General features: G+C 55.4%; 115 protein-coding genes and 2 tRNA genes (2 of these 117 only partly in view). 36 read left to right on the forward strand and 81 right to left on the reverse strand.

Annotated features, from left to right (window positions below; translation table 11 throughout):
* Nucleotides 1-41, forward strand: the 3' portion of a protein-coding gene (locus tag B9G99_RS15165) for a uracil-xanthine permease family protein (protein ID WP_086622921.1). 1339 nt of this gene lie to the left of the window's left edge; the window shows 41 of its 1380 coding nt (coding positions 1340-1380); the start codon falls outside the window, past its left edge; its stop codon occupies nt 39-41.
* 18 nt (nt 42-59) lie between these two features.
* Here B9G99_RS15165 and B9G99_RS15170 read toward each other — a convergent pair whose 3' ends face one another.
* The 5 genes from B9G99_RS15170 to B9G99_RS15190 form a co-directional block, all read right to left on the reverse strand.
* Nucleotides 60-425, reverse strand: coding sequence for a hydroxyisourate hydrolase (locus tag B9G99_RS15170; protein ID WP_086622922.1), 366 nt, complete (start codon nt 423-425; stop codon nt 60-62).
* A gap of 227 nt (nt 426-652) precedes the next feature.
* Entirely contained in the window at nt 653-3880 is a 3228-nt protein-coding gene (locus B9G99_RS15175; RefSeq protein ID WP_086622923.1) for an efflux RND transporter permease subunit, read from the reverse strand.
* Between the two features lie 9 nt (nt 3881-3889).
* Nucleotides 3890-5173 (reverse strand): efflux RND transporter periplasmic adaptor subunit, encoded by a 1284-nt coding sequence (locus B9G99_RS15180; protein WP_086622924.1) that lies wholly within the window; start codon nt 5171-5173, stop codon nt 3890-3892.
* A 347-nt stretch (nt 5174-5520) separates the two neighbouring features.
* Nucleotides 5521-6351 (reverse strand): AraC family transcriptional regulator, encoded by an 831-nt coding sequence (locus tag B9G99_RS15185; RefSeq protein WP_158521523.1) that lies wholly within the window; start codon nt 6349-6351, stop codon nt 5521-5523.
* A gap of 819 nt (nt 6352-7170) precedes the next feature.
* A complete protein-coding gene (locus B9G99_RS15190) occupies nt 7171-7887 on the reverse strand; it encodes an RNA polymerase sigma factor FliA (protein WP_086622926.1) in 717 nt (238 codons plus the stop codon).
* A 737-nt stretch (nt 7888-8624) separates the two neighbouring features.
* Here B9G99_RS15190 and B9G99_RS15195 point away from each other — a divergent pair.
* The 5 genes from B9G99_RS15195 to B9G99_RS15215 all read left to right on the forward strand — a co-directional run bounded on the left by B9G99_RS15195 (nt 8625) and on the right by B9G99_RS15215 (nt 15594).
* Nucleotides 8625-9758 (forward strand): FliC/FljB family flagellin, encoded by a 1134-nt coding sequence (locus tag B9G99_RS15195; protein WP_086622927.1) that lies wholly within the window; start codon nt 8625-8627, stop codon nt 9756-9758.
* Between the two features lie 435 nt (nt 9759-10193).
* Nucleotides 10194-11285, forward strand: coding sequence for a FliC/FljB family flagellin (locus B9G99_RS15200; RefSeq protein ID WP_086622928.1), 1092 nt, complete (start codon nt 10194-10196; stop codon nt 11283-11285).
* A 90-nt stretch (nt 11286-11375) separates the two neighbouring features.
* Nucleotides 11376-11786: a YkvA family protein gene (locus tag B9G99_RS15205; RefSeq protein WP_227875843.1), complete on the forward strand. Its 411-nt coding sequence runs from the start codon at nt 11376-11378 to the stop codon at nt 11784-11786.
* Nucleotides 11787-11961: 175 nt separating this feature from the next.
* Complete coding sequence (locus B9G99_RS15210; RefSeq protein WP_086622929.1) at nt 11962-14082, forward strand: flagellin N-terminal helical domain-containing protein; 2121 nt, start codon at nt 11962-11964, stop codon at nt 14080-14082.
* Nucleotides 14083-14451: 369 nt separating this feature from the next.
* Nucleotides 14452-15594 carry a GGDEF domain-containing protein gene (locus B9G99_RS15215; protein ID WP_086622930.1) on the forward strand — a complete coding sequence of 381 codons (1143 nt, stop codon included), beginning with the start codon at nt 14452-14454 and terminating at the stop codon, nt 15592-15594.
* A 54-nt stretch (nt 15595-15648) separates the two neighbouring features.
* Here the strand turns inward: B9G99_RS15215 and B9G99_RS15220 are convergent, their stop codons facing one another.
* The gene (locus tag B9G99_RS15220; protein WP_086622931.1) at nt 15649-16659 is read right to left on the reverse strand and encodes an ATP-grasp fold amidoligase family protein; all 1011 of its coding nucleotides are present in this window, start codon (nt 16657-16659) and stop codon (nt 15649-15651) included.
* Nucleotides 16660-17108: 449 nt separating this feature from the next.
* Here B9G99_RS15220 and B9G99_RS15225 point away from each other — a divergent pair, with 449 nt between their 5' ends.
* Nucleotides 17109-17450: a flagellar protein FlaG gene (locus B9G99_RS15225; protein ID WP_086622932.1), complete on the forward strand. Its 342-nt coding sequence runs from the start codon at nt 17109-17111 to the stop codon at nt 17448-17450.
* A gap of 93 nt (nt 17451-17543) precedes the next feature.
* Here B9G99_RS15225 and fliE read toward each other — a convergent pair whose 3' ends face one another.
* Entirely contained in the window at nt 17544-17861 is a 318-nt protein-coding gene (gene fliE, locus B9G99_RS15230) for a flagellar hook-basal body complex protein FliE (RefSeq protein WP_086623514.1), read from the reverse strand.
* A 268-nt stretch (nt 17862-18129) separates the two neighbouring features.
* On the opposite strand from fliE, the gene fliF reads away from it, so the two are divergent.
* The 13 genes from fliF to fliR all read left to right on the forward strand — a co-directional run bounded on the left by fliF (nt 18130) and on the right by fliR (nt 29750).
* Entirely contained in the window at nt 18130-19881 is a 1752-nt protein-coding gene (fliF, locus tag B9G99_RS15235) for a flagellar basal-body MS-ring/collar protein FliF (protein WP_086622933.1), read from the forward strand.
* The gene (gene fliG / locus B9G99_RS15240) at nt 19868-20872 is read left to right on the forward strand and encodes a flagellar motor switch protein FliG (RefSeq protein ID WP_086622934.1); all 1005 of its coding nucleotides are present in this window, start codon (nt 19868-19870) and stop codon (nt 20870-20872) included. Before fliF ends, fliG begins: the two co-directional genes overlap by 14 nt.
* Entirely contained in the window at nt 20865-21557 is a 693-nt protein-coding gene (locus B9G99_RS15245) for a flagellar assembly protein FliH (protein WP_158521524.1), read from the forward strand. Before fliG ends, B9G99_RS15245 begins: the two co-directional genes overlap by 8 nt.
* A 27-nt stretch (nt 21558-21584) precedes the next feature.
* A complete protein-coding gene (fliI, locus tag B9G99_RS15250) occupies nt 21585-22961 on the forward strand; it encodes a flagellar protein export ATPase FliI (RefSeq protein WP_086622936.1) in 1377 nt (458 codons plus the stop codon).
* A gap of 46 nt (nt 22962-23007) precedes the next feature.
* Complete coding sequence (gene fliJ / locus B9G99_RS15255) at nt 23008-23454, forward strand: flagellar export protein FliJ (RefSeq protein WP_086622937.1); 447 nt, start codon at nt 23008-23010, stop codon at nt 23452-23454.
* Between the two features lie 30 nt (nt 23455-23484).
* A complete protein-coding gene (locus B9G99_RS15260) occupies nt 23485-24972 on the forward strand; it encodes a flagellar hook-length control protein FliK (protein WP_086622938.1) in 1488 nt (495 codons plus the stop codon).
* A 249-nt stretch (nt 24973-25221) separates the two neighbouring features.
* On the forward strand, nt 25222-25713 hold the full coding sequence (gene fliL, locus B9G99_RS15265; RefSeq protein WP_086622939.1) for a flagellar basal body-associated protein FliL: 492 nt from the start codon (nt 25222-25224) through the stop codon (nt 25711-25713).
* Nucleotides 25714-25719: 6 nt separating this feature from the next.
* Nucleotides 25720-26727, forward strand: coding sequence for a flagellar motor switch protein FliM (fliM, locus tag B9G99_RS15270; protein ID WP_086622940.1), 1008 nt, complete (start codon nt 25720-25722; stop codon nt 26725-26727).
* On the forward strand, nt 26720-27229 hold the full coding sequence (gene fliN / locus B9G99_RS15275) for a flagellar motor switch protein FliN (protein WP_086622941.1): 510 nt from the start codon (nt 26720-26722) through the stop codon (nt 27227-27229). The genes fliM and fliN overlap by 8 nt, the downstream gene beginning before the upstream one ends.
* Before the next feature lie 58 nt (nt 27230-27287).
* On the forward strand, nt 27288-27824 hold the full coding sequence (fliO, locus tag B9G99_RS15280; RefSeq protein WP_086622942.1) for a flagellar biosynthetic protein FliO: 537 nt from the start codon (nt 27288-27290) through the stop codon (nt 27822-27824).
* A gap of 50 nt (nt 27825-27874) precedes the next feature.
* Nucleotides 27875-28603: a flagellar type III secretion system pore protein FliP gene (gene fliP, locus B9G99_RS15285; protein WP_086622943.1), complete on the forward strand. Its 729-nt coding sequence runs from the start codon at nt 27875-27877 to the stop codon at nt 28601-28603.
* 77 nt (nt 28604-28680) lie between these two features.
* Nucleotides 28681-28950 (forward strand): flagellar biosynthesis protein FliQ, encoded by a 270-nt coding sequence (gene fliQ / locus B9G99_RS15290; RefSeq protein ID WP_086622944.1) that lies wholly within the window; start codon nt 28681-28683, stop codon nt 28948-28950.
* An 11-nt stretch (nt 28951-28961) separates the two neighbouring features.
* Complete coding sequence (fliR, locus tag B9G99_RS15295) at nt 28962-29750, forward strand: flagellar biosynthetic protein FliR (protein ID WP_086622945.1); 789 nt, start codon at nt 28962-28964, stop codon at nt 29748-29750.
* A gap of 118 nt (nt 29751-29868) precedes the next feature.
* Here fliR and flgL read toward each other — a convergent pair whose 3' ends face one another.
* The 11 genes from flgL to flgB all read right to left on the reverse strand — a co-directional run bounded on the left by flgL (nt 29869) and on the right by flgB (nt 40520).
* Entirely contained in the window at nt 29869-30810 is a 942-nt protein-coding gene (gene flgL / locus B9G99_RS15300; RefSeq protein ID WP_086622946.1) for a flagellar hook-associated protein FlgL, read from the reverse strand.
* A gap of 14 nt (nt 30811-30824) precedes the next feature.
* Nucleotides 30825-32495, reverse strand: coding sequence for a flagellar hook-associated protein FlgK (flgK, locus tag B9G99_RS15305; RefSeq protein WP_086622947.1), 1671 nt, complete (start codon nt 32493-32495; stop codon nt 30825-30827).
* 99 nt (nt 32496-32594) lie between these two features.
* Nucleotides 32595-33725 (reverse strand): flagellar assembly peptidoglycan hydrolase FlgJ, encoded by a 1131-nt coding sequence (flgJ, locus tag B9G99_RS15310; protein WP_086622948.1) that lies wholly within the window; start codon nt 33723-33725, stop codon nt 32595-32597.
* Nucleotides 33725-34855, reverse strand: a complete 1131-nt coding sequence (locus tag B9G99_RS15315; protein WP_086622949.1) for a flagellar basal body P-ring protein FlgI — start codon at nt 34853-34855, stop codon at nt 33725-33727. The genes flgJ and B9G99_RS15315 overlap by 1 nt, the downstream gene beginning before the upstream one ends.
* 15 nt (nt 34856-34870) lie before the next feature.
* Nucleotides 34871-35539 carry a flagellar basal body L-ring protein FlgH gene (locus tag B9G99_RS15320; RefSeq protein WP_472382591.1) on the reverse strand — a complete coding sequence of 223 codons (669 nt, stop codon included), beginning with the start codon at nt 35537-35539 and terminating at the stop codon, nt 34871-34873.
* Nucleotides 35540-35593: 54 nt separating this feature from the next.
* The gene (flgG, locus tag B9G99_RS15325) at nt 35594-36376 is read right to left on the reverse strand and encodes a flagellar basal-body rod protein FlgG (protein WP_086622951.1); all 783 of its coding nucleotides are present in this window, start codon (nt 36374-36376) and stop codon (nt 35594-35596) included.
* 72 nt (nt 36377-36448) lie between these two features.
* A complete protein-coding gene (locus B9G99_RS15330) occupies nt 36449-37195 on the reverse strand; it encodes a flagellar basal body rod protein FlgF (RefSeq protein WP_086622952.1) in 747 nt (248 codons plus the stop codon).
* Between the two features lie 208 nt (nt 37196-37403).
* The gene (locus B9G99_RS15335) at nt 37404-38885 is read right to left on the reverse strand and encodes a flagellar hook protein FlgE (RefSeq protein ID WP_086622953.1); all 1482 of its coding nucleotides are present in this window, start codon (nt 38883-38885) and stop codon (nt 37404-37406) included.
* A gap of 82 nt (nt 38886-38967) precedes the next feature.
* The gene (locus tag B9G99_RS15340) at nt 38968-39648 is read right to left on the reverse strand and encodes a flagellar hook assembly protein FlgD (protein ID WP_086622954.1); all 681 of its coding nucleotides are present in this window, start codon (nt 39646-39648) and stop codon (nt 38968-38970) included.
* 23 nt (nt 39649-39671) lie between these two features.
* Nucleotides 39672-40076 carry a flagellar basal body rod protein FlgC gene (flgC, locus tag B9G99_RS15345; protein ID WP_086622955.1) on the reverse strand — a complete coding sequence of 135 codons (405 nt, stop codon included), beginning with the start codon at nt 40074-40076 and terminating at the stop codon, nt 39672-39674.
* A 21-nt stretch (nt 40077-40097) separates the two neighbouring features.
* Nucleotides 40098-40520 carry a flagellar basal body rod protein FlgB gene (flgB, locus tag B9G99_RS15350; protein ID WP_086622956.1) on the reverse strand — a complete coding sequence of 141 codons (423 nt, stop codon included), beginning with the start codon at nt 40518-40520 and terminating at the stop codon, nt 40098-40100.
* A gap of 209 nt (nt 40521-40729) precedes the next feature.
* On the opposite strand from flgB, the gene flgA reads away from it, so the two are divergent.
* The 3 genes from flgA to B9G99_RS15365 all read left to right on the forward strand — a co-directional run bounded on the left by flgA (nt 40730) and on the right by B9G99_RS15365 (nt 42365).
* A complete protein-coding gene (gene flgA, locus B9G99_RS15355) occupies nt 40730-41440 on the forward strand; it encodes a flagellar basal body P-ring formation chaperone FlgA (RefSeq protein ID WP_086622957.1) in 711 nt (236 codons plus the stop codon).
* A 158-nt stretch (nt 41441-41598) separates the two neighbouring features.
* Nucleotides 41599-41871: a flagellar biosynthesis anti-sigma factor FlgM gene (gene flgM, locus B9G99_RS15360; protein WP_086622958.1), complete on the forward strand. Its 273-nt coding sequence runs from the start codon at nt 41599-41601 to the stop codon at nt 41869-41871.
* 38 nt (nt 41872-41909) lie between these two features.
* The gene (locus B9G99_RS15365) at nt 41910-42365 is read left to right on the forward strand and encodes a flagella synthesis protein FlgN (RefSeq protein ID WP_158521525.1); all 456 of its coding nucleotides are present in this window, start codon (nt 41910-41912) and stop codon (nt 42363-42365) included.
* Between the two features lie 155 nt (nt 42366-42520).
* Here B9G99_RS15365 and B9G99_RS15370 read toward each other — a convergent pair whose 3' ends face one another.
* The 28 genes from B9G99_RS15370 to B9G99_RS15505 form a co-directional block, all read right to left on the reverse strand.
* A complete protein-coding gene (locus B9G99_RS15370; protein WP_158521526.1) occupies nt 42521-42895 on the reverse strand; it encodes a flagellar protein FlhE in 375 nt (124 codons plus the stop codon).
* A gap of 53 nt (nt 42896-42948) precedes the next feature.
* Complete coding sequence (gene flhA / locus B9G99_RS15375; protein WP_086622961.1) at nt 42949-45033, reverse strand: flagellar biosynthesis protein FlhA; 2085 nt, start codon at nt 45031-45033, stop codon at nt 42949-42951.
* A 68-nt stretch (nt 45034-45101) separates the two neighbouring features.
* Nucleotides 45102-46265, reverse strand: a complete 1164-nt coding sequence (gene flhB, locus B9G99_RS15380) for a flagellar biosynthesis protein FlhB (protein ID WP_086622962.1) — start codon at nt 46263-46265, stop codon at nt 45102-45104.
* A 128-nt stretch (nt 46266-46393) separates the two neighbouring features.
* Complete coding sequence (cheZ, locus tag B9G99_RS15385) at nt 46394-47065, reverse strand: protein phosphatase CheZ (protein ID WP_086622963.1); 672 nt, start codon at nt 47063-47065, stop codon at nt 46394-46396.
* Nucleotides 47066-47095: 30 nt separating this feature from the next.
* The gene (gene cheY, locus B9G99_RS15390) at nt 47096-47485 is read right to left on the reverse strand and encodes a chemotaxis response regulator CheY (RefSeq protein WP_086622964.1); all 390 of its coding nucleotides are present in this window, start codon (nt 47483-47485) and stop codon (nt 47096-47098) included.
* A 63-nt stretch (nt 47486-47548) separates the two neighbouring features.
* On the reverse strand, nt 47549-48610 hold the full coding sequence (locus B9G99_RS15395) for a protein-glutamate methylesterase/protein-glutamine glutaminase (RefSeq protein WP_086622965.1): 1062 nt from the start codon (nt 48608-48610) through the stop codon (nt 47549-47551).
* The gene (locus B9G99_RS15400) at nt 48607-49221 is read right to left on the reverse strand and encodes a chemotaxis protein CheD (protein ID WP_086622966.1); all 615 of its coding nucleotides are present in this window, start codon (nt 49219-49221) and stop codon (nt 48607-48609) included. The genes B9G99_RS15395 and B9G99_RS15400 overlap by 4 nt, the downstream gene beginning before the upstream one ends.
* Complete coding sequence (locus B9G99_RS15405; protein ID WP_086622967.1) at nt 49218-50063, reverse strand: CheR family methyltransferase; 846 nt, start codon at nt 50061-50063, stop codon at nt 49218-49220. Before B9G99_RS15405 ends, B9G99_RS15400 begins: the two co-directional genes overlap by 4 nt.
* 28 nt (nt 50064-50091) lie before the next feature.
* Nucleotides 50092-51882: a methyl-accepting chemotaxis protein gene (locus B9G99_RS15410; protein ID WP_086622968.1), complete on the reverse strand. Its 1791-nt coding sequence runs from the start codon at nt 51880-51882 to the stop codon at nt 50092-50094.
* Nucleotides 51883-52056: 174 nt separating this feature from the next.
* A complete protein-coding gene (cheW, locus tag B9G99_RS15415; RefSeq protein WP_086622969.1) occupies nt 52057-52545 on the reverse strand; it encodes a chemotaxis protein CheW in 489 nt (162 codons plus the stop codon).
* A gap of 67 nt (nt 52546-52612) precedes the next feature.
* Entirely contained in the window at nt 52613-54682 is a 2070-nt protein-coding gene (gene cheA / locus B9G99_RS15420) for a chemotaxis protein CheA (protein WP_086623515.1), read from the reverse strand.
* 94 nt (nt 54683-54776) lie between these two features.
* On the reverse strand, nt 54777-55724 hold the full coding sequence (motB, locus tag B9G99_RS15425; protein WP_086622970.1) for a flagellar motor protein MotB: 948 nt from the start codon (nt 55722-55724) through the stop codon (nt 54777-54779).
* A 3-nt stretch (nt 55725-55727) separates the two neighbouring features.
* A complete protein-coding gene (gene motA / locus B9G99_RS15430) occupies nt 55728-56609 on the reverse strand; it encodes a flagellar motor stator protein MotA (RefSeq protein WP_086622971.1) in 882 nt (293 codons plus the stop codon).
* A gap of 328 nt (nt 56610-56937) precedes the next feature.
* The gene (gene flhC, locus B9G99_RS15435; protein ID WP_086622972.1) at nt 56938-57498 is read right to left on the reverse strand and encodes a flagellar transcriptional regulator FlhC; all 561 of its coding nucleotides are present in this window, start codon (nt 57496-57498) and stop codon (nt 56938-56940) included.
* On the reverse strand, nt 57488-57844 hold the full coding sequence (gene flhD, locus B9G99_RS15440) for a flagellar transcriptional regulator FlhD (RefSeq protein ID WP_252997351.1): 357 nt from the start codon (nt 57842-57844) through the stop codon (nt 57488-57490). The genes flhC and flhD overlap by 11 nt, the downstream gene beginning before the upstream one ends.
* A gap of 353 nt (nt 57845-58197) precedes the next feature.
* Nucleotides 58198-58485, reverse strand: coding sequence for an EscU/YscU/HrcU family type III secretion system export apparatus switch protein (locus tag B9G99_RS15445; protein ID WP_086622973.1), 288 nt, complete (start codon nt 58483-58485; stop codon nt 58198-58200).
* Nucleotides 58482-59564: a flagellar hook-length control protein FliK gene (locus B9G99_RS15450; protein WP_086622974.1), complete on the reverse strand. Its 1083-nt coding sequence runs from the start codon at nt 59562-59564 to the stop codon at nt 58482-58484. Before B9G99_RS15450 ends, B9G99_RS15445 begins: the two co-directional genes overlap by 4 nt.
* A gap of 2 nt (nt 59565-59566) precedes the next feature.
* Nucleotides 59567-59917, reverse strand: a complete 351-nt coding sequence (fliT, locus tag B9G99_RS15455) for a flagellar protein FliT (RefSeq protein ID WP_086622975.1) — start codon at nt 59915-59917, stop codon at nt 59567-59569.
* A gap of 1 nt (nt 59918) precedes the next feature.
* Nucleotides 59919-60335, reverse strand: coding sequence for a flagellar export chaperone FliS (gene fliS, locus B9G99_RS15460; RefSeq protein WP_086622976.1), 417 nt, complete (start codon nt 60333-60335; stop codon nt 59919-59921).
* Between the two features lie 26 nt (nt 60336-60361).
* Nucleotides 60362-61726 carry a flagellar filament capping protein FliD gene (fliD, locus tag B9G99_RS15465; RefSeq protein ID WP_086622977.1) on the reverse strand — a complete coding sequence of 455 codons (1365 nt, stop codon included), beginning with the start codon at nt 61724-61726 and terminating at the stop codon, nt 60362-60364.
* 88 nt (nt 61727-61814) lie between these two features.
* Nucleotides 61815-62654, reverse strand: a complete 840-nt coding sequence (gene cysQ, locus B9G99_RS15470; RefSeq protein ID WP_086622978.1) for a 3'(2'),5'-bisphosphate nucleotidase CysQ — start codon at nt 62652-62654, stop codon at nt 61815-61817.
* A 208-nt stretch (nt 62655-62862) separates the two neighbouring features.
* Nucleotides 62863-63684, reverse strand: a complete 822-nt coding sequence (locus tag B9G99_RS15475) for a glycosyltransferase (protein ID WP_086622979.1) — start codon at nt 63682-63684, stop codon at nt 62863-62865.
* Nucleotides 63685-63788: 104 nt separating this feature from the next.
* Entirely contained in the window at nt 63789-64838 is a 1050-nt protein-coding gene (locus tag B9G99_RS15480) for a glycosyltransferase (RefSeq protein ID WP_086622980.1), read from the reverse strand.
* 10 nt (nt 64839-64848) lie between these two features.
* Nucleotides 64849-65907: a hypothetical protein gene (locus tag B9G99_RS15485; RefSeq protein ID WP_115504170.1), complete on the reverse strand. Its 1059-nt coding sequence runs from the start codon at nt 65905-65907 to the stop codon at nt 64849-64851.
* A gap of 11 nt (nt 65908-65918) precedes the next feature.
* Nucleotides 65919-66821: a glycosyltransferase family 2 protein gene (locus tag B9G99_RS15490; RefSeq protein ID WP_086622982.1), complete on the reverse strand. Its 903-nt coding sequence runs from the start codon at nt 66819-66821 to the stop codon at nt 65919-65921.
* A 331-nt stretch (nt 66822-67152) separates the two neighbouring features.
* The gene (locus tag B9G99_RS15495) at nt 67153-69387 is read right to left on the reverse strand and encodes a polysaccharide biosynthesis tyrosine autokinase (RefSeq protein ID WP_086622983.1); all 2235 of its coding nucleotides are present in this window, start codon (nt 69385-69387) and stop codon (nt 67153-67155) included.
* A 124-nt stretch (nt 69388-69511) separates the two neighbouring features.
* On the reverse strand, nt 69512-70633 hold the full coding sequence (locus tag B9G99_RS15500; protein WP_086622984.1) for a polysaccharide export protein: 1122 nt from the start codon (nt 70631-70633) through the stop codon (nt 69512-69514).
* 625 nt (nt 70634-71258) lie between these two features.
* On the reverse strand, nt 71259-71639 hold the full coding sequence (locus B9G99_RS15505; RefSeq protein WP_086622985.1) for a histone-like nucleoid-structuring protein, MvaT/MvaU family: 381 nt from the start codon (nt 71637-71639) through the stop codon (nt 71259-71261).
* A gap of 429 nt (nt 71640-72068) precedes the next feature.
* Here B9G99_RS15505 and dinB point away from each other — a divergent pair, with 429 nt between their 5' ends.
* A complete protein-coding gene (dinB, locus tag B9G99_RS15510; RefSeq protein ID WP_086622986.1) occupies nt 72069-73112 on the forward strand; it encodes a DNA polymerase IV in 1044 nt (347 codons plus the stop codon).
* 30 nt (nt 73113-73142) lie between these two features.
* On the opposite strand, the gene purU is transcribed toward dinB, so the two are convergent.
* On the reverse strand, nt 73143-73997 hold the full coding sequence (purU, locus tag B9G99_RS15515) for a formyltetrahydrofolate deformylase (RefSeq protein WP_086622987.1): 855 nt from the start codon (nt 73995-73997) through the stop codon (nt 73143-73145).
* Nucleotides 73998-74257: 260 nt separating this feature from the next.
* On the opposite strand from purU, the gene B9G99_RS15520 reads away from it, so the two are divergent.
* Nucleotides 74258-75766 (forward strand): ribonuclease J, encoded by a 1509-nt coding sequence (locus tag B9G99_RS15520; RefSeq protein WP_236946610.1) that lies wholly within the window; start codon nt 74258-74260, stop codon nt 75764-75766.
* A gap of 97 nt (nt 75767-75863) precedes the next feature.
* On the opposite strand, the gene B9G99_RS15525 is transcribed toward B9G99_RS15520, so the two are convergent.
* The 12 genes from B9G99_RS15525 to B9G99_RS15580 form a co-directional block, all read right to left on the reverse strand.
* Complete coding sequence (locus tag B9G99_RS15525) at nt 75864-76154, reverse strand: H-NS family histone-like protein (protein WP_086622989.1); 291 nt, start codon at nt 76152-76154, stop codon at nt 75864-75866.
* Between the two features lie 126 nt (nt 76155-76280).
* Complete coding sequence (gene moaA / locus B9G99_RS15530) at nt 76281-77270, reverse strand: GTP 3',8-cyclase MoaA (RefSeq protein ID WP_086622990.1); 990 nt, start codon at nt 77268-77270, stop codon at nt 76281-76283.
* Complete coding sequence (moaE, locus tag B9G99_RS15535) at nt 77267-77818, reverse strand: molybdopterin synthase catalytic subunit MoaE (RefSeq protein WP_335617615.1); 552 nt, start codon at nt 77816-77818, stop codon at nt 77267-77269. Before moaE ends, moaA begins: the two co-directional genes overlap by 4 nt.
* On the reverse strand, nt 77742-78542 hold the full coding sequence (gene moaC / locus B9G99_RS15540; protein ID WP_086622992.1) for a cyclic pyranopterin monophosphate synthase MoaC: 801 nt from the start codon (nt 78540-78542) through the stop codon (nt 77742-77744). Before moaC ends, moaE begins: the two co-directional genes overlap by 77 nt.
* Nucleotides 78539-79774 (reverse strand): molybdopterin molybdotransferase MoeA, encoded by a 1236-nt coding sequence (locus B9G99_RS15545; RefSeq protein WP_086622993.1) that lies wholly within the window; start codon nt 79772-79774, stop codon nt 78539-78541. Before B9G99_RS15545 ends, moaC begins: the two co-directional genes overlap by 4 nt.
* The gene (mobB, locus tag B9G99_RS15550; RefSeq protein WP_086622994.1) at nt 79767-80333 is read right to left on the reverse strand and encodes a molybdopterin-guanine dinucleotide biosynthesis protein B; all 567 of its coding nucleotides are present in this window, start codon (nt 80331-80333) and stop codon (nt 79767-79769) included. The genes B9G99_RS15545 and mobB overlap by 8 nt, the downstream gene beginning before the upstream one ends.
* A 72-nt stretch (nt 80334-80405) precedes the next feature.
* On the reverse strand, nt 80406-80987 hold the full coding sequence (gene mobA / locus B9G99_RS15555) for a molybdenum cofactor guanylyltransferase MobA (RefSeq protein ID WP_086622995.1): 582 nt from the start codon (nt 80985-80987) through the stop codon (nt 80406-80408).
* Nucleotides 80988-80995: 8 nt separating this feature from the next.
* Nucleotides 80996-81625 (reverse strand): uracil phosphoribosyltransferase, encoded by a 630-nt coding sequence (upp, locus tag B9G99_RS15560; protein WP_086622996.1) that lies wholly within the window; start codon nt 81623-81625, stop codon nt 80996-80998.
* A 152-nt stretch (nt 81626-81777) separates the two neighbouring features.
* On the reverse strand, nt 81778-82479 hold the full coding sequence (gene ung / locus B9G99_RS15565) for a uracil-DNA glycosylase (protein WP_174678770.1): 702 nt from the start codon (nt 82477-82479) through the stop codon (nt 81778-81780).
* Nucleotides 82480-82481: 2 nt separating this feature from the next.
* Nucleotides 82482-82970 carry a xanthine phosphoribosyltransferase gene (gene gpt, locus B9G99_RS15570; protein ID WP_086622998.1) on the reverse strand — a complete coding sequence of 163 codons (489 nt, stop codon included), beginning with the start codon at nt 82968-82970 and terminating at the stop codon, nt 82482-82484.
* Between the two features lie 40 nt (nt 82971-83010).
* Complete coding sequence (locus B9G99_RS15575) at nt 83011-83562, reverse strand: adenine phosphoribosyltransferase (protein ID WP_086622999.1); 552 nt, start codon at nt 83560-83562, stop codon at nt 83011-83013.
* A gap of 126 nt (nt 83563-83688) precedes the next feature.
* Nucleotides 83689-84297 carry a riboflavin synthase subunit alpha gene (locus B9G99_RS15580; RefSeq protein ID WP_086623000.1) on the reverse strand — a complete coding sequence of 203 codons (609 nt, stop codon included), beginning with the start codon at nt 84295-84297 and terminating at the stop codon, nt 83689-83691.
* 278 nt (nt 84298-84575) lie between these two features.
* On the opposite strand from B9G99_RS15580, the gene B9G99_RS15585 reads away from it, so the two are divergent.
* From B9G99_RS15585 to B9G99_RS15600, 4 genes are all read left to right on the forward strand, one after another.
* On the forward strand, nt 84576-85619 hold the full coding sequence (locus B9G99_RS15585; RefSeq protein ID WP_086623001.1) for a methionine ABC transporter ATP-binding protein: 1044 nt from the start codon (nt 84576-84578) through the stop codon (nt 85617-85619).
* Nucleotides 85600-86253, forward strand: a complete 654-nt coding sequence (locus B9G99_RS15590) for a methionine ABC transporter permease (protein WP_086623002.1) — start codon at nt 85600-85602, stop codon at nt 86251-86253. Before B9G99_RS15585 ends, B9G99_RS15590 begins: the two co-directional genes overlap by 20 nt.
* 120 nt (nt 86254-86373) lie before the next feature.
* Entirely contained in the window at nt 86374-87192 is an 819-nt protein-coding gene (locus tag B9G99_RS15595) for a MetQ/NlpA family ABC transporter substrate-binding protein (protein WP_086623003.1), read from the forward strand.
* Nucleotides 87193-87258: 66 nt separating this feature from the next.
* Nucleotides 87259-87744 carry a GAF domain-containing protein gene (locus tag B9G99_RS15600; RefSeq protein ID WP_086623004.1) on the forward strand — a complete coding sequence of 162 codons (486 nt, stop codon included), beginning with the start codon at nt 87259-87261 and terminating at the stop codon, nt 87742-87744.
* Between the two features lie 59 nt (nt 87745-87803).
* Here the strand turns inward: B9G99_RS15600 and B9G99_RS15605 are convergent.
* The 4 genes from B9G99_RS15605 to B9G99_RS15620 form a co-directional block, all read right to left on the reverse strand.
* Nucleotides 87804-87880, reverse strand: a tRNA-Val gene (locus B9G99_RS15605).
* A gap of 46 nt (nt 87881-87926) precedes the next feature.
* A tRNA-Val gene (locus tag B9G99_RS15610) sits at nt 87927-88003 on the reverse strand.
* A 255-nt stretch (nt 88004-88258) separates the two neighbouring features.
* Nucleotides 88259-89767 (reverse strand): glycerol kinase GlpK, encoded by a 1509-nt coding sequence (glpK, locus tag B9G99_RS15615; RefSeq protein WP_086623005.1) that lies wholly within the window; start codon nt 89765-89767, stop codon nt 88259-88261.
* 52 nt (nt 89768-89819) lie between these two features.
* Nucleotides 89820-90548 (reverse strand): MIP/aquaporin family protein, encoded by a 729-nt coding sequence (locus B9G99_RS15620; protein ID WP_148663967.1) that lies wholly within the window; start codon nt 90546-90548, stop codon nt 89820-89822.
* A 353-nt stretch (nt 90549-90901) separates the two neighbouring features.
* Here B9G99_RS15620 and B9G99_RS15625 point away from each other — a divergent pair, with 353 nt between their 5' ends.
* Both B9G99_RS15625 and glpD read left to right on the forward strand, forming a co-directional pair.
* Nucleotides 90902-91666, forward strand: coding sequence for a DeoR/GlpR family transcriptional regulator (locus B9G99_RS15625; RefSeq protein WP_086623006.1), 765 nt, complete (start codon nt 90902-90904; stop codon nt 91664-91666).
* Nucleotides 91667-91836: 170 nt separating this feature from the next.
* Complete coding sequence (glpD, locus tag B9G99_RS15630) at nt 91837-93408, forward strand: glycerol-3-phosphate dehydrogenase (protein ID WP_227875844.1); 1572 nt, start codon at nt 91837-91839, stop codon at nt 93406-93408.
* 81 nt (nt 93409-93489) lie between these two features.
* Here glpD and B9G99_RS15635 read toward each other — a convergent pair whose 3' ends face one another.
* The 3 genes from B9G99_RS15635 to B9G99_RS15645 form a co-directional block, all read right to left on the reverse strand.
* A complete protein-coding gene (locus B9G99_RS15635; RefSeq protein ID WP_086623008.1) occupies nt 93490-94869 on the reverse strand; it encodes a class II fumarate hydratase in 1380 nt (459 codons plus the stop codon).
* A gap of 108 nt (nt 94870-94977) precedes the next feature.
* The gene (locus B9G99_RS15640) at nt 94978-96102 is read right to left on the reverse strand and encodes a zinc-dependent alcohol dehydrogenase family protein (RefSeq protein WP_086623009.1); all 1125 of its coding nucleotides are present in this window, start codon (nt 96100-96102) and stop codon (nt 94978-94980) included.
* Between the two features lie 70 nt (nt 96103-96172).
* A complete protein-coding gene (locus B9G99_RS15645; RefSeq protein WP_086623010.1) occupies nt 96173-97534 on the reverse strand; it encodes a hypothetical protein in 1362 nt (453 codons plus the stop codon).
* Nucleotides 97535-97717: 183 nt separating this feature from the next.
* Here B9G99_RS15645 and B9G99_RS15650 point away from each other — a divergent pair, with 183 nt between their 5' ends.
* Nucleotides 97718-98137, forward strand: a complete 420-nt coding sequence (locus tag B9G99_RS15650; protein ID WP_086623011.1) for a secondary thiamine-phosphate synthase enzyme YjbQ — start codon at nt 97718-97720, stop codon at nt 98135-98137.
* A gap of 45 nt (nt 98138-98182) precedes the next feature.
* Here B9G99_RS15650 and B9G99_RS15655 read toward each other — a convergent pair whose 3' ends face one another.
* The 7 genes from B9G99_RS15655 to B9G99_RS15685 all read right to left on the reverse strand — a co-directional run bounded on the left by B9G99_RS15655 (nt 98183) and on the right by B9G99_RS15685 (nt 105046).
* On the reverse strand, nt 98183-99208 hold the full coding sequence (locus tag B9G99_RS15655) for a DctP family TRAP transporter solute-binding subunit (RefSeq protein WP_227875845.1): 1026 nt from the start codon (nt 99206-99208) through the stop codon (nt 98183-98185).
* Nucleotides 99209-99226: 18 nt separating this feature from the next.
* Nucleotides 99227-100507, reverse strand: coding sequence for a TRAP transporter large permease subunit (locus B9G99_RS15660; RefSeq protein ID WP_086623013.1), 1281 nt, complete (start codon nt 100505-100507; stop codon nt 99227-99229).
* Entirely contained in the window at nt 100504-101046 is a 543-nt protein-coding gene (locus B9G99_RS15665; protein WP_086623014.1) for a TRAP transporter small permease, read from the reverse strand. The genes B9G99_RS15660 and B9G99_RS15665 overlap by 4 nt, the downstream gene beginning before the upstream one ends.
* Before the next feature lie 80 nt (nt 101047-101126).
* Nucleotides 101127-102074: an NAD(P)-dependent oxidoreductase gene (locus tag B9G99_RS15670; RefSeq protein WP_086623015.1), complete on the reverse strand. Its 948-nt coding sequence runs from the start codon at nt 102072-102074 to the stop codon at nt 101127-101129.
* 39 nt (nt 102075-102113) lie between these two features.
* Nucleotides 102114-102893, reverse strand: a complete 780-nt coding sequence (locus tag B9G99_RS15675; RefSeq protein ID WP_086623016.1) for an IclR family transcriptional regulator — start codon at nt 102891-102893, stop codon at nt 102114-102116.
* Nucleotides 102893-103945 carry a D-2-hydroxyacid dehydrogenase gene (locus B9G99_RS15680; protein WP_086623017.1) on the reverse strand — a complete coding sequence of 351 codons (1053 nt, stop codon included), beginning with the start codon at nt 103943-103945 and terminating at the stop codon, nt 102893-102895. Before B9G99_RS15680 ends, B9G99_RS15675 begins: the two co-directional genes overlap by 1 nt.
* A gap of 162 nt (nt 103946-104107) precedes the next feature.
* Complete coding sequence (locus B9G99_RS15685) at nt 104108-105046, reverse strand: ketopantoate reductase family protein (protein WP_227875846.1); 939 nt, start codon at nt 105044-105046, stop codon at nt 104108-104110.
* Between the two features lie 139 nt (nt 105047-105185).
* On the opposite strand from B9G99_RS15685, the gene B9G99_RS15690 reads away from it, so the two are divergent.
* The 3 genes from B9G99_RS15690 to B9G99_RS17270 all read left to right on the forward strand — a co-directional run bounded on the left by B9G99_RS15690 (nt 105186) and on the right by B9G99_RS17270 (nt 107155).
* Complete coding sequence (locus tag B9G99_RS15690; RefSeq protein WP_086623018.1) at nt 105186-105683, forward strand: TspO/MBR family protein; 498 nt, start codon at nt 105186-105188, stop codon at nt 105681-105683.
* A gap of 96 nt (nt 105684-105779) precedes the next feature.
* On the forward strand, nt 105780-106412 hold the full coding sequence (locus B9G99_RS17095; RefSeq protein WP_086623019.1) for a carboxylesterase family protein: 633 nt from the start codon (nt 105780-105782) through the stop codon (nt 106410-106412).
* Nucleotides 106412-107155 (forward strand): carboxylesterase/lipase family protein, encoded by a 744-nt coding sequence (locus B9G99_RS17270; protein WP_086623020.1) that lies wholly within the window; start codon nt 106412-106414, stop codon nt 107153-107155. Before B9G99_RS17095 ends, B9G99_RS17270 begins: the two co-directional genes overlap by 1 nt.
* 108 nt (nt 107156-107263) lie before the next feature.
* Here B9G99_RS17270 and B9G99_RS15705 read toward each other — a convergent pair whose 3' ends face one another.
* Nucleotides 107264-108322 (reverse strand): SDR family oxidoreductase, encoded by a 1059-nt coding sequence (locus tag B9G99_RS15705; protein WP_086623021.1) that lies wholly within the window; start codon nt 108320-108322, stop codon nt 107264-107266.
* A gap of 101 nt (nt 108323-108423) precedes the next feature.
* On the opposite strand from B9G99_RS15705, the gene B9G99_RS15710 reads away from it, so the two are divergent.
* A complete protein-coding gene (locus B9G99_RS15710) occupies nt 108424-109374 on the forward strand; it encodes a LysR family transcriptional regulator (RefSeq protein WP_335617616.1) in 951 nt (316 codons plus the stop codon).
* Nucleotides 109375-109377: 3 nt separating this feature from the next.
* Here the strand turns inward: B9G99_RS15710 and B9G99_RS15715 are convergent, their stop codons facing one another.
* The 7 genes from B9G99_RS15715 to B9G99_RS15745 form a co-directional block, all read right to left on the reverse strand.
* Complete coding sequence (locus tag B9G99_RS15715) at nt 109378-110316, reverse strand: DMT family transporter (protein WP_086623022.1); 939 nt, start codon at nt 110314-110316, stop codon at nt 109378-109380.
* The gene (locus tag B9G99_RS15720) at nt 110313-110900 is read right to left on the reverse strand and encodes a TetR/AcrR family transcriptional regulator (RefSeq protein ID WP_086623520.1); all 588 of its coding nucleotides are present in this window, start codon (nt 110898-110900) and stop codon (nt 110313-110315) included. The genes B9G99_RS15715 and B9G99_RS15720 overlap by 4 nt, the downstream gene beginning before the upstream one ends.
* 354 nt (nt 110901-111254) lie before the next feature.
* Nucleotides 111255-111944 carry a type 1 glutamine amidotransferase domain-containing protein gene (locus B9G99_RS15725; protein ID WP_086623023.1) on the reverse strand — a complete coding sequence of 230 codons (690 nt, stop codon included), beginning with the start codon at nt 111942-111944 and terminating at the stop codon, nt 111255-111257.
* 186 nt (nt 111945-112130) lie between these two features.
* Nucleotides 112131-112289, reverse strand: coding sequence for a metallothionein (locus B9G99_RS15730; protein WP_086623024.1), 159 nt, complete (start codon nt 112287-112289; stop codon nt 112131-112133).
* 214 nt (nt 112290-112503) lie between these two features.
* Nucleotides 112504-112707 carry a hypothetical protein gene (locus B9G99_RS15735; protein ID WP_086623025.1) on the reverse strand — a complete coding sequence of 68 codons (204 nt, stop codon included), beginning with the start codon at nt 112705-112707 and terminating at the stop codon, nt 112504-112506.
* A 104-nt stretch (nt 112708-112811) separates the two neighbouring features.
* A complete protein-coding gene (locus B9G99_RS15740) occupies nt 112812-113642 on the reverse strand; it encodes an undecaprenyl-diphosphate phosphatase (protein WP_086623026.1) in 831 nt (276 codons plus the stop codon).
* Nucleotides 113643-113926: 284 nt separating this feature from the next.
* On the reverse strand, nt 113927-114441 hold the 3' portion of the coding sequence (locus B9G99_RS15745) for a methyl-accepting chemotaxis protein (RefSeq protein ID WP_086623521.1). It continues 1036 nt past the right edge of the window; 515 of the gene's 1551 nt are visible here — the last part of the coding sequence; its start codon lies beyond the right edge, outside the window — the gene reads right to left on this strand; its stop codon occupies nt 113927-113929.

Consider the following 114441-nt stretch of genomic DNA (forward strand, 5'->3'; position numbering starts at 1 on the left):
CGATGTCTGACGCTGCCAGACAGACGGCCGATACTCCTTAAATTACTCTTCAGGCACCTTCAGCGTCTGCCGGATGACCGGTGATCGTGACAGCCTCGGCTGTCACGATGAACATTGTATCCCCAGGGGCTGACCAGCAGGACGATGGTTTCTTTTGCGCCACGTGATAGCGTGAGTTCGACCGGTATTCGATCAAACAGCGGGCACTCCACGCCCTGGCTCAGAAAATAGTCACGTACGTGATAGATAAGACGATAGTGTCCCCCACTACCATCCTGAAGCAGCGTATCTTCAAGCTCTCCCCGAGCATTGGTATGAAGCGTCAGAATGGGTTCGTCATCTCCGTTAATTTCAAGCGACACCACCATCCCTTCTACTGCAACCCCATTGTGTTGATCGAGTACTCGCGTCGTCAGCGTGGCCATGCCCGTCTCCCGAAAACCGATCTACCTACCCATATACCCATAAAGCGCCTTGAGGCCGTTCAAAAAGCGATAACGCATCACCGGTCAAAGGCGTTGTCAGCAGTTTGATGATACTGCGAGACGAGAGACCTGCAGGCCATCACTTTCGTCCAGGGCACATTGGTGCCAACAACGGCACAAAAAAAGCCGCACCCGTAGGTGCGGCCTTCGTGGAACAACCATATCGCCTAGCTGCGATGATCGTCATCGGAAGCAGAGGTTGAGCGTCCGGTAGAAGCTTCAACCGTATTGCCCTGCTCTTCTTTTTGCTGTTGACCGATACCAAGCTTGCGGCTGGCCCACTGTGATGCCTGCATGATAAACACATAGGTTGCCGGCACGAACAGGCTGGCAAGAATCGTAATGGTGATCATGCCACCCACTACAGGCGTACCAATGTGATGTCGGCTTGCCTCACTGGCACCGCTGGCCAGCGCCAGTGGCAGCGTACCACCAATGAAGGCAAGCGATGTCATGACGATTGGACGGAAACGCTGCTGCGCTGCGTGCGTGGCGGCCTCCACGATCGAGAGCCCCTCACGAGTGCGCTGCTGCTGCGCAAATTCCACGATCAAGATCGCATTCTTGGCGGCAAGTCCCACCACGACCAGAAGGCCGACCTGCAGATAGACGCTGGTATCAAAATGGCGCAACCAGACAGCCAGTACCGACCCCAAAAAGGCAAAGGGTACGGCAGCGATGACCGCCAACGGCAATGTCCAGCTTTCATACTGTGCCGCCAGAATGAGAAAGACCATGATGATACCGAAAACAATGGCAATCGTGGCCGCGTCGCCGGCGTTCTCCTGCTGATAGGCCTCACCCGTCCAGCCCATGGAGTACTCGCTTCCCAGCTCCTCCTGCACGATACGCTTCACGACATCCATCGCCTGGCCGTTACTATAACCGGGGGCTGCAGCGATCTGGAACTTGGCTGCCGGATAGACATTATAGCGATCCAGCGTCGTCGGCGCCTGTTGACGGGTCATGGTCACCAGTGTGGAAAGCGGGACACGCTGCCCATCGCCACCACGAACATAGACCTTGTTCAGATCTTCCGGTGATTTGCGGAACTCATCTTCCGACTGCAGATAGACCTGGAAGTTACGGCTCTGACGTGTGAAATAGTTCACGAAAGAGGTACCGAAGGTACTGGATAGCGTGGTGTTGAGATCGCTCAGGTTAACACCAAGGCTTTGAGCCTTTTGTCGATCCACCTCGATATGATAGGTCGGCACCGAGGTATTGAGCGTACTGAACGCCTGTGCAATGGCTGGATCCTTGTTGGCCGCCTGCATGATCTTGAGCGTTGCCTTGTAAAGCTCCTGAGGCCCGGCGCCCCCCAGAGACTGCAAATAGCCAGTCAGCCCCCCGGTAGGTGACAGCCCAATGATGGGCGGCAGATTGAACGCCATTGCCTTGCCGCCCGGGATGCTGGCGCCCTTTTGCATGACCGTCCCGATCAGCTGATCGGCAGTCACATCACGCTGCGACCAGGGCTTCATGGAGATGAACATGGTGCCCTTGGCGGTATTGGCCGCCCCTGAGACCAGATCGTATCCGGGTATCGATGTGACATAATCGACGGCATCAATGCCTTCAAGCTGCTTTGAAAGCTTCTGCATATATTCATCGGTGCGCTCGACGGACGATCCATCCGGCAAGGACACCGCTGAAATCACGATGCCCTGATCGGTCGTCGGAATCAGGCCCTGAGGCAGCTGGGAATAGAGCCACCAGGAGAGCACACCACAACCGATAAACAATGCCAGTGTGATGATGACGTGGCGGATCAGAAAGCCGACACAGGCCAGAAAGACATTGGTGACCTTGTTAAAGCCCTTGTTAAACCAGACAAAGGGCTTTTTGATCGCACGTAGCCAGCCGGGTTCGTTGCCATCCTTGTGGCGCTTGATAAAGATGGCACTGATGGCCGGAGTAAACGACAGTGCGACCAGCGCTGAAATCCCGACGGAAATCGCGATGGTAAGTGCAAACTGGCGATACATCTGGCCGGTCATGCCGGAGATAAATGCTACTGGTATGAACACCGCCGCCATGATGAACGAGGTCGCCAGGACCGGGCCGGTCACCTCTTTCATTGCCTTGAAGGCTGCATTCAACGGTGTGATATCTGGCTCTTCTTCGAGTATGCGCTCAATGTTTTCGATGACCACGATCGCATCGTCCACCACGATCCCTATCGCCAGAATCATCCCGAACAGCGACAGCAGATTGATCGAGAAGTCCAGCAGATACATCCCACCAAAGGTTCCGACCACCGAGATGGGTACCACGGACATCGCCACCAGTGTTGAGCGCCAGTTTTGCAAAAACACAAAGACAATGATGGCCACCAGTATCAGTGCTTCGATAAAGGTATGCGTTACCGACTCAATGGAGGCATCAATGAAAAGCGTCGTGTCGTAGGGAATGACGTAATCAAGCCCTGCCGGGAAACGCGTTTTCATGTCAGCAAGCGTGGCCTTGACCTCTTCAGCAACATCCAGCGCGTTGGCGCCCGGCTGCTGATAGATCGCAATGGGGGCAATGGGGGCGCCATTGACACGCCCGATGACACCATAACTTGAAGACCCCAGCTCGACCCGAGCAACGTCGCTGAGTTTCAGAGAAGAGCCATCTTCATTGGTACGCAGGATAATGTTGCGAAATTGCTCGGCAGATTCCAGGCGGCCCTGGGTGGTCACCGTATAGGTATAGGCACCCGGGTTACGCTGAGGTGCACCGTTGAGCTTACCAGCGGAAACCACCGTATTTTGTGACCGGATAGCAGAAGAGACTTCTGCAGGCGTCAGGTCGTATTGGGCCAGCTTGTCCGGATTGATCCAGATCCGCATCGCGAAGTTCTGATTACCCAGCACTTCTGCATTACCCACACCCGGCAGGCGTCTGATTTCATCAAGAATGTTGATGTTGGCGTAGTTGTTCAGAAACAGGCGATCGTATTCGTCATTCGGCGAATACAACGCCAGAAACAGAAGAATACTGCTGGACTGCTGCTCAACCGTCACCCCCTGAGTCTGCACCTCACTGGGCAGCTGTGAGAGCGCGCGCTGAACACGATTATTGACGTCGATAGTGGCCTGATCAGGATTGGTTCCAATCCTGAAATAGACCTGCATGCTCATCTGTCCACTGTCGGCACTGGTGGACGTGATGTAGATCATGTTCTGGACGCCGTTGATCTCCTCGGTAAGCGTGGAGGCCACCGTATCCGACAGCGTCTGAGCATCAGCACCGGGAAAGCTTGCGCTGACGGAAACGCTGGGCGGTACAACCTGCGGATACTGCTCGACCGCCAACCCTCTGACCGACATGAACCCGATCAACGTAATAATGATCGAGATAACGGTCGCAAAGATTGGCCGATTGATGAAAAAGCTCGATATATTCATCGACTCGGCTTACCCCTGGTTGTTGCTGCGCTCGTCAGCAGTGGTCTGTTGAGATTCACCGCTGACGCTGGTGCCCTGACCCGGAGTCTTGCTGGCACCGTTTGCATCCATGCCGGAGGGATCTCCCGGGTTTACATCAGCATTGCCATCAAAGGGCTGCGGATCGACTTGATCACCGGCAGAGAGGCTGCCAATGGCGCTGACCACGACCCGCTCACCAGACTTGAGCCCTTCAGAAACGATCACCCAGCCACGTGACTGTTCACCCATGGTGATAAAGCGACTCTGAACCTTGTTGTCATCGTCAAGCACATAGACCTGCGGCCCCTTGAGACCTTCCGTAACGGCCACTTCCGGTACGGCCAGCACATGAAAGCGCATCAGATTTTCAAGCTGGACTCGTACAAACTGACCCGGCAGGAAAAGCCCCTGCGGGTTGGCAAAGATGGCTCTGGCCTGAACGGTACTGGTGGATTCATCCACGCGAGACCCTAAAAAGTCCAGATCTCCCTTGAGGGTGGTATCGGTAGTGCCACTGTCACCAGCATAGGGAAAATCAAGTGCCACATTGACGCCCGGCGCGTTTTCCATCTGGCGCTGACGACGCAGGGCAAAGGCATCTTCCTGAGGCAGTGAGAAGCGCACCTCAAGCGGGTCTACGGGCGTGATCTCGGCAAGCTCGGTCTGTACCGGTACATAGTTGCCGACATTGACTTCATTGAGACTGACCTGGCCACCGACCGGGGCGGTGACATCGGTATAGTTCAGATCGATCTGCGCACTATCAAGGGCAGCCTTTGCCTGAGCGACAGCGGCTTTGGTCGTTTCACGCCTGTTGAGCGCCTGGTCTCGCTGCTGCTGACTGATCGAGCCATTCTGATAGAGTCGCTGATAGCGCACATAATCACGCTGAGCTTCATTGTAGTTGGCTCGGGCACTTTGCAGGTCCGCTCGGGATTGCTCAACGGCGGCCTTGTAAGGGGCCTTTTCAATGGTAAATAAAGGATCGCCCTTCTCAACGATATCACCAGCCTTATAGTGCTGGGATTCGAGGTAGCCATCTACACGCGCCACGATATCGACGGACTGGTCGCTGCGTACCATGGCAGGATAGGTCTTGTTCATTTCAAGATCGAAGGGGCTCAGTGTCTGCACCTGCGCCTCTCTGGGTGGCTTTTCCTGTTGCTGGCCGCTGCTCTGGTTTTCTTCACTTCCACCACATGCTGTGAGCAGCAAGGAAAAGACACCCACCAGCCCCCATCCCTGAATCCTTCTGGCAAGGTTCTGATTCATTTAGCAATTTCCGTCTTTATATGGTTGTCAGCGCGCATTTCTACCAAGGCATGCTCAATACAGGCGCCGCTGGATCAAGGAGAATGAAAGCCAGTTTAGATGCATTCCTGTATGTATGTAAATTCACGTTGAGACACATTGTGCCCTGCCGACGCCCAACCTGCGTGAAGAGCACCCCTGCTCTAGTGGAAATGATCACTTCTTCGACGCTTGCTGGCCACATTAAACGGCCGCGCTTATAGAAAGTAGCCTTGTTATCCTGTTTCGTTCGATGTCAGCTCGAAAATAATGCAATGAAAAAACCCCGCCTGAGCGGGGTTTTCAAGTGTCATGCCAAATCAATAGTGTCAGTCGAGCGGCACACGCAGCTCAAGACTCTTCATGCCGGCATCACGCATGCCTTCATGATAAATCACGCGAGAGTGATCAACACGAATCTGTTCATTGTGTTCCTGCGCCCAGCGAATCGCCATGTGCTTGAAACACTGCTCACGGTCCTTTTCACTGCCGAGTGTCGCACTCATCGAACGACCGGCGGGAACAGTTACCCAGCGAAGCGGAAGCGGCGGATTCCATGTGGCCCGCTTTGTCATGCGATAGCCCACATCCTTGCGCATACGGTGCGCCGGTGTGATGTTCGGATCATCGTAATAGAAGCAGACAGATTCAACGATGGATTCCTTGGCGTGCTGAGGGCACATGGCCAGCAGCATCTGGCGCAGGCTCTCTTCGCTGTTCTTGTCTACGCCAAAGGAGCGCATGACCAGAAAATGCTCTTCATCATGCTCGATCACATTGACCGGTGTGGCGTCATCACGCACCAGGCCGTTGGTGGCAATTTCCATGCGCATGCTTTCACGGTAACCACGGGGCGAACTGCCAAAGTGGCGACGGAAAACACGGCTAAAGGCGGCGTGATCCTGATAACCACATTCCAGTGCGACTTCCATGATCGACTTGCGGGTATAAATCAGCAGCATGGCCGCCCGGTCAAGACGAATGGCTGCATGATAATCAGTGGGCGTTACGCCAAAGGATTGCTTGAATTTACGCCTCAGATGCGAGCAGGACAGACCAACCTGCTGGGCAACCAGCGTCATGGGCATCAAGATATTGGTGTGCTCGTGAAGAATGACTTCAGTCGCGGCAACGTCAAATTCTCTGCTATCCATCATCATATCCATTCCCTCGGCAATAACGCTTGATATATGGCACGACGCATCTGTGCGTCAGAATCATCAAACTGGAAAGCGAAGCGCTTGCGGCAACAGGGCCTTTTTTGCGGCATCGATTTCTTCAGTTCAGTAATCTTTTTTCAGGGAGGCGCAAATATTGTCTCGAGCTCGGTGCTGCATAACCTGCTGTCTGCGTGACGACAATATTTCAGTGCTGACTCGCTGAAAGTTGTACGCAGAATAAGGGAAGGGTTGATCAAGTAAAGTATGAAACTGTCAAAGATTATTAAAATCGCGCTTTGATACATTAACTGTGCAGTTAAAAGCTAAACTCTCAAGAACCAGTAAATATAATAAAAAAAATATTTAACTATTAATTTAATAATACCGAAAAATGAAATTAGCATTAGATTTCTAATACAGATGCGCAAATAGGCCCTGTTTGACCAACCTTTTTCAGCACCCGCCCACCGAAGAGATCAAGACTGGACAGCCATAGGAATGACAATAGTGTGAATCAAAAAAGGCATATCAATGACATACCCATCCTTTGATCATACGCACTTTCGAAAGCTGCAAGCCCTTGATTGCAATGAAATGTTTCCTTAGGTAACAGCTTGCGCAGACCCAATTTTCCTTATTCACGATGGCAATGGGATGTGAAAAACATCAATTTTTTTGATAACCAAACCTACCCGTTTCGCGACACTTTTTTGCCACCATATCTTTCCGCCTGGTTTTCCTCAGGCAATTCCAAAAACAAAAAAGGCGCCTTTAAAGGCGCCTGAACACATATGGTTGACTTGACAGAATCAAAAACCATCAATCATCGCTGGATACCAATGCAGCCCGAAGTCTGGCTACTGCCTGCCCATGAAGCTGACATACACGTGATTCACTAACGCCCATGACCGCTCCGATTTCCTTGAGATTCAGCTCTTCCTGATAGTAAAGCGCCATCATCAGCTTTTCCCGCTCGGGCAGAGCCTCGATCGCCGCCATCAGTTCATGGCGCTCAGCGCCTGCAATCCATACATCATGGGGATCAAGCGAGGATTCGACATCTTCAGATAGACGTGAGGCTTCCGCTTCATCAGAGCTTGCATCCTCATAGGTCATCAAGAAGCCATTATTGGTATCGCTTAGTACCTGCTGATACTCACGCAGTTCGATACCCAGCTCGGAGGCGACCTCACGCTCGGTGGGCGCCCGCCCATCTCTCTGCTCAAGCTTCCAGATGGCCCGATCAATATCCCGCGCACTGCGCCTGACGCTGCGCGGCAGCCAGTCGCGGGATCGAAGCTCATCAATCATCGCACCACGAACCCGCTGTGAGGCATAGGTCGAGAAGGCTGCCCCCTGATCGGCATCAAAGCGCTTGAAGGCGTCCAGAAGCCCCAGCATACCTGCCTGTATCAGATCATCCAGCTCCACACTGGCCGGCAGACGAACCTGCATCGAAAGTGCCTGACGTCGAACCAGTGGCATATAGTCGTCCAGCAGCTGCTTCTGATCGATCCTGCCTTGAGCCGTATACATGCCCATATCCTGAAATCCGTTTGATGAGGGGGCACACGATGCGCCCAGCCTGTCTTGTGAACACATTATTGACAGGACAAGGTAAAAACGATCGGGAAAAGAGCCATAAAAAGTACGGCTTTCTTTAGGGATTGGCGTTATGGCGCCACTACCGTGACAGCGTTCAGGGCATGTTTTCAGCCAGCCCGATGCCCTTCTACGCTGAAACAAACCTATCAACACAGTTAGAAATTCACGCCCATCAAGGGCGCCATTCGTCCACTTCATCATAAAAAACCTCGAGACCAACAATAAATCTCGATTTAAATAACTATTAACGATCAACCATATAGCGCCATATTCAGAACCTTAAAACTGTTTTACTCAAAATAAAAGCGTCGAGCACTAAAGCGATTTTTCTCTGCGTCGTTAATGAGCCTGCAAGCACGATGAACGGCTCAAGACAGCGTGCAGGGACAAGTGGCTCATCGTAGTAATCACCTCACCGTAAAGAAGGAAAACCTTCTCGAGCAGCTAAAGAAAGTATCACGCAGTACCGATAACTGAAGCACGCGGCAAATACCGCAGGAAAGATGGGTAGCTCAGGACTTGAACCACTTCCGCAGGAAGAGAAAAAAGCCTCCTGAAGCGCCTAAAGAAACGAACACGCAGTACCGATAATGCAAGCAGGCGGCAGATGCCGCGACATACGGCTCAAAGAGTCGCTTCCTTTTAAAGACATATAGGAAATCGCACACATGGCAATGGTCATCAACACAAATGCTCTGTCGCTCAACGCCCAGAACAACCTGAACAAGTCCCAGCAGTCCCTGAACACCGCTATCGAGCGCCTGTCTTCAGGTTCGCGCATCAACAGTGCCAAGGACGATGCCGCAGGTCTGGCCATCTCCAATCGCATGAACGCCCAGGTCACCGGCCTGAACCAGGCCAACCGCAACGCCAACGACGGTATCTCCGTTGCGCAGACCGCTGAAGGCGCGCTGAGTCAGGTGACCGACAACCTGCAGCGTATTCGTGAGCTGACCGTCCAGTCCCAGAACGAAGTACTGAGTGACAGCGACCGCGGCTCCCTTCAAAAGGAGATCGGCCAGCGTCTGGAAGAAATTCAGCGTATTTCCGAGCAGACCCAGTTCAACGGCAAGAACCTGCTCGACGGTAGCAATAACACCATGAAGATTCAGGTCGGTGCCAACGACGGTCAGACCATCGACCTGAACATGGTCAGCGTTTCTACCGGTGCTACTGGTCTTAACGTTGACAAATTTAATGTCGACGGCTTTGCAGCTACTCCAACAGCTCCTACAACAGTAAAAGCCGGCAATGGTAGCGACATTACGATTGGCACTACTGCAAGCACTACAGAGGCCGACCCAAGTTTTGCCAAGAAAGATACAAACGAAACTACTGTCGACCTGACCGGCGCAACTCTTGTAAAAGATGGGGACAACTATTACGCCCAAGTCGGCACTGGTCCTACTGCAAAGTTCTACGCTGCTGACGTAAAAGCAACCGAAGGTAATGGTGTCGCTAGTGATCCCAATGAAAATGCTTCCATAAGTGTTACTGTTGATACCAACAGGGAAATTACACAAATTACTGCTGATCCGTTGGCCACCATTGACAAGGCACTGGCCTCTATCGACGATGCTCGCAGCACACTGGGTGCGCAGCAGAACCGTCTGCAGTCGACCATCGAAGGCAACTCGACTACGTCGACCAACCTGTCTGCCGCCATGTCACAGATCAAGGACGCCGACTACGCGACCGAAGTCTCCAACATGTCCAAGGCCCAGATCCTGCAGCAGGCCGGTACGTCGGTGCTGGCACAGGCCAACCAGACCACTCAGGGCGTTATGTCCCTGCTGCGTTAATCGCAGATCGGTTGAAGGCATCAGAGTCAACAGCATCAGGGGCGCCTTCGGGCGCCCTTTCTTGTGTTCTGCCTGGTCTCAGCAAGGATTGGTGCTGACAGCGTGACTTTCCCCTTCCCTCTTTTTACGACCTGCTTATTGCCGGCAAGCATCGTGATCCATCCGCTTTTCAAGCAATATCAGCAAAACCTTTCGTTGGAACTAAAGCATTCCCGCCTGATGCCGTTAATCAATTTGCAGGCACGATGAACGGCTCAAGGCAGCGTGCAGGGCAGGTGGCCCAAAGCGGTAACCACCTCACCGGAAAGAAGAAAAGCATCCCGAGCAGCTAAAGAAACGAATACGCAGTACCGATAATGCAAGCAGGCGGCAGATGCCGCGACATACGGCTCACAGAGTCGCTTCCTTTTGGAAAGAACATAGGAAATCGCAATCATGGCAATGGTCATCAATACAAATGCTCTGTCGCTCAACGCCCAGAACAACCTGAACAAGTCCCAGCAGTCCCTGAACACCGCCATTGAGCGTCTGTCTTCAGGCTCGCGCATCAACAGCGCCAAGGACGATGCCGCAGGTCTGGCCATCTCCAATCGCATGAATGCCCAGGTCACCGGTCTGAACCAGGCCAACCGCAATGCCAATGACGGTATCTCCGTTGCGCAGACCGCTGAAGGCGCGCTGTCTCAGGTCACCGACAACCTGCAGCGTATCCGCGAACTGACCGTCCAGTCCCAGAACGAAGTGCTGGGTGACAGCGACAAGGCTTCTCTTCAGAAAGAAATCGGCCAGCGTCTGGAAGAAATTCAGCGTATTTCCGAGCAGACCCAGTTCAACGGCAAGAACCTGCTCGACGGCAGCAATAACACCATGAAAATCCAGGTGGGCGCCAACGACGGTCAGACCATCGATCTGAACATGGTCAGCGTTTCTACCGGTGCTACTGGATTGAATGTTGCAGATTTCAATGTTTCTGGAGCAGCTAAGGTAGATACTTCAGGCCTTAACACCGGTTCAGGCCTAGCTGCCGACGAATCCTTTGTGTCTTATAAGGATTCCAGCGGCGATACAAAATATGCTATCAAGACAGAAGGCACCGGTGGTGCAGCAGCTACCTATACTGATGCAACTGTCGTGTTTGGCACTGATGCTGACGGCAATGCAGTAGCCACCGTTACGGATACCGGTACACCCAATGCCACCGTGCCATCCAGCGCCAAGGCAACTGACATTGCGGTAGATTCGACCAAGATCACTGCTGATCCGCTGGCCACCATCGACAAGGCACTGGCCTCCATCGATGACGCTCGCAGCACACTGGGTGCGCAGCAGAACCGTCTGCAGTCGACCATCGAAGGCAACTCGACCACTTCTACCAACCTGTCTGCTGCCATGTCGCAGATCAAGGACGCTGACTACGCGACCGAAGTCTCCAACATGTCCAAGGCACAGATCCTGCAGCAGGCCGGTACCTCTGTACTGGCCCAGGCCAACCAGACCACTCAGGGCGTCATGTCCCTGCTGCGTTAATCGCATAACGGTTGAAAGCAACAGCGTTAAAAATATCAGGGGCGCCTTTGGGCGCCCTTTTCGATAGAAAATTTAAAGAAATTAGACATCATGCACACAAAGAAAAACTCAGAGCATATCGAGCAATTTATGGGTGAAGCCGCATCCGACACTCCTGAGTTCGAGCCGGAAGAACAGCATGCAGAGAATTTTTCTGACGAGAAATTTTGGGACAAGGCCACACGCTACGCCAAAAAAGCAGGTGAAAAAGCGTTATCCCCTGCTCTAAAAATGTATTACGCGGCTCAGGATGCAGATACTCCTCTGTGGGCGAAAACGACCATGTATAGCGCTCTGGGGTACTTCATTTTACCGGTTGATGCTATTCCTGATATTACCCCACTTGCTGGGTACAGCGATGATATCGGTATTATGGCAGGTGCCATCGGTGTTGTTGCCGCTCACATCAAGGATGAACATACAGAGAAAGCGATTGCGACTCTGAAAAACTGGTTTAAATGACTCCAATAAAAATCATGGGTGCCTTCGGCGCCCTTTTTTGTGCCTGCTACAAGCGCCCTTCTCTTTTCAATTTTCAGATGCTGAACAGGCTTGGCTCAGTGTCTTCAATGCCTAAACCTCAGCGAACTTTGGCCGTTAACGCCGTTATCCGACTGCTCGCCTCTCAAGGATCAGCATGATCACGGTTTCTTCTACGTCGTCTCGTCTGGCCACCAACTCGCTAGACAAGACCCAGCGCTCTCTAAATCAGGCCATCCAGCGGTTATCCAGCGGCCAGCGTGTCAATTCCGCACGTGATGATGCCGCAGGGCTTGCGATTGGCAATCGGATGGAGGCTCAGGTCCGCGGTACAGAGCAGGCGCGTCGCAACACCAATGATGGCGTCTCCATGGCCCTGACGGCTGAAGGTGCGCTCTCTCAGGTCAATGATCGCTTGCAGCGTATTCGCGAACTCACCGTACAGGGACTTAATGGTGCGCTTACGCTGGTCGATCAGGACACCATCCAGCAGGAAATCAACCTCAATTTAAAAGAGATTGATCGGTTCAACACCCAGGCGCAGTTTAACGGCATCAATCTACTCGATGGCTCGGCCGGCATGGTCAGCGTACAGGTAGGCGCCAATGACGGAGAGACCCTGGGGGTGGATCTCAACCGCCCCGGCTTCAGCGTTGATGAACTTGGTTTAACTGATTTCACCGTCGCCGGCATCAGCGGCGTGGTGACCGATATCAATATCGTTACAGGCCGTGCGCAGGATATTGCCGTCAGTAGCAGTGACTTTATTTTGCCAGCTGGTTATAGCAATCCAACACTGATGCAGGCCGCTCCCGCATCAGCCGGTTACCCCGCCAACTGGTATACACGTGCAGAAGATGGTGACGGCAATACCGCTTATTTTGCTTCCAGTGTTACGGCATCACACGATACTGCGACCGACACCAGCCAGGTCCGTATTGATGTGGGTCAACAGCTCTATGCGCCAGTGACACGCTATCAGGACTATCAGATCGAAGACGTGGACAGCGTTTTTCGTGATCGTCAAGGCAATACATTTGGGGGTGAAAGTCAGCTGGTCGCTACGGGCAGTCATTATTTCATTAAAAATGGCAGTGGCACTGAGGCTGGCTATTATCCGGCCAGCGTAACCACCCGACCGGCCGCCATCAATGCACAGCTAAAAAGCAATGACGCCATATGGCCGCCGTCACCGACCACAACCATCAATGGTGTGGCGTTCAAAAATGACGATGTCGATTATTTCGACAGTTCAGGGCAACCCGTCAACGGTGCGACCCTGAGCCGGGTAGGCGATGACTATTATCTAACAAGCACTACTGGCGAGTTCTACTCAGCAACTGTCGAAAACACGTCTGATGGCTATATCGTCAGGGCCAGCTCGGATCAACCCGCTTCAGCGCCACCAACCCAGCCGGTCACCGAGATTGATGGCCAGCCGATCGATAATGCACAGCATCGCTACCTTGATGCCGATGGCAATACGACATCCTTCAAGAATGCCACGCTGACACAGTCCAGCGATGGTCAGTACTACCTTGAGCAGTCGGGACGCTATTATGTGGTCGAGCCCGCGAGTGTCACTGCCAGCCGGCCTCAGGTCATTGCCAATGCCACCGCGGACACACCCATTGTTTCCCCGGAAAAAGCCATTACGACCGAGCGCACGAGGGTAGATGGCACCTCTACCATTACGCTCGACCCGCGTAATGTAACGGCAAACTATACCGACCGGGACGGCCAGCGTATTGAAGATGCGCTGCGCATGGATGAAGACGGCCAGTATTTTTTACGCGCCTCCGATAGTGACGATGGGACCACCGGATATCGCTCTGCAACACTGGTGAATACTCAGGAGATGGGCACACTGCTCAAGACACGCACTGGCAGTGGTGATCTGATCATTTATTATCGGATGAGCCTGCAGGCCAACACGGATGTTCCCAACACACACAGTACTGTCGAGCTAACAGAGATTAACCCTGAAATTCGTCTTAGAACACCGGATGATCCGCTCGCCGCCCTAGACCGGGCCATTGCTCGCGTCGATGACAAGCGCAGTATGCTGGGGGCTACTCAGAATCGAATGAGCGCCATTATTGAACAGCAGGGAAATACCGTCAGCGCATTGAGTGACGCTCGATCCCGCATCATGGACGCTGATTACGCAGTGGAAGTCTCCAACATGAGCCGAGCTCAGATCACCCGGCAAGCAGGCACGGCAGTGCTGGCTCAGGCCAATCAACGTCTGGACAGCGTTCTGGCACTGCTGCGTTAAGTATTGAGAAGTCAGGTCACTATAGTGACTACCTCAAATACCTGCCTTTCAAGCCTTGAAACTGCCACGTCAGTGATGCACGTCCACTATCAGACCAATTTGTTACAAAATGTTAAAGCAAAAATTGGTCTACGCCGTTAATACGCCATGAGCACTGTTGGCTCTGTCAGCCAATAACACCAAGGCAGCTTTTCCCGAGACGAAAAGAGCACGGATACCATGACAGTGGTTACCGTCGCAGGTCACTGCGTCAAACATCCTGTACCGCAGCCAATAACGCTACATCGCTACGGTAAATATGCCGATGCGCCGGGTCGTCATTGATGACAGATAAACGACCGACGTATCGGCAGGAGTGGGTCCATTCCCATGCTTGATCTGGCAACGCTTAATTTCTCGAGTACCGTCAGTCGGGGCGCCTTTATGGCAGTCTTTGCGATACTGGTACTGCGCGAGCACGACAAGGCCTACCTTCGCCATTGGCTGGGGGCGGCTCTGGCATCGCTGCTGGGTGCCATGGTGCTCACCCATGAGCCCACCAATCTGACATTGCCGATATTGCCCAGCATGCAGATATTTTTCCTCTATATGCTCAGCATGGCATTGTCATGGAGTGGATTAAAACGATTTTACGGCCTTGATCTACGTTTTTGGCCTATTGTGGCCATGGTTTTACTAACCATATCGCCCGCGCTGGCGTGTTTGCTGGTGTACAGCCATGGGCTTTCATCCAACATCGTGCTGACCATCTATTTTTTGTGTGCAACGACAGCCTCGGGCGTGATCGTATTCGAGATCCTCATGGCAAGGCGTGAGGATCTCTGGTCCCAGATTGTGGTCGCCGTAGCCTTTTCCAGCTACGCCCTGAGTTTTCTTCTGGGCGCCTGTCTGCTGGTCTTTACTCAAATGCAGCCCTCGATGGAGACAGCCCGTATCTCGGTGATCATTGATCAGATCAACATTACGCTGGTGTATGTCGGCTATATCGCCATGAGTGGTGAGCGCGCCAATTTAAAGCTGAGACGTCAGGCCGATACCGACCCCTTGACCGGGCTTTTTAACCGGCGAGGCATTCAACGCATACTTCATGACTCACGCTATTTCGGCAGTCAGGATAAAACAACCAGCATCGTGATTGGCGATCTTGACCATTTCAAAACGGTCAATGACACCCTGGGGCATGAAGGGGGTGATGTGGTATTGACCACCTTTGCCGGATGTCTGAAATCCGTTTTACGCAGGAGTGATCTGGCCGTACGCTGGGGCGGTGAAGAATTCTTGATGGTGCTGGCCAATACCGACCTGGATGAGGCTAAAAAATTTGCCGAGCGGTTGAGAGAAATGACCGAACGCCACGACTTTCAGATTTGTGGCGATCAAATTTCAGTGACCATCAGTATCGGTATTGCTGAAGTGAATCCAGAAAGCGAATCCATTAACGAGACCATTCAGCGAGCTGACAAGGCGCTCTATCGTGCCAAGCGAGAGGGGCGCAATCGAGTCTGCTATTAATAAAAGACCTGCAGGGCGTTATTGGCGCACTGCAGGCCTTCTGGCGTCAGCAATCTAGTAACGGTTGCCCTCCATGTCTTCATAGCCAAAGTCCCTGGTCATTGGACGATGGTCAAACAGCTCACCCCAGGCCCGATCATGCGCCGCTGACCGGAAGTTTTTCATGCCCCCGGTAGGCGTAAAGGTGATCTCACCGAAGTAGATCGCATCACGCATCAGATAAAAGTCAACGCGGGCAAACCCGAACCCTTCAGACAGCTTGAGCGCCAGCTTCATGGCTCGGTCCAGCTGTGCCGGTTTCTCGATCGGGCATCCTGTATTAAACCGCTCGTTGACCACGTCCACTAGATTCCAGTCCTGATCATAGTAATCGACATGAAAATCGGTGAACCGGTCATGCGTCACTTCAATAAAAACCTTCGGCGCCTGGCCTTCCGCCCGGAAACAGTAGAACTTGTAGTCCTTTGGAATCTTGCCATTTTCATCGAGCAGCAGCTTTTCGCACATTAACCTTGGTGTAATGGTTCGATAGTGCAACTCGCGACTGTCACGATAAAAATTACTGGCGAGCCAGTGATCGCTGAGCCGACGCATCAGCTCATAGCTGTAATCGGCCTTGTCGCGGACAACCAGATTATATCCCGAGCCATGATTGGCCTTGAGTACGAAACTGTTTGGCAGTCTGTCGTAGTCGTGCCGGGTAAAGGGTTGAGAAATGGGATACAGAGGCAGCAGGGTATCATTGCCGATTTTCTGGCGTACGTAATCTCGCACCAGCAGCTTGTCACTCAGCGGTGAAAAAATGGGCTCGGGGTGGAGGCGCCGGTAGCATATTTTTTCATTGAAGGTTTCCGGATTTACCAGATTGGGCCTGACACCAAAATGGTTCTGGTAACGGTGCGCGATGTAAAGGCGATCCGGTATCCAGCGGGAGAAGCTCCTTTTCATCAGGCGCAACAGAGTCTGACGCTTTCGAGGAAGGAGCTGCTTCTTGTCAGTTTCAAACCCCTGCATCTCTGCTTTGACGTCCTGACTTGCGCTTGAAAACACGTGTAATTCCGCCATTGCTGTCCCCTGCGAGGTCAATTTGTATTTCAATAAGTAACTTTGACTACGCAAAAGGTAAAACGAGTAACGAAAAGAAAGTGTGCCGTAACGCGCATCACCCCTGGGTGTAGCTGATGTCGTGACGGGTTGAGGGAACTTGTGGCTTACAGGGTGTCACGAGTCGGTCGGCAAGTACGGTTCGCCTTCAGGCTGGCGTCAAAAAATCACATAAGATGATGATCTATCGAGAAGAAATATTTTTCATATTGCCGTTTTAATATCTGGAGAGTTTTCTTCGGATCAACGACATGCCGATTTTTGGCATCACCTGATCCAATATTTCAGAGCTAAAATTCAGCTTTTTTCGTGATTTATTGTATCAACGATTTTTCATATAACAGCGTTTCGGCACAGTTTTCGGCACCACCAAAGGACTTCAACGTAAACCCCGGAAAGGGATCACTCTCATGATCAGCACGTCAGTCATCTCCGGCATGTCCAGCCGTCCGCTCTATGGCAGCTCATCCACAGTACTCTCACCTGCATTACCGCTACTTTCCGTGTCCAAATCAACCGAGAAAAAAGAGGCTCCGGTAGCGTTTGAAGACGCCATCACGCAGTTGAAACAGGGCCTGGGGCAAGTGGGTATCGACATTGACATTCATGATGACAGCGGCCGGATCGTGACACGTGTGATCGACCGCGAAAGTGGTGACGTGATTCGTCAGATACCGACAGAAGAGGTTCTTCATATGGCACGTATGGCGGCATACCAGCAGCAGGGACGCCTTTTCATGGCTACCGCCTGAGACAGGCCAGAATACAGACAGGCGCCCTTGCAGGGCGCCTGTCTGGCCTTTGGAACACGTCAGGCAGGTCTTGTGCCGCCTTTTCAACGATTTTTACACCTGCATGCTCATGATCTCGCGATAGGCACTGAGGACGCGATTGCGCACCTGTATACCCATTTCCATCGAGACGCTGGCTTTTTGCATATCCACCATGACGTCGTTGAGGGCCACATTGCTGTCACCTCGCGAAAAGGCGACAGCCTTGGCTTCAGCGGCCTGTTTCATACCGTCAATGCGATCAATCGCTCCTTTTAGCTCTCCTGCAAAACTGACACCGCCTACCTGTTGCGCAGCGCCTTGATGACCGCCTGCCTGCTGCGCCACGCTCTGCATTTGCTGAACAAGGGCCTGAAGGCCCGCTGCTGCCACTGACATGTTGGTAACTCCGGGAGAGTAAACGTAACTGAAAGTAAACTTTGTCAATTAATGTGGCGCAGCTTAAAGGTGAAGTGCCTTTGTCGATTGTTCTAAATAGTGAAAAAAACCACGGCTATTCGATCCTTCAATCTGGTTACTTACCGTAATAATGACGCCACTCCCGGTATAGGGCGCCACCATTTGGCGTCCAGCGCATAAAGAGTCTGCCGATGCCCATCGAGCTGAACCCGCGTAACCCCAATAACACTGAGGCGATGTGATGAGTGCTCAAGCAACACAAGGCACCGATCAGAAGTTGTCCGGACTAATGGATCGCCTCAAGGCCAATCCGCGTCTGCCCCTCATTGTGGCTGGCGCTGCAGCCATTGCGATTCTGGTCGTGCTTTTTCTATGGGCACGCTCTCCTGATTATCGTGTGCTGTTTTCCAATCTCAGCGATAGCGATGGTGGCGTCATCATTGCGCGCCTTGATCAGATGCAGGTCCCCTATCGCTTTTCAGAAGGTGGTCAGGCCATCCTGATCCCGGCCGAGCAGGTTGAGCAGACCCGGATGGCACTGGCCAGTGAAGGCCTGCCCAAGGGCGGCGGTGTTGGTTTTGAACTGATGGACGGCCAGTCTTTCGGGATCAGTCAGTTCGCCGAGCACGTCAATTATCAGCGCGCTCTGGAAGGTGAGCTGGCACGCTCCATCGAATCCATCGACTCCGTACAAACCGCGCGCGTGCATCTGGCCATGCCCCAGGAATCCGTGTTTGTACGAGATCGTCGCCAGCCGTCGGCCTCGGTCATTTTGACCCTTTATCGCAACCGCGCCGTCAGCGAGGGTCAGGTGAGTGCCATTACGCACCTGGTATCGGCCAGTGTTTCAAACCTGCCGGTCAACCAGGTCACCGTCGTGGATCAAAACGGTAATCTGCTGTCACAGCCAGCCGGTAATGACACACGTAACCTGAACGATGCCCAGCTCAAGTACACGGCACAGGTAGAAGAGAACTACCGCAAGCGTATCGAAGCCCTGCTTGCAACGATCGTGGGTCACAGCAATGTGCGCGCCCAGGTCACCGCCAGCATCGATTTCTCGGTTGGTGAGCATACTCAGGAAACCTACGATCCCAACCAGGACCCCAATCAGGCGAGCGTCCGCAGCATTCAATCGAGTGAAAGCGAGCAGATCGGCAGCAATAGTGTTGGCGGTGTCCCTGGCGCACTGAGCAATCAGCCGGCTCCCAACGTGGCTTCACCGGTTCAAAATGCCAACAACCAGAACAATGCGCAAAATGGCCAGAATAACGGACAAAACGGTCAGGCTAATGGCGCACAGGCCACCACCGAGCCTCAGCCCGTGCAGCCACGCTCAACAACGAAAGGCAGCACGACCAATTACGAAGTCAATCGCCTGATTCGTCATGTACAGGAAGATACCGGTCAGGTCGAGCGGCTGTCCGTCGCGGTGGTAGTCAATTATCGCGATCAGATCGGTGAGGATGGCCAGACCCAGATGGTCGCCCTGTCCGATGACGAGATGGCAAAGATTCAGCGGCTGGTACGCGAAGGCATGGGATATTCCGAGGCCCGCGGCGACTCGCTTGAAGTGGTCAATGCCGCCTTTAGCCAGCAGGCTGAAGCTCAGGCACCGACCCTTGCATGGTATGAGAACCCGGACATCATTTCGCTGGCCAAAACGCTGGGGCGCTATCTGCTGATTGCCATTGTGGCCTTCATTCTCTGGCGCAAGCTTCTCAAGCCTCTGGTTGAACGTCAGCGCACCCTGATGGTACCGGCAGGAAGCCAGAGTGCAGGCACCAGCAGTGGCACCCTGCTCGCCACTGCCGGAGATGACGAAGACGATGAATCAGAACCGTCCGACATCGCCGAGCAGATCGCGAAGAAACAGAAGCGACGTCAGCGCATCGAACATGAAACCCTGCTGAGCTCGGTTCGCGACCAGGCTCAGAAAGACCCAAGAATGGTCGCAATGATTCTCAGAGGCTGGATCAATGGCAAAGACTGAAGGCAATGAAGAAGGCATCGAGCGCAGCGCCATTCTCATGATGGCTCTGGATGACGATACGGCCGCTGAAGTCTTTAAGCACATGTCACAGCGTGAAGTACAGAAAGTGGGGCTGGCCATGGCCGGTCTCACCCAGCTCACCAACGAGCGTCTGATGGATGTGCTGCGACAGTTCGAAACCGAGATCGAAGAACTCGGCGGTTTGAATCTGCAATCGAGCGATCATATCCGCTCGGTGCTGGTCAAGGCGCTGGGTGAGGAGCGCGCGTCCAGCCTGCTGGAAGACATTTTCGAATCCGGCAACGACTCAGGCATTGATGCTCTGAACCTGATGGAAGCCAGCGTGGTCTCCGAGATGATCCGCGATGAACATCCGCAGATCATTGCCACCATCATGGTTCATCTGGAGCGCCATCAGGCCTCTGAAGTACTGGCCCGCTTTGACGAGGGACTGCGTAACGACGTGATCCTGCGTATTGCCACCTTCAGCGGCGTTCAGCCCGCGGCCCTGCAGGAGCTGACCGAAGTACTCAGTGGTTTGCTGGATGGTCAGAACCTCAAGCGCAGCAAGATGGGTGGCGTGAGAACCGCAGCCGAGATCCTCAACCTGATGAACAGTACTCAGGAAGAGAGTGTGATCGAAAGCGTGCGTCACCATGACGACTCTCTGGCGCAGCAGATTCTTGATGAGATGTTTGTCTTTGACAATCTGGCCGACGTTGAAGATCGCAGCATCAAGCGTATTTTGCAGGATGTGGACAGCAACTCGCTGGTCATCGCCCTCAAGGGCGCTCCGGAAGAGGTCCGCAACCGCTTCCTTACCAACATGTCCTCTCGTGCGGCAGAACTGTTGCGCGAAGACATGCAGATGCGTGGCCCGATTCGTCTGTCGCAGGTCGAAGCAGAGCAGAAAAACATCCTGCAACTGGTACGGCGTCTGGCAGATGCCGGCGAAGTAACCCTGGGCGGAGGCGATGACGCCTATGTCTAAATCGAGCGACCATAACGCCTGGCAGCGCTGGGAGATGGGCCGGCTGGAACGGCGTCAACCGCGTCAGCCAAGCCCGGAGACACTGGAGAAACACAATGTTCCCCAGCGTCGGTCCAATGACGATGAGCGTCGGGCCGCCTTCGAAAGGGCTCGCCAGGAAGGCTTCGAGCAGGGTCAGCGTGAAGGCTTCGAAGCCGGACATGCAGCCGGTCTCGAGGCCGGCCGGGCGCAGGCCCGTCAGGACTATCAACTCGAGCTGGAATCACGCCTGCACGAGGCACTGGCGCCGGTAGCAGATATGGTGCACGCCTTTGAAACGGCGGCCGGCAGGCTCAAGGACGATATCGCCTATAGTCTGGTCGAGCTGGCACTGGAGACTGGCCGCCAGCTGGCCGGTCGGTCACTGGAGCTGGCGCCCGAGCATATCCTCGATGACATTGAAAAGCTGATGATGGAGCATCCGACGCTGGGTGGGTCACCACGCATCTGTGTGCATCCAGACGATCTGGCCATGGTCCAGAAGGAGCTGAGCACGCTGCTCGGCGATGTCGGCTGGCAGCTCAAAAGTGATATCACCCTGTCACGTGGCGACTGCCGACTGGAAACCGATCAGCTCGAAATCGATGCTACCCGTGACGATCGATGGGAACGGCTACGGCACGCCGTGGGCCATGGCAAGCACTGATGAATTCCGCTACAGGAGTGGGTCCTCATGTCATCAAACAGTGACGCCATGCTCAGCCAGTGGAAGCGCACGCTGGAAACTGCGACCCGACGTGTCCAGAACCTGCCGGCCAATCGCGAACGCGGCCGACTGACCCGGGCGACAGGTCTGGTGCTGGAAGCAGTCGGCCTGCGTTTGCCATTGGGATGCAGCTGCATGGTCGAGCTGGCCGACGGTCAGGGTGAAACCGAAGCAGAAGTTGTCGGCTTCAACGGTGACAAGCTTTTTTTGATGCCGCTGGTTGAAACCAGTGGGCTGGTACCCGGCGCTCTGGTCTGGCCGGCCAATCCTCGTCCGGGCGCCGGACAATCCCAGAGCAAGCAGTTGCCGGTCGGAGATGCCCTGCTCGGCCGAGTCGTCGATGCTCGCGGTCGAGTGCTGGATGGGCGCGGCCCGCTGGTCGAGCCCGACAACGTCTCGCTCAATGCCCCAACGCTTAATCCGCTCCAAAGGGCCCCCATCGAGGAAGTGCTTGATGTGGGTGTCCGGGCCATCAATGCCCTGCTCACGGTCGGCCGTGGTCAGCGCCTTGGACTTTTTGCCGGTTCCGGCGTGGGCAAGAGCGTACTGCTGGGCATGATGGCGCGCTATACCCAGGCCGACGTCATCGTCGTGGGTCTGATCGGTGAGCGTGGCCGCGAGGTCAAGGACTTCATCGAAAACATTCTCGGCGCTGAAGGCCAGCGTCGTGCTGTCGTAGTGGCCGCGCCAGCTGATATGTCACCGCTGCTGCGCCTGCAGGGCGCCGCCTATGCCACGCGTCTGGCTGAAGACTTCCGCGACCGAGGCAAGAATGTCCTGTTGATCATGGACTCCCTGACCCGCTACGCCATGGCCCAGCGTGAAATTGCTCTCGCCATCGGTGAACCCCCGGCTACCAAGGGCTATCCGCCCTCGGTCTTTGCCAAACTGCCTGCACTGGTCGAGCGGGCTGGTAATGACGCCCCGGGCAAGGGATCCATTACCGGCTTTTATACGGTATTGACGGAGGGGGATGATCAGCAGGATCCGATCGCCGATGCTGCTCGTGCCATTCTTGATGGCCATATTGTGCTGTCCCGAAAACTTGCCGAAGCCGGACATTACCCGGCCATCGACATCGAAGCATCAATAAGCCGTGCAATGACAGCGCTTATTGATGAACCACATTTCGAGTGCATCAAATACTTTAAGCAGATGTTGTCACGCTATCAGCGTAACCGCGATCTGATCAGCGTAGGAGCCTACGCCGCAGGGAGCGACAGGATGCTGGACGAAGCCATCAGGCTCTACCCGGCACTGGAAGCCTTCCTGCAGCAGCGCATGAGTGAGCGAGCCGATGTCGAGCATTCGGTAGAGGGGCTCAAGTTACTTCTCACCTCATAGCGCATGGGACACCGACCACAAGACAGTCATCGATACCGAGGGGACCATGTCCAATCACTCATCACTTGAAATGCTGATCGAGCTGGCTGAAGGCGATCGAGATGCCGCGGCCAAGCTTCTGGGCCAGCTGCGCTCGGCGCATCAGCAAAGCCATACACAGCTCGAGATGTTGAGCGATTATCGCAACGATTACCTGCGTCGTTTCGAACAGGCCATGCAGCGTGGACTGACCATGGCCTCCATTCAGAATTATCAGCGCTTTTTGTCATCGCTTGACCGTGCCATCGAACATCAGCGTCAGCAGGTCGACCAGCATGAAGGGCGTATCACGCGGGGAATGACGAACTGGCAGCAGCAGCAAAAGCGTGTGAATTCCTATGACGTGTTGATCAATCGGCGCCGTCAGGAAGCAGAGCACCGCATGAACAAGCTCGAGCAACGCCAGAGCGATGAATATGCCAGCCGGGCTACCTCCGCGCTGGGTGGATTCTAATCACGTTTTTTCTGTCAGGAAACATGACACATGTTGACGCCAATCAATGCCCAGGTCACCTCTCAGGCCCCTACCAGCGCCAATAGCGGCAATGCCCGGGGCAGCGAGGGTGACAACGGCTTTGGTGCACTTTTGAGCGATACAAAAGCGCGCCGCCAAAGCGATACTGAAGCTACTTCCTCGGATAGTCGCGCTACTGCAACGTCTCGAAGTCAGGGCCGCGCGGATGACACCGGTGCTGATAAAAAAACTGCCACCCTGACTCAGGGCCAGGGGGATGTCACCGCTGAAGGTCGCAAACCGCTACAGACGAACGCTTCAAACCAGACACTGTCCAGTACACTCGAGCAGCTTCAGGGCAATCAGCTGGGAAAAAGCACGCGAACTGATGAAACGCCATTAACGCAAGGTGTTGGTGTGGACCGTACCCGTCCAGCACCGTCGGATCCCAAAGGGGCAAATGATTCACGTCAGATCAGACTTGCAGCCCTGTCAGGTGATCGAGCCTCGCTCGAGGCGCTCAACACTGAACGTGCCGGCAATCTCCTGTCAAAAACGGACAAGACAATTTCTGCCCGTGGAGAGACCCGCGCTGACGCGGCCCATGACAAGGGCAAACGCCTGACCGAGCATGAACAAACCGACGATGCCAGCGCTCTTTATGCGCTGATCGACACCGGTTTTGTCATGCCATCCGCATCGGCGCAAAAAACGGCCGTTGCTGGTGGCGGTCGTGACAACGCACTGCCTGGCCGAGGTGCCATGCTCGAACAGGGCCTGCGAGGTCGTGACAGCGCAGGCCTTGATACAACGCTTTCCAATCTCAAGGGCCGTGACCAGGACAGCGTTAGAGGCGACCGTCTTTTTGGCGAGATTCTTTCTCAGCGCGAAGGGCTGGTCTCTCGAGCAGGTAGCGCCGGCCCTGATACCACCTTTGGTGCCCAGCTCGGTCAACAGGCCAGCGCTCCGAGCGCCAGCGACAACCCGCTAAGCAGCCTGACGGCACTGACCGGCCAGTCAGGCACCAACACCATGGCTGCCGGCACCGCCCAAGCGGTGACGACAGCCACCCTGCCCGCCATGGACAGTGATCAGTGGAGTTCAGCGTTCGAGCGTCAGGTGATCAATCTCAGCATGCGCGGTGGCGGTGAGGCACGGCTCAACATGAACCCGCTTGAACTGGGGCCGCTGTCCATCTCGCTGAAAATGGGTGAACAGAGCGCGCAGCTGCATATTGCTTCGCATCACGCCCAGGTTCGAGCAGCCATCGAAGCCGCGCTGCCTCAACTGCGTGATGCCTTCAGCGCCAGTGGCATCGAACTGGGACAGACATCGGTCAGCGATCAGGGGAATTTCCAACAGGGCGGATTTCAGCAACAACAGGAACGTACGCCCGGGGCGCTGGCCTCACGCGATACTTCGAACACCATCACGGGTATTGATACCGATGCCGATGTGATCTCGATCAGTGCACCGCCGGGACGATCCCTCAACGGCGGTATTGATCTTTTTGCCTGATCGCTTTTCTGGCATTGAAGCAAGAGTCTCAAGAGCCGCGCCGGTATCTGCCTGCGCGGCTTTTTCATGTCATTGCCCAATCGCCTCACGGACTGCCCTGAATTTCAAAACGTCGAGATAACCGTATGAGACCGCGCTATTTGATCCATCGTTTGGCGCGCCAGTCCGTACCATGGCATCAACCCGAACACATGATGTTACGGATTAACAAACAAGTGTTCTCAACCCTGACTGGATTGATCTGACGCCATGACGACATCTACCGCAACGCCTCCGGCCAAGACCGGCAGTAAAAAACTTCTCTGGGTTATCGTTGCGCTGCTGGTCATTCTGGTTGGCCTGGCGAGTGCTGCTGGCGCCTGGTACTTCCTCAAGGGAGATGTCCCGGCCGCAGCCGCACACGAAGCCGAGCAGGCCGCACCGGCTCCCGTTCCGGTATTCGTTGAGCTCAAGCCGTTTACCGTGAACCTCAATGATGGCACGGGGCGTATTCTTTATGTCGGTATCACCCTCAAGGCAGAAGGCGAAGAATCCGCTGCCCTCCTGAGAGAGCAGATGCCCGAAGTGCGCAATCGTATTCTGATGGTCCTGACCGGCCAGCAAGGCGATCAGCTGACCACACCGGCCGGTAAACAGGCTCTGGCACAGGCTTTGATCGGCGCCTTCGAGAAGCCGTTCAATGGCGATACAAGCAGCGTCGCGGTCAGCGATGCCCTCTTCACCGATTTCATTGTTCAGTAGGTCCTCATGGCAGATGACATGCTGTCCCAGGAAGAGATCGACGCGCTACTTAAAGGTGTAAGTGGCGAGGAAGAAGAGACGCGTTCCGGGGACATTGGCACCAAGCGTATACGCCCTTTCGATCCAGCCAACCAGCAGCGTGTGGTGCGCGGCCGACTGCAGTCGCTCGATATCATTCATGAGCGTTTTGGTCGTCGCTTTCGCATGGCGCTGTTCAACCTGATCAGAAGGACGGCAGACATCACGGTAGGCCCGGTCAAGATTCAGAAGTACAGCGATTTCACGCGCAATCTGCCGGTGCCTGCCAATATCAACATGATTGCGATCAAGCCACTCAAGGGCAATGCGCTGATCGTGTTTCCGCCCAACCTGGTGTTTCTGGTGGTGGACAGTCTGTTCGGCGGAGACGGGCGTTTTCTGACCAAGTCCGAAGGTCGGGAATTTACCCATACCGAGCAGCGTATTATCCGGCGTCTGTTAAATCTGACTCTGGAAAGCTACGCAGAGGGCTGGCAATCCATCTATCCGGTGGAGCTTGAATATCAGCGCTCGGAGATGCAGGTGAAATTCACCAACATCACCAATAGCGCCAATGAGCTGGTGGTCAATACGACCTTTCACGTCGAGGTAGGTGCCTTTGGCAGCGATTTTCATATCTGCATGCCCTACTCGATGATCGAGCCCATTCGAGAGACGCTTTCAGGGCCGCTGCAGCGCAACGATCCTGAAGAAGATCGAGAGAGAATGCAGCGCCTTGCCGGCGAGGTGAAATCCTCAAGTATTGAGCTGGTCGCGGACTTTACAACGATCGAGACCACTCTGAGCAAAATCTCGAAGCTGGCAGTGGGTGATGTCCTGCCCATTGACCTGCCTCAGGACATCAACGTGCGCGTTGACGGTGTACCGGTCATGGCCTGCGATTACGGCAGCCTCAATGGCCAGAAGGGTCTGCGCGTCAAAAGATTGATCGACCATCGTCCCATCGATGCCCACAGGAATACGCATCATGACTGATCCCAAAAATCCGGATTCACCTAACGACAAGTCTGACGAGATGCCCGATGACTGGGCCAGTGCCATGCAGGAACAGGGAGCATCCACTGACGAGGACGATATCGACTGGGGCGCGGCCTTTGCAGAAACCGGTGAAACACCGGAGCATTCTCTGGAGGAGGCCTCAGCCGAAGCGCCGGCCGAACCTGCCAGCGACCGTATTTTTCAGCCTCTGTCAGGCAATGCGGCACACGGTCAATCGCGTGAGCTGGATGTCATCATGGAAATCCCGGTCACGCTGTCGGTCGAGCTGGGGCGCACCCGCATGACCATCCGCGAGCTGCTGGATCTCGCCAAGGGATCGGTCGTGGAGCTGGACGGCCTTGCCGGTGAACCCATGAATATCCTGATTAATGGCTATCTGATTGCTCAGGGCGAAGTGGTCGTGGTAGAGGATAAATACGGTATCCGTATTACTGATATCATTACGCCTTCAGAGCGTATTCATAAGCTTAATCGTTGAAGTCATGCCTCGCCCGTGCTAAGTCGTGTCCCTTGAATGAAACGAGACAAATCATCCCATGACCGACAGTCCCACGCGCGAGGTCACCCCCTCGCCCTCCTCAGGCAAACACACTTCACTGGCCGACGGTCCGTTTGACGCCGCCGCACTGAAAAGCGCTGACCATATTGGCAGTGCCTACGTTTCCGTCCCGCCCAGGGAAGCATCTCCCGCCTTCGCTCAGGACAATGGTCTGGGCATCGCAGGGGTTGGCAAAACGGCGCTGGGGCTGGCGCTGGTACTTTTGCTGATCTGGGGGCTTGCCACGATCGTCAAGCGCTTCAAGCCAGGACATCGTCTGCAGGGGCAATCTCTTCGCGTTGTCGCAAGCCAGAGCGTCGGTGCGCGTGAGCGCGTTGTGGTGGTGGAAGTCGATGATACATGGCTGGTGCTCGGGGTCACCCCGGGCAGCGTCAACCGCCTTCATGAGATGCCGGCCAAATCGCAGGGGCCCGTGAACGGTACTGGATACGAAGGTCACGGCAGCACTTCGCGACTCACCTTTTCCGAAAGCTTCAAGCGTGCGCTGTCCCAGCGCTTTGATAGGCGACCATGACCCATTCTGTCCTGTCCCGTTTGTCTCCCCGGGCCCGCAAGGCTTTAACAATGCTGCTGCCGTTGATGCTGATGCTGGCATCACTGCCATCGAATGCTTCAGCAGAATTCCCGGCCATGACCAGCCAGCCACTGGATGGCGGCGGGCAATCCTGGAGTCTCTCCGTCGAGACGCTGGTACTGTTAAGCTCCATGGCCTTTCTGCCGGCCGCGCTTTTAATGATGACCGGCTTTACCCGTATCATCATTGTACTGGGGCTTTTGCGAAGTGCACTGGGCACCCAGTCTTCGCCTCCCAATCAGGTACTGGTCGGTCTGGCACTGTTCCTGACGTTTTTCGTCATGTCTCCGGTCTTTGAACAGATCTATGAAACAGCCTGGCAGCCGCTGTCAGAAGGCAATATTGGCATGCCCCAGGCCATCGAAACCGGCAGCCAGCCCCTGCGTGAATTCATGCTGCACCAGACGCGCGAAACCGACATTGCCATGTTTGCCGGCATTGCCAACATGCCACCGCTGGAAGGCCCGGAAGACGTGCCCATGCGCCTGCTGCTGCCCTCTTTTGTCACCAGTGAATTGAAAACCGCCTTCCAGATCGGCTTTACGATTTTCATTCCCTTTTTGATTATCGACCTGGTCGTGGCCAGCGTTCTGATGGCACTCGGGATGATGATGGTGCCGCCAGCCATTGTCTCCCTGCCCTTCAAGCTGATGCTTTTTGTTTTGGTGGACGGCTGGGGACTTTTGATGGGTTCGCTGGCACAAAGCTTTTATATGTAGCTGCCCTGCCGGGTGGCTTTTGCAACGACGGTCAGGGCGTACTTCCACGCCCTGAAGACCTTCAGGGGAGTGGCACCATGACACCGGAAATGGTAATGAGTCTGGCCTATCGCGGCATGATGCTGACACTTTTGATCGCCACGCCGCTGTTATTGGTGGCCCTCACCGTGGGTCTGCTGGTGAGCCTTTTTCAGGCGGCCACGCAGATCAACGAAATGACACTGTCCTTCATTCCCAAGATTCTGGCGGTCTTCACGACGCTGATTATTGGCGGCTCCTGGATGCTGGGAACGCTCTCCGATTTCACTCGAGAGCTTTTTAATAATATCCCGACCATGATCGGCTAGAGGGCGCCTGCTTGCTAGAGATCACTTCCGCCCAGCTCGATGCCTGGCTGACGGCCTTTCTCTGGCCGTTCGTCAGGATTCTGGCGTTTATCGCCACAGCCCCCATCTTCGGTGAAACGGCGATTCCTCGAACGGCCAAGGTGGGGCTTGCCTTTGCCCTGACGGTGGTTGTGGCGCCCGTACTTCCCCCCATGCCGGACATTCCTCCAGCGTCCTGGGCCGGGATCATGGTCATTATTCAGCAGTTTATTATCGGTGTGGCACTTGGGCTGGTCATGCGCCTGGTCTTTGCTGCCATTCAGGCCGCCGGTGATTATATTGCCCTGCAAATGGGTCTTTCCTTTGCGTCGTTCTACTCGCCCGAAGCTCAGGGAACGACCACGGTACTCTCACGCTTTCTCAACATGATCGCGATCCTCATGTTCATGGCTCTTAACGGCCATACCATCATGATTCGACTCCTGATTGAGACCTTCACCCGTCTGCCGATCGGTCAGACGGCACTTGAACCGGCAGGCTTCGATGCCATTGCGCGCTGGGGAAGTTTCATATTCTCGGCCGGCTTTCTAATGTCTCTGCCGGTCCTGACCGCACTCTTGATCATCAACATTTCAATGGGGATTCTCAATCGCGCCTCTCCCCAATTCTCTATTTTCTCGGTGGGTTTTCCCATCACCCTGACCACCGGGGTGATCCTTTTGACGTTCATGACCCCGGAGCTGGGGACAATCTTTCAGCGCATGTTTGAAAGCGCCCTTAACCAAATGGTCAGTGTCACGGAACTTCTGTCGTCGAGCTGAAACCAGAGCCCTTTCAGGACTCATAAGTCAACCATGGGAACTTGATGCAAGGGTCGTGAAACGAGAAGCCCCCATGTCGGCAACGACATGGGGGCTTGACTACACGTGGTGACAGATATCAGCGAATCAGGCTGAACAGCGAGGTCTGCTGGGTCTGCATGAACATCTTTTGTGAGGCTTCAAGTCCAATCTGGCCCAGCGTGTAACGAGAGATGGCTTCGGCGTAATCCAGATCTTCCAGATCAGAAATTGCGACCTTGTTACTGATACTACGCGTGTCGCCGATATCCCCTAATACATCCAGCTCGTTGAGCTTGCTGCCGATCGAAGAGCGCACCTTCAGCACGTTGTCACTACCACTGTCGATCTGGCGGTTAACCTGGTCAAGTGTGGCACGTAGCTCATTCTGGTTTTCTGCAGTCTGGGGCTTTCGAAGAGAATCGATTGCTGTTTCGAACACCCGAAAAAGAGTACTTTCAGCATCACCACTTTTGGTGGCAGGCACACTGAACGCTTCAGAACCGGCAGCGTTGACGTTCATATCGCGTGACGCATCGACCTTAATGTTTAGCGGCTGTGTATCACCGGCATAAGCTTCAACGGCACCATCAGCACCTTTATTGAAAGGCATTACATCACCCTTTGAGCCCGCAAACATGTACTGCCCACTGCTGTCCTTGGTATTGGCAAGACCCAGCATCTGGTTATAGAGTCCTTCAAGCTCAGTCGCCACTGAGGCCCGATCGCTGTCGGTATAGGTACCATTACCAGCCTTGACGATCAGGCCTTTGGCACTCACCAGTAAATCGGAGACGCTATTCAGGGTGTTTTCCTGTAGCGATAAGGTGCTGGTCGCAGTCACCCGGCTGTTTTTGTACTGCTCCTGTACAGCCTGATCCTGCTTTACAATCAATGACTGCGACGCCGCACGCGGGTCATCGGAAGGTGAGACAATACGCTTGCCATTGGCCACCTGCTCGCCGACCTTCGACAGATCACTCTGCCTGCCCTGCATGGCGTTCTGGCTACGCTCGAACATCATTGAGGTACTAATACGCATGTGCTTTATGCCCCTTAACGCATGATGCCGATCAGTGCATCAAACATCTCCGAGGAAGCTCGGATCATCTGCGCACTGGCACTGTAAAGCTGCTGATATTTGAGCATGTTGGCGGCTTCTTCATCGATATTGACACCTGATACCGACTGTTGCGCGCTTTTAAGCTCCTGTGAAATCTGGGTTTGAGCGGCATTGCTGCTCTTGAGTGTGGCGGTCTTGTTTCCAACGTCACTGACCAGAGAGGCATAGGCTGTATTCAGACTGGTGCTGCCATTAATCAGGTTCTCGCTTTGAGCATTGGCCATGGCCAGCGCGTTGCTGTTGCCACGCACGCCCTCACTCTGGCTGCCACGAGCGGCGACCCCTTCTGGCGTCATGTCCTTGCTGACACTCATTTGGGCGGCCGCATTTTCAAGTGGCTTGATGATAAAGGTATCCCCAGCAGAGAAGCTTGATGTATCGCCAATAACAAGACCAGCAGCCGAAGCTTCGACTGCCTGGTTGTCACTCAAGCGCGTCAAAACTGGACCATTGCTGGTAACGGTCAGTTTGTAATTGCTGGCGGATACCTTTGAAATTTCGTCGATACCCTTAGCCTCCACACCCTGATCAGACGTGGTGGTTGTACTTCCAGCAAAGACTACTGTCGGGATGGCGTCACTGCTATTACCTTTGCTCGGAACAACCCCGGGCGTACTGGTGGTAAAAAGGGCCTTCCCAACATTGTTGTCCAGATCAACACCACCAGTCTGGAGGTCATTTAAACGAGTCGTCAGGGCATGTGCCATCTGATCCAAGCGCAGCTGAGTAGGCTCAAGCGACTGGCTACGAAACTGAACCAGCCCGCCCAAGGCGCCACCGGTCATTTTGCTTTCATCGAGCTCAAACAGATTACCGTCGCTGGCCTTGAGCGCTACGACCTGGTGAGTCGGATCATCTTCAGAGGGCATCATTTGCAGGGACTGCACCTGCTTGCCCGCTACCAGTGCCTGGCCGCTCGATAGCGACACGGTATATTGGCCATCCTGATTGACCACTGAAACGGCGGTCAGCTCACTGAGTTTGGCGACGGCCAGATCGCGCTGATCAAGCATGTCATTGGGCGGCGTGCCGGTCTTGGCCTGTGTCTGGGTAATCTGGACGTTAAGTGTGGCAATCTGCTTTGAATAGCTATTGATCTCATCGACCATACCGCCCATTTGCGCCACGGTATTATTCGACATGTTCTTGAGATAGCTGTCGGTCGCGCGAAACTGTGCCGTCATGCTTTCAGCATTACCCAGCATGGCCTGGCGTGCCGAGGTATCGGCCGGATTGTTGGCCAGCGTCTGCATACCGGCAAAGAAGGACTGCATCTGCTTGTTGAGTCCGGCATCGCCGTCCGCCAGCAGGTTATCGATCTGGGAGATCTGGGCCAGATGCGACGTGCTGGCGCCCAGTTCGCTGTTGGCATCATTGAGCTGGGTGCTGAGATACTGCTCATACTGGCGCTGTACACCGGTCACACTGACACCACTACCCGCAAAAAGACCACCGGCATTGGTGCCCTTTGCTTCGGAAAGCCCGGCAATCTGACGGTTGTAGCCCTGAGTATTAACATTGGCAATGTTATTGCTTGTGGTGTTCAGGCCGATCTGGGCGGCTCTCAGCCCGCTCAGCGCTGTTCCCATCAGTGAACCGGACATGATGTTTCCTCGCACGCGCCCTAAAGGGTGTTATCTGTCATGTACTATCGGCCAATGGCCGGAAAATTTTAGAAAAATGGTCAATCGAATGTCGGTAAATCAGAAAATCCTGCTGGCTTCATTTTCAACGGCATAAGCCATGGCTGCCCGTCGCTGTGTGACTGCCGAAACCTCACTGCTCTGACCGCTCTGAGTGCGCGTGGCGTAAAGAGACTGCAGACCGGCGGGCTCGTCATTCGGCATTTGAGCCATGATGGACACCAGCTTGTCGCCGTAGCGCGGATCGGTCGCATAGCCGCATTTTTGTAGTGCATGCGCAGCAGCCTCAGGCGTACTGGCATCAAGTACGGGCTGATAACGCGGATTTTCAGTCAAAAGACGTGCATAGTCGGAAAACGCCGCTTCATACGAGTCATAAACGCGAAAGGCTGCCCGCTCCTTGTGCGCTGTGCCCGCTTCGAACTCCGTGGTCATGACGCTTGCTCGATCGCCCTTCCAGCCACCGGTCGCCTTGATGTTGAAAAGGTTGTGACTGGCCTTGCCATCGCCCGTCTGGATTTCCTTGGCGCCCCAACCGGTTTCAAGCGCGGCCTGAGCGAGTATCAGCTGGTGCGGGATACCGGTACGCTCGCTGACCGCGCGCGCCGCAGCACCCATTTTTGTCACAAACGACGACACGTGAGGCGCGACATCCGCCATGACCCTCTGGTGATCGTCACGGCTTTTCAGGCCACCTTCCAATGAGGCATAGCCCTCAATCAGCGGCCCGCGCTTTTGTTCGGCAGGCTTGACCACCTGGCTGCTCGCTTCAAGCGCCGCGTTACGCTTCAATTGCTCATCGCTTAGCGGCATGGCAAGCGCCGAAGGAATGTTGCGGGACTGCGCTCTCAGCCTGTCCAGCGAATCGTTGGGTGATGGGTTCGCCCCCGGAGCGCTGTCCTTTGACAGCTGCTTGACCATCATGTCGGACAGCCCAATACCCTGCTCGGAGAGGTCCTGAGCCCACTGCTTGTCCAGCATTTGGGTATAGGTATCCATGCTGTCGCTTTTAAGCAGATCACTTTTGGGCATGGCATCGCGCATGCTTTTCATCATTTTTTGCAGAAACAGCGCTTCAAACTGCTGCGTGGTTTCCTTGAGACTTTCCTGAGGATTGTCACGTGCGCTGTATTTGAGCTTCGAAAGCCCCTGCACATCGAGTGCAAAACTTCCGCGACTGTCCATGGCCATTAGATGATCTCCAGATCCGCGTTGAGCGCACCGGCTGATTTCAGCGCTTGAAGAATCGCCATCAGATCGTTGGGAGTCGCGCCCAGACGATTCAGGGCGTCCACCACCTGACTTAGATCCGCTTCACCGCTCACCATATTCAGCGCCCCGGATTCTTCCTGCACATTGATATCAGCATTGGGTACCACCGCAGTTTGCCCGCCTGACAAGGCATTCGGTTGGCTGATAATGGGGTTCGAATCGATCGTAATCGAGAGATTGCCGTGGGCAATGGCGGCACGACTGAGCGTGACACGGGTATTCATCGCCACCGATCCGGTACGAGCGTTCATGATGACCTTCGGGGTTACCACGCCCGGATCGACGTCAATGTTTTGCACCCGGGCCAGAAAGGAGATCTTTGAAGCGCTGTCCAGCGGGGCTGCCAGAGAGATGACCCGTGAATTCTGAGCAACGGCAACGCCCTGCCCCATGGCGTTATTGATGGCATTCATGGTGCGAAGGGCCGTATTGAAATCGGCGTCCTTGAGCTCCAGGTTGATACGCCCCTGCTCGGCCAGCTGAGCCGGCACGGTGCGCTCGATGATGGCGCCACCCGGAATGCGACCCGAAGAGGTCTGGTTGACCTGGACGCTGCTGCCGGCGGCCTGAGCGCTGATGCCCGGAATAACCATGTTGCCCTGTGCCAGCGCATAAATCTGTCCGTCAGCACCCTTGAGCGGGGTCATCAGCAGCGTACCGCCACGCAGGCTACGCGCGTTACCGACAGATGAAACGGTAATGTCCAGCTTTTGCCCCGGGCTCGAAAAGGGAGGCAGCTCGGCTGTTACCATGACAGCTGCGACGTTTTTGAGCTGCATGTTGGTGCCCGCCGGGATTGTCACCCCCAGCTCGGAAAGCATGTTGGTGACCGACTGACCAGTGAAGGGGGCCTGCATGGTCTGATCGCCAGTGTTATCAAGCCCTACCACCAGGCCATAGCCGACCAGAGGGTTGGAGCGCACGCCTTCAAAGGTGGCAATGTCGCCCAGCCGGGCCGCCTGCGCCTGACAGGCCAGTCCCATCAGCATACAACCACTCAACAGCAGTGCCGCACAACGCAGGGAAACGGATTTCAACATGGCCATCATTGTGAAATTCCTCGATTAAAACGGTGAAATATTGAGGAAGAAGCGCTGCAGCCAGCCCATGGTCTGCGCCTCGTTGATATAGCCGTCGCCGTAGTACTCAAGACGCGCGTCGGCCACCTGAGTTGACGGCACGGTATTGAGGCCGGTGATCGTGCGCGGGTTGACGGTGCCGGAAAAACGGATGTACTCGGTGCCCTGATTGATGCCGATACGCTTTTCGCCGGCGACCTGGAAGTTGCCGTTGGGCAAGACATTCATGACAGTTGTCGTGATGGTGCCGGTAAAGGTATTGGACGCATTCGCGCCACCCTGCCCCTGAAAGGTATTGGTGCCGGTCAGACTGGTGGTCTGACCATCCAGTAATCCACCGATGACGCGAGGTGCAGCATCAAGACCAAGCGTTGTCGCACCATTACGACTGGCATTGGCAGCCGAGCTTTTGGTGGCACTGACATTTTCGTTCAGCACGATGGTCAGGATGTCCCCCACACCACGCGGCCGACGATCCTCAAACAGGGGCCGGGTGTAGTTGCTCTGATAGATCGAACCGTTGGCAATCGGCATCGGCGGAAGCTGAGGCGGCGCCGTTGTCGGCCCTTCCACCACGTTTTGTCGCGGAATCTGGGCGCAGGCCACCATCATCATGGCCATGCACACCACCAGAAACAGCTTCCATAAACGCATGTATCGCATCATTGATCCCCGATTGCCCGTACGCGAGTGCATCCACATTCCCCGTTAGAGCTGAGTCAGACGGCCCAGCATCTGGTCAACGGTCGACACGGCCTTGGAGTTGATTTCATAGGCGCGCTGCGTCTCGATCATGCTGACCATTTCCTCCACCACGTTAACGTTGGAGGTTTCTACAAAGCCCTGATAGATCGTGCCGGCCCCGTTGTTACCGGGAATGCTGTCGTTACGCGGCCCTGAAGCATCGGTTTCCAGATACAGGTTGTCGCCAATGCTCTCCAGACCGGTCGGGTTGATAAAGGTGGTCAGCTGAAGCTGGCCAACCTGCTGGCTGGCCGCACTGCCTGGCACCGTGACTGAAACAAGGCCGTCATTGGCGATCGATACCGACAGCGCGTTGGCCGGAATCACGATACCCGGATCGACCGGAAAACCGTTGGCCGTGACCAGCTGCCCGTCTTGGTTGACCTGAAAGGCACCGTCACGGGTAAAGGCGTTGGTGCCATCAGGCATCTGAATGGCAAAGAAACCATCGCCACGAATCGCAACATCCTTGGTGTTGCCGGTCTGCTCCAGGTTGCCCTGGGTGTGCAGGCGCTCGGTCGCCACAGCGCGCACACCGGTACCGATCTGGAGACCGGAAGGCAGATTGGTCTGCACCGATGACATTGAACCGGGCTGGCGCAGGTTCTGGTACAGCAGATCCTCGAACACCGCGCGCGAGCGCTTGAAGCCATTGGTCGAGACGTTGGCCAAGTTGTTGGAAATGACGTCCATGTTGGTCTGCTGGGCATCAAGACCGGTCTTGGCAATCCACAGGGCATTAATCATCGTTGTCTCCACTCATCGGGCAGCGCCCGGTGTACATCTGGTATCTGGTCAGGGCTGTCATGCCCCGGGGAATCAATTCATCGAAAGCAGCGAGTTGGCGCGCTGATCGTTCTCATCGGCAGTCGACAGAACCTTCATGTTCATTTCAAAGCGCCGCGACGTATCGATCATGGCCACCATGGCCTCGGTCGGATTGACGTTACTGCCTTCGAGAGTACCGCTGATGACCTGAAGGTTTTCATCACGAGGTAGCGCTGCCATGGGGCCACCCTGGGCATTCCAAGGGCCAAACAGGCCATCATCGCGGCGAGCCATGCGTCCATCAGGATTACTGGCCAGCATCAGGCGGCCGACTTCTGCCTGCGCCTGGGTACCCGCTTCGCGAGCAGAAATGGTGCCGTCGCCGGCAATCGACACTTCAGCGTTAAGCGGCAGAATAATGGGGCCGTCTTCCCCTAGGACCGGGCGCCCCTGGGACATCAGCATGCCGGTAGGGTCGACCTGCAACCCACCATTGCGGGTGTAGGCGGTGTCCCCGTTATTGGCCTGTACCGCCAGCCAGCCCTCACCATTGATGGCCACATCCAGCGCCCGCCCCGTGGTCGTAAAGGAGCCCATCGTAAAGTCGGAGCCAGGCGTGGAGTCTGTCGTGACAGCACGTGTGGCGTAGCCCTGCCCATTGACCGGTACCGCACGGGCAGCGCTGAGTTCGGCACGAAAGCCACTGGTCGAGACGTTGGCCATGTTGTTGGCAACGGCAGATTGCCGCTCCAGACTCTGTTTGGCGCCCGACATGGCGGTGTAGATGATTCTGTCCATGACCCGCTCCGAAAAGCTTGAGGAAGATCGCGGCCGGCATTATCAGATGTAACCGAATGCCTGCCCTTTGTGACGCCTAGTAAACACGCAAAGGCGCTCTCTTAAAGGCACAAGAAAGGCACGAGAAAGGGCGTATTTCATCATCTGTGGTAGTGCCCATAAAAAACGACCGGCCAGAGGCCGGTCGTTGGAGCTACAGAGACTGAAATTAACGCAGGTTGACCATGGTCTGCAGGATCTGATCCTGGGTCTTGATGGTCTGTGCGTTGGCCTGGTAGTTGCGCTGCGCCACGATCATAGTGACAAGTTCAGCGGCCAGATCCACGTTGGAGTTCTCAAGGGTTCCGGAAAGCAAGGACCCCAGCTGACCAGTACCGGCACTGCCCAGCAATTCCTGTCCTGACTTGCCGGTAGCTACCCAGCCGTTGTTGCCATCAGGCTTTAAACCCTGCTCGTTGGTAAAGCTGGCCAGCGCGACGCGACCCAGCGCACGACTCTGGTTGTTGGAATAGTTACCCATTACATCGCCATTTTCAGCAACCGAAATCCCTGTCAAACTACCTGCAGCATATCCATTTTGTCCCGCCTCCTTGACGACAAAGCTGCCACTATTCTGGGAGATTCCTGATAGATCGATATTAGCGGTAACAGGTGCTGTACCATTCTTCGCATCAAGTCGGATAGCCATGGTAGCGCCATTAACTCGCTCCCCCTGAATGGCAAACTGGCTATTTTCCGGCATGGCACTATAGCCACCATCAATATTTCCAGTGCGGCTGTTCGTAGAGGAAATCTGACCATTCGACCCGAAGTTTAACAGGGTTGAACCGGTATCTTCTGAATACTGTTTAACGATACCTCCTGCTCCATTTTGCGCACCTTCTACCGTGGCATAAAGCGTTCGCTCACCTTCAACCTTTTGCCATACACCATTGCCGTTAGGATCAGAAGGAGCCTGCCATCCATCAGCAGCAAGGCCAGTAGCACCACGATTTTTGTCAGGCAACTCTGGAGCGTTAGCCAGTGCTGTTCTTGTATTGACTTCCCAAGTATTAGTATCGGTTTTCACGAAATAGAGACTTACTTGCTGAGCATTACCTTGCGAGTCATAGGTTGTCAGCGAAGTCTGCCAATTGTAGCTTTTTGGATCATTAGCATTAAAAGGAATTGGGTTTCCTTCAGTGTCTACTCTTATTTTGTCAGTAGAGTCTAAGTTAAAGGTCATTTTTCCACTGGTTGTAGCGCTGGCATCTAGGTCGCCTTGGGCCACTTGCAGCGAGACAGGCTGAGCACCGGCCAGCACAACAGGGTTGGCAGAAGTTGGATCATCGACCGGATAGCCCATCAGCTTGCCGCCGGTGTTGTTGACCAGAAAACCGTTGGCATCCATCTGGAACTGGCCGTTACGGGAATAGGTGACCTGCTGACCGTCAGTCAGACGAAAAAAGCCGCCGCCGTCGATGGCCAGGTCAAGATTGCGATCGGTAGTCTCAAGTGCACCTTGGGCGAAACCCTGTGTAATACCAGACACCTGTACCCCCAGACCTGCCTTGGCCCCGGCATAAAGATCGGCAAACTCGGTACGGCTTTTCTTGTAGCCGACGGTCTGTGAGTTGGCAATGTTGTGACCAATGGTATCCAGCTGGCTGGATGCTGCGTTAAGGCCACTGACGCCCTGTGTAAAAGCCATGGTTCATCCTCTGATTGAAAGTCGTCTCACCGGCACTTGCCGGATGGATCATCAGGACGCGCAACACCGCGCCCGGTGTGCGTTACAGAATCTGTTTGACGTCGTTGAAGGCAACGCTGTCCATATTGGGCCCCAGATCCAGCTTCGTGGTGTTGTTGCTGGTCATGACACCACTCACATAGCCATACTGCAGCGGCCGCGAAGCCACAGCCCGGCCGCTGGCATCAGTTGCCGCAATAGTGACCTGATAGGTACCGTCCTCAACGCGGGCTTTGCTTTCATCAGTGCCATCCCAGCTGAAGGACTGTACGCCAGCCTTGATTGCGCCTAGATCGTACTGATTGATGGTGCGACCCGAACCATCGGTAATGGTGGCGGTGACCTTGGCCGCATCATCATCAAGCTCGATCCCGAAGGGCAACACGGTGTCCTTGCCTACCTGAATCCTGTTGCCTTCCACCAGTACGCCGCGCCCGACCATGGCACTGGCCTGCAGCTTCTGGGAGGCATCGATCTGACCGGTAATGCTCGAGAGCGTGTCGTTGAGCTTGTCAATCCCGCTGACCGTATTGATCTGCGCAATCTGCGAGGTGAACTCAGCGTTCTCCATCGGATTGAGCGGGTCCTGGTTGTTGAGCTGCGCCACCAGCAGGCTCATGAACTCCTCGCCCAGTTCGCTGGCGCTGGTCGCGCCCATGCCGCTGGTGCCGCCAGTGGTACTGGTGCCGTTCACACGACTCACCAGAGAGCTGTCAAATGCCATGATGTACTCCTTGATGATCCGGTTTACTGACCCAGTGTCAGCGTTTTGAGCATCAGTGACTTGTTGGTGTTAAGGACTTCGACGTTGGCCTGATAGGAGCGCGCTGCCGAAATCATGTTGACCATTTCAGACGTGGTATCCACGTTCGGCATGTTGACGTAACCCTGATCGTCAGCGGCCGGGTTTTTCGGATCATAAAGACGGCGGAATTCGCTCTGGTCTTCGCTGATCCCGGCGACGCGAACGCCACCAATCTGCTGGCCGGGTTCGGCCGCCATTTCAAAGGTCAGCTGTCTGGCACGATAGGGCTGGCCGTCCGGGCCTGCCACGCTATCGGCGTTGGCCAGATTGCTGGCGGTCACGTTCATGCGCTGTGACTGCGCCGACAGGGCCGACCCTGAAATGTTGAAAACGTTGAAAAGACTCATTGTCGGTTCTCCTGTCGGTTATCAGGACTCGCGCTGCATGGCATTTTTCAGGCCCTGCAATCGACTGGTCAGAAACTGTACGTCTGCCTGGTAATGCACGGCGTTGTCCGCGAAATTGACCCGCTCCATATCCATGTCGACCGTATTGCCATCCAGACTTGGCTGGGTCGGATTGCGATACAGCATGTCGATACCGCCAACGCTGCCATTGGCCTGCGCCGGAATGTGACGGTTTGACGTCATGCTCAGTGACAGCCCGCTCTGCCCCTCTGCCCGTCCCTGATTGACTGCCCGGTCCAGCTCGGCTCTGAAGTCAAAATCGCGCGCCTTGTATCCGGGTGTATCCGCATTGGCGATATTGGCGGACAGCACTTCCTGACGCTCGGCACGCAGGTTAAGAGACTGCTGCATAAAGTTGAGTGAGGCATTGAGTCGGTCGATCATGGGGAATCACTCCGTTGCACCACGAATCATTAAGACAACAAAGGTTACTTTCGTTTACCTTTTGGAATGAGCGCAGCATAGAGAGCGCGCAACCTTCACCATTGAATGAAAAGGCTGCTTTTTAGGGGTTATTTCGCGTCCTGCTTTTTTGACGGCTTATTTACAATGCACAGCATCCGGGTAACCGTTTGATTACAACAGGCCATGTCATGCTGCTGTCCTCCTTGCGCTCATATCGCCAACGTTACTGCCATGGTGCTGCAGCATTGCTGATGGCCGCGTGGCTGGTGTGCCCACCAGCCCAGGCGAACGAACAGATCATTTATGACGTTATCGAGGGGTTTTTGCTGGAGCAGACCGCCGGTGAAAGCGGTGAGGTGTCCATCGAGATCACGCCGTCGCCGGCGGCGGCCATGGCCTGTCAGGCTCCTTCTGCTTTTCTGCCAGGGCGCGGCGGCAAGGTTTCAGGCCGCACATCAATCGGCATACGCTGCCCCGGCGATGCTCCGGAAACGCGCTACTTTCAGGCTTATGTCCATATCAATGGTCAATATCCGGTGGTCAACCGCAACATCATGCCAGGCGACATGATTGAAGAAGGTGACCTCGACTGGCAGGAAGGCGATTTGACTCGGCTTTCCAGCCGTTTGATTACCGATGCCTCGCAGCTGGTGGGCCAGGTGTCACAGCGACGCATTGCGGCCGGCCAACCGATTCAGGCAGGCATGGTCAAGGCGCCCGTATTGATTCAGCGTGGCGCCGAGGTAGCCCTGCTGGTTCGGGGCAACGGTTTCATGATCAGCAGTAGTGGCCAGGCGTTAAATGACGCAGGGCTTGGTGAAAATGTTCGGGTTAGAATGCCCTCTGGCAGCGTTATCAATGGTGAGGCAAGACGCGAAGGAGTAGTGGAAGTTCACTAATCTATAAGGCAGCCACGTTACATATCGATATCCATTCGACACCTTTCGTTACCTTAACAAGTTAAAGAACCCGCATACGATGTCGATAATGGATACAACAGCGCTTGCCTGCGCCCCTTTATCAGCTCACCCGAGTGAGCGCTTCGGAGAGCATTTAGATGAAAATCGATAGCAACAACGGTTCGATCAACCGCATTGCCAGCCCGGTATCGGTATCACGCGTTAATACGCCTGAACCTGCAAAAACCGAGCAAAGCGACGCGACGCGCTGGGTACCTTCCAGCGCTCACGATGGCTCGCACGACATTGATACGGTACGTGTCAACGAACTGCGTCAGGCCATTCGCGATGGCAGCTTTGAGGTTGATACCGGAAAAATTGCCGACGGCCTGATCGCAAGCGCACAGGAACTGCTTTCGAACAAGGGCTGAGGCACTCTCCCTCTTGAATGCCTTTGGAGAACACGTGGATGAATGATTACGCCAATATCCTGAACCAGATCGATGAGGCTCTGGGACGCTTCATCGACCTGCTCGAGCGTGAGGCCGAGATTCTGGACCATCATCCGGTTGATATTGAAGCCCTGTTGCAGACATGCGAACACAAGGGGACCTCAATGGTCAGACTGGACCAGCTTGAACGGGCCAGAAGCTCGCTGCTCGAAAGTCGCGGATTGACAGCGGATCGGGCCACAAGCGATCGCGCAGCCATCAAGCTTGAGCTCAATGAGACATGGCAGCGTATCATTGAGCGCACGGAGGCCGCCGCACAGCGTAATCGTCTCAACGGGTTTGTCATCGGCAGACGACTGGACTTCCACAGTCGTGCACTCAACTTTCTCCAGACGGCCGCCGGCATGACCATGTACGGGCCAACCGGTCGCCAGCATAATATCGGCCGCTCGAGTACTCATCTTGTGGGCTGACCGTTAGACCAGATACTGATATGCGAAAGGCCGCGCCATGATCATGGCGCGGCCTTTTTTAATGATGTAATAACAGCGATGGTATCAAACAGTACCCCGAGGCATGATCAGGCAGCCATCACTCGACGTCCTGCCGGATCTCTCATCCCCTCGCGTTACGGATCCTGCCTTTGGTAATTAACGAATATCTGCGCGACCCCGCCCTGTACAGGACGCTTGAGCATACCCTTTCCGGGCACGACAAAATGCAGCGACAGCGGCGTACTGATCGGCATCCCTTTGAAAGCCGCCGTGCTCCCCTGCGCCATCTTCAATGCCACACATTCTGAAGGTGCACACAGCCAGGCCTCCGGTAATACCCCATTGGCGGTCAGCTCATAACGCCAGGAGAGCTCGGTCAAATGGCTGCCTGCCGGCGCGCTATCCGCCGACGACAATGCCACTCGATACTCCCAGCCCTTCTGGTTCATATCAGGAATGTTGACCTGAACAGGAATGGCGCCGCCGGTCGCGGCCTGAAGGCCGCCCATGGACCCCATTAATCCGGCAGCCACGACCAGCCACGAAGCAAACCGGGGCTTGATCATGACTGCGATCCGATGATGGCCGTCACCCGAATCTGACGCTCTTCCGGGATTTCTGCCTGAGACAGCACCACCAGACGCGGCAGACGGCGGCGCAAAAACCGCGACAGCAGCGAGCGTACGCCATGCTGGACAACCAGTACGGCCGGAAGCCCACGCTCCTCCTGACGCTGTACGGCCGTTTCGGCCTGTTGAATCAGAGTATCGGCAAGGCCGGGCTCAAGTGCCCCGCCATTGTTGAGCGCCTGCATCAGCATTTTCTCCAGATCCACATCCAGACTGATGACTTCAGCAGGCTCCTGTCCCGGGAAATACTGCTGGGTAATGGCACGTCCCAGCGCCAGCCTCACGGCAGCAGTCAACTCCATGGCATCGGTGGTATGAGCGCCATGATCCGCCAGCGTATCAATGATGGTGCGCATGTCGCGGATCGAAACATCTTCGGACAAGAGCTGCTGCAGGATTCTGGTCAGCGTGGTCAATGAAATCAGCTTGGGCACGACCTCCTCGACCAGATTGGGAGACTCTTTCGTCAACCGATCCAGCAGCTTCTGGGTTTCACTGCGACCCATCATTTCGCTGGCGTGCTCGCCCAGCAGATGGTTGAGATGAGTCGCCACTACCGTACTGGCATCCACCACGGTAAAGCCCTGCATCTGCGCATGATCACGCTGACCGGCATCGATCCAGGTCGCCGGCAACCCGAACGCCGGATCCTTTGTTACACGGCCCTCAAGAGTTCCCATCGCCTGACCAGGGTCAATAGCCAGATACTGGCCGGGCCAGGCCTCCCCTTCACCGATCAGGACACCATTGAGCGCGATGCGATACTGCTGGGGTTGAAGGGACAGATTGTCACGAATATGCACTACCGGCGGCAAAAACCCGACCTCCTGAGCGAACTTCTTGCGCAGGCTCTTGATGCGTTTTAAAAGCTCGCCATCCTGATTCTGATCCACCAGTGGAATCAGGCGATGCCCTACTTCAAGCCCCAGCGGATCCACCAGCTGCACATCATCCCAACTCGCTTCGTGGCTGTCCGTGGTGGCTGCAGGCGCCGGCTGAGTCTCTTCAACGCTGGCCGCCTCCTGCTTTTTCTTGTTCAGGTACCAGCCCAGACCACCCAGCATGGCCGTAAACAGCAAAAAAACGATGTTGGGCATGCCGGGGATGATCCCCAGAAGGCCGATAACACCTGCCGCCAGATAGAGCACGCGAGGATTGTTGAACAGCTGCCCCAACAACTGCTGCCCCACATCCTGCTCGGTATTCACACGAGAGACGGTCACACCAGCTGCCGTCGAAATGATCAGCGCCGGGATCTGGCCGACCAGACCATCCCCGATGGTCAAAAGCGTATAGGTATGGGCGGCGTCACCAACGGACATTCCGTGCTGGGCAACCCCGACAACCAGCCCGCCGACAATATTGATCACCATGATCAGAATGCCGGCCACGGCATCACCACGCACAAACTTGCTGGCACCATCCATGGAGCCGAAAAACTCGGCTTCCTGAGCAATCTCTTTACGCCGCTCACGCGCGAATTTTTCATCGATCAGACCGGCATTGAGATCCGCATCGATGGCCATCTGCTTGCCGGGCATGGCATCCAGAGTAAAGCGGGCACCGACTTCAGCGATACGACCGGCACCCTTGGTGATAACCATGAAGTTGATGACCACCAGAATCACGAACACCACCAGACCGACAGCGAAATTGCCTCCGACCAGAAACTCGGCAAACGCCTCGATCACCTTGCCCGCCGCATCGCCGCCGTTATGACCTTCCAGCAGAACGACACGCGTCGAGGCGACGTTCAGCGACAAACGCAGCAGGGTTGAGAACAGCAATACCGCCGGAAAGGCGGCAAATTCGAGCGGCTTGGTGGTAAACATGCTCACCAGCAGCACCATGATCGACAACGCAATGTTAAAGGTGAACAGCATGTCGAGCAGAAATGGTGGCAGCGGAAGCACCATCATCGACAGGATCATCAGAATCAGAACGGGGCCGGCCAGAAATTTCAGCTGGCTGCTCTGATTCAGACCGCCACGGGAAAACAGTGCACTCAATGCATTCATGTCAGCGATGACCTGTCATGGTAGATAGATTGTCCGGCGCCCGTGACGGACCATGCAGCGCCCGGGCATTAGTTTTCATTGTCATCGTCATCCGAAGGCGACGGGGTATAGGCCATATCTTCGGGGACCTCGATATGGCCGGGTCTTTTGGGCGATCGACCACCTTCGCTACGATAGCGGCGCAGTTGATAGACCCAGGCCAGCACTTCAGCGACCGCGGTATAAAGTGCCGCAGGAATTTCCCGGCCCAGCTCACCATGACGATACAGCGAGCGCGCCAGTGCCGGCGCTTCAAGAAAGGGAATGCGATTTTCCTCTCCGAGCTCACGAATTTTGGCCGCCACGGCATCTGCCCCCTTTGCCAATACCCGGGGGGCGCCCATCTCGTCATCCTTGTAGGCCAGTGCCACGGCAAAGTGCGTCGGGTTGGTAATAATGACGTCAGCCTTGGGGACTTCACTCATCATGCGCCGGCGAGCAATCGCCTGCTGCTGCTGTCGAATACGCCCCTTGACGTGCGGATCCCCTTCCGACTCCTTGTGCTCCTGACGAATGTCCTCCCGACTCATGCGCAGCTTTTTGGTATGGCTCCACAACTGGTACGGAACATCGATGATGATGACAAAGATAAAGGCCAGCAGAATCAAGGCACAGCAAAAGACCACAAGCAGCAACATGTGGCGCATGGCGGACTGGATACTTTCTCCGGCAAGCCCGAGCAGTTCTCCCTGATGGCTATAGATAAAATAGGCGGCCACCAGCGCAATCAGCAGTGACTTGGCGATGGTCTTGGCCAGCTCTGCCAGCGCCTGACTTGAAAAGATGCGCTTTAAACCAGCGCCTGGATTGAGCTTTTTGAGGTCGACCTTGAGAGATTTGGTTGAAAACAGCCATCCACCCAGCGCCATGGGGGCCAGCAGCGCGACCAGCCCCATGATGCCCAGGATGGGCGCAATGGCCAGCAGAGCCCGACCTCCCAGCGCCGAGATGTTGATCATCATCCGTGTCGGATCACGCGCCACATCGGCATCAAAGGTCAACCCATCGCTCATGACTCCGGACAGCGTCTCGCCCATCCAGCTCATGCAAAGCGCCAGACCGGCAGCACCGACGGCCAGCATCAAAAAGGTGGTCAACTCTCTTGAGCGCGCCACCTGACCCTCTTCACGGGCCTTTTCAAGCCGTCGCGCCGTAGGCTCTTCGGTTTTTTCTTCGTCGCTGTCGCCGGACATCTCGACCCCATGAAATCATGTAGAGCATTGTGCTCACTGGTCGACATTGTGCGAGGAGGGAGGGGAAAACAATCGCTCGAATAGCCCACCCGTGGGAGAGCTATTCGAAACATAAGCTGGAAGCGGGATTAAAATCCCAGACTGTCGAGCAGGTCATCGACCTGTGACTGGTCAGTCACGATATCAGTACGCCCTTCTGTCTTGATCTGAGGCCCGTTGAGAAGCCCTTCTGGCGCAGGTTTGCTGCTTCCTTCCTTGGCGCGCTCACGCATGGCTTCCGAGGGAATATTGTCAATCAGCACCTGCAGAAGTTCACGCTCGATCTCGCGGATGACCTCCATCATCTTCTTGATGACCTGTCCGGTCAGATCCTGAAAATCCTGAGCCATCATGACTTCCATCAACTGGCTCTGAGTCGCTCGGGTCTGTACCGGCACCCACTCAAGATAGGCACGAGTGTCGCCTACCAGATCACGTGCTTCGGCCTGCTCGAGCGGCTTGTCGAACCATTGATCCCAGCGCCCTGCCAGCTCGGCTGACTGTTTTTCGATACTGTCCTGAATGGGCTGAGCAATTTCTATGGCATTGAGCGAGCGCTCGGCAGCCTGCTCGGTCATTGAGGCGATATAGCTCAGACGGTCGCGGGAATCGGGAATGGCCTGGGCGGCCTTCTCGACCTCCTTGTCCAGACCGAGCTCTCGCATGTTGTCACGCAACGCACGGGTAAGGTGACCGATCCTGGCGATAAGATCCGGCGGGATCGTATCATCGACGTTCTGCGGTTTGGCATTGGCTGTCATGTCATTAACTCCCGATGGCTATCCGCAGACTTATTTGTCGAGCTTTTCGAAGATCTTGTTCAGCTTCTCTTCGAGCGTTGCGGCGGTGAAGGGTTTAACCACGTAACCATTGGCGCCGGCCTGTGCCGCTGCAATGATGTTTTCCTTTTTGGCCTCTGCCGTCACCATCAGTACCGGAAGATGCTTGAGACTGTCATCGGCACGGATCTGCTTGAGCATTTCCAGACCGTCAAGGTTGGGCATGTTCCAGTCAGAGACCACAAAACCAAAGCTGTCACTGCGCAGCTTGGCCAGACCGTCGACGCCATCCTCCGCTTCATCGACGTTGTTAAAGCCAAGCTCCTTGAGGAGGTTGCGCACGATGCGACGCATGGTAGGAAAGTCATCTACCACCAGAATGTGAATGTTCTTGTCAGCCATGTCTGTTTTTTCCTTTTCAAATAAGTGCGCTCGCGCGCGAGTCAACGATTCTGTGATGCCGCGCTAGACGCGCAGCGCCTGACGATTGTTGCCACCCAGCTGTGCCAGCGCCCGCTCGCACATGCTGGTAATGGGAACAACCTCGCATGCAGCGCCCAGCGCAATGGCCTCACGCGGCATGCCAAATACCACACAGCTGGCCTCATCCTGGGCCAGCGTCCAGGCACCGGCTTCACGCATCTTCAAGAGCCCCTGAGCACCATCCTTGCCCATGCCGGTCAACAGCACACCGATGGCATTCTTGCCGGCACTGATGGCGGCAGATTCAAACAGCGCATCAACGGAAGGCCTGTGGCGATTGATGGGCGCCTCGTGGTCCAGCGAAATCACATAGTTGGCCCCGCTTCGAACCAGACGCAGATGCGCCTCACCACCGGGTGCCAGATAGGCATGACCGGGCAGTACACGTTCGCCGTGTACGGCTTCGCGCACGCTGATGCGGCACAGGCTGTCCAGGCGTGCAGCAAAGGACTTGGTAAATCCGGCCGGCATGTGCTGGGTGATCAATATCGCCGGGCTGTCCGAGGGCAGTGGCATCAGAAATTCTCGGATGGCCTCTGTACCGCCCGTAGAGGCACCCACAATCAAAAGTTTCTCGCTGGAATACAACGGCGCACGAAGCGCGGCCGGCGCGGGGGTCGATGAAGGCTGCGCCACCTTGAGCCTGGCTTTTGAGGCCGCACGGATCTTGTCGGTGATGGCATGCGCGTACTCTGCCATACCCTCGCGAATGCCCAGCTGAGGCTTGGTGACAAAGTCCACCGCACCGAGCTCTAGCGCCCGCATGGTGATTTCCGAGCCCCGCTCTGTCAGGGAAGAGACCATGACGACCGGCATGGGTCGTAGACGCATGAGTCGCTCCAGAAAATCCAGACCATCCATGCGCGGCATTTCGACATCCAGTGTCAAAACATCGGGATTGGTCCGTTTGATCAGATCACGAGCCACCAATGGATCGGGGGCCGTGGCGACCACTTCCATATCGGGCTCCTGATTGATGATTTCGCTGATCAGGCTTCGGATCAGTGCCGAGTCGTCAACACACAATACCTTGATCTTGCTCACCGTCCTGCTCCTTTCATGCCTGCAACCGCGACCAGCGGATGAACTGCATCTTCAACCAGCGCATTGATCAACGTCTTTTCACGACGACAGACCGTGTCACTACCGTTGAGACGCCTGACCCTTACCTGACCCGTTCCCGGCAGATAGTGCACGCGACGTGCATGGCTACCATTGAGGTCCTGCGCAAGCACACGAATGTTTTCACGATCAAGCCACGCCATGACAAACTCGGCATTGGCAAATCCGATGCGTGATGCCATACCGGCAATGACCATACCGCCCCCGAACACCTTGGCTTCCAGCCTGTCACGACGACCGCCCAGCCGACAGATTTCGTCGATCAGGGTACGCATGGCATGTTCGCCATAGCGCAGTTTCGGCCCGCTGGTGTCATGGCTGCCATCTCCGGGCAGCATGTAGTGATTCATGCCACCGACACCTGCGACACTGTCGCGAATACACGCAGAAACGCAGGAGCCCAGCACCGTCGACAGCACCATGGGTTTTGAAGCCACGTAATACTCGCTCGGCAACAGCTTGACGGCGTCAAGACTGTCATCACGGTCAAAGTAAAAGTGGTTGGCCAGGCCTTCCTGCTCGCGAAATTTCATGACCGAGAACCCGGACCTGAAGAGAGCCCATAAACAGTATGTCCCTGCAGCCGGAAGGCATCGGTCAGATAAGTAAAGTTTTCGGAGTGCCCTGCAAAAAGCAGTCCGTTGGGTTTCAGCAATGGCGCAAACCTTTCCAGAATCCGTTTCTGGGTAGGCTTGTCAAAATAAATCATGATGTTGCGGCAGAAGATGGCATCAAAGGGCCCTTCTACGTTCCATCGTGCTTCCAGCAGATTCAGCTGCTGATATTCCACCATGGCCGATAGCGCCGGATTAACGCGCGCCACGCCGGATCTGGACCCTACGCCACGCATGAAAAACCGCTTGCGCTGCTCCATCGACAGCTTCTCGATCTGAGCGATCGGATAGATGCCGGCCGCCGCCGTAGCAAGCGCCTTGGTATCAATATCGGTGGCCACGATTCTGGCACTCTGAGCCTTCGAACCAAGTGCCTCGGTCAGCGTCATGGCCAGCGACCAGGGCTCTTCGCCGGTAGACGCCGCGCAACACCACACCTTGATATTGCCGCTTTGTGCGCGCACATGATCGGCCAAGATCGGGAAGTGATGTGCTTCCCGGAAAAACGAGGTCAGGTTGGTCGTCAGCGCGTTGACGAAATGTTCCCATTCCGTGGAGTCAGGATGGCCATCCAGCAGATCCAGATAGGCCCTGAACTGATTGAGCCCAAGCGTGCGCAAGCGACGTGCCAGACGGCTATACACCATCTCTTTTTTATGTAACGCCAGTGCGATGCCTGCACGCTCGTGGATCAAACGCCTGACACGCTCGAAATCCTCATGCGTCAGTTTTAGATCGCGGCTTTCAGCGACTTCTGTCACGTGTTCTACTCCGCATCACTTGAAGTGATTAAAAGGTTGTCCAGTCCTCTTCTGCTGCCCCGGACGCCGACTCGCTCTGCGGTCGATCGACTTGCGTCCTTGCAGGAGCAGAGGTGCCGGGCCGGCCAGACCTGGTACGTGACGACGTTGAAGCGTGTTTTCTCGGTTCTCCGTCGTGGGCCGCTCCTCCGTGTTTTGTCGAGGAAGCTACCCTGCCTGAAGCTATTATCGGCGTGTGAGCGCTTTCCTTGATCCTGAAAAGACTGACAATTTCATTAAGGTGATCGGCGTTTTGACGCATCGATTCAGATGCCGCCGAAGACTGCTCGACCATGGCAGCGTTTTGCTGGGTCATTTCATCCATGCGCTGAATGGCCTGACCGATCTGGTCTATGCCGTTTTTCTGTTCTCGAGTCGCCGCTGAAATTTCCTGCATCAGCGTCGTGACCCGATGTACGCCACCGACGATATCGGTCATGGTGGACTGCGCTCGGGCCACCAGCTCACTGCCGGCGTGGACTTCAACCGAAGATTTATCGATCAACTCACGAATTTCACTCGCCGCCTGGGCACTACGACTGGCCAGAGAGCGAACCTCGTTGGCCACTACGGCAAATCCCTTGCCCTGCTCACCGGCACGTGCCGCTTCTACAGAGGCATTGAGTGCCAGAATGTTGGTCTGAAAGGCGATGCTGTCGATAACCCCCACGATATCGGAGATACGTGCCGAGGCCTGTGTGATCCCCTCCATGCGGTTAACCACATCTCCCATTTCGCTGCGGCCACGTTCAGCTACGGTCGACGCCTCATTGGCCAGCTTCGAAGCATCACTGGCATGCTCAGCGTTGTGCCCAACCGTTGCGGTCAACTCCTCCATGCTGCTGGCTGTCTGCTCAAGCGATGCCGCCTGTTCTTCGGTGCGTCGCGAAAGATGCTGGTTGCCGGTTGCCAGCTCGCTGCTGGCCGGAGAGATCACCCCAACACTGCCCTTGACGTCACGTACAACCCCCAGAAGGCACTTGCGCATGGTATCCAGCGCCACCATCAGGTGATCCTGACTCTGGCTGGTCGATTCAAGATTGCCGCTGGAAATCTGTCGACAGCACACAAGAGCCTGGTCAAGCGAACGCTGGGCACGTCGTATCATCAGGATGCCCGCCAGCGCGGAGCCTGTTGTCAGCAGTGTTGTCCCCAGGGTAAGTGCGCTCATGAGCATCGGCAGTGACTGCTGCGCCGAAAGTAACTGATAATCCGCAAACAGAAGCCCCAACAGGGCCAGTGATGAGATCGCACATGCGCCTCCCATCAAGCCTGCCTTTTGAGCCGGTGCCATACGCCTCACCCGATGCATCCAGCCCAGAGGCCCGGCCGGGGTAATGACCCCGCGAACCAGCACCCACCCCTTGCCCTGGCCGCTGTTGATACGTCGATAAACCCGCTCGGCGTAGGCAATGGAGGCCTCATCGGCCTTGATGCGTACCGAGGCGTATCCCTTGAGCTGGCCCTGCTCGACAATGGGCATGACCGTGGCCCTGACCCAGTAATAGCCTCCGTCCTTGCGCCGGTTCTTGACCATCCCGGTCCAGGTTTCACCATCACGCAGGGTTTTCCAGAGATTGGCAAAGGCAACGGGCGGCATATCCGGATGCCGTACGAGGTTATGGGGCGCTCCGATCAATTCATGACGCTCAAACCCACTGACCTCGATAAAGGCCGGATTGGCATAAATGATGTTGCCGTCCGTATCCGTCTGGGAAATAAGAAACTGCTGTTCATCAAGCACATAATGCTGGTCATTGACCGGTTGGTTGTTACGCACGAATCGATCTCCTCAAATGAATCCGATGACCAGCAATTGCCGGCATGTATGGGCATATCAAACTATGTTTTGCGCGAAACAAACCAAGGATTAGCGCAGGTTAAAGTACGCTGTTTATGCACACACAAAAAAGCGCCGGCATATGCCGGCGCTTTCAATGACCAATACAATCGATCAGGCAGCCTTGTCGATCAGGGCCATTTCTTCACTGCTCATCAGTTTCTCGATATCGACCAGAATCAGCATTCGATCATCCAGACTGCCCAGCCCCATCAGGTAGTGGGTGGATAGGGTCGAGCCGAATTCCGGTGCCGGCTTGATCTGTTCACCGGTCAGCGCCAGCACATCGGAGACACCATCCACCACCACGCCCACCACCCGATGACCGATATTGAGCACGATCACGACGGTCTGCGCCGTATAGTCCGCGTTGCCCAGCGCGAACTTCAAACGCAGGTCAACGATAGGAACGATGACGCCACGCAGGTTGGTCACGCCCTTGATAAAGGAAGGCGCGTTGGCAATGCGCGTCACACCTTCATAGCCGCGAATTTCCTGCACACTCAGGATATCGATACCGTACTCTTCCGAACCCAGTCGAAAGACCAGAAATTCGTGACCTTCGCCTTCCAGCTGTACCTTGTCGATAGCAGAAGCTTCCATTGTCTCAACTCCCATATGCCCGACCCAGCGGGCAGAATTAAAGATAACTGTCCGTTGTGCACCTGGATCAGTGCAGCGTGGCAGCACTACGATGATGGCCCGAGTGACTGCCTTCGCGATCCTGAGGAGAGCGTGACAGTGCTGGAATGTCCAGAATCAGTGCCACGCTGCCATCGCCCAGGATGGTGGCGGCAGAGATGCCGGGAACACGCCGATAATTGGTTTCCAGATTCTTGACGACCACCTGGTGTTGCCCGATTAGCTGATCGACCTGCAAGGCAAAGCTGCGACCTTCGCTTTGTACGATCATGACAATGCCTTTGGTTACATCCTGCTGCGCATCGGGAATATCAAAGACACGATAAAGCTCTACCAGCGGCAAATATTCACCACGAACATGCAGCACGCGATCATTGCCCGTGACGGTGCTGATATCTTCCGGTCTGACCTGCATGGACTCCTTGATGGCACCGAGCGGCAGGATATAGACCTCTTCTCCGACACGAACCGACATGCCATCGAGAATGGCAAGCGTCAGTGGCAGCACGATTCGGGTGGTGGTTCCCTGCCCGGTGCGGGAAAGAATGTCCACGTGCCCACCCATCTGCGCGATATTACGCTTGACCACATCCATACCGACGCCACGTCCTGACAGGTCAGTCACCTGCTCGGCGGTTGAAAAGCCCGGTGCAAAGATCAGCTGCCAGACATCGTCATCACTCATGGCATCCGACACGGCCAGACCGTTCTCACGAGCCTTGCTCAGAATCCGCTCACGGTTCAGGCCGGCACCGTCATCGCTGATTTCGATCAGGATATTGCCGCCCTGATGACTGGCAGAGAGGGTCAGCTTGCCTGCGGCCGGTTTGCCGGCGGCCAGCCGCCGATCAGGGGTCTCGATGCCATGGTCCAGACTGTTGCGCACCAGGTGGGTCAGTGGATCAACGATGCGCTCGATCAAGCCCTTGTCGAGCTCGGTAGACTTGCCCACCGTTTCAAATTCGACCTGCTTGCCCAGTTTGCCGGCCAGATCGCGCACCAGTCGCGGGAAGCGGTTGAATACTACGTCCATGGGCATCATGCGAATCGACATGACCGCTTCCTGCAGGTCACGCGCGTTACGCTGGAGCTGGTTCATGCCGCTGAGCAGACTGCCGTGAGTCACCGGATCAAAATCGGATGTGCCCTGCTCCAGCATGGACTGGGTAATGACGAGCTCACCGACCAGGTTAATGATCTGGTCAATCTTTTCGATCGACACGCGCAGGGAAGCATTCTCGCTGCTTGCAGCAGCCCGTTCGGCCTTTTTGGCAGCGGGCGCCGCGGTAGCCGGGGCAGCCGTTTTTGCAGGTTCAGCCGGGGAAGGAGCACTGATCTGTGAAGCTGGTGCAGCGTCATCCTTTGCAGGCTCGGGTTTATCCTTCCCGGCTTCGGTACCGGAGGCTTTGGTAGCACTCTCGGACGGCGTTTCGCTGGCACCCTCGAAGGTAATCTGATCGTCATCAACCACGAAACAGAGCACCGCACGAATATCATCTTCGCCCGTGGCGGTTTCCAGCCGAACAGTCAACACATCACCAGCGTGCTGCTGCTCCAGCACGGTGCCAAAAAGCGCCAGCTCTTCTGCCAGACTGGTGGCATTATCTGCTGCCACACCGGCAATTCGGATGACCATTGCACCACTCTGTGCAGGGCCGGAAACGGCTGTCTGAGATGGCATTGTCGTCGCAGATGCAGCAGCGCCTCCCTGGCCTTTCTCTTCAGCCAGAGCCTTTAGCGTGTTACAGATACGCTCATAGGCGGCGCTGTCCGGCTCGGTCTGTTGACGGTAAGCATTGAGCTGATCGCTGAGCATATCCTTGGTTTCCAGAAATATGTCGATGGTTGTGGGGTCAAGGGTCAGTTCGTGATGGCGCGCCTTGTCGAGCAGATTTTCAAAAAGGTGCGTGGTCTCCTGCAGCACGGTAAAGCCAAACGTTCCCGCGCCACCCTTGATGGAATGTGCCGCTCGAAAGATGGCATTGAGCTGTTCACTGTCAGGATCGCTGGGATCGATCTGCAACAGCTGCTGCTCCATATCGCTGAGCAGTTCCTCGGCCTCTTCGAAAAATGTCTGATAGAACTCGGTAATGTCGATGCTCACGACTGATGCCCTGCCCTGCTTCTGGATTCGATCCCACGCTCGACTCGAGCGCACGCGAAAGTGCCTTCAAAACCTGCCGTCATGATGCTCATGATTGTGTCGTCTGTTCTGACGCCCCCGAAGTATTCAGAGCGCCTGCGCCCTGGGTGAGCCCATCGATGGAAATCGGCGTTTTGTCACCATCAATAATGGCCGGCGAACCCGGGGCCATGTTTTCCTGCTCCATCATTTTCTGCGCTCGGCTGTTGAGCACCAGAATGCTGATCCGACGGTTAAGCGCGTTGTCCTCTTCATCCGGCATATTCATGGTGTCCGCCATGCCGATGACACGTAACAGCTTCTCGGGCTCAAGCCCTCCGGCGACCAGTTCACGCCGTGAGGCATTGGCGCGATCGGTTGAAAGCTCCCAGTTGCTGTATCCCTTGAGGCCGGCGGCAAACGGAAGATCATCCGTATGCCCTGACAGGGTCAGCTTGTTGGGCAGCTCGTTGAGCAGCGGCGCAATGGCGGTAAGAATACGGTGCATATAAGGCGCCACTCGCGCACTGCCCAGCTCGAACATGGGACGCCGCTGACTGTCCACGATCTGGATTCGAAGCCCCTCGGGCGTCAGATCCAGACGCATCTGTGAACGCAGGTCCCGCAGCGCCGGGTCCTCCTGCATCAGGGCTTCAAGGCGAGCCTTGAGCCTGCTCAGGGCTGACATGTCGGTCGCCATGCTGCTGTTTTGCTCGATGGTGATCCGTGAACGTTCACCTTCGCTGTGCATGACATCATCACCACCACCCGGGATGGCGCTGTTGCTGGCCGAATTGCGATCCCCACCAGCCAGAGCCACTTTCAAGGGTGTCCGAAAATATTCGCTGATCTGTTCAAACTCGGCTTTCGATGTCCCGGCCAGCAGCCACATCACCAGAAAGAAAGCCATCATGGCCGTCATGAAGTCGGCATAGGCAATCTTCCAGCTACCATGAGAGCCGTGATGGCCGGCAGCCTTTTTACGGCGTACAACAATGGGACGGCGATGCTGGCTCATGACTTATCCTTGCCCATTGCCACTAGGCTGTGAACGAACGGCTCTTACATGCTCTTCCAGTTCGCTGAAGCTCGGTCGCTCGGTTGAATAGAGCACCTTGCGACCAAATTCGACGGCAATCGGCGGGGCATAACCATTCAGGTTGGCCAGAAGCGTGACCTTGATACACTGCAGCATCTTTTCGACTTCGCCGATCTGATGCCGGACATGAGTCGCCAGTGGCGTCACAAAACCATAGGCCAGCAATATGCCAAGAAAAGTACCGACCAGTGCCGCCGCAATCAGAGGACCGACTTCTTCAGGTGTCAGACCTTCGGCACCCAGTGCATGGACCACTCCCATGACAGCGGCCACGATGCCGAAGGCTGGCAGGCCATCACCGACACCTGAAATGGCATTGACGGGAATCTCGGCTTCATGCTGAAACGTTTCAATCTCGTGATCCATCAACGACTCGATCTCGAAGGCATCCATGTTGCCGCTGATCATCAGGCGCAGGTAGTCGGTCAAAAACTCCATGAGAAGAGGGTCTGCCATCAGCTTGGGATAGCGGGTAAACAAAGGGCTTTCTGCCGGAGCCTCAACATCACGCTCAAGCGCCATCATGCCCTCCTGGCGTCCCTTGGCCAGCAAGAGGTACAAAAGCGCCATGAGCTCCATGAAAAGCTCCTTGTTATATTTGACGCTCCCCTTGAGCTTTGGCACGACCCTCAGTGTGGCCTTGATCGCCTTACCATTGTTACTGGCGATGAAGGCCCCCATGGCAGCACCACAAATGATGACGATCTCGGCCGGCTGTAGCAGCACGGCGAGGTGGCCGCCCACCATCATGTACCCCCCGATTACCGAGGCAACAACAGCAACATATCCAAATAATATAAGCACGGTAATTCCTCAGTATTCAGAATCTGGAGATATCATCGGCCAAAAGTGGCTTGGCTTGAGCGCCCATCTCATCAGATTCTTCAGGGAAAAAGGGATATGACGACTGCAGCAGTCGGAACCCTGCTCTCAGGAGAATAACGGCAAGGTTAAGGTCTTTTATGATCGATCAAAGGCAGGACTAGCTTCTGAAAAAGGGGCTATTTTGCTTTTTTGAAATGGTTGAGCCAGAAGAATAACCGGCATAAAAAAACCCTGACGGCGCAAGCTGTCAGGGCAGTGGAAATGGTAATCATTGGATCATCAGGATGGTGATAAAGCCCCTTGGCCATTACTGAGCGCCGCTTTCCTTTCTAATGCGCTCTCTCTCGGCAGCGCGGCGGGTTTTCCCGGCACGAGACGGCGGCTGGCAGATACCGCAGACAAAATCCTGATCAAGGCTATGCGCATGATTGACGAATCTACCACTGCATGAGGTGCATGATGATAGTTGCATCATGTCGCTTTCAAAAAAGCGTACCAGCGTCCATGCCCGGGTTAGTCCCAACACGGCCTCGCCATCCTCGAGCATGGAGATTTGCTCAAAATAGAGTCGGTAGGCCTTTATGATGGCCTCCATGCGATCACATCGACTCTGTTCCCGCAGGGAAAGATAAATATTATAGAAAAGTGACGAATGAATATTGGGAAGCCACGTAATAAACCAGTCTGTCGAAAACGGGAGCATGCCCTTCGGCGGAGAAACACCACGCACTTCCTTGTAAAGGCGAATCAAACGCCCGCGAGAAAGGTCTGTTTCGGTTTCAAGCACCTGAAGCCTGGCGCCGAGCTCAATCAGCTCGATCGCCAGTTGTATATCGCGCACTTCATTGATGACGCTTTTATCGGCCATGATGGTGCCCCTTTTTCAGCACCACCTCCTCCGCGTCATCATGCATGCTGCCCGCCAGCAGGATAGCAGCATGAGTGCGCTTTAGATCATCTTCGCGCTGTTGGGTCGTCAACGATGAAAGCTGGGCAGGATCAACCAACGCAAAGTGGCACAGCAGCTGGTTGGAGTTCGCAAGCTTTGCAAGCTGCGAAATGGGTAGTGATGCCAGAGTATCAGCCATCTGCTCGTTCAGTTTTAGCCTGAACATGGCAGCAGAGCGATCTTCATTCAAAAGCCTTTGTACCAGAAGCAGATAAGACAGATTGACGTTGCGAATATCGTCCAGCAAATGGCTTGTAGTCATCATGTTCCCTTCCCCTCGTCTTGAAAATTTATCCATGTCACGACTGGTACAACGGCGATTGTTAACGCTCTTGACCATTTTTCGTAACAGGATCATTGCCAGGTGAGGCGACACTATCCAACCAGAATGTTACGCCCCGTTACTTTCTGCAATATTGACACATCATACTTTACTACCACAACTATTTTTTTGATTAGTACGAAAACAATGTTTTCCTACCACCCTCCTTAAGACAATAGCAGAGAATTTAGTCAATAAAATCAACGTTAGACGAAAAGGGCCCAAAAAGGGCCCCATTTCGTCTAATGAAAGAAATTTTTATGTATCTTTTGATTTCTGAAATGTTTCTAAAAATTTCAGGTCGAGAGGGTGGCGTCGCGTTCAAGCTCATGTATCCAGCATAAAAGCTCCGCCAGCGCCAGATACAATTCTTTTGGGATGCGATCATCAAGATCGACATGTAAAAGCAGGTTTACCAGCTCCGGAGACTGATGCACAAAGATACCGCTTGCCTGCGCCTTCTCTATGATGGCATCAGCCGTCGTGCCATATCCCTTGGCCACCACACGCGGTGCTTCATTGCCATCATGCGCTATGGCGACAGCACGTTGACGGCCATCAGAATAGTCTTTTGAGGATGTCATGCTGATCCACCCTCATGATCACTTGCGTTCTGGGGAGTGAAATGCAGATTGGCGAGTTGTAACCCGGCTCCGGCCATCCTTTCATCAAGATGGCGTCCCTGCACGGTCATCCAGGCTAGATGAGAAAGCCCTACCCTACCGCTGATGTTAATGACCCTGTCCTGAAGGCTGATCTCAAGATCAACAGTGCCCAGGGTTGGCAACATCAGCTTCAGCTTAGAGCGCCAGATCTGCCGAGCTTCCTGTGTATTCTCGCCGTCTGATTCCTCGGGCTGCTGCTCGATTTCCCAATGCACCGGTATTTGAGGCGTTAGAAAGCCTTCCCATCGAACCAGCGGAGAGGCCATGAGTTCCAGTTGATGGCGAAGAATGCCCTGGAGGTTATCCTGAGCAGATGGCATGGCGCCTCCCCCACTTTCGCGTTCCGAAGGAGTACTTAGGGCCTGTAGCGCATGGCGTTCACGGCTGATCGTGGAGAGAGTATCGTATGACCGGTCGGCATCAGTCGATGTCTGATGTCCAGTTGGAACAGGCTGAAATAACCTGTTTTGTGGTTCCTTGAGTAACGCCTGCTGGTCGTACTGACCCAGAAGCCATTGACGAAGGTGCGACTCATAAAAAAGGCCGCTATTCCTGATCTGCGAGGCGAGAGTTGCTGCAAGTACAGGCGTTTTCAGGGATTCTTCCGTCGACAGCAAAACCGAGTCAGTACTGACAACCGGTGCTGTGGCAGGAAATTTCTCCAGAATACGCGAAATGGCTCTGGCTTCAGCACTAAAGTGTGTTTTGGAAGACCCAGGCACGCTATCCGAAGCCGTGTCCTGAAAAAACAGCCCCTGGTTAGAAGTTAAAACACGAGCAGATGACTTGTCAGGTATATTGGCTCTTGCGGCCGCATCATCACTGTGACGCTCCAGCGTTTCATCAGGCGTATCCGAGGTACCATGACGCACGGCTGGTGTATAAGTCACGCTTCCCAAAGGCAAATCGGGTTGCCGTGAAGCAACCCGATCAAGATCCGCGCGACGCCCCAAGACATTGTGAAGCAGGGTATCCAGCAGTGGCGTGATGCTACTCATGGCTATTCCCCCACTGGGGCTGATGTCGCACTATAAGCACGGTTGACCTGCTGCTGCACCCGGTTTTTCTCCATCAGCTGGCTAAGCTCATCAAGCCTTTGCTGCAATAGCGTATGAAGCTTTTGGTCGTTTTCCAGAAGCTGAGCCAGAATTTTCTTTTTGTGTACCTGACGTTCACTATCCAGTGTGATCTGTTCATCGCGCATTCGAAGCCGATCAATTTCACACAGGTAATCATGCTCAAGCTCGATAAGCTTGTGCCACTGCCCGGTGCCAGCGTGATCCAGCATTTCCTGACTTACTCTCAGGGCCCGCTCATAGCCATGGATGATCAGAGCACGTTTTTTTTCCATGTCAGACCTGAGCTGCTGCGGCAGGTTGCTGAGAAGTCGAACCGATTTCCTTCCACGCCCCGGAAATATCACTTAAAAGTCTTTCAACATGCTCCAACAATGCCTTGTCATTGGAAACATTGGCTTTTAAAAGTGAACGTGACATGTACTCATAAAGCGATGACAAACGCTCTGCCAATTCACCACCGCGTGTCATGTCCAGGCTCGCCCGTAGTCCACCATCAATGATATCGATGGCCTTCGAAATGGCCATACCTCTACCGGCAATGTCGTGATGCTCCATGGCCCACTTGGCCTTGAATATGGCCGCCATGGCACCGTCGAACAGCATGACGATCAGCTGATGGGGAGAGGCACTCATGGCGCCCGTCTCTACACCTACTGATGCGTAGGTACTTGCCCCTCTTTGTGTATACATAATGGATATCCGCCAATATTGACCGATTAGCTGTTAGAAGAACTGTTAAGGGCTTCGAACTGCTGACTGAGGTATGATTGTGTATTGTTAAGTTTGGACATCATCAAATCGAGCTGCTGGAATTGCTTTTTGTAGCGATCTACCGTGGCATCGATGGTTTCCTGCATGCGCACGCTCTGAGCCTTAAGACTTGCCTTTGAGCTTTCAAGGCCGGCTTCTGCACTGCTAACCGCCCCATTGGTGGCCAGCATTGACTCGATGCTGGCATCAAGTCTGGCCGCGATGCCGGTCTTGCCATCGCCGACAAACAGACCCCTCATGCCTTCTAGATTATTGGCTAGGGCCTCGTCGAGCTTTTTCTCATCGGTTATCTCGAGCTTGCCACTTTTGCTGAGATCCTTGCTAAAGCTAATGCCGGCCTCGAAGAGATAGTTCATGCCCTCACCGTTGACGGCACTGCTCATGACACCTCGCAGCGTGCTCTGAACGGAGCGCACGGTACTATTGCCGGTCAGCACGCCGCTTTTAACCTTGTCACCCTCATTGTCAACCTTGGTCAGCGACGTGATCTTGTCATTTAGGGCGTTGTAGGCCTTTACAAAATCCTGTACGGCGGTCTTAACGGACTCCGTATCTTGACTAACTGTCAGCTTTGTCGATGCTCCGGCTGCTGTCGTTTCAACAAGATTGAGCGTTACGCCCTGAATGGCATCTTCAACGGTGTTAGAAGAGCTTTTAATAGGCAAACCATTAACTGTCAGAGACGCATCTGACGCGGCGACTGTTTCAGTAGCACCGGAAAAAATTCCCTCAAGAGCAGTATTCTCGCTTGAAAAGGACATGGTTGCACCGGCGCCCGTGGTCTGAGAATTCAGCACCAAACGGTAAGGCGTACCACTGCCATCATTGACGATGGAGGCTGTCACGCCGGCATCAGCCTTGTTAATGGCATCGCGAATGCCAGCCAGCGAACCATCAGTAATTTCGACAGGAGTGGACTTGGTGCCCACATTGACGTTCAGTGTTCCTGTTCCGATAGAATTTGTCGTATCAGAACGTCCGGCAGTGGCTAGAGACTGCGCGGTGGCCAGAGAGTCGATCTTAATACTATAGCTACCTGCGGCCGCGGTACTGCCGGCAGTCGCCGTCAATGCAGAACCGCTCACCTGCGAAGCAAAGCCTTCATAAAGCTTTCCACTGTTGAGCTTTTGAGCCGCTGCTTGGAAGCTTTCAAGCGATGTCCTTAGTTGACCAAAGCCGGAAAGCTTGGCGTCAGTCGAATTAAACTTTTTGGTAATGGGCTCCAGCTTTCCCTGCTCTGACTTCTTGAGGCCGTCAAGCAGCGAGGTGAGATTAAGATTGGAGCCGACACCCAGTGATTCGATAGCCATTTATAACTCTCCGGAATGGTGAATCCTAGCAGGCAAGAGCGGATTCATTGTTCTCTTGGTGACTCTATCGGCAGCCATCGCAGAATATTTAAGGCGCTGTACCAATAGAGAGATTCAAAAGCCCCGGGTGGTTCCACTTTTCAGCGAGCCCTTGCCCAAGCGCAACGAAATCCGGGTTGACCAGTGAATGGTGCTGATTGTATCGGAGAGGCTCTTTAACCTTATGCGTCTCGGTGTCCAACCGAAGAACGGTACCGCCGGCTTCATCAAGGATAATGTGGGCAGCCCCCGTATCCCATTCACATGTGGCACCGGGCCTTGGGTAACAATCGGCGGCACCTTCTGCAATGCGACAAAACTTGAGAGAACTTCCCACCCCTTCAAACTCGTATGATGGCAGAACCTTCAAAAGGCGCTCCATCTCATGACCGCCATGAGAACGACTTCCTACAATCCGGAGGGGCTGATCGGGATGCCAAGTGGTCGTAGCGATACGCCTTGCTGGCTCACCCGGACTTTGACGCCATGCTCCCTGGTCTTTCACGGCATACCACATGGTGTTCAAAACGGGAGCAGCGATCACTCCGAGGATCGGCCTGCCTTCATGAACCAAAGCGATATTGACCGTAAACTCGCCATTTCGGTTGATAAACTCCCTCGTGCCATCCAAGGGGTCTATCAACCAGAAAGTTGTCCACGACAGTCGGTCTTCAATATCAGCAGCAGCTGACTCCTCCGATAGGATGGGCCATGCAGGACGCAAAACGGATAGTCGCCGTGAAATTAATTGATTTGCCGAGAGATCGGCCTGAGTCAGAGGGCTACTATCCTTTTTGTCAGTCACTTCTATCGGGTTCTGATAGACCTCCAGAATGGCGTCACAGGCCTCCCAGGCAATTCTTTTGATGGATTCAAGCAGTTCGTTCATGGGTTCGTTTCCTATCCCTCTTGCCTGGACACTATACGTGGTGCATCAACGCCAGCCGAGCCCTTCGGGCCATTTTGCATAAGCCGAGTAACGCAGATTTTAAACTGCTTATTGCATGATCATTGGCTGAAAAACAAAAACCCCGGTACAGGATTGAAACCTGTACCGGGGCAAATGCAATACCAGTCATCCTATCAGGCAGAACGTTTCAGCCCGACGGCTTTTTACGAAGAACGCCTTGGTAGATGGCAGCCAGCAATTTTTCCGGCATAAGTCGCAACGGCGCTCTTTTGAGCACGTTCATACACATGGTAACCGGGCCTACAAACCCCATATCGAGAAACTTCTTCTGAAGCTTCACGTCTTGTTTGAAGTAACCCCATCCCCGTCTTCTAGCCAACATGCCGTTGCCTACCCGGGCGTTGACAAGGATGTCTCCAACATTATCGATATGTCCCCCCTGACATAGAAGACGCACCCAAAGATAATAATCTTCAACACCTGCAAAATGTTTATAACCACCCGCCTTCAAAATAGCAGCTCGGCGAAACATGACCGTCATGTGATTAACCGGACAGCGCGAACGAGCAAAGCGAGCCACCTGCTCCTTACCTGTAGGCAGTTCGCGGATGGCATGAGGTTTTTGCGGATCTTCGTTGAATTCGGCAATGGCTCCGCCAAGTATATCGACTTCAGGATGAGCGGCCATGTAATTGACCTGCAGCTCGAAGCGTCCGGGGCAGCAATGATCATCGGTATCCATTCTGGCAACAAGATCGTTACGACAACGCTCAAGGCCAGCATTGAGTGCCTCACCCAAACCCTTATTTTGCGGCAGCCTTACTGAAGTGATACTCAAAGTAGATCGGTATTCATCAAGTGCTGCCTGCAGCTGATCGTTGATGGGCCCATCTTCGACGATGACAACCTCGTCAGGCTGCACACTCTGTATCCTGATGCTTTCAAGGCACTCACGTAGAAAGCGTGGTGACTCCTTGTCATATACAGACATCAGCACCGAAAATTTCATTTTGACGTTTACCTACTTATTGATATGTCTGCTCGACCATGATGCTATCCAGCAAGGGTTAAAATCCGCACTTTACCAGATCAACAAAAAATCACGGTATCGAATTAACTATATTTGGCAAGCTGCTCATCGTAAAAATTAGCGTAAGCTTCGCCCATGGCTTTGCCTGTAAACTTTTCCAGATAACGCTGGTAGCCATTTTCTGCGAACTGCTTACGACAAGCCAAGGCTGAACGAACAGACTCACAAAAAGAATCAATATTTTCAAGCGTAAAGAAAGATGCCTGCTCGCCCATGATCTCTCTAAAGACACCAATATCGCTACACACGCATGGCAGGTGAGCAGCCATGGCCTCTAATAATGCCAGACCGAAACCTTCGCTACGACTGGGCATAACGTATATATCATAGTATGGTAGAAATGACGCAACGTTACTTCGATACCCGGTAAACCAGCAGCGCTCTGAAACACCATGTTCTTCCGAAAGTTGTATTAAATCCTGCCGGCAGGGCCCATCACCCACAACCACAAGCGCAAAATCAGGCAAGTATTTTAAAGCTTCTACAACCTGATCTATACCTTTCCTCTTTATGATATGTGCATTGGTTCCAAGCAAATAATATTTTTCCCCCAACGCTTTTAGCTTGTTTTGGTCATCAGGATCGGCATCATTACCATTTGTAGAAGCTTTAATACCGTTGTGAATGATATTCAGCTTTTCTGAACCAAGCAATGGGGAGTAATATTGAAAAGCATCCTGCGTCAAAACGGCAAGGCCATTCATTCTAGACCATGCATTTATCCAAAGAGGCGTAACGAACCTGGCAGCCTTGGGCCCATATATATTCAACAGCTCATCTTTTACATAATTATGTAACGTAGACACTGTCAATACCTTCTTATTCAGAAGCCCTGCATAAAGAGCGAGGAAATCTGGTCTTATTCCATGCGAGTGAATAATATCAAAATCTTTCAATTTTGACGAGGTATTGAAATTTATATGCTCACATTCACAATCAACATCAAGGGTAGGCGGCCCCCTAAAATAAAAAACTTTTGACTGGATATGATCCGGCATATTGCCAACAATGTTTTTAACCACATTAGCAGGGCCGCTTGGCTTTAGCTCAGTAATGATTTGCGCAACCTTCATAAATATCTCTTTAATATGCGGCTTTAGCTGCAGTAAGAAGGAAGTTCAATGCTGAACTAAACAAGAAAGTTGGCGCAATTCCGACAAGTACGAAAAGCATACGCATCAACAATTTCTCACTTTGTGACTGCAAACTTTTATCTAAATTCATTGCAAAGATAGGCACAATAACAATGAGCAGCATCATGCCAATCCTTTCTGCCTGGGCGCCACCTAAAACAGGTATAAATGCCATAAATGTAAAAATAGCATAGACCAAGGAAACGTTGTCTTTGACAAACTTCTTGAATTTGAAATTAGCAATTAAAAAAGCTATCAAGAACATTGCCATAAAGACAGCCAAATAGGCATAAGTTAATGGTAAGCCCGTTGTACTTGAAGACTTCGCGAGTTGGCTATCTGCTAACGATGAATAATAAACCCCGCCCACCATAACCAAGTATAAAAAACTGAAGACCAGCTTATGAAAAGCTGAAAGCTTTGGAATTGTCATACCTTTAGTTGTAGCGAATAAGTAAAGCAAAGGCATATAAACGATTGAGCCATTATGAGTAAAAAGAGCAAGCAAACCAAAAAAACCCGCAACAAACAGATTTCTAGTGCCAAAAAACGCAAAAAGAACAAACATGCATGCTATTAACTGTCTGTAGACGTTCTCATACCCCATCAAAACGGGAAAAAAAGTAAGCATAAATGGTGCCACGTACAACGGAACGCCAGCACTTTGTTTTTTGTTGCCAACCGCATAAAACAATAAAGTTATCCATATAATATCGATAACCCATAGGGTTGTAATATCGTTTTGAATCCAGCTATACAAATAACCTGAACCGAACCAATAAACAAACTCTCTTGTATAGTATATAGTTGCAGTAGCAAAGTCAGGCAAGTAAGACAAATACCCCGCATATGTGGCCATATCGGAGTCAAACCCCGAATTTCTAACCACCCACATATAGTAGACAGCTATCCCGTATGCGACAAGCATTAGAGGTGTTCTTTTGTTTAAAAAACAAAAAACAAAAGAAACCAAACACAATACTAGATACCATGTAAGCTCAGCGGTCATATATCAGCCCGTCAGGATTTTTTTAGTCTAGCAATTACTTTGTATGTGCCAAGTAGACAAGGCAGCAAAAAGAACAGTCCGATCTTATCAAGGAAATCTCCTACGGACTTGATTAGCCTAAACTTCGGTTTCAAAAGTTCTGGCATAATCCGACTTGAGAAAAAACGGTATGCTTCATGATCTTTCAAAAGAGCTGCAAGTACAAAATGACGCTTTGAAAAACCGCTAATATGCTGAGGATCCATAAGGTATTTATTCATAAACACCTTGCTGGCCTCCATATTCATGGATCCACTCATACGCTCGTCACGATCGCAATTAAGATGGACACCAGGAACAGGATCGTATCCCCATGATTGACTATGCTCGGCAGTGTCAATCAAAAACCCCCAGTCTTGATGCTTATTCAAATCCTCATTAAATTTAAAGCTATTTTTTCGTTCTGCTAAAAAGCTAATTGTAGAGGTCCTGATATCTTTATCTTCAATGAAAAGATAATGACGCGGATCACGGGCATCAGGTTTTTCGATAAAATCTTTGCGACCATCAAGAGAAACGTTTGTATAAGCACCAAAACAAAAATCATGCTTCCCTTCGCGCATAAAGCTTAAACGCTCGTCAATATACCCAGGCTTAAAGTGATCATCAGAGTCAAGCAGGAAAATATAGCTGCCTGAAGCACAGTTGATACCAATATTTCTAGATACCGCTGCGTTCGACTTCTTATCCTTGCTTACCAAAGTAGTATTCGGTGAGTCAGCTACGACGGATTTTAGAGATTCGATATCATCAGAGCAATCGTCTACCAAGATGATTTCGTAATCATGTTTTCCCACAGAACCATGAACACTATCTAGCGTATTTTTTATAAAACCACTGCTACGATAAGTAGGAATCACTACAGAAATTTTCATTTTTCGTGCTCAACCATATTAAAATAATAGCTCTAATTTTTAAAATTTTAACTTGCCTTAAAAAAATAAATAAAGGCATTTTAAAATGAACTACTAATTAACCAAAAAAATCAAGGCAAAAAAATTTTAGAAAGGGTGTTAAAATCAGGCCATCTACTCGATCAGAAAAACAAGCCTTAAACCACCTAATTATATAAATATTTCACCAAAGACCTTCAGATAAATTATTATTTCATTATGAGCATGCAGCAATGTGAAACTGTAAGCTACATATAGAAAACTTGGCCACCCTGCTTAAAGCAGGATGGCCAAAAAATCATCTTTTTTGGTCCTACGACTTTTTGCCGTAACTATAGTGGTAATTACCGTAATTGCCGCCATATCGATGAGAAGCCGTCTGCTCTACACCGTTAAGCACGGTACCCTTAATGTCTACGCCACTATGCTCAAACCGTCGTCTTGCCTGTTCGATCTCGGCAGGAGGATTCACTCCATAGCGGGCCAACAGCATATTGGTGCCTGCCTGCTTACCGATAATCGCGGCATCCGTAACTGCCAGAATTGGCGGTGTATCAATGATGATTAAATCGTAATGTTGATCAGCCCAGGCAAGAAGCTCACTAAAGCCAGCACTCATTAAAAGCTCGGCCGGATTCGGCGGTGCGGCGCCACGTGAGATGAAATCAAGCCCATCAACTCCCCCTGAACGTACAACTTCGGAGGCTGTAGTTCTACGGGCCAGAATATCACTAAGGCCTTTTTCAGATTTGCCCTTGAAGACGTGATGCAAATGTCCCATACGCATATCTGCATCAATGACCAGAACTTTCTGCCCTGCCTGAGCACAGACAACACCAAGGTTGGACACCACGAAGCTCTTACCGGCACCCGGACTTGCACTACTAATCATGAGACGCGCATTTGGGGCTTCCATCATGGCAAAGTGGAGGCTTGTTCGCAGGCTACGTACTGCTTCAACGGATTGATCATCCGAATTACGCAGTGCCAAAACTCCGGTATCTACCGTATTTTTAGCGCCCTGGTTGCGCTTAATGCGCAAGCCACGATTGCCACGAGTCCTTTTTACAAGGCCGCTTTGATTACTGCTTAACGGTATAGAGGCATAAACGGGAATGCCAATCTGCTCAAGCTGTTCAGGACTTTCGATGCTGCGATTCATGATCCGGCGAATCAGCACCACAATAATGGCAACAACCAGCCCCAGGATAAAGGCAATAACAGTAATCAGAGTCTTACGTGGTGCTACCGGGCTATTTTGAAGCGTGGAGTCGTCGATGATACGAACATTTCCCACAGCGCCCGCTTTTGCAATATTCATTTCCTGCATGCGGTTAAGCATCTGAACGTACATTTCCTGATTGACGTTCACATCCCGTTGAAGCCGCAGAACCTCTTGCTGTGTTTCAGGCAGACTATCGACCCGTTTTTGTAACCTGTCCTTTTCAGCATTGAGCTCTTCACGCTTTTGCAGAAGTGCCTGATACTGTGGATGGCTCTTGTTAAAGCGGCGTGACAAATCAGCTTCGTCAAACTTGAGCTGGTTGAGCTGGTTATCGATGTTAACGATCTGACTCAGTACCGAAGAGGTTTCCTGATCAAGATCAACCGAATCCTGATTAACGCGATAATTGTTCAGCTTGTTTTCGGCTTCTACCAGGCTATCCCGGACACGCGGCGCCTGCTGGTTAAGAAAATCGAGACTCTGCTGGGCTTCAGCAGACTGCCTTTCAATATTTTGTGTGATGTAGATATCCGTGATGGCCTTGAGACTGTTACGGATTTCGTTGCGATCAGTGCCCTGTAGCGTCAGCTTCAGAATACCTGTACCAGAGCGCCCCACTTCCTCGACTTCAAAACCACTACGCAAACTGTTGATGGCTGACAGGCGTGACTTTTTGACAACAGTAAACTCTGCGCCCTGCCCAGCCGTCATATCCATGACGCGCATTTCGACATTACCGTCGCGCGACTGCGCAAGCTGTCCGACCTGCCCTTCCAGAATCAGCTGACCATCGGCACGTAGCTCATATCGATTATTACCAAGTGACTTGATGGTCAGCGGCCTGTTAATCCAGCTATCAGGTACGATGAAGCGAGTGACGTTGATACTTTCTCCAGCCCAGACAGACGACCATCCCTGAGCGAAGGAAGGACGCTCGACTCCGCGACGAGCTAGAGTGTCACCAAGGATAGGAAGCCCTTCCGGCTTGACACTCAGCTGCAGGTTAAGGCGATCAACTGTTTGTCCCAGTACCATACGCGAGGTCAGAATCTGCATCTCGGCAGTTGACCGAGGTGTATCTCCGAAAACCCCTAGGTTTTGAACCGGGTTGCTGGCCGGATTAGCGCGTCCTTCTATCTCAAGAAGTGCATCGGCCTGATAGACAGGCGTTTTGAAGGTAACGTAGAGAATCCCAAGAAACGTAGATACACATACGATCAGGGCGATCAACCACTTATTGTCAATCATGAGACCGAAAAGGCGACCCAGGTCAAACTCTTCACCAGAATCGGCTGACTGATATCTTTCAGTATTTGAAGCCATATGATTTATCACTGATTCCATTTAATAAATGGTAAATGAGCATTTTTATCAGTTGTGTGCGGTATTTTTGCTACAACCTAATTAAAACTTGCGCTATCCAGGATAACTGGATAGCGCGTATCCGCTAGAGGTCGTTGTAATCGTTAACCGAGCCAACGGATGAACGGGTGAGGTTGGTAGTAGGCAGCAACTGACTGATAACGCGGTTCCAGCGAGAGATTGGTGCGGTCGTGACGTACACGATGTCCTGCGGTTCAAGTTCGAATTCTGTGCCAATTACAAATGAAGCCGCATTGCTCGCATCCAGCTGGTATACCGTAGCCATCTTGTCGCCTGGCCCACCCTGCCTGATAACAAAGATTCCCGAGGCTTGTGCTTCAACCTCATCGATACCACCGGACTGACTCAATGCATCCACCAGACTGAATCGATGTCCACCCATCGGTAGATCCTGCGGTCTCAGAACTTCGCCAAGCACATAAACCTTTTGCGAGCCAACATCAGGTACATGAAGTACATCGCCATCGTTCAGCAAACGGTTCTGGCTCATTTGCCCGTTTTGCAGCATGTCATAGACATTGATAATTTCCTCCTGACCATTTTTGTGCGTCAGGACAACATGCCGCCAGTCAGCGTTTTCGTTTAAGCCACCTGCGCTGGTGATGGCATCAAGCACCGTCAATGGCGTATTGGTGATTGGCTGCTGACCAGGGTTGGAGACCTGTCCGCTAACATAGACTTTCTGGGACTGAAAGCTGGCAATGTTGACTTCGACCTGGGGCTCGGCAATGTAATCGGCCAAGGACGAAGCGATCTGCGCACGCACATCGGCCACGTTCTTGCCGGCGACATGAATACGGCCTACGTAGGGATAGAAAATGGTGCCGTCGCTATGAACAACATTACCGGTTTCGACAGAACTACGCTCTCCTCCAGCCGGAATGGTAAGTTCAGGATGGTCGTAGACGACGATATTGAGAATATCACCCTTACCGATCCGATAATTATAATCACTGGTATCGGAGGTCATCTCCTGAGTGGCCTCTTTGAGGCTTTGCTGCGATATGAACTCCTTGCGAGCAGCGTTTTGAGCCTGCACAAGACCAAAGGTGATGGGCTGGACATCTACCAGATCATCGATAGGGGGCCCCGATTTTTCGTAGGGCATATCACTGCCGGGAGAAAGAACACAACCTCCCAGAAAAAGGGAACTCCCTAACAAGGCACAACTCAGCAGCCGCTTCATTAACCGCTTACTCCTGTCAAAATTATTCCGGCGTCTGGACACGCTACCGCCACGGAATGTCAATACTGGCGTGTTTCCGAGGCCATGAGATACCGCCGATGTTGCTTTTTACTCGTCGGCGTTGCCGAGCGGTATCGGATGATGCAGCAGTCCATGACTGCAAGTCGAATCGACGCCTCAATAACATGACCTGACCTGACTAAAGGAATCGGCAAAATGCTGCGTACCTTTAATTAAAGATCAGACAAAATTATTCAGACTTCTGGATTGCTGTCGATGCTATCAGACCCCCATTGGCGAGGGTATGCTGCTTTGCGCATCATTATTTCGAGATTCTACAGCACCAGCATCTCACCCGCCATTAACCACACTGGCCTTTTACAGGCCATCATGTCACGACGTGTTACAAAACACTCCAAAAATGAAGCATCAACACATCGCGACTCAACAGATATTTTAAATAACTGGGCAAATAGAGACTTGTGCAGAAAGCGCCATATCATTGCAGCATGGCGCCGGAAGACGCTGTCACGTTTTATTAAAACATGATTGTTTGGTCAGCCAGCGCACAAAAAGAGCGGACATAAAAAAGGGCCGTCAAAGCGGCCCTCTAGTAAGAAAGAATCTATTCGGTACGTTCAAGCCATTGCTCAACGTTATCGTTTCCGTATTCTTCCTTCCACGCCTTGAGCGTTTTCTGGTTACCACCGCGGGTTTCCACAACTTCACCCGTGTGAGGATTGCGATATATCTTCAGCTTGCGCTTGCGCCTACCAGATCCCTGGCTTTCTACAGAGGATTGTTTGGAAGACGATACCCCCTCACCCGGATTCAGGATATCAATAACATCAGCAGCAGTTTTGTCATGAGCCTGCATCAGCTGCTCAAGTTTTTCCTTGAACTCAAGTTCGCCCTTGAGTCTCTGATCCTGTTCGAGCTGCTGCAACTCATCTCGCAGCTGCTTGAGCAGTTGCTCTTTTTTCATGTATTCATTTAGCAGCGACATTACCAACCTCTCCAGCTTACACACATCTCTCGACGAGATGCTGACCCTATGGCCTGTTAAAATAATTTAATTTCCCTGGTGCAGCGGATAATACGTTAAATTAAAAACGCTTTAAAGCGAAAAACATCTCAAAAATTGGCATCAGCATCTTCAAACAATATATGACTGTGCTGCATCGCTCATCAGCAATATTAGCGCATGCTGCAAAAGACCTGCTAATGAAAGGCTCACTCCAACGCTTGAATAATATACCTGGACATAGAATTTTTTATCAGTGCAATCACCTTAACATTAACAATTGCCGATAATCTTTTTTAAGATGTATATCCATGGCAGACCTAAACATTGCACTTTTGCACAACCATAAGGAATTTATGGGTTAGGTCTCTTATAGTATGTATATCCATGCAAACACCCTTGAAACCTCTGATGCGAAAGATCCTCCATGCTGATTGCGACTGCTTCTATGCCGCAGTTGAAATGCGCGATAACCCAGACCTTCGCCATGTTCCATTGGTCATCGGAGGACGAGCGGAAAGTAGAGGGGTCGTCGCTACTTGCAATTACCCGGCTCGGGAGTACGGAATACGCTCGGCAATGTCGATGGCACATGCGCAAAGACTCTGCCCGCAACTTCAACGTCTCAGCCCGGACTTTGATAAATATCGTCAGGCTTCCCGACAGATTCAAAATATCTTCAATGAACTGACGCCGATCATGGAACCGCTTTCTTTAGATGAGGCCTTTCTGGACGTTACCCATGTTGAGCGTATGAAAGGCAGTGCAACGTGGATGGCACAATGGCTTAAGCACGAGGTAGAGAAGCGTGTCGGAATTACAATCTCGGTAGGCGTTGCCCCCAACAAGTTTCTGGCCAAGATCGCCAGCGACTGGCGAAAACCTGATGGTCTTTACATTATCACTCCTGATCAGGTCATCGATTTCCTCGACCTGCTTCCCATCACAAGACTTCATGGTGTCGGCCCTGCCACAGCAAAAAAGCTGGAAGCCCAGGGAATTCATACATGCAAGGAGCTTCGGGCGACCGAACTTCCCGTCCTGCTTGAAGAATTTGGAAAGTTTGGCGTCCGGCTGCACGAACTGGCGCGAGGCATAGATGAGCGCCCGGTCAAAACTGAAAGGGAGAGAAAATCCATCAGCGTGGAAAGCACGTTTGACAAGGATCTCCCCTCCATGACGGTCTGTCAGGAGAAAATAGCCGAACTGGTTATTCGTCTGGAGGAGCGGCTGGCCCGCGATCGACATCCCGCCATTAACAAGCTTTTCGTCAAGATTCGCTTTGATGACTTCTCGATCACCACCATGGAAACCGCCGGACAAACGCCGGCGCTTGAAAGCTTTATGCCGCTTTTTGACTCCGCATGGCATCGGGCAGAACGGCCGATCAGACTGCTTGGCGTTGGTGTACGTCTTGTCTCGGAGGATGCACAGCGACAGCTGGGGCTTTTCTAGCCCGGCCACCCGCTATCGCTGACACCGACTTCAGGCGAAGACTACCGTCTTGTTGCCATCGATCAGCACGCGGTCCTGAAGGTGCCATCGCACACCACGGGCCAGAACCGATTTTTCGATGTCCCTTCCCAGACGAACCAGATCTCCGGTCGTATGACAATGAGTGACGCGCTGGATGTCCTGCTCGATGATCGGACCGGCATCAAGCTCCTGTGTCACATAATGACAGGTCGCGCCGATCAACTTGACCCCACGGATGTGGGCCTGATGATAGGGTCTGGCACCTGCAAAGGAAGGCAGGAAACTGTGATGAATATTGATGATCTGACCGCAGTAGCGCTCACATAGTGACGGCGGGATAATCTGCATGTAACGAGCCAGCACGATCGTGTCGGCCTGACTGTCCTCGATTACCCTTTCAATATCTGAAAAAGCAGATGTCTTGTCATCGGCAGGGACAGGAACATGGTGATATTCGATTCCATGCCACTCGACTATGCTGCGCATGTCATCGTGGTTGGAAATGACGCCGGCGATATCACAGTCAAGTTCACCAGCCGTCCAGCGATATAGAAGATCTACCAGACAGTGAGACTCTCGTGACACCATGATCATCAGGCGTCGGCGTTTTTGTGCGCTATCCCGCCACTGCCACTGCATGTCAAACTCTTCGGCGATATCTGCAAAGGCGAGACGAAAGGCATCGCTGCCGGAACTCATGTTCCGGGTCTCGACTTCATAGCGCATGAAAAAGCGCCCGGTTTCCAGATCGGAGTGTTGATTGGCTTCAGTAATGGAGCCACCCTGCTCGGCGATAAACGACGAAACACGCGCGACAATACCTACACGATCAGGACAGGTTACCACTAGACGACAAAGAGACATCGGGATCACGCTACTCGGTCAAAGACAGGAATTGTAGCGAATTCAGATGCTTTTGAGCAGTGTTCATTGTGAGCACCTGATGCGTTGCGTATAGTTGGAATCAAACTATCGCCGGACCCGCCATGGATCAGACACGCGTACAAGTTCGCCCCCGTCGCCGCTCTGAGATTGAAATATTACCGCTTGGCGGCTGCGGTGAAATCGGCATGAACCTGATGCTTTACGGCTTTCAGTCTCGATGGCTGATGGTCGATTGTGGGATGGCCCTGCGCCAGGATCTCCACGACACCCCCTTGCAGATTCCTGATATCTCGTCGCTGGCAACGCTTGGCATCCGCCCGGAAGCCATTGTCATCACTCATGGACATGAGGATCATCTCGGGGCCCTGGGATGGCTATGGCCACGCCTGGGATGCCCTGTATATGCAACACCACTGGCGGCAGGTATTGCGCGTCAAAAGCTTGTAGAGCAGGGTCTGGCCACCGACGCCATACGCACCTTTGCACCAGGGGATCATTTCAATGCGGGGCCCTTCTCCGTACAAAGCATCAATGTCGCCCACTCCATACCGGAAAGCGTGTCGCTACTGCTCGAAGTAGATCGACACCGAATCCTGCATACCGGCGATTGGAAAATTGATCCTCACCCTGTATTGGGCGCTAAAACCCTCGAGCAGGACTTTGCCCGCCTTGCCCCTGTCGATCTTGTCGTGGGTGACTCTACCAACGCCATGGTGGAGAATCACTCACACAGCGAAAGCGAGGTAGCAGCAACCCTTGAGAAGCTCATGGAAGGCTGCAAGGGCCGAGTCGTTGTCAGCTGTTTTGCCAGTAACCTGGCGCGTATTCTGGCGACAGGGCGAGCGGCAAAACGTCATCATCGACGCATTGCCCTGCTCGGCAGAGCCATGGAAAAAATGGTGCGTCTGGGACGCGAACTGGGATACCTGAACGATTTTCCAGATATCGTGCCGCTGTCTGATATCGGTTATCTCCCGCCTGAGGAAATTCTGATACTGGCCACGGGCAGTCAGGGGGAACCTCGCGCCGCCCTCTCCCGCCTGGCAGTCAATCAACATCCAGCCCTCGAAATCGAAGCTGGGGACTCCATCATCTTTTCATCGCGCGCCATCCCGGGTAATGAAAGCGCCGTTATGCGTCTGCAACAGGCTTTTACGCAAAGAGGCGCTCACGTCTATAGCGATGAGGCGCACCCCGGACTGCATGCATCAGGTCACCCAGGCCGAGATGAATTGCTTAGCATGTATCGGTGGATCAGACCTTCACATCTGTTGCCGGTTCATGGGGAGACTGATCATCAAAAGGCTCACTGTGAAATCGCAGGAACGCTTGGCATCGAAAGCTCAATACTTCCCGTTAACGGACAGTGGCTACGCTGGAATGGCAAACGCATGACACTGGAAAGCACTTTAACGCTTTCTCCAGTCATTATTTCGCAGCGCAAAAGAGCCAGAAAGTCTTCAAATCGGCAAAACGATACCGTCATTGTACTTCCGGTCATTTATCAGGCAGACACTGCACAGTGGCAACGCGTAGGCAGAATGCTCATTGACAGTCAGATCGAAACTTTCGTGGATGAAGACACCCTTGGGGATTGGGTAGACATTACGCTGGAAGGAATGACCGCTCGCTCTTCAAGGGAACTGGCACATTTGCTGGAGGTTCTCGCCAATCGATGGCTCAATGAGCAACTTAGGCAATCTTCAAGAGTCATGATCGATGTCGTCGACACAACACTGAACGAATAGCGGGCAAGTCATATTGTAAAAGCCGTGATGCCTACACGGCTTTTACAGGGTGACATGACGCGCGCCTGCAAACCCTGATCAAAAATTCCGAAAAGACTCAGGCATTGGCATCCTTTGGGGGCCGGCCTCGACGCTTTCGCGGCTGTTCATTTCCAACCAGATCATTTACCGATAAACCGGCATCTGTCATCGCGGCGCGGATTTCGGCAAGCTTTTGCTCTTTGCTCGCCTCTTCCTGGCGCCGTTTCTGCTCTTCTTCCTGCTTCTGCGTCATGACCTCGTCAATGATTTCAGAAAGCTTGCTCAACTGCTCCATGCTCAATTGACGCGCCGCCGCCCTTGCCACATTCTTGTTGCGAGCAATCTTTTCCAATGTCTCTGTCGACATATCCAGCACTCCAAATAAAAGTCATATGCCTCGAGTAGTATATACCCTGAAAAAGGGTTCGCAATTGTAGCCCATAAAGAAAAGGGCCAACGCAAGTTGGCCCTTTTTACACAAAAACAGAGGGCTTCACCCCCCCGTCATATTCATGAATCTGACGATTTGGACATCACCATCTGTCGTAAAATGGTGGCGGTGAGGCTTGAGAGACATCGAGTCACGGATCTTTTGTTTTAAAGGCTCTATTTCACCCGGATACTGACGAATGACCGCCCTTAGATCCGTGGAATGCTCATTGCCAAGACACAGCAACAGTCTGCCTTCGCAGGTCACTCGCACCCGGTTGCAGCTGTCACAGAAATTGTGACTATGAGGAGAAATGAAACCGATTCTGGAGACACTATCTGCCATGCGATAGTAACGCGAAGGCCCGCCCGTGTTTTCCGCAGAACTCAGCAGCGGATAGCGGGCTTCAATGATTGAACGCACTTCGTCGCTGGAACAGAAGGTTTCCTGACGGGAATGCTCCGAGACATTTCCCAACGGCATTTCTTCAATAAAGCTGATATCAATCTCTTCGTTGCGAGCGAAGTCGACCAGATCCAGTATCTCGTCATCATTTCGCCCCTTGAGGATGACAGCATTGAGCTTAATGCGCTCAAACCCTGCTTCCTTTGCAGCACGAATACCGTCGATGACCTTTTCGAGACTGCCGGTGCGAGTGAGCTCTCTGAACCTTTCAGGATCAAGAGAATCCAGACTGATGTTGAGACGCTGCATGCCCGCCTGGCGTAGAGAGGAGGCATAGCGTCTTAGCTGAGCACCGTTGGTGGTCATGGTGAAATCGCGCAGTCCTTCCAGCGCACCGATATTACTGACCAGCTCATCGATATTGCGCCGAACCAGAGGCTCGCCTCCGGTGAGACGAATCTTTTCCACGCCCAGTTCGGTAAAGGCTCTCGCCACGAGCGAAAGCTCTTCGATGGAAAGCACCTGATCGCGAGGAAGAAAGGTCATTTCTTCACTCATGCAATAGACGCAGCGGAAATCGCAGCGATCCGTGACGGAAATGCGAACGTATTTAATGCGACGATCAAAATCGTCAATCAATTCACTCATTGCTGCTCCCAGCGCTTCAACGACGCCAGATCGCTTTCACGCTCGCTGACCCAGTAATCCCCCTGGGTGGTATGTTCCTTTTTCCAGAAGGGCGCACTGGTCTTTAAAAAATCCATGATAAATGCGCAGGCTTCAAACGCAGCATGACGATGTGCAGTACTCACCAGTACCGCTACAATATCGTCTCCCGGGGTCATGTAACCGATTCGATGAACCACGATGGCGTCATTGATCTGCCAGCGCTGTCGTGCTCTTTCAACGACCTCTTCCAGCGCTCTTTCAGTCATCCCCGGATAATGCTCGAGAGTAAGCGCTGTGACCTCGGGTGACTCATTAAAGTCCCTGACGCGACCCACAAAGCTGACCACTGCTCCGGTACTGTGACAGCTATTCGAGAGGCTTCTGTAAAGGACGCCGATATCGAAGGGTTCATACTGTATCGTAATCATTCGGGATATCTGACCGACATGCTCAGCCTCCGGTAACCGGCGGGAAAAACGCGACCTCATCGCCCGGGTTGAGCGCGACATCTCCCTGAACCATATCATGGTTAACCGCACACAGAAGGCGTGGCTGTTCAAGCGCCTCAGGCGTATCAACCTGCGATTTCACCCACTCCTTTAATGCCCTTAGTGTAGGAGACGATAGATACCCTGGTAAAACACTCAATCTTTCTACGCCAAGCCGTTCTCGTAATTCGGCAAAAAAGCGTATTTCGATCGGGCTTTGACCTGTAGCCTCCGATACTTCGTTTGTATCGGATTCGGATACCGATGTGTTGACGTCAGCATGAGAGGTTCCCTGTCTTTCCCAGACACCTGAACGCCCACCGCTTTTATGATCCAGACGAACGTCCATGATTTCCATGCCACGATCCACGGCCTTGCACATGTCATAAAGCGTCAGACAGGCTACGGAAACCGCTGTGAGTGCCTCCATTTCCACACCGGTACGCCCTTCCAGGCGGCAGAAGGCCTTCACTCGAACACAGTGCTCCGTTGTGTCGAGCTCAAAATCCACCGCGACTTTTGACAGCATCAACGCATGACATAGCGGAATCAGCTCGTGGGTGCGCTTGGCGGCCTGAATGCCGGCAATCCTGGCGGTGGCCAGCACATCCCCCTTGGGCATATCGCCATCGGCAAGAAGCTTCAATGTCTCGGGCTGCATGATGATACGACCGGTGGCGACAGCTTCACGATGGCTGCTCTGCTTGTCCGACACATCGACCATGCTGGCCTCACCTCGTTCGTTAAGGTGAGTCAATGTCATATCAATTCTCCAAGCGGTTGTATGGTCACGGATGTGCCAGCCTCACAGGCTGCAAGATCGTCAGGCAGTTCTATCAAGCAGTTGGCATCATAAAGCGAGCTCAACCGATGCGACCCCTGCTCTTTTATGACGTTGACCCTGATCACGCCACAGGCGTCGACATGATAGCGACCTCTCAACAGATCAAGCCGTCCGTGGCGCCCTTTCAGCGACTGTTCGCAAAGAGCCTGCCATTTAACGGGCGCCCATTGACGACACCCGCTCAACTGACGAAACAGGGGTTGCACAAACTGCATCAGGGTTACCAGTGCCGCCACCGGATTTCCGGGCAGTCCAAAAAAAGGAATCTTCTGGATATGGCCAAAGGCCATCGGCTTGCCCGGTCGCATGGCCACGCGCCATGACGTGACCTGACCCAGCTGCTGAATGGCAGCACGAATCAGGTCAGCCTGACCTGCCGATACGCCTCCTGACGTAATAATGAGATCAGCCTGTCTGCTGGCGCTTGAAAGCTGCACGACACTTTCATCAAGACGGTCCGGCAGTATTTCCGTCATGACCACCTCTGCACCCCAGCGCTTCAGGCAGGCAGCAAGGCTAAAGGCATTGGCATCAAAAAGTGAGGGAGACTTGTCATCAACGGCGCCGGCACGACGAAGTTCGTCACCACTGGAAAAAATAGCCACTTTGGGACGACAGTGCACCTCGATATGCGAATGACCCAGTGAAGCCGCCATGCCGATCTGAGCCGGCCCCAGAAGCATGCCCGGCTCGAAGACACGATCCCCGATGGCAATTTCCTCACCAGCATGGCGAATGTTTTGCCCCTTTCTGACAGTCTCGGGCCGGGCAAGCTCAACCTGATCTTCGCTGATGACAATATCTTCGGCCATGACCACTGTATCGCACCCGGCTGGCAGCGGCGCGCCCGTGGTAATCGTGACAGCTTCACCCGGTGCCACTGGATCGTTGAAAGGATGCCCCGCCAAAGCCTCACCGATCAGCCTGAGACAGGCTTGTCCCTGATGAGCAAAGGCGACACCATCCATGGCAGAGGCGGTATAGCGCGGCAGTGCCAGCGCGGCCACGAGAGGTTCGGCAAGAACTCTATCCACGGCCTGCGTCAGCGGTACTCGTTCCATGCCAACGGGCGCCGGCGCCGCCGACCTGATATGCGCCAGCAAATCGCTGACCTCGACAAGCGCATCACTGGTCTCAAAACAATCACTCATGACGTGGCCCCTTTGCCATGGCCTGCCAGCGCAAGGGCCATGCCATCAACCAATCAAGCAGAGCGCCGTGGTTATCAAGGTCCAGACGCTCCACGTCCGGAGGCAACGTTACCTCATCGGTTGTCGCCACGGCGCGCACCCACGGGTCCTCAAAGGCCCGCAGCGACTTGCCAACAGCATCACGGTACAACTCAAGCTTGGGTATCGGCCACTGTTTGAACCCTTCGATCAGCACGAGATCGGGCGATAGTGTCAGTACCTGGTTCAGCAGTGTGGGCAGGCAGGGCTCTTCCTGCCCGGGGGTTTCCATCATCAGGGCAAAACGCCTGCCAGAGGCAACGAGCATGGGCGCCGCGCCCGCCTGGCGCAGGCGATGACTGTCCTTGCCAGGGATATCAACATCAAAATCGTGGTGAGCATGCTTGATAACGGCCACATCGAGGCCGCGCACGCGCAAGGCAGGGAGCAAAGCTTCCAGTAGCGTGGTCTTGCCTGTACCGCTCCAGGCGGCGATCCCCAGCAGCGGTGTTTCGATGTCGGAAAGGCGAAACGGCGTCATGGTACCTGCCTGATTGGGACGACACGGTGACCGATCAGCGCTCGGATCAGGCCATGAAAGCCTGTGACATGATCATCGGCCGAAGGCATCCCGGTCATTGAGTGTATTAATGTTGATAAAGGCGCGGGCGTTGTCGAATTGACAAAAGGTATGCGGGTGGCGTGCATACCATTGATCGATCTTGCGCCCCCCGCCGACCAGATACTCCTCCAGATCATCCACCAGATGGCGCTTCAACAGCACAATGGCAGGATGGGCGCGCGCCTGATCGCGGGCAAACACGATATCGACCTTATGGTTTTCAAGCGTCGCCAGAAGTGACGCCACCAGCGTGTCGGGCAGTGATGGTGTATCGCATGGCACCATGAGCAACAGCGGTGTGGAAGCTGCCTTCAAAGCGGCATGAAACCCTGCCAGCGGGCCGGCACTGCCCGTAATGACATCGGAAACGACCGGATATCCCAGCGCGGCATACACGTCATGATGGCGGTTGGCATTGATCATGACCTGTCCTACCTGAGGCGTGATGACAGAGAGCACATGACTGACCAGCGAGCGGCCAGCGAGTTCGACCAGCCCCTTGTCAACGCCACCCATGCGGCGGCCCTGCCCGCCGGCCAGCACCACACCGGTAATGCCTGCTCGGTTATCCATGATCGCCTTTAGCGTGTTCCGAACAGCTTGTCACCGGCATCACCAAGCCCGGGGACGATATAGCCGTGACTATCGAGACCTTCATCAACGGCTGCCGTATAAAGCTCTATCTCGGGATGTGAGCGGGATACGCGCGCAATGCCTTCAGGTGTGGCCACCAGCACAATCACCTTGATCTGGCGACAGCCCTTGGCCTTGAGCATGTCCAGCGTCGCTGCCATGGAACCGCCCGTGGCCAGCATGGGATCAATGACGATCGCCAGACGCTCATCCAGATCCTGAACAAACTTTTCGAAGTAAGGAACAGGCTCCAGGGTCTCTTCGTTTCGATAAAGCCCTACAACACTGATACGGGCACTCGGCAGCAGCGTCGTGACACCGTCGAGCATGCCAAGACCGGCACGCAGGATCGGTACGACAGTGACCTTCTTGCCCTTGATCTGCTGAACCTTGAGCGGCTTGCCACTCCAGCCCTCGATGGTTTCATCACTCAGCTCAAGCCCTTTGGTGGCCTCATAGGTCAGAAGGGTAGCAAGCTCGTTGGCCAGCTCGCGAAAGTGCTTGGTGCTGATGCCGGCGCCGCGCAACAGCCCGAGCTTGTGTTTGACGAGAGGGTGATCAATGGTATGAACATTCATGATGGGTATACGACCTGATAGAAAAATATCGCTGTCCCTTCCTATTGAATGGGCAGCGCAAGTGCCCTCCATTCTACTCCGGCGCACACAGACACGTTAAGCATCCATGTGCCGACAATAGAGGACATATTGACACATTGCCATGACGCCGATTAAGCGTCGGGCAGTTGCTCGAGTGCGGGCAGACGCCAGTCGATGGGCGCTTCACCCTTTTGAGCCAGAAAGGCATTGGTCTGCGAAAAGTGACGGCAGCCAAAAAAGCCGCGATGCGCTGCCAGCGGCGATGGGTGCGGTGCATGCAATACCAGATGCCTTGTCCGGTCCACAAACGCCGCCTTTTTCTGGGCATAGCTGCCCCAAAGCAGGAACACGACATGCGAGCAGTGCTCGTTGATGACCTCAATGGCTCGATCCGTGAAGGTCTCCCAGCCCTGTCCGCGATGTGATGCCGCCTGACCACGCTCAACGGTCAGGACACTGTTGAGCAGCAATACGCCCTGACGCGCCCAGCTTTCCAGAAACCCGTGGTTCACCGGTTCAAAGGCAACATCATCGCTTTTGAGCTCTTTATAGATATTGACAAGTGACGGAGGAATCGCCACCTGGGGGCGCACCGAGAAACACAGACCATGCGCCTGACCGGGGCCGTGGTAGGGATCCTGTCCCAGAATCACGACCTTGACGCTCTCCAGCGGCGTCAGTTCAAAGGCACGAAACCAGTGCTCGGAGGCCGGATAGATCACCTTGCGCTGATCCTTCTCATGACGCAGAAAGGCCTTCAGCGCCTGCATGTAGGGCGCATCCACCTCGTCACCAAGGTAGCGATTCCAGCTTTCGGGCAGCGGCAGGGCCATGATTACTCCTTGCGGGTACGAAGCTGATCCACTAGCGGCTCGACAAAGGAGATCCCCATGTCCCAGGGAAACTGGATCCAGGTATCCTGCGCCACTTCTGTCAGATACTGATCCACCATCGGGCGCCCTTCCGGCTTGGCGTAGATGGTCACGAAGTGCGCACGCGGCAGCATTTCACGCACGGCCCCGGCAGTCTTGCCGGTATCGACCAGATCATCGACTAAAAGCCAGCCGTCACCATCATGATCGATGCCCTTGAGCACGTTGATGCTGCTTTGCTCCATATGCTCATAGCTTTTGATGCAGACCGTATCGATCAGGCGAATATCGAGCTCGCGTGCGATCAGGGCAGCCGGGATCAACCCGCCGCGGGTGACCGCCACAATGCCCTTGAAATCACGGTCGACCAGCTGATGACACAGCATGCGCACATCACGGTGAAGGCGATCCCAGGAAATCGTGAACTGGTTATGGTAGCGATCGGTACTCATTGAAATATCCTGTGCATCAAGGGAGACACGTCTGCCCTGCTCATTCGTCTTCGGTAAAGGTACAGGCGGCAAAGACGCTGTACCCTTCGGCACGAATCATGTCACCGCCACCGAGCTCGGGCAGGTCAATGATGGCGGCAGTTTCAACGATAATGCCGCCGCTGCGCTCGATCAGTCGGGCCGCCGCCAGCATGGTACCGCCCGTCGCGATCAGATCGTCCACCAGCAAAATCCTGTCGCCTGTCTGAAATGCATCGGAATGCAACTCCACGGTCGACTCTCCGTACTCAAGACTGTAGGTCTCGCTGATGGTTCGAAAAGGCAGCTTGCCCTTTTTGCGCACCGGTACAAAACTGCAGCCCAGTTCATAGGCCAGCGGTGCGCCGATAATGAAGCCGCGCGCATCGATGGCCGCGATCGCATCGATATCGAGCTCCTGATATCGGTGAACGAAGCTGTCGATCAGCTTTCGAAAAGCCGCACTGTTTTGCAGTACCGGCGTAATGTCGCGAAAGTTGACACCGGGTTCCGGCCAATCCTTCACGGTACGAATCACCGACTTGATATAGTCGCCGTAAATACTTGTCGCCACGTTCAATCTCTCGTCGACCCATATGCAAAACGACCGGACGGTGCCGGTCGCTTTATATAAACTGGGAGCATTTTACCCAATGGCGCCCGTGCAAGCGACCCACACAGGCCACATCGGCACGCAATTTCATCCTCTGGCCGCAAGAACACGCTCGACCGTCTCGACAATGGTCTGCGTCTGAGGATCGATTTCGATATTCACGCCGTCACCGATTTCCCGAGTACCGATCACGGTCCGCGCGAGCGTATCGGGAATCAGATTGACGCAGAATCGGTTGTCCCGCACTTCACCGATGGTCAGACTGATGCCATCGACGCCGATGTAGCCCTTGTCGAACAAAAACCTGGCCCACTGCTGCGGTAACTCGAACCAAAGACGACAGTTATTGGGAGCATCCTCGCGGGATATAAGCGTTGCCATGCACATGACATGCCCCGACATGGCGTGACCGCCGACCTCATCTCCCAGCCGCGCCGCACGTTCAACATTCACATAATCATTGACCTCAAGCGCCCCAAGATTGGTCAGGGCCAGTGTCTCACGCATGAGATCAAAGCCCACCAGTGAGCCCTCGATGCTTGTCACGCTCAAACAGCAACCGTTGTGAGCCACGGATGCCCCATGCGCCAGCCCTTCCAGCATGGAAGGCGGCATGTCGATGACATGGCGATTAAGCCCCTCCAGACGCTCGATGGCGACTACGCGGGCCATGCCCTGTACGATACCGGTAAACATGATGGCCTCTTTGATGGATGAAAATGACCATGTTCGCCTGTTCCGACGGCGCTGTCATCCACCGCCTTGTCGTATCATTTTGCGCCGCTGGAGACTCATGAAGATCGATCTGTCCTCCATATAGCCGCACTATCGGGTACTTATGACGCGTGAGCGCCACGGATCAAGTATACTGACGCGCCTTGTGCCCTGCGCACTTTTCACGACGATCATATTCACCACGTCAGGTACGCGCTCGGTGGTACACGACCCAACTGCATTTAAGACATTCCAATCCGATGATTCGACTTGAAAATGTGACCCGAGTGTATGGTCATGGCGCCAGGGCCGTGACTGCACTCAAGGACGTCAATCTGGAAGTGGCTGCCGGCAGCATCACCGGTGTCATCGGTGTCTCCGGCGCCGGTAAAAGCACACTGATCCGATGTGTCAATCTGCTCGAACGCCCGACCCGGGGCAGAGTGTTCGTGGCCGGCCAGGAGCTGACCGCCATGAACAAGACCGAACTGCGAAAGGCCCGCCATGGCATCGGCATGATCTTTCAGCACTTCAATCTGCTTGAATCGCGTACCGTGCGAAATAACATCGGCCTGCCACTCGAGCTGATCGGCACCCCGCGCCGTGAGATCGATCAACGCATCGACGAGCTTTTAGAGCTGACCGGCCTCAATGAGCGCGCCAACGCCTATCCTGCGGCCCTCTCCGGCGGCCAGAAACAGCGTGTGGCCATTGCCCGCGCACTGGCGAGCAATCCACAGGCCCTGCTGTGCGATGAAGCCACCTCGGCACTCGACCCGCAGACCACAAGCTCCATTCTGACGCTGTTAAGGGACATCAATCAGCGCTTGGGGCTTACCATCCTGCTGATTACCCATGAGATGGAGGTGGTTAGAACCATCTGCGATCAGGTCGCTCTGATCAGTGGCGGCGCGCTGGTAGAAACAGCCCCGGTAGGCGATTTTTTCACCCGTCCCGCCACCGAGGAAGGTCGAGTATTTCTCAACGATTTCCTGCAACTGGCACCGTCCAATACGCTCTTGCAGCGCATGACAGAGCATCCCGACGAGAACAGTCTGCCGGTCGTGCGACTGGTCTTTCGCGGTCAGTCCCTCTCCAGCGAGCTGATGACGCATCTCGAACAGGATTTCGGGATTCGACTGCGCATCCTGCAGGCGCGGGTTGAAAACATTCAGGGCCGCACACTGGGGCTGATGATTACTGAATTTGACGGTGCCCGGGATACGCTTGGCGCCGCCATGGACCATCTACACACGCTTGATGTTCAAACGGAGGTACTCGGCCATGTCCAGCGCCATGATTGATCGCATCCTCGAGGCCATCGGCGACACCTTTTATCTGGTGATCTGCAGCGGCCTGATCGGCATCGCGCTGGGCATCGTAATGGGCGTGGCCCTCTATGTGACCCGCGAAAACCGCATCATGGCCATGCCGGTACTCAACCGCGCCATCAGCCTGGTGGTCAATGTAGGCCGCTCGGTGCCCTTTATCATCCTGATGCTGGCACTGGCGCCCTTCACCCGCTGGCTGGTCGGCTCCTACATCGGCACGACGGCAGCCCTGGTGCCGCTGAGCATCGCTGCCATCCCCTTTGTCGCACGCCTGGTCGAAGGCGCCCTTAATGAAGTACCGCACGGGCTGATCGAGGCGGCGGAATCGATGGGCGCCACGCCCTGGCAGATCATTACCCGCGTATTGCTGCCGGAAGCCCGGGGCGGCCTGATCACGGCAGCCACCATCACCATCATCGCGCTGATCGGTTACAGCGCCATGGCAGGCGCCATCGGTGCCGGCGGTCTGGGGGCCGTGGCCTACAACTACGGCTACTCCCGCTATAACCCCATGGTCATGCTGGTCACGGTATTGATCATGGTGGTCATGGTGCAGGGTGTTCAGATGCTGGGCGACTTTTTCGTGCATCGCAGCCGCCATCGCTAGATGAAAGGGCCTGCAATGACGGCTTTCAAATAACAACAACGACCTTCACGGGCGTCGCACAAGGCGCATCAACCCCTTTCGACAGCATGCCCTGTCGAACCCATTGCAAGGATATGGCACATGAAAATCTCACCGAAAGGACTGGGCGCTGCTCTGGTCATAAGCGCAAGCGTTGTAATGGCCGGCTGCGGCAGCCAGAACAATGATGACAGCACGATTCGCGTCGGCACCATGGCAGGGCCTGAAACGGCGCTGATGGAGACGGCTGCCACAGTGGCCAAGGAGAAATACGGGCTCGACGTCGAGATCACCGAATTCAACGATTATGTTTCGCCCAACGCCGCGCTTGATGACGGCAGTATCGATGCCAACGCCTATCAGCATCAGCCCTATCTGGACAGCATGATGGCGGATCGCGGCTTCGATTTCGTCTCGGCAGGCAAGACCTTCGTCTACCCGATCGGTGCCTACTCCGACAAGTATCAGAGCATTGACGAGCTGCCGGAAGGTGCCACCATCGCGGTTCCCAACGACCCGTCCAACGAGGCACGCGCGTTGCTGCTGCTCGCTCGCGAGAATCTGATTGAGCTGCGCGACCCGAAAAGCCCGACGGCCACGCCGGATGACATCACCAGCAATCCGCACAACTATCAGCTGCGCGAGCTGGATGCTGCCCAGCTGACGCGCGCCCTGCCGGATGTCGACATGGCCTTCATCAACAGCACTTACTCGGTGGCCGCCGACATGACTCTGGATCAGGCGCTGATCGTCGAGGATGGTGACTCCCCGTACGTAAACCTGATCGTGGTACGCCAGGGTGACCAGAACAGCGAAAAGGTCAAGCACCTCGTGGAAGCCTTCCAGAGCCAGCAGGTCATCGACAAGGCCGATGAACTCTTCAAGGGCGGCGCCATCGCGGGCTGGGAAAACAACCAGTAAGCCCCCATATCGCTGACCAGGGCCGGCCTTTGCCGGCCCTTTTGTTATCCATGCAGTGAGACGATCATGAACGACACACGACCCACCACTGACTACGCCATGCTGAGGCGTCAACTGAGCGCCCTGCTCGATACGCGTGACTGGGTGACCAATACCTCTCAGATGGCGGCCTTTATCTTTCAGCAGGTTCCCGACCTGAACTGGGCCGGCTTTTATCTTCAGCGCGAAGCGCGCGTTCTGCGCCTTGGCCCTTTTCAGGGGCAGCCCGCCTGCAACCCCATTGGTTTTGATGAAGGCGTCTGTGGTGCAGCAGCACGTACGGGCGAGACTCAGCGAGTAGAAGACGTGCACGCCTTCCCCGGCCATATCGCCTGCGATGCGGCGTCACGCTCGGAGCTGGTGGTACCGCTGATCAGAGAAGGCCGGGTCTGGGGCGTACTGGATCTTGACAGCCCTCTGCCGGGACGCTTTGCGGTTGAAGATCAACAGGGGATTGAAGCGCTGTGTCAGGTATTGATCGAACAGAGCGATCTAACCGACCTGTCAGAGTGACCATCAATCATAAAAAACGGGCAATAAAAAACCCCGCCGAAGCGGGGTTTTTAATGTTCTGGTAGGACCGAGCGGATTTGAACCGCTGACCTCCACGATGTCAACGTGGCGCTCTAACCAACTGAGCTACGGTCCTTCAAATCGATTGTCGTTGAAACCATCTGTTTCGGCGTGCAGTGCAATGGTAGGACCGAGCGGATTTGAACCGCTGACCTCCACGATGTCAACGTGGCGCTCTAACCAACTGAGCTACGGTCCTGCTTCAATGGCATGCACATGCCGTTTCAACGCTGCGCTATTGTACTTATTTTCCGATAAAGCGCAACCGTTTAACCATCGAATTGTTATAAAACATGCCTTTGCATGGTCGCGCGCGCCTGGAACGGGCGCTCGACAAACAAGGGTCCTCAACGCCGGAGCATGAGCTTTCAACCCCCGTGAAACCCTAAAAACAGATCGGGCCTGCTGATGACTCAGCAGGCCCGGCTGTCAGCTCAACGCTGGCACGTCGTGATTAGGAGTCGACGCGAAAACCCATGGTGGCCTCGACCGCCTGCTTCCAGCCATCATAAAGTTCTTTACGCTGCTTCTCGCCCATCTTCGGCTCGAACTTGCGCTCCAGCGCCCAGTATTCGGCAATCTCTTCACGAGACTTCCAGAAACCAACCGCCAGACCAGCGAGATAGGCCGCACCCAGCGCCGTGGTCTCGTTGACCTCACAGCGCAACACATCAACGCCCAGAATATCGGCCTGGAACTGGGCCAGGAAGTTGTTGGAGATGGCACCGCCGTCGGTACGCAGCTCGGTCAACGCGATGTTGGCATCGTTTTGCATCGCATACAAAACGTCCGCGCTCTGATAGGCCAGAGACTCGACCGCAGCACGAATGAAGTGCTCCTTGGTCGTGCCTCGCGTCAGACCAAACATCGCCCCACGCACGTTGGAGTTCCAGTAGGGCGCGCCCAGACCGGTAAATGCCGGCACCATGTAAACACCGTCATTGCTGCCGGCACGCTCGGCGTAGGCTTCCGAGTCAGACGCCCGGCCCAGCATTCGAAGACCGTCACGCAGCCACTGAATGACGGAGCCGGCCACGAAGACGCTGCCTTCCAGCGCGTATTCCATGGTGCCCTCGACTTCCCAGGCCACGGTCGTCAACAGACCGTTATCGGAAGGCGTGGCCTCGGTGCCGGTGTTCATGAGGGTGAAGCAGCCCGTGCCATAGGTATTCTTGGCCATGCCGGGCTTGAAGCAGCCCTGACCGAACAGAGCAGCGTTCTGATCACCCGCCATACCGGCGATCGGCACTTCATGTCCGAACAGGTACTTCGGCATGACATGGCCGTACACTTCACTGTTGGACTTCACTTCGGGCATCATGCTTTCGGGCACCCCGAACAGCTCCAGCAGTTCGGGATCCCACTTGCGCTCACGAATGTTGAACAGCATTGTGCGTGAGGCGTTGCTGACATCGGTGACATGCACCTTGCCGCCGGTCAGATTCCACACCAGCCAGGTGTCGATGGTGCCAAACAGCAGATCGCCCTGCTCGGCCTTCTCTTTGACGCCTTCAACGTTATCGAAGATCCACTTCAGCTTGGTGGCCGAGAAGTAGGCATCGATGACCAGCCCCGTCTTGTCACGGATCATGTCCTCATGGCCCGCTTCACGCAGCTCATCACAGATTTCTGCGGAATGGCGTGACTGCCAGACAATGGCATTGTAAACGGCGTGCCCGGTTTTTTTGTCCCAGATCACGGTGGTTTCACGCTGGTTGGTGATCCCGATCGAGGCAATCTCGCTGACATCGACTTCCGAGTTGTTGATGACCTCGGCCAGCGTGGTCAACACGCTGGTCATGATTTCGCGCGGATTGTGCTCTACCCAGCCCGGCCGCGGAAAAATCTGCTCGAACTCGCGCTGAGCGATGCCGGCCACACGACCTTCATGATCGAACAACATCGAGCGTGAGCTGGTCGTCCCCTGATCGATGGCAAGAATGTACTTTTTCTGCTTACTCATGAGTATTGACTCCTCGATGTAGTGCGAGCGGAGAAATGGATCGAATGACGACTCAGTAAATATGGGCAGCCAGAGCAGCCAGCGTACTGCCAATGATCGGTCCGATCACCGGCACCAGGGCATAGCCCCAGTTATTGCCGCCCTTGTTTTTGATCGGCAGTACAGCATGCGCGATGCGCGGACCAAGATCGCGGGCCGGGTTGATGGCGTAGCCGGTAGGGCCGCCCAGCGATGCGCCGATCGATACCACCAGCAGCGCGACTGCGAGAGGCCCGAGGCCACTGGGGGTGTTACCAAACATGATGATCACAAAGATCAGCACGAATGTCCCGATGGCCTCGGTCACGATATTCCAGCCATGTGACTTGACGGTCGGCCCGGTCGAGAAGGTTGCCAGAATCGCACCGGCGTCTTCAGTCTCGTCATACTGTTTTTTATAGGCCAGAAAACACGCCACCGCGCCCAGGAAAGCACCGATAAACTCGGCAAGGAAATAGGTCATCGTTGTGGCAAAGGTAATCGGGATACCATCGGCGTATTCCTTTGCCGGCCCGATGAGCAAGGCAATGGTCACGGCGGGGTTGATATGCGCACCGGTATCGTAGGCCACATAGACCGCCGCGAAGACGGCCAGTCCCCAGCCGAAAAAGATGACGATGCCGTCACTGCCATGACCATTGGTCTTGTTCAGCAGCACGTTGGCCACCACACCACACCCAAGCAGTGTCAAAATAGCCGTGCCAGCAATTTCATGAACCAGGATGGTTTCGATGATGCCCATTTTTTTAACCCCGGAGTAACGTTGGTTTTTAAACACGCAAACGCAGCGATGTTGTTTTTCGAGCATCCTATAGGAATCATTTAAAAAAACGATGTGCCGTTTACGACTTTCTGGATGAACCAGCTCAAGCCACTGATATTAATGAAATAAATACCCTTTAAACCTTAGTCTTACAGGCCTTGCCAAATGGGCTTCATGCTCGAAAAGGCGCAATATTCAAACAATTCTGTTGCCTGTCGAACATGGATTGATTCAAGCGAAAACGACGTCAGAACCTCTATTGCCGAGCAGGTAGTAGAGGGATACCCTGGCGGCAGGCATCAGCCTTGGGAAATTTCCTTACAGGACACAACATGACCCAGCAGGAACGCCACGACATCATCATTGATATGGTCAAGCGACAGGGGTACGCGACCATCGAGCAGCTGGCGCATCATTTCAATGTCACTCCCCAGACCATTCGACGTGATCTCAAGGTACTGGCCGATGAGCAGCTGATAAGACGGGTACATGGCGGTGCCGGCCTGCTGGAATCCAGCACGGTCAATACGGCCTATAGCGCTCGCAAGCTGATCAATCACGATGCCAAGGCACGTATTGCTCGAGCCCTGGCCCAACAGATACCGGATCAGAGTTCGCTTTTTATCAATATCGGGACCAGCACCGAACTGATTGCCGAGGCACTGCTTAACCACCAGGGGCTGGAAATCATCACCAACAACCTTAACGTGGCCGCCACGCTGCAACACCGGGAAGACTTCAACGTCATCGTGGCCGGCGGCAGCGTGCGCTCTCGGGATGGCGGCATCATTGGTGAGGCCACGGTGGACTTCATCAATCAATTCAAGGTCGATTTCGGCATCATCGGCATCAGCAGCATCGATGCCGATGGCGCGCTGCTTGATTTTGACTATCAGGAAGTCCGGGTCGCACAGGCCATCATCAGCAATTCACGTCAGGTCTACCTGGCCGCCGACCATTCAAAATTTGCCCGCAATGCTGTGGTTCGCCTGGGTCATCTCAATCAGATCCACGCCCTTTTTACCGATCAGGAGCCGCCCGAAAGCATCTGTCGACTGCTGAAGGAGCAGAACATCGCCCTCAATATCTGCCCCTGACCGGGAGTCATTGATCGAGCAAAAACGCTGATCATGCCGATTGCATCAGACCATCAACGATCACTTGATGTTCTTTTGAACATGTCATATGTTCACATTCGAACATCACTAATGGTATGGTTACCTCGATCCCAACTCCCTAATCCGGCGCAGACGCGCAAGGCAGGCGCATGACTTCCAACAAGACTTCCGCAATGGACACCCCGGTTCTGGACCTTTTCATCATCGGTGGGGGCATCAACGGCACCGGCATTGCCAATGATGCTGCCGGCCGTGGCCTCAGCATCGGGCTTTGTGAACAGGCTGACCTTGCCAGTGCCACCTCTTCGGCTTCCAGCAAGCTGATTCACGGTGGGCTGCGCTATCTGGAGCACAAGGAGTTCCGTCTGGTGCGCGAGGCGCTTCACGAGCGTGAAGTCCTGCTTGGCAAGGCACCGCATATTATCTGGCCGCTGCGCTTTATCCTGCCGCACCGCCAGCATCTGCGCCCGGCCTGGATGCTGCGCGCCGGTCTCTTCCTGTATGACCACCTGAGTCCGCGCGCGACCCTGCCCGGCTCAAAGAGCTTGAAGTTTGATGGCTCAAGCGCGCTCAAGCCCGACATCAAAAAGGGCTTTGAATACTCCGACTGCTGGGTCGACGACGCACGGCTGGTCGTCCTCAATGCCCTGCAGGCGCAGGAACAGGGTGGTGAAATCCTTGTACGTACACGCTGTGTCAGCGCGATCGAGAAGGACGGCATCTGGGAAATTACCCTGGAAAACACCCGTACCGGGGAACAGATGGTGCGTCGAGCCAAGGCGCTGATCAACGCCGCAGGCCCGTGGGTGGAATCCTTCATCAAGGGCAGCACCCAGCGTCAGTCGCGCTACGGCATCAACATGATCAAGGGCAGCCATATCATTACCCGCCGCATTAACGGTGATGACCGCGCCTTTATCCTGCAAAACGAGGACAAGCGCATCGTCTTTGTCCTGCCCTGGCAAAACGACTACAGCCTAATCGGTACAACCGACCAGAACTATGAAGGTGATCCGACCCATATCACCATCAGCGATGAAGAGACCGACTACATCCTCAATGTCGTCAACGCTCACTTCAAGGAGCAGCTGACCCGCGATGACGTGGTCACCAGCTACTCCGGCGTACGCCCACTGTGTGACGACGAGTCGGATGACCCCTCCGCGATGACGCGTGATTACACGCTCTCGCTGGATGATAACGGTGCACCGATGCTGTCGGTTTTCGGCGGCAAGATCACTACCTTCCGCTGCCTGTCGGAATCGGCCATGGAAAAGATCGAGCCCTGGTTCCCGAACATGGGCAAGCCCTGGACTGACAAGCGAGTCCTGCCAGGGGGTGACATCGACTCTCGCGAAGGCTATACCCGCAAGCTGCTGGCGCAGTATCCGTTTCTGGGCAAACAGCGCGCGACCCGCTTTGCCTCAAGCTATGGCACGCTGTGCGAGACATTCCTTGATGGCGTCACCAGTGAAGCCGAGCTGGGCGAAGACTTCGGCGCCGGTCTGACTCGCGCTGAGGTGGACTACCTGATCGATCACGAATGGGCCACCCAGGCAGACGACATTCTGTGGCGTCGCACCAAAATGGATGTGCGTCTTGATGAGACGCAGCGTAAGCACCTGCAGGAATACGTCACCAGGCGCATGGACAATGCCGGCGCCAACGACATGAGCGAGCCGGTCGGCACGCCGTCACCGGATCACGCCATGGCGCATTAAGCATACGCATGGTGTGAAATATCGAACGTCAAAAGGGCCCCCTGGGGGCCCTTTTTTAATACCGGATCCTGACGTCGGCGGTTATTCCTGAATACCACCGCGGGTCAGCTGTGCCGGATCAAGATAGCGCTTGAGTTCCTCACGGGAGAGCTCGGTTTCTTCTTCTGCCACCTCAATGATCGGCCGCCCTTCCTGATAGGCTTTCTTGGCCACTCGCGCCGCTTCGTTATAACCGATCACCGGATTAAGTGCGGTCACCAGCACCGGATTGCGCGCCAGCGGTGATTCAATGTTGTCGCGGCGTACGTTGAAGCTCTTGATTGCCTTGTCCGCCATCAGCTGTGAGACGTTGTTCAAGAGCGAGATCGAGCTCAACACGTTGTGCGCCATCAGCGGCAGCATGACATTGAGCTGAAAATTGCCTGACTGTCCGCCCACGGTCACGGCCGCATCGTTACCGATGACCTGCGCGGCTACCTGTGCCGCCGCCTCGGGGATGACCGGATTGACCTTGCCCGGCATGATCGAGCTGCCCGGCTGCAGCGCTTCCAGCTCAATCTCGCCAAGGCCGGCCAGCGGGCCTGAATTCATCCAGCGCAGATCGTTGCTGATCTTCATCAGCGCACAGGCGTAGGCCTTGAGATGGCCGGACATTTCCACGGTGGCATCCTGCGAGCCCAGTGCCGCAAAGAAACTGTCCGCAGGTGTAAAGGTCAGTCCGGTCTGCTCGGAGAGACGTTTGGCAAAGCGCCCGGCAAACTCCGGATGAGCATTGATGCCGCTGCCCACGGCCGTGCCACCCTGCGCCAGTCGCAGCATCCGTGTCAGCCCATTTTCAAGGCGCTCGATGGACTGCTCGACCTGATTGGCCCAGCCGCCGAGTTCCTGACTCATGCGTACCGGCATAGCATCCATCAGATGGGTGCGGCCTGTCTTGATCACGTCATCAAGCGTTGCCGCCTTGTTCTCGATGGTCTTTTGCAGATACCGCAGGGTGGGCAGCAGCTTCTCGCTAAGCTCCATCGCAATCGAGACATGCAGCGCCGTCGGGATGGTGTCGTTGCTGCTCTGCCCCATGTTCACGTGATCGTTGGGGCCGATCTCAAGATCATCGCGCGAGGCGAGATGCGAGATCACCTCGTTGACGTTCATGTTGGTCGAGGTGCCAGAGCCTGTCTGATAGATATCGATCGGGAACTGATCGACATGCTCACCGCGAATGATCGCATCGGCCGCCTTGACGATGGACAGCGCCCGGCCTTCATCCAGCAGGCCAAGATCCATGTTGACCTCGGCAGCAGCCCGCTTGACCCGAGCTACGGCCGCAATAAACGACGCCGGCATGGGATGCCCGCTGACCGGAAAATTATTGATCGCCCGCTGGGTCTGCGCACCATAAAGAGCCTCGATCGGCACTTCCAGTTCGCCCATGCTGTCCTTTTCGATACGGGTCTGACCCATGATCTTCTCCTGCTGATAAATAAACGAAAGTGCCGAAAGACGCCTTTCAGATTAGCAGCCCCGTGACATTCCCACCCATTCCGGCCCATTGAGCAGACCCGCCGGTGATTACAGATCAATGATCTGACGGATGGCCTGCCCGGCGGCCAGTCGCTCAAAGCCTTCATTGATCTCATCAAGCCCGATTCGATGCGTCAAAAGCCGATCCACCGGCAGGCGTCCGGCCTGGTAAAGCGCGATATAGCCTGGCACGTCCAGCGAGGGCACATGCCCACCCAGATAGGACCCCTTGAGCGTGCGCTGCTCGGCCACCAGACGTGTGGGACTGATCGCCAGTCGTACGTCGGGATGAGGCAGCCCGGAGGTCACCGTTGTGCCGCCACGGCGGGTACATTCAAAGGCAAATTCCAGCGCCGAAGCCACGCCGGCGAACTCGGTAGCCAGATCCACACCGCCGCCGCTGATGTCACGCACCTGCTCGATGGCATCATCATCGCCGCTGTTCACGACATGGGTGGCCCCCATCGCCCGCGCCGTTTCCAGTTTTTCATCATCAATATCCGCCGCGATGACCTGACGCGCGCCGCCGCCTAGCGCCCCCAGCACCGCCGCTAGCCCCACACCGCCCAGGCCAACCACCAGCACCGACTGTCCCAGCTTGAGCTCACCGGTATGAACCACGGCCCCCACCCCGGTCAGTACGGCGCAGCCAAACAGCGCTGCAATATGAAACGGCAGGGTTGGGTCTATCCGCGTCAGCGAACGACGAGAAGCCACGGCATGTTCGGCAAATCCGGATACGCCGATATGGTGATAGACCGTTTCTTCACCGCGATGAAGCCGCATGCCGCCGCCCAGCAAATGTCCGCCAGCATTGGCCGCCGCCCCCGGCTGACACAGTGCCGCCTCGCCTGAAAGACAAAAGGCGCAGGTGCCACAATTGGGAGCAAAGGAGAACACCACATGATCGCCTGCCTTGAGATCATCAACGCCCTCGCCGATATCGACCACCTCCCCTGCTGCTTCATGCCCCAGCACCATGGGCAACGGTCTTGGACGATTACCGTTAATGGTCGATAGATCAGAGTGGCAAAGCCCTGCCGCACGAATACGCACCAGCACCTCGCCTCGCCCCGGCGGGTCGAGATTGACCTCCTCGATCGAAAGCGGCTTTGACGTCCCATAGGGACGAGGTCTTTGCATCTCTCGCAGCACGGCAGCGCGTGTTTTCATGGTGGTTCTCCCTGTATCGATGATGTGGTCTGTGACAAATGCGCCACTCACAGCGTAGCCTCATCGCCAACTAGTGGTCCCTGTTGAACGTATGATCGTCCTCACCACTGAAAAAGCGTCGACCATAAATGAGCAGACAAAGCGTCACGCCGACAGCGAAGGCCCATGCAGCACCTCTCGTCGCCAGCACGGCAGCCACGATACCTGCAATACCAAGATCTCTCTGACTGCGGGCCGCCATGATCCCTACACGCACGCTGACATACCCCTGAATCAATAAGGTCAGTGCCAGCGCAACGCCCAGAATAGGCTGTACCAGACTGACAATGGGCATCAGCAGCAACCCCGTATTGGTGCCCCACCGAAACGAGCCGGCACCACCGAAAATGGAGCCCATCGCCTTTCGGCCCTCCTTGAAACGCTCAACAATGACCACGTGCATGGCCGCCCAGAGCGGGCCACACATGGCAACATCCGGACCGATTACACTCATGACCGCATTGCGCCCACCAAAAATCATGTGCGCTCGATTGGGCGCATACTCGACCTTCTCATCCGGACGGGTCGCATCAGCCTCATCCAGTAACGCCTTGCCCTGCAATACATCACCGAACACCACGATATACGTGGCCAGTACTACCGGCAGGGATTGAACAAAAACCATCAGCGGCGGCCAGCCAAGACCAAACAACGTGTAGTTTTGCCAAAGGCCTGCAAAGTCAGGCGATGTGATACCCCACTCGATCTCCGGCCATGACGCCTCGCCAAACAAAGGAGCAATCACGACCGCCAGAGCAATGATCGGAAAAATCCCCAGTTTGCCGAACGTGGCCCAAAAGCCATTGCTGGTTTTAAGTCGGCTAAAATGACGTGAGAACAGTAGATAAAAGGCTGCCCCGATCGCGATCGAAATGGTCCAGGGAAAGCTGTCAAATCGGCCACCGACCTGAAACACCGTGATGACGGCTGCAATACCGGCGCCGATGATGACACCCGCCTTGAGCGCCGAGGGCACCAGCTGCACGACCCGATGAGATAATCCGGAAACGCCCAGCGCGATCGAGAACAGCCCCAGTGTCATCTGAAAGGCAATCAGGGCATGAATACGCTCGGTGCCCTCCGGAAAGGTCTGACACCACGCCATCACCAGAGGAATCGCCGGTGTAATCCAGCCAGGCACCACCGGATCGCCCAGCAAATGGTGGGTCAGATAAAGAAAACCATTGAGGAGAACGACCGCCAGCGCGACTTCAAAGGGCATGCCCAAAAGCTCGGTCATCAATGGAATCGCCGCCAGATCGACGGCGCACATCAAAAGCCCCTGACAGTAATCGGGCCATTCAAAGCGGTAATGTATGAAAGGCAGGCGTACCTTGAAAGGCCCCATGGGCCAATAGACGGTCTCGTGGTCTTCTCGACGTTCATCAGCCATGACACATTCCCTCGCAACAGTTAGTCAGGTCCGGGGGAAAGTGCTGGCGGCCTCACAATCTCCTGGACCTTCTTTTTTTGATATTCGTTTCCCTTCGTACATGGGCCGGCTCCCTTTACGAGACGCCGACGACACGCTCATCTACCCTTTATCATCACATCCACTCATCAGGGAGCAATGCTCATGTGGTATCGCCAGCAGATTACCCTCAAGCCGTATACGCGAGGCTTTCATCTGATCACCAGCGACATTACGGGCGCTTTGAGCCGGATGAAGGAGATTTCCACCGGGCTTTTGCATCTACAGATGCTGCACACCTCGGCATCGTTAACGCTTAATGAAAACGCAGACCCGGACGTGCGCCATGACATGGAAGCCTTTTTCCGCGACCGCGTACCGGGCGATCTCCCCTATTTTCGCCATACCCTAGAGGGCCCGGACGACATGCCTGCTCATATCAAGGCCAGTCTGATGGGCACCGAACTGACGCTGGCCATCGACAATGGCCGACTGGCCACCGGTACCTGGCAGGGCATCTGGCTGGGCGAACATCGCGAAAACGGCGGCAGCCGACGCATTCTGGCCACCCTGTTCGGTGAATAATGAGTCATCTGCCGGGCCTTGCCCCGGCAGATGACCCTTCAGGGATCAGGACTGGCCGCTGCCTTCAGTGGCTGCCTGAATCGCCTTGATCATCTCGTCACCATTGTTATCGATAAAGGTCTTCCAGACGGGCTGAATGGCTTTCTGGAAGGCGGCGGTGTCGACGTCACGATTGACCTTCATGCCTTCGTCTTCAAGCGTTGTGATCATCGATTCAGTCTGCTCGGTATTCATTTCTCGCTGCATGGCAGTGGCATCCGCCGCGGCCTTCTCAACGATCTGCTGCTGCTCCGGCGTCAGACTGTCAAAGCGCTTCTGGTTCATGACCATCAACAGCGCCGAATAGGCGTGATTGGTGATCGAGAGATACTTTTGAACCTCGTTGAAATTGAACGACACCACAATACCCAGCGGATGGTCCTGAGCATCCACGACACCGGTTTCCAGCGCCGTATAAAGCTCGGCCACCGGCAGCTGCTGCGGGTTGGCGCCTAAAAGCTCGAACATGTTGTTGAGCGTAATGGAATTGTTGACCCGCATGCGCAGGCCTTCCAGATCCTTCGGTTCGCGGATGGGTCCACGGTTATTGGTGATTTCGCGGAAACCGTTTTCCGGGAAGGCCAGCCCCTTGAGGCCCAGCGCCGGCAGCTTGCTCATCACCTCATCACCCGGAGCACCGTCCAGGGCCTTATAGGCAGCGGCGCTGTCGGCAAACATGAACGGCAGCTCAAAGGCGCCGGCCTGTGGCACCATGCCGGTAAAGTTGTTCAACCCGGAAAGCGTAATATCGATGATGCCGGAACGAGCCCCGTCAATCATCTGGGCATCGTTGCCCAGCTGACCGTTGGGAAAGATCTGCACCTTGAGATCGCCATTGCTCTGGGCCTCGACCTCCTCCTTGAACTTCTCGGCCAGCTTGTGCTGCAGGTCGCTCTCGGGTGTGGGGTGGGCAAAGCGCAGCGTTGTGGCTGCCAGAGCACTGCTCGACACCGACATGGCCAGCAGCAGCGCCGCAGCAGTCGTTGCAAGTGTTGTGGAACCAGGCGTCATACCAGACAGGAATCTTTTCATGTTGTTGCTCCTTGAAGATCAGCCGATCAGCCAGTGCATCGGCACGGTAATGATCTGGGGTATGAGCACAAACAGTGCCAGCAGTGCGATATACACCAGAACAAAGGGATAGACGCCGCGTACGGCCTCACTCATTGTCGTTTTACTGATGCCACAGACCACGTTGAGCACGGTGCCCACCGGCGGCGTGATCAAGCCGATACAGCAGTTGATGACAAACATCAGACCGAAGTAGATCGGATCGATCCCCGCTTCACGTACCAGCGGCATGAACAGCGGCACCAGAATCAGAATCGCAGGTGCCAGATCCATCACCATGCCCACCAGCAGCACCACCACCATGATGGCCGCCATCAAAAGCCTTGGATTGTCGACCAGCGGCCCCAGCAGTTCGGCCAGCTGCTGCGGCAGTTGCGCGATGGTAATGACCCAGGAGGCCACCATCGCCGCGCCGACCAGAAACATCACCAGCGCCGTTGAGCGGCCGGCACTTTTCAATACCTGTGCCAGCTTGGCGAGGCTCATTTCACGATAGATCACGGTCGAGACGACAATGGCGTAGACCGCAGCCACCACGGCGGCTTCCGTCGGGGTAAAGACCCCAAAGCGGATGCCCACAATGATGATGACCGGCAAAAGCAGCGCCCAGAAGCTCTCCTTGAGCGCCTTGAGGCGTTCTGCCCGGCTCGCCCTTGGCTGCGTTTCAAGATCGGATTTACGCATCATGAACCGCCAGGTCACCATCAGCGCCAGCCCCATCAGAAGGCCGGGTACGATGCCGCCGATAAAGAGCTTGGCAATCGAGATATTGCCGGCCACCCCCAGAATGATCAGCGGCAGCGAGGGCGGAATGACCGGCGCGATAATGCCACCGGCCGCCAAAAGCCCTACCGAGCGAAACGCCGGATAGCCACTCTTGCGCATCATGGGATAGAGAATGCTGACCAGTGCCGCCGCATCTGCCACGGCCGAGCCCGAAAGCCCCGCCAGCAGCAGTGAGGTGATGATCGCCACATAGCCCAGCCCGCCCCGCCAGTGTCCGACCAGCGTCATGGCAAGCTTTACAATGCGATCGGACAACCCGCCAACCGCCATTACCTCGCCTGCGATCATGAAAAAGGGAATCGCCAGCAGCGCGAAATTATCCACGCCGTTGATCATCGACTGCGACAGGATGTCAGCGCTGAACATGCCCAGATTGAGCATCAATGCTCCGGCTGCCAGCAGCAGCGCAAAGGCCACCGGCAAGCGCAGCAGAATCGCGCCAATCAGCACGCCAAGAAACAGTGCCAGCGTCATGAGCGGTGCTCCCCGTTGGAAGAAGACGTGGCCTCATCGACCGCCAGCGAATGCCCCTCGCCCCCCTGCTCTCCAGGCGCTCGCCCGGGGCCGGGACGCAGCAGTCCGATCAGCGAGGTGATACTCATCAATCCCCCGGCCACAACGCCTGCCAGATAGAACAGTCCGGTCGGAAGCCCGGTCAGGGGGGAAATGTTGTGCCAGTTGGCCAGTGTCTGCTTCCAGCAGCCCATCAGCAGCATGATCGAGGCGCCCAGAATCACGATCCAGAGCACGCGCGCGATAACGGAACGCACGGCCCCCGGCAAACGATCAAAGAACTCTGCCACCGCCAGATGCTCGCCATCCTTCAAACACAGGGAAGCGCCCAGCATGACCACCCAGACAAAACCAAGCCTTGAAAGCTCAACACCGGAGCGCAGCCCGGAGGAGAAGCCGTAGCGCAGCACCACGTTGAAAAACACCAGCACCATCATGGCGGTCATCAGGGCCACAATCAGCCACTCAATGCTGCGCCACACCCCGCGAAGTATCGTCATCGCTCCCTCCCACCACCCTGTTCGGACCGCCTGCCCGGTTATCCGCTGTTGTTGAGTCCTGCATCACATCTCGGCGTGACTCACTTGCTCTCTGATGAGGCCGGGGCGCTACCGGGCAATCGGTCCAGTTCGGCGATGTACCGCTGGGTCACGGTCAGATCAAGCTCGCCCAGCCCGCGCTCGCCGAGGTCGTGATACAGCGCCAGAAGCGTTGACAGCTGAGGCGTGGTCACCTGCTGCTGCGCGGCCTCATCACGCGCAAACCCCAGATCCTTGATCATGTAGCGGGCGATGCCGGAAGGGGTGTAATCCTTGTCGATCAGACGCTGCTTGCGTGACTCCAGAAAGCGCCCGCCCGCGTAGCCGCCGCCCAGACAGCCCAACAGCCTTTCAACATCCAGGCCCGCGCGCTCGGCGATCACCGTGGCCTCGGACAGCGCCACCATGGTGGCGGCCACCACCATCTGATTGCAGGCCTTGGCGACCTCCCCCGCCCCCAGCGGCCCCAGCAGCACCGGTGTCCCCATGGTTTCCAGCACGGGGCGCACCCGCTCGAGATCTTCCTGCTCACCGCCCACCATGATGGACAGCCGGCCGGCCTCGGCGCCGTCCGTTCCGCCTGAAAGCGGGGCATCCAGCACTCGAATCTGCCCATCGCTTTGCTCATCAAGACGCCTGGCCAGCGCGCGCACGCCTTCAGGCGATGAGGTCGAACAGATTACCAGGACCAGCGGGCCGGCAAGCCCTGCCAGAAGGCCATCCTCACCGTCGATCAGCGCCTCGAGCTGGGGCAGGTCCGGCAGCACCGTGATGAGCACATCGCTTTGCGAAGCGACCGCGCCCGGGGTGTCACAGCGCTCGGCGCCGGCCTCAAGTGCGGGCGCCAGCTTCTCCGGCGAGCGGCCAAACACACTGACCCGGCTGGCCACGCCGGCCGCCAGCAGATTGCGCGCCATCGGCATGCCCATGCTGCCAAGCCCGATCATGCCCACCCGCATATGTGATCCCGTCTCGTCACCCTTTCGCATGTGTCTTCCCCCTTTCAAAGTGGCTACTGGAGCCTGCCGTCAGGCACCAACGACGGCGCCGCCCCTGCCCAGATTCATTGGATTGGCGATATGGGCCGCCATGGCAGACAGCGCCTTGACGGCCTGTTGTTCGATGTCGATATTGCAATACACCTCCAAAAGCGAGGCGCCCACCGCATAGGCCTGCTCACCGCTGTATTGAGGCGCCACGGCGACGGCCAGCCCTCGAATACCCGGAAACACCTCACCCTTGTCCAGTGCAAAACCGCGCCCCCGCGCGACCCGAATCTTGTCAATCAACGCCTCAAGATCGGTCGTTGAATCGGCCGTCCAGGCCGGACGGGTGGCCGGGTCTTCAAAGCGCGCCCGAAGCTCGTCATCGTCAAGCTGAGCCAGCAGCGCGTTGCCCACGGCAGTGATCGAGGCCGGGAAGCGACTGCCGATGCTGGCCGTCATTCGCAGCGGCAGACGCCCGGCGTGCGCAGCAAGGTAGAGCACCTCCGTGCCGTCGAGCACCGCCAGCTGACAGATTTCATCGTGAAGAAGAGAGGTATCGCTGCAGGCCTGATAGAACGCCTGAACCGGATCTACCGTGCGCAGATAGGCACCGCCCAGCTCGACCAGCCGTCGCCCGAGCCGGTAGCCGCCGTCACTGCGCTGGACCACGCCCTCGGCCTCCAGTGCCAGACAGACGTTGAACAGCGACGAGCGCGCCACCCCCAGCTGGCGCGCCATTTCGCTTACGCCGAGCGTCTCGCCGCCGGCGGCTTCCAGCAGCGCCAGCACGCGCAGCGCACGAGTGACGGCCGGCGCACTCATCAGTAAAACTCGACCGTGTCGACACGGTTTCTAAGCGCCTCACCATTGAGGTAACGGCGAGCGTTATCGGCGAAGAATTCAGCAATCAGCCGATCTTCCGACTCGCTGAGCGCCGCGGTGTGCGGGGTCAGCAGTACATTGGGCAGGTCCCATAGCGGTGACGCCTGATCCAGCGGCTCCGAGGCCGTGACATCCAGTACCGCCAGGCCGATGTGCTGACGCTTGAGGGCCTCGATCAGGGCGGGCTCATCAATCACCGTGCCCCGGCCTACGTTGACGATGGTGACGCCGGGCTTCATTTCGGCCAGCAGCTCGGCATCGATCAGTCCTTCGGTGGCCTCCGTACCCGGCAGTGCAATGACGATGGCATCGGCACGACGCACGCCCTCGCGCAGCTGGGACGGCGGGATGATTTCATCGACATGAGGCACCATGCGCTGCTGGCGAGAGACGCCCAGCACATGCATGTCCAGCAGTGACAGACGACGCGCCACCTCACGCCCGATGCCCCCCAGCCCCAGAACCAGCACCTGCTGTTCGCTGATCTGTCCCATCATCCAGCGCCCACCCCAGTGGTGATCGCGCTGTTCGGCCACGATGCGTGGCAACTGCTTGGCGCCGGCCAGTACGCCAAATACCGCATACTCCGCCAGCGGCCCGCCATGCACTCCGGCGGAGGTGGTAAACATCACCCGCTCCAGTGCATCAGCCGAGAGCCCCGCCGCCTTGACCTGACCGCCACCGCCGGCGGCCATCACGTGTACCCAGCGCAGCCTGGGGTTGGCCTCAACAATTTTTGCCAGACGCTGCGGATCGACATCCGGGATGCCGTAGAGCACGTCCGCCTCGCACAGCATCGCATCAAAGCGCGCCTCCTCCTCCGGCGTGCGCCTGAATGCCGGATCACCGGCAAAGTCCGCCGGATGACGCATGGGCGGCAACAGCGACTGATCTCGCATCAGCTCGATCTCGGGCAACCTTGACTCGATCAGTGCGCACAGCGCCTCGCTCAACGGTGTCGCCACCGCCACTTTCAGCTTTTCAGGGGTCATGCTGCGCTCCGAAACTCAGCGGTCGTCCAGTGGATTGAACATCGTTCAGTGGACTGTACAGTGCACCACATCAACAGAGAGCGCGGCTTTGGTCGATATCGTGACCAAAGTACAATGCCCCACGGGCCAGAGATCAGCCGTTGATATCAGAAAATCCTCATGTCATCGGCAAGCGATATCAACATTGCGGTGGCCCTGCTCAAGGGCACGGACCAGCACCAGCAGGCTGTGATTGACGGGCACATCAATGTCGTGGACTTTTGCCTTTCGCACGATGAAACCGTTGAGATGCTCGATCTCGCCCTGTCGTTTGCGGGCAAGATCCTGCGCCATCGAGGAGCGCTGACCTGCCATGGTTTCAGCAATCATGAGCGTTGAATGCTCCAGATCCTCCGGCAGAACGACCCCACAGGCCTGCGCCACGGCCCGACACTCGCCAGTCACCGTCATGACCATTTCCCGTAGACCATCAATGGCCATCAATGCCCCGTAGGGCTGCCGGGTAATGGCCGATACCGCATTCCAGGCGCAGTTGATCACAAGCTTTGTCCACAGCATGCCGGTCACGTCATCGGCCGTTGTTGCTGCCATGCCGGCGTCCTGAAACAGCCTCACCAGTGAGGCGCTTACCGTCGATGCCCCCAGCGCGAGCTCCCCGCCGCCGTGATGGCGCACATGACCCGGCCCTGGCATGGCCACCGCGGCATACACCACCACCGGAACCACCTCCCGGTCCAATACTTCAGCGAGCCGGTCGGCGTTATCCACGCCGTTTTGCAGGCTCAGCACCACGGCAGTGTCCGACAGTACCGATGCCATCAAGGCGCCGGCCGTTTCGGTATCCGTGGATTTGACGCAAAAAAGCACCAGCTCGGCATCCTTCAGGGCGTCTATCTCCTGGCTGGCCGTCACCCTGAGCGTCTCGCGGCCCGACGACGTTTCCAGGGTCAGTCCGTTGGACTGTATCGCCTCAACGTGCGCCGCACGGCCAATCAGCGTGACCGCATGGCCGGCACGCGCCAGCAGCGCCCCGTAGTAGCTGCCAACGGCACCGGCGCCCATGATCGCAATCTGCATGGTGTCTCCCATGAGTGAATTCATTCATGAGACATCCTGCCCCACTGTCACACCCCGTCGCGAGCGCTATTGTGTAGGATATAAGCCCCTGCCCCGTCGCGGCCTCCTCGCTGGAACCACAAGGGCAGACGTTTAAAATGGACCTTCAAGGAAGAGAGATGGCATGGAGTCACTGACCCAACGTCAACAGTACATGGGACTTGCCGGCTGGCTATTGCTGGCCTTTATCGCTGCCGCCATTGGGGCCGTAGCCTCCGTTGACGCCGCCTCGTTCTATCAGCAGCTGCAGCAGCCCTCCTGGGCGCCACCGGCCGGCGCCTTCGGCCCGGTATGGACTACGCTCTATGCCCTGATGGGGATCTCGGCCTGGTGTGTCTGGCGGGAAAAACTCGTGCAGAACGTGCGCCCGGCGCTGACGCTTTTTGTCGTGCAGCTGGCGCTTAACGCCCTCTGGAGCTGGATATATTTTGTCTGGCACCTGGGCGCCGTCGCCTTTGCCGGTACGGTCGCCTTGTGGCTATTGATTCTTGCCACGCTGATCGCCTTCTGGCGCGTCAAACCGCTCGCCGGCGCTCTGCTGGTGCCCTATCTCGCCTGGGTGACGCTGGCCACCGCACTCACCTGGAGCACCTGGCATCTCAACCCGCAGCTGCTGGGCTAGCGTCATACCGTGACAGACCGGCCCCTTCGCGCCCGGGGACGAGCCCGGCTCACTCCGGGCGTCTGCCCTGAAAAGCGCCACAACAAGAGCCCCCGGATGTCAGAGACCCCGGCAGACCCACCCCGTTTCAGTGCCCCCGCCGGCGAGATCATCGGCTGGCGCGATGGCGACGTGCTTCGCGCCACCGGCATTGCCTACGCCCATACCCGACGCTTTCACCCCCCGGAGCAGGTGGCACCGGCGCGACAGCCGATCCACGCCACACAGTGGGCACCGGCCAGTCCACAGCGCCCGATGCAGGCCTTTACCCGCCTGCTGGGCGTGTCACCCGGCGTCCTGCCCCAGCTGGAAGACTGTGCGCGGCTGTCCATCTGCCTGCCCTCCAGGCCGGCCACGACACCACGACCGGTTATGGTCTGGATTCACGGTGGCTCCTACATTTTCGGCGCGGGCGACCTGCCCATCCACGACACGAAACCGCTGGCATCGGAGCAGGAGGTGGTCGTGGTCAGCATCACCTACCGGCTGGGCATCTTCGGCTTCGTGGGCGGCGACTTTTATAAGGAAACAGCAAACAAAAAGACACAACACCGGCCCGCCAATCTGGGCCTTCTGGACATGATTGCCGCGCTGCGCTGGATCAGGGACAACATTTCAGCCTTTGGCGGCGACCCCGACAGTGTCACCCTGTTCGGTGAGTCGGCCGGGGGGACGCCATCGCTCACTTGATGGCCGCCGAGGACACCCGCGGGCTTTTCCATCGCGCCATTATTCAGAGCGCACCGCTGGGCATTATTACTCCCGGCCGTCGCGGCATGCATATCGCCATGGCCAGAGCCGCCGAGCGCGTCGACGAGCAGAGTTCGATGGAGGCTTGTCTGGACGCCCAGCGACAGGTCGAGAAGATTGGTCAGCGCTACCTGCCGGGCGGCCTGATGCCCTTTGGCGTACAGTTTGGCCAGACCCCACTGCCCTCGCTCAGGCAGCGCCGCACCGCGCTTGAACAGCGCGCACCGCATTGCGATCTGCTGATTGGTTACAACGTCGATGAAGCCGAGCTTTTCATTCCCGAGGCCGAGCCGCTGCAGGGAATCTTTCGTCTGCCCATCATTGGCCCACGGCTGCGACAGGTTCTGAGCCGGTTCATTACCACCCGTCTGTATGCCTACCCCGCCGAGCGTTTTGCTCAACAACATGCCGACGCCGAAGGCCGCGCCTGGCAATACCGGCTGGACTGGGGCAGCGGGCGTGCCGCGCGTGGCGCCTGCCACAGCATCGATCTGCCCCTTTTGTTCGCTGGCTGGGAGCAGTGGCGACCTGCCGGCATTGTCGAGGGCATGACCGAGCAGGATATGGCAACCAGCGGCCGCCAGCTGCGAGCACTTTGGGCAAGGTTTGCCCGGGAGGGCACGCTGGAAGATGAGGGTGCCATCGAAGGCGTGCTGAAATGGGAAAGGGCCAGAACACAATAGAATCATGGTCAATGCGGCGTTCAGCCTCTTGTTGACCAGCCTTTTGCTGTATCAAAAAAGCCCGCCACTCATCGAGTGGCGGGCGCTTGATCGCAGGGCGCTATCCGCTTACGGGATGACCTTCTCCGCCCGCAGGCGGGTAAAGAGATCGAAAAAGGCCGCGCGCGTTTCACGGAACTCGTCAAAGCCGAAGTCGCGGCACTTGACGATATCGTTGACACACTCCTGCTCGCGGCCAAGATCGGCATCGGTGTGCCACCAGGAAGCGAGCTTTGTCACGTCCGGCTCGACCAGACCATGCTGCTCGGCAATGCTTTGCCACTCGGGCTCGAGACCGGCCATCTGCGCTTCCAGCGGCTGCGGCGTTTCGGGGCAGTCCGCCACTTCAAGGCCGAAGAACTCGCCGATTTCCTGCCACATGCGGCGCCAGCGGAAGGTGTCACCGTTGACCGTATTGAACGCCTGGTTGTGCGCGCCGGCCGTCAGTGACGCCCATTCCATCTGACGGGCCAGCAGCAGCGCATCGGTCATGTCGGTCAGCGCATTCCACTGAAGCTGTGAGCCCGGGAACACAAATGGCCGGCCGGTGGCCTTGCAGATCGAGGCATAAACACCCAGCGTGGTGCCGATATTCATGGCGTTGCCGCGGGCATGACCGATGACGGTATGCGGGCGGTGCACATTCCAGGCAAAGCCGTATTTGCCAGCGGCTTCGATCAGGATATCTTCCAGCGTGTAGTAGAAGTTTTCCCCCGCCACGCGCGGGGCCGACTCGCGAAACGGCGTTTCGACCCGGCCGCTGCCATAGCTTTCAAACGAACCCAGATACTGCTTGGTGCCGGTGACCAGTGCCGCATGCACCAGCCTTTCCGGGTCCAGCGCGGCGAAGAGGTTATTCATCATCGCGCCGTTGGCCTCAACGTTTTCCTGCTCGCTGTCACGTTTGGTCCACGTGCAGTAAAAGACATGACTGATCGGCAGGCCTTCGAGTGCCTGTGCGGTCGCCTCGGCATCCAGCAGGTTGGCAGATATCGGAATCACGCCATCCTTGCCGGTGGGCTGACGCGACAGCCCATAAACGGTCCAGCCGCTGGCCACCAGATAAGTGGCCAGATTTCCGCCGGTAATGCCCGTGGCACCCACCACCAGTGCAACACCTTTTTGCATGACAAGACTCCCTGTTCGTTCAGTGATGGCAGGGAGTATGGTGCTTGCGTAGCGTTGCTAAAATCGAACATCATGCAAATGATTATTGCATCCGGTGCAACATGATGGATCTCAATGCGTTACGTACGTTCGAGCGGGTCGCAGCGACCGGCAGCTTTACCAGTGCCGCACGGCACTTCCATATGGCGGTGTCTTCCGTGTCACGCCAGGTGGGCGCGCTGGAGAAAAGCCTGGGGGTTAGGCTGCTCTACCGCCACACCCGAGCGGTCACGCTGACCGAGGCCGGCCGGCAGTACTACGAACAGATTCGCGGCACGCTTGAGCAGATTGATCAGGCGACTGAAGCACTCAAAAGCCCCGCGCAGGCGCCGTCGGGCACCCTGCACATCAATAGTCCGGTGGCCTTTGGCCGCCATCAGGTCGTGCCGCTGTTGCGCGGCTTTCAACAGCGCTATCCGAACGTACGCGCAGAGCTTTTGCTCACCGATGCGCTGACCGATCCGGTGCGCGAAGGCAGCGACATTACCTTTCGTGTCGGGCGACTGGCCGACTCCTCCCTGATTGCCCGGCCACTGGCGCCGATGCACTATGTGGCCGTCGCGGCGCCCGACTATCTCGCCCGTCACGGCACGCCGGCAACACCTGAAGCGCTCAGGGATCACGACTGTCTGCTCTATCAGGGAGAGCTGGGCCGGCAGCGCTGGTATTTTCAGGCGCCAAAGGACGAGGCCCCGACGGCGTTCGAGCTGACCGGCAGCCTCTATAGCAACGATGCCGACAGCCTGCTGCAGGCCGCCATCCTTGGTCAGGGCATCGTGCTGTTTCCGACCTGGCTGATCGATGAGGCGTTGCGATTGCGCCAGCTGATTCCGCTTTTAAGGGAGTGGCGCTGCGAAGTGGTGCCCGAGCAGCGCATGATCCACGTGCTGACCACCGATGGCCGACTGCGCACGCCCAAGGTGGCCGCCTTCATGGACTATCTACAGGAAACGATCGGCGAGACGCCGCCCTGGGATGACGGGCAGCGACCTGACACCACGCCCCGGCCATAGGCATCAGGATGTGCCTGACACCGCCGCAGCTCCAGAGCGCGACCAGCGCACCGGCGCCGTAAGACAGACCAGGCAGGCCACCACCAGAACAATGCCGGCCCAGCCCAGCAGCGGCAGACGTTCGCCAACGATCACCACAGCCAGAAGGGCCGCCACCACCGGTTCAAACAGCGTGATGGTCGTGGCCGTACTGGCCGGCACTCTTGCAAGACCAAATCCGAAACCGAGATAGCCCAGAAACATCGGCACCAGCGCCATGTAGAGCCCGACCGCGGCATTGCCGCTCGAGGCCAGAAGGGGCGCACCGGTCAACAGCAGTACCGGCATCAGCATCAGTCCGCCCAGCCCAAAGGTCGCCCCCATGGCTGCACGTGTCGAAATCCCGCCCTGCATCAGACGCCGCGCCGACCAGGAATAAAACGCATAGGTCAGACCTGCCACCAGCCCCATGGCCACCCCTTGCAGCACCTGCGAGGTACTCCCCACGCCCGCAGTGGGTCCGGTTTCTGCCAGACACAGCAGCACCATGCCAACAAGCCCCAGCGTCGCACCGATCTTCCAGCGCCTCCCCAGCACCAGGCCATCAAGACGCGATTCGATCAACGCCGAGAGCAGCGGTGCCGAGCCGATCGACACCACTGTGCCAATGGTGACCCCGGCCAGACGCATCGAGCCATAAAACGCCAGCGGATAGATCGCCACCGCCACGGCGCCCGACAACAGCCAGAGTCTGCGGGCACGCAGCAACGGCCAGGCCTTTCGAATGCGCGGCGCAGCCACCAGTGCCTGCAAAAGCCCGCCGATTCCCATCGCCACCGCCCCGATGGCAATGGCGCTGACCTGCGGTGCGAAAGTCGCCGCCGTGCCGGTCGTGCCCCACAACACAGCCGCCAGAAGCACGCCGGCCACACCGAGAAAACGCTCACGAGCCGCGGTATTCATAAGGCATTCACCATCACCCGGGCCATGTCATGGGCCTCGCGCACGCAGCGGCTGTGGCCTTCAAGACCCGCGCGTACCATCGCGCCTTCAAGAAGAAAGGCAAGCTGATGCGCCAACCGTGACGCCGCAGCCTCATCATCGCTCATCTCCTTGAGCGGCGCCGCCAGCAGTGATTCCACCTGGCGCTTGTGAAGAAGGACCACAGCGCGACCGTCATGACCTGCCGGCAGCTCGGCGGCGGCATTGAGCAGTCCACAGCCCCGAAAACCGCGCTCATAGGCCCACTCGGCGTGGTCCTGATAGGCCAGAAAGACCGCCAGTACCCGATCAACAGGGGTGAATGCCTTTCTCATCCGGGATTCATAAAGGGCCAGCCATTCACCGTGGCGGGCTTCCAGATAGGCGGCCACCAACGCTGCCTTGGAATCGAAGTTGTTATAAAGACTTTTTTTGGCCACGCCTGCTCGACGGACGATGGCATCAATGCCGGTGGCGACAATACCATCGCTGTAGAACAGGATGGCCGCGGCATCGAGCAGTCGCTCACGCGCACTGGCCGCTCGCAGGGGTTCAGGGGACGTCATGATCATGATCCGTCATTTACAGGTAGGTAGACCAGTCTACCTACCCACGAATCTCTATCAAGGGATAATGTCAGTGAGCCCCTGCCACCGGTTCAATCCGTATATTCGTATTTTTTTATTCTCATGATCGAGGCATGATAAGACAGGCCCCTGGATGACGGCCTTTCATCACTCGAAGGACACCATCACATGAATCCGCGGTTAATCTTTATCCTGCTGGCGTTTCTGGGATTTACCATCTGGATACTGCTCGACAAATAATCTCCCCCCTGGAGACGACAAACCCTCTGAGGTAGTTGAAACAAAAAAAAGCCCCAACGCCAATGCATTGGGGCTTTTTGATCATTCAAGCCTTCAGCGCTTGAGGGACTGAAGCAGCTTTTCGGCCACGGCTTCCGAACTTGCCGGATTCTGGCCGGTAATGACCAGGCCATCGACGACAGCGAACGGGGCAAAGGCCTCAACCTTTTGATACTCCGCCCCGCGGTGCTTGAGCTCATCCTCCAGCAGATGCGGCACCACATCTGTCAGGCCCACGGCGGCCTCTTCCTCATTGGTAAAGCCGGCCACTTTCTTGCCCTTGATGACAAACTCGCCCTGCTCGTCCTTGAGATTCAAAAACGCCGTAGGCGCGTGACAGACCGAGGCAATCGGCTTTTGCTGGCGCAGGAAATCTTCCAGCAGCGCAATGGAGTCCTGGTTGTCGGTCAGATCCCACAGCGGGCCGTGGCCGCCGGGATAAAACACGGTGTCGAAATCCTCGGCACGCATGTCAGCAAGCCGTGCCGTATTGGCGATGCGTGCTTTTGCCTCATCATCGGCGTAGAAGCGACGCGTGGCCTCGGTCTGGGCGTCTTCGCCTTCGCTATTGGGATCGATCGGAGCAGCACCGCCCTTTGGCGTGGCCAGCACGATCTCGCAGCCGGCATCAAGAAAGGTGTAATAGGGTGCGGCAAACTCTTCTGCCCAGAAGCCGGTCTTGTGGCCGGTGTTGCCCATCTCGTCGTGAGAGGTCAGAACCATCAAAATACGTGCAGCGCTCATGCAGAACTCCTGTCAGCGTGGATTACCTCATGAGATGGTTGCGAGCAGCTGACTTATCAAGACCAGGTCCTCGGGCCATTTGTCGCAGGCCACACCTTGCAGTGGCCCATAAAAATGACCCCGCGGCGTATGGCCGAAGGGTCATGTCATGACAGGCCCGGTAAAAGGCGCCCTTTCAGGCGGTGATTACTCGCCGCAGCTGCAGTTGTGACCGCAATCCTTCGAGCCGTCGGCATGGCCGGTGGCACAGGCCTGGCAGCAGTAAAGCTCGCCGTCACGCTCAACGGCATTGTCTTTAACGTCACAGGTGCATTTCGGGCAGGCGCAGGTGGTTTGATCAGACATGACAAGACTCCTTTGAAGATGAACATGATCTTTTTAAACCTTGTACCTCCTATAAGGTCAAGGCGTATTTAACACATCTCAGCCCTCGCACGGAGTCGACCATGCTGCGGTGGTCAGGGGACTCTGCCTTCAGGCCATTGCTCATGCGCCACGGGGATCAAAAAGGCCCACCGGTCGGTAACCGGTGGGCCTGATGTCTGATGGCTGAAGGAGGTCAGCCCTCTTCGTTCAACCGCTGACAGTCTTCTTCGGCTTCCTCGCGAACTTCATACTCTTCGCTGACGTAGCGCTGTTGCTGATTGTCCCAGATGCGAAAGCACTCCAAAGGCATATCGTCGATTTCCTTTTGCTGCTCCCGGTTGGGGGCACCCTGTACGTGCGCGGTGGCGTGTTCGTGCACTTCATAGCGAGTCGCCATGCCTTCCTCCCTGATGGATCAATGACCTCAAAAGTGTGGTCATGAACATCATGGAACGCCACCGAACAGCACATTAAATCAGGCCACCGTCATCAACACGGGCATTACGCCTGCGCCGTGCTCCAGTCAACAATTCCGAAATACCAGGTCGCCAGGATCAACAGGCCAAAGGCAATGCGATACCAGGCAAATACCGCGTAGCTGTGGCTGGCAATGAACTTCAATAGCGCTCGCACCGTCAGCATGGCCACAATGAAGGTGGTGACAAAACCGATGGCAAAGATCGGCAGATCCGACAGGTGCAGAATGTCGCGATATTTCCACAGTGAATAGACCGTGGCGGCGATCATGGTCGGCATGGCCAGAAAAAACGAGAAGTCGGTCGCCGCCTTGCGTGAAAGGCCAAACAGCAACCCGCCGATGATGGTAGAGCCCGAGCGCGAAGTACCGGGAATCAGCGCCAGACACTGTGCCAGCCCGACCTTGAGCGCAAGCGGCCAGGTCATGTCATCGACCGTTTCGGCCTTGACGGGGTGTTCGCGCTTTTCTGCCCAGAGCATGACAAAGCCGCCGATCACAAGCGCCGTCGCGACCGTCACCGGATTAAAGAGCCAGTGCTCGATCAGATCCGCCAGCAAAAGTCCCAGAATGACGGCAGGAATAAAGGCCACCAGCACATTCAGCGCAAAGCGCTGCGCCTGTGGCTCGCGTGGCAGACCTCGAACCACCCCGATCACGCGCTCACGAAACTCCCACATGACCGCTAAAATGGCCCCCAGCTGAATCACGATCTTGAAGGCCGTAGCCGTGTCACCGTTAAAGTTGAGCAGATCCCCTGCAACGATCAGGTGCCCGGTACTGGAGACAGGAAGAAACTCGGTCAGTCCTTCCAGTATCCCCAGAACAAAAGCTTGCAGTGCGGCCAGAGTCAGCATGGTCATTCCATTAAACAGGATTAAAGGGACACACGGTTGCCGTAGCAGCCGCGAAAGCCGGTGTCCGGGAAAGCAGGGGGCCAGGCCGAAGTATTCAATATCTGAAGGCTTTGGTCTGGCCTACCCTCTCAAGCCCCGTCACATCAACGCCCTATGACTACGCCATGCGAAAAACATTCCCCCTGTCTGACACTAAAGTCGAAACGATCACAACGCTTTCTTAAGAGAGGTTATATTTCAACACCATAGCGGCCGAAATATCGGACCTGAACACCGCTCTGGTTTTACCGTACCAGCCTGAACTGACCAACGGCTGCCACCAGTTCATGTGCCTGGGTTTTCAGGCTGGCTGCGGCCGCAGCCGACTCCTCGACCAGTGCCGCATTCTGCTGAGTGGTTTCATCAATCTGGTTGACGGCCTGGCTGACCTGCCCCACCGTCAGGCTCTGCTCGCTGCTGGCTCCGCTGATGTCACCGACGATCTCGCTGACATGTTTGATGGACGCGACAATGTCGCTCATGGTTCGGCCCGCCTGATCCACCAGCACCGAGCCGCGCTCAACCCGCTGAACGCTTTCCTCGATCAGTGAACGGATATCCTTCGCCGCCTCGGCACTGCGCTGGGCCAGACTGCGGACCTCACTGGCCACCACCGCAAATCCGCGTCCCTGCTCGCCGGCACGCGCGGCCTCCACCGAGGCGTTAAGTGCCAGCAGATTGGTCTGGAAGGCGATGCCATCGATCACACCCACGATGCTGTTGATCCGACCGCTGCTGTCATTGATCTCACGCATTGTCT

Source organism: Kushneria konosiri, assembly GCF_002155145.1.
GTDB classification, from domain to species: domain Bacteria; phylum Pseudomonadota; class Gammaproteobacteria; order Pseudomonadales; family Halomonadaceae; genus Kushneria; species Kushneria konosiri.

What these genes read in the sequence shown, in the direction of transcription:
- B9G99_RS15170 (WP_086622922.1), bottom strand. Translation starts at nt 425, where the DNA reads ATGGCCACGCTGACGACGCGAGTACTCGATCAACACAATGGGGTTGCA.
- B9G99_RS15175 (WP_086622923.1), bottom strand. Translation starts at nt 3,880, where the DNA reads ATGAATATATCGAGCTTTTTCATCAATCGGCCAATCTTTGCGACCGTT.
- B9G99_RS15180 (WP_086622924.1), bottom strand. Translation starts at nt 5,173, where the DNA reads ATGAATCAGAACCTTGCCAGAAGGATTCAGGGATGGGGGCTGGTGGGT.
- B9G99_RS15185 (WP_158521523.1), bottom strand. Translation starts at nt 6,351, where the DNA reads ATGATGATGGATAGCAGAGAATTTGACGTTGCCGCGACTGAAGTCATT.
- B9G99_RS15190 (WP_086622926.1), bottom strand. Translation starts at nt 7,887, where the DNA reads ATGTATACGGCTCAAGGCAGGATCGATCAGAAGCAGCTGCTGGACGAC.
- B9G99_RS15195 (WP_086622927.1), top strand. Translation starts at nt 8,625, where the DNA reads ATGGCAATGGTCATCAACACAAATGCTCTGTCGCTCAACGCCCAGAAC.
- B9G99_RS15200 (WP_086622928.1), top strand. Translation starts at nt 10,194, where the DNA reads ATGGCAATGGTCATCAATACAAATGCTCTGTCGCTCAACGCCCAGAAC.
- B9G99_RS15205 (WP_227875843.1), top strand. Translation starts at nt 11,376, where the DNA reads ATGCACACAAAGAAAAACTCAGAGCATATCGAGCAATTTATGGGTGAA.
- B9G99_RS15210 (WP_086622929.1), top strand. Translation starts at nt 11,962, where the DNA reads ATGATCACGGTTTCTTCTACGTCGTCTCGTCTGGCCACCAACTCGCTA.
- B9G99_RS15215 (WP_086622930.1), top strand. Translation starts at nt 14,452, where the DNA reads ATGCTTGATCTGGCAACGCTTAATTTCTCGAGTACCGTCAGTCGGGGC.
- B9G99_RS15220 (WP_086622931.1), bottom strand. Translation starts at nt 16,659, where the DNA reads ATGGCGGAATTACACGTGTTTTCAAGCGCAAGTCAGGACGTCAAAGCA.
- B9G99_RS15225 (WP_086622932.1), top strand. Translation starts at nt 17,109, where the DNA reads ATGATCAGCACGTCAGTCATCTCCGGCATGTCCAGCCGTCCGCTCTAT.
- fliF (WP_086622933.1), top strand. Translation starts at nt 18,130, where the DNA reads ATGAGTGCTCAAGCAACACAAGGCACCGATCAGAAGTTGTCCGGACTA.
- fliG (WP_086622934.1), top strand. Translation starts at nt 19,868, where the DNA reads ATGGCAAAGACTGAAGGCAATGAAGAAGGCATCGAGCGCAGCGCCATT.
- B9G99_RS15245 (WP_158521524.1), top strand. Translation starts at nt 20,865, where the DNA reads ATGTCTAAATCGAGCGACCATAACGCCTGGCAGCGCTGGGAGATGGGC.
- fliI (WP_086622936.1), top strand. Translation starts at nt 21,585, where the DNA reads ATGTCATCAAACAGTGACGCCATGCTCAGCCAGTGGAAGCGCACGCTG.
- fliJ (WP_086622937.1), top strand. Translation starts at nt 23,008, where the DNA reads ATGTCCAATCACTCATCACTTGAAATGCTGATCGAGCTGGCTGAAGGC.
- B9G99_RS15260 (WP_086622938.1), top strand. Translation starts at nt 23,485, where the DNA reads ATGTTGACGCCAATCAATGCCCAGGTCACCTCTCAGGCCCCTACCAGC.
- fliL (WP_086622939.1), top strand. Translation starts at nt 25,222, where the DNA reads ATGACGACATCTACCGCAACGCCTCCGGCCAAGACCGGCAGTAAAAAA.
- fliM (WP_086622940.1), top strand. Translation starts at nt 25,720, where the DNA reads ATGGCAGATGACATGCTGTCCCAGGAAGAGATCGACGCGCTACTTAAA.
- fliN (WP_086622941.1), top strand. Translation starts at nt 26,720, where the DNA reads ATGACTGATCCCAAAAATCCGGATTCACCTAACGACAAGTCTGACGAG.
- fliO (WP_086622942.1), top strand. Translation starts at nt 27,288, where the DNA reads ATGACCGACAGTCCCACGCGCGAGGTCACCCCCTCGCCCTCCTCAGGC.
- fliP (WP_086622943.1), top strand. Translation starts at nt 27,875, where the DNA reads ATGCTGCTGCCGTTGATGCTGATGCTGGCATCACTGCCATCGAATGCT.
- fliQ (WP_086622944.1), top strand. Translation starts at nt 28,681, where the DNA reads ATGACACCGGAAATGGTAATGAGTCTGGCCTATCGCGGCATGATGCTG.
- flgL (WP_086622946.1), bottom strand. Translation starts at nt 30,810, where the DNA reads ATGCGTATTAGTACCTCAATGATGTTCGAGCGTAGCCAGAACGCCATG.
- flgK (WP_086622947.1), bottom strand. Translation starts at nt 32,495, where the DNA reads ATGTCCGGTTCACTGATGGGAACAGCGCTGAGCGGGCTGAGAGCCGCC.
- flgJ (WP_086622948.1), bottom strand. Translation starts at nt 33,725, where the DNA reads ATGGCCATGGACAGTCGCGGAAGTTTTGCACTCGATGTGCAGGGGCTT.
- B9G99_RS15315 (WP_086622949.1), bottom strand. Translation starts at nt 34,855, where the DNA reads ATGATGGCCATGTTGAAATCCGTTTCCCTGCGTTGTGCGGCACTGCTG.
- B9G99_RS15320 (WP_472382591.1), bottom strand. Translation starts at nt 35,539, where the DNA reads ATGCGTTTATGGAAGCTGTTTCTGGTGGTGTGCATGGCCATGATGATG.
- flgG (WP_086622951.1), bottom strand. Translation starts at nt 36,376, where the DNA reads ATGATTAATGCCCTGTGGATTGCCAAGACCGGTCTTGATGCCCAGCAG.
- B9G99_RS15330 (WP_086622952.1), bottom strand. Translation starts at nt 37,195, where the DNA reads ATGGACAGAATCATCTACACCGCCATGTCGGGCGCCAAACAGAGTCTG.
- B9G99_RS15335 (WP_086622953.1), bottom strand. Translation starts at nt 38,885, where the DNA reads ATGGCTTTTACACAGGGCGTCAGTGGCCTTAACGCAGCATCCAGCCAG.
- B9G99_RS15340 (WP_086622954.1), bottom strand. Translation starts at nt 39,648, where the DNA reads ATGGCATTTGACAGCTCTCTGGTGAGTCGTGTGAACGGCACCAGTACC.
- flgC (WP_086622955.1), bottom strand. Translation starts at nt 40,076, where the DNA reads ATGAGTCTTTTCAACGTTTTCAACATTTCAGGGTCGGCCCTGTCGGCG.
- flgB (WP_086622956.1), bottom strand. Translation starts at nt 40,520, where the DNA reads ATGATCGACCGACTCAATGCCTCACTCAACTTTATGCAGCAGTCTCTT.
- flgA (WP_086622957.1), top strand. Translation starts at nt 40,730, where the DNA reads ATGCTGCTGTCCTCCTTGCGCTCATATCGCCAACGTTACTGCCATGGT.
- flgM (WP_086622958.1), top strand. Translation starts at nt 41,599, where the DNA reads ATGAAAATCGATAGCAACAACGGTTCGATCAACCGCATTGCCAGCCCG.
- B9G99_RS15365 (WP_158521525.1), top strand. Translation starts at nt 41,910, where the DNA reads ATGAATGATTACGCCAATATCCTGAACCAGATCGATGAGGCTCTGGGA.
- B9G99_RS15370 (WP_158521526.1), bottom strand. Translation starts at nt 42,895, where the DNA reads ATGGGCGGCCTTCAGGCCGCGACCGGCGGCGCCATTCCTGTTCAGGTC.
- flhA (WP_086622961.1), bottom strand. Translation starts at nt 45,033, where the DNA reads ATGAATGCATTGAGTGCACTGTTTTCCCGTGGCGGTCTGAATCAGAGC.
- flhB (WP_086622962.1), bottom strand. Translation starts at nt 46,265, where the DNA reads ATGTCCGGCGACAGCGACGAAGAAAAAACCGAAGAGCCTACGGCGCGA.
- cheZ (WP_086622963.1), bottom strand. Translation starts at nt 47,065, where the DNA reads ATGACAGCCAATGCCAAACCGCAGAACGTCGATGATACGATCCCGCCG.
- cheY (WP_086622964.1), bottom strand. Translation starts at nt 47,485, where the DNA reads ATGGCTGACAAGAACATTCACATTCTGGTGGTAGATGACTTTCCTACC.
- B9G99_RS15400 (WP_086622966.1), bottom strand. Translation starts at nt 49,221, where the DNA reads ATGAAATTTCGCGAGCAGGAAGGCCTGGCCAACCACTTTTACTTTGAC.
- cheW (WP_086622969.1), bottom strand. Translation starts at nt 52,545, where the DNA reads ATGGAAGCTTCTGCTATCGACAAGGTACAGCTGGAAGGCGAAGGTCAC.
- motB (WP_086622970.1), bottom strand. Translation starts at nt 55,724, where the DNA reads ATGAGCCAGCATCGCCGTCCCATTGTTGTACGCCGTAAAAAGGCTGCC.
- flhC (WP_086622972.1), bottom strand. Translation starts at nt 57,498, where the DNA reads ATGGCCGATAAAAGCGTCATCAATGAAGTGCGCGATATACAACTGGCG.
- flhD (WP_252997351.1), bottom strand. Translation starts at nt 57,844, where the DNA reads ATGATGACTACAAGCCATTTGCTGGACGATATTCGCAACGTCAATCTG.
- B9G99_RS15445 (WP_086622973.1), bottom strand. Translation starts at nt 58,485, where the DNA reads ATGACATCCTCAAAAGACTATTCTGATGGCCGTCAACGTGCTGTCGCC.
- B9G99_RS15450 (WP_086622974.1), bottom strand. Translation starts at nt 59,564, where the DNA reads ATGAGTAGCATCACGCCACTGCTGGATACCCTGCTTCACAATGTCTTG.
- fliT (WP_086622975.1), bottom strand. Translation starts at nt 59,917, where the DNA reads ATGGAAAAAAAACGTGCTCTGATCATCCATGGCTATGAGCGGGCCCTG.
- fliS (WP_086622976.1), bottom strand. Translation starts at nt 60,335, where the DNA reads ATGTATACACAAAGAGGGGCAAGTACCTACGCATCAGTAGGTGTAGAG.
- fliD (WP_086622977.1), bottom strand. Translation starts at nt 61,726, where the DNA reads ATGGCTATCGAATCACTGGGTGTCGGCTCCAATCTTAATCTCACCTCG.
- cysQ (WP_086622978.1), bottom strand. Translation starts at nt 62,654, where the DNA reads ATGAACGAACTGCTTGAATCCATCAAAAGAATTGCCTGGGAGGCCTGT.
- B9G99_RS15475 (WP_086622979.1), bottom strand. Translation starts at nt 63,684, where the DNA reads ATGAAATTTTCGGTGCTGATGTCTGTATATGACAAGGAGTCACCACGC.
- B9G99_RS15480 (WP_086622980.1), bottom strand. Translation starts at nt 64,838, where the DNA reads ATGAAGGTTGCGCAAATCATTACTGAGCTAAAGCCAAGCGGCCCTGCT.
- B9G99_RS15485 (WP_115504170.1), bottom strand. Translation starts at nt 65,907, where the DNA reads ATGACCGCTGAGCTTACATGGTATCTAGTATTGTGTTTGGTTTCTTTT.
- B9G99_RS15490 (WP_086622982.1), bottom strand. Translation starts at nt 66,821, where the DNA reads ATGAAAATTTCTGTAGTGATTCCTACTTATCGTAGCAGTGGTTTTATA.
- B9G99_RS15495 (WP_086622983.1), bottom strand. Translation starts at nt 69,387, where the DNA reads ATGGCTTCAAATACTGAAAGATATCAGTCAGCCGATTCTGGTGAAGAG.
- B9G99_RS15500 (WP_086622984.1), bottom strand. Translation starts at nt 70,633, where the DNA reads ATGAAGCGGCTGCTGAGTTGTGCCTTGTTAGGGAGTTCCCTTTTTCTG.
- B9G99_RS15505 (WP_086622985.1), bottom strand. Translation starts at nt 71,639, where the DNA reads ATGTCGCTGCTAAATGAATACATGAAAAAAGAGCAACTGCTCAAGCAG.
- dinB (WP_086622986.1), top strand. Translation starts at nt 72,069, where the DNA reads ATGCGAAAGATCCTCCATGCTGATTGCGACTGCTTCTATGCCGCAGTT.
- purU (WP_086622987.1), bottom strand. Translation starts at nt 73,997, where the DNA reads ATGTCTCTTTGTCGTCTAGTGGTAACCTGTCCTGATCGTGTAGGTATT.
- B9G99_RS15520 (WP_236946610.1), top strand. Translation starts at nt 74,258, where the DNA reads ATGGCCCTGCGCCAGGATCTCCACGACACCCCCTTGCAGATTCCTGAT.
- B9G99_RS15525 (WP_086622989.1), bottom strand. Translation starts at nt 76,154, where the DNA reads ATGTCGACAGAGACATTGGAAAAGATTGCTCGCAACAAGAATGTGGCA.
- moaA (WP_086622990.1), bottom strand. Translation starts at nt 77,270, where the DNA reads ATGAGTGAATTGATTGACGATTTTGATCGTCGCATTAAATACGTTCGC.
- moaE (WP_335617615.1), bottom strand. Translation starts at nt 77,818, where the DNA reads ATGATATGGTTCAGGGAGATGTCGCGCTCAACCCGGGCGATGAGGTCG.
- moaC (WP_086622992.1), bottom strand. Translation starts at nt 78,542, where the DNA reads ATGACATTGACTCACCTTAACGAACGAGGTGAGGCCAGCATGGTCGAT.
- B9G99_RS15545 (WP_086622993.1), bottom strand. Translation starts at nt 79,774, where the DNA reads ATGAGTGATTGTTTTGAGACCAGTGATGCGCTTGTCGAGGTCAGCGAT.
- mobB (WP_086622994.1), bottom strand. Translation starts at nt 80,333, where the DNA reads ATGACGCCGTTTCGCCTTTCCGACATCGAAACACCGCTGCTGGGGATC.
- mobA (WP_086622995.1), bottom strand. Translation starts at nt 80,987, where the DNA reads ATGGATAACCGAGCAGGCATTACCGGTGTGGTGCTGGCCGGCGGGCAG.
- upp (WP_086622996.1), bottom strand. Translation starts at nt 81,625, where the DNA reads ATGAATGTTCATACCATTGATCACCCTCTCGTCAAACACAAGCTCGGG.
- ung (WP_174678770.1), bottom strand. Translation starts at nt 82,479, where the DNA reads ATGGCCCTGCCGCTGCCCGAAAGCTGGAATCGCTACCTTGGTGACGAG.
- gpt (WP_086622998.1), bottom strand. Translation starts at nt 82,970, where the DNA reads ATGAGTACCGATCGCTACCATAACCAGTTCACGATTTCCTGGGATCGC.
- B9G99_RS15580 (WP_086623000.1), bottom strand. Translation starts at nt 84,297, where the DNA reads ATGTTTACCGGTATCGTACAGGGCATGGCCCGCGTAGTCGCCATCGAG.
- B9G99_RS15585 (WP_086623001.1), top strand. Translation starts at nt 84,576, where the DNA reads ATGATTCGACTTGAAAATGTGACCCGAGTGTATGGTCATGGCGCCAGG.
- B9G99_RS15590 (WP_086623002.1), top strand. Translation starts at nt 85,600, where the DNA reads ATGTCCAGCGCCATGATTGATCGCATCCTCGAGGCCATCGGCGACACC.
- B9G99_RS15595 (WP_086623003.1), top strand. Translation starts at nt 86,374, where the DNA reads ATGAAAATCTCACCGAAAGGACTGGGCGCTGCTCTGGTCATAAGCGCA.
- B9G99_RS15600 (WP_086623004.1), top strand. Translation starts at nt 87,259, where the DNA reads ATGAACGACACACGACCCACCACTGACTACGCCATGCTGAGGCGTCAA.
- glpK (WP_086623005.1), bottom strand. Translation starts at nt 89,767, where the DNA reads ATGAGTAAGCAGAAAAAGTACATTCTTGCCATCGATCAGGGGACGACC.
- B9G99_RS15620 (WP_148663967.1), bottom strand. Translation starts at nt 90,548, where the DNA reads ATGGGCATCATCGAAACCATCCTGGTTCATGAAATTGCTGGCACGGCT.
- B9G99_RS15625 (WP_086623006.1), top strand. Translation starts at nt 90,902, where the DNA reads ATGACCCAGCAGGAACGCCACGACATCATCATTGATATGGTCAAGCGA.
- glpD (WP_227875844.1), top strand. Translation starts at nt 91,837, where the DNA reads ATGACTTCCAACAAGACTTCCGCAATGGACACCCCGGTTCTGGACCTT.
- B9G99_RS15635 (WP_086623008.1), bottom strand. Translation starts at nt 94,869, where the DNA reads ATGGGTCAGACCCGTATCGAAAAGGACAGCATGGGCGAACTGGAAGTG.
- B9G99_RS15640 (WP_086623009.1), bottom strand. Translation starts at nt 96,102, where the DNA reads ATGAAAACACGCGCTGCCGTGCTGCGAGAGATGCAAAGACCTCGTCCC.
- B9G99_RS15645 (WP_086623010.1), bottom strand. Translation starts at nt 97,534, where the DNA reads ATGGCTGATGAACGTCGAGAAGACCACGAGACCGTCTATTGGCCCATG.
- B9G99_RS15650 (WP_086623011.1), top strand. Translation starts at nt 97,718, where the DNA reads ATGTGGTATCGCCAGCAGATTACCCTCAAGCCGTATACGCGAGGCTTT.
- B9G99_RS15655 (WP_227875845.1), bottom strand. Translation starts at nt 99,208, where the DNA reads ATGAAAAGATTCCTGTCTGGTATGACGCCTGGTTCCACAACACTTGCA.
- B9G99_RS15660 (WP_086623013.1), bottom strand. Translation starts at nt 100,507, where the DNA reads ATGACGCTGGCACTGTTTCTTGGCGTGCTGATTGGCGCGATTCTGCTG.
- B9G99_RS15665 (WP_086623014.1), bottom strand. Translation starts at nt 101,046, where the DNA reads ATGACGATACTTCGCGGGGTGTGGCGCAGCATTGAGTGGCTGATTGTG.
- B9G99_RS15670 (WP_086623015.1), bottom strand. Translation starts at nt 102,074, where the DNA reads ATGCGAAAGGGTGACGAGACGGGATCACATATGCGGGTGGGCATGATC.
- B9G99_RS15675 (WP_086623016.1), bottom strand. Translation starts at nt 102,893, where the DNA reads ATGAGTGCGCCGGCCGTCACTCGTGCGCTGCGCGTGCTGGCGCTGCTG.
- B9G99_RS15680 (WP_086623017.1), bottom strand. Translation starts at nt 103,945, where the DNA reads ATGACCCCTGAAAAGCTGAAAGTGGCGGTGGCGACACCGTTGAGCGAG.
- B9G99_RS15685 (WP_227875846.1), bottom strand. Translation starts at nt 105,046, where the DNA reads ATGAATTCACTCATGGGAGACACCATGCAGATTGCGATCATGGGCGCC.
- B9G99_RS15690 (WP_086623018.1), top strand. Translation starts at nt 105,186, where the DNA reads ATGGAGTCACTGACCCAACGTCAACAGTACATGGGACTTGCCGGCTGG.
- B9G99_RS17095 (WP_086623019.1), top strand. Translation starts at nt 105,780, where the DNA reads ATGTCAGAGACCCCGGCAGACCCACCCCGTTTCAGTGCCCCCGCCGGC.
- B9G99_RS17270 (WP_086623020.1), top strand. Translation starts at nt 106,412, where the DNA reads ATGGCCGCCGAGGACACCCGCGGGCTTTTCCATCGCGCCATTATTCAG.
- B9G99_RS15705 (WP_086623021.1), bottom strand. Translation starts at nt 108,322, where the DNA reads ATGCAAAAAGGTGTTGCACTGGTGGTGGGTGCCACGGGCATTACCGGC.
- B9G99_RS15710 (WP_335617616.1), top strand. Translation starts at nt 108,424, where the DNA reads ATGATGGATCTCAATGCGTTACGTACGTTCGAGCGGGTCGCAGCGACC.
- B9G99_RS15715 (WP_086623022.1), bottom strand. Translation starts at nt 110,316, where the DNA reads ATGAATACCGCGGCTCGTGAGCGTTTTCTCGGTGTGGCCGGCGTGCTT.
- B9G99_RS15720 (WP_086623520.1), bottom strand. Translation starts at nt 110,900, where the DNA reads ATGACGTCCCCTGAACCCCTGCGAGCGGCCAGTGCGCGTGAGCGACTG.
- B9G99_RS15725 (WP_086623023.1), bottom strand. Translation starts at nt 111,944, where the DNA reads ATGAGCGCTGCACGTATTTTGATGGTTCTGACCTCTCACGACGAGATG.
- B9G99_RS15730 (WP_086623024.1), bottom strand. Translation starts at nt 112,289, where the DNA reads ATGTCTGATCAAACCACCTGCGCCTGCCCGAAATGCACCTGTGACGTT.
- B9G99_RS15735 (WP_086623025.1), bottom strand. Translation starts at nt 112,707, where the DNA reads ATGGCGACTCGCTATGAAGTGCACGAACACGCCACCGCGCACGTACAG.
- B9G99_RS15740 (WP_086623026.1), bottom strand. Translation starts at nt 113,642, where the DNA reads ATGCTGACTCTGGCCGCACTGCAAGCTTTTGTTCTGGGGATACTGGAA.